The following is a 115343-nucleotide window of genomic DNA, read 5'->3' as shown; positions in this document are numbered from 1 at the left end:
GTGGCGATCTGTTGGCAAACGAGCAGTCCGAGCCGGTGAAGATCAAGGTCGGCGAAACTCGATTCCGCTTCCGCCAGAGCATCGACAACGAAAGCCAAACCGACTACGCCGTGCGACTCCGCGACTTTGACGACTCGCTGGTCGACAACAATTCGGCTTCCGCCGTGGTGTTTGCTTCCGGCAAGCCGAGCGTTCTGGTGGTGGATGCATCCGTGAACGAGAGCAATCACTTTCGCTGGGCACTCGAAGAGCAAGACATCTCGGTGCAGGTACGCCCTGCAGAAGCGATTCCGCGTTCCCTGGCCGAATTGCAGAAGTTCGATTGCCTGGTCTTGTCGAACATTCCGGCCACCAAAATGACAATGCACCAGATGGAGATCATTCGGACCTACGTCGAAGACCTCGGCGGTGGGTTGGTCATGATCGGCGGCGACCAGTCATTTGGTCTGGGCGGCTACTACAAAACGGCTCTCGAAGAGATCTTGCCGGTCCGGAGCAACTTCGAGAAAGAGAAAGAGAAGCCCAGCCTCGCGATGGTGCTGGTTATCGATAAATCGGGCTCCATGGGGGGCGAGAAGATCGAACTGGCCAAAGACGCGGCGAAGGGGGCAGCCGAATTGCTCGGACCCAAGGATCAACTGGGGGTCATCGCGTTCGATGGAGCCAGCTACTGGGTGAGCGAGATCCACTCGGCCGCCGACAAGGGGTATATCATCGACCGCATCAGCACCATCGAGGCCAGCGGAGGCACCAGCATCTATCCTGCCCTGGCAGACGCCTACGACGGTTTGATCGGCACCACGGCGAAGCTCAAACACGTCATCCTGCTCACAGACGGCCACAGCGGCCCGGGCGACTTCGAAGGCATTGCCAACGACATGGTGGCCGCACGAATCACCCTGAGCGGTGTTGCCGTCGGCGGCGCGGCCGATCAGCAACTGCTCGAAACGCTCGCCCAAACGGGTGGCGGGCGTTTCTATCTGTGCGACGATCCGGCGAGCGTGCCGCAGATCTTCGCCAAGGAAACCGTCGAAGCGTCCAAGTCGGCGATCAACGAGTTGCCCTTCGTGCCGCTGCTCGTGCGGCCGACTCAGGTGCTTTCGGGCATCGATCTCGAGGCAGCCCCTTTTCTACTTGGCTACGTGATCACGCGGCCAAAGCCGACAAGCGAGTTCATCTTGTCGAGTGAAGCCGGCGATCCGGTCTTGGTTTGGTGGCGTTACGGGCTGGGTGTAACCGTGGCGTTCACCTCCGACGCCAAGAGTCAGTGGGCCGCTGAGTGGCTCACGTGGCCCGATTTTTCGCGATTCTGGTCGCAAGTCATCCGCCACGCCATGCGAAAAAGCGATGCGAAAGGCGTATTTGTCGAAGTTGAACGAAGCGGCGACCAGGCTCGCGTGGTGGTCGATTCGGTGGACGTCGCGGGACGGTTTATCCATGCGGCCGATACGAAGATGACCCTCATCCGTCCGAACCTGGATAAAGAGGATGTCACGCTCGAACAGACTGCGCCCGGGCGGTACGAAACGAAGTTTACCGCCGATGATCGCGGCGCCTATCATTTGGAGCTGTCCCAACAGCAGAACGGTCAGGTTACCTTTCGGCAAACGCGCGGCGTGGTGGTTGGTTATCCGGATGAGCTTCGCTTGGGGATTCCCAACGAAACGCTGATGCATCGGATCGCAGAAGTATCGGGAGGACGTTACAGTCCAAAAGTTGAGGAAATCTTCGATCCCGATGACCGCCTGGCGCGGCAAGTCGTCCGCCTGTGGCCCTATCTACTTGGAGCGGCGCTTGTGCTGTTCGTATTCGACGTGGCGCTCAAGCGACTCGACTTGGCACCGCTCTTCCGGAACGCGGTGTAGTGCCAGAGGAGGTTCACCGAGGTCATAGTCGCTGATGGGGAGATGCGCCCTTCCTTTCCATAGCGGCTCCTCTCGGTGCATTCTCTTAGCAAGCGGCCCCAGCCATGCTGACGCGTGTTTCCGCCGCGAGGTGGCAGAGGCGTAGGGTTGGCGCAAACGGTGTTCCAGCACAGCATGCTTAGGACGCGATCCATAAACCGGGCACAACAGCGGGGAAGGTTGATTGTACAAGTTGGGCTTGGTCCTCTGAAACTTGCGCTCATCGATTGCAGTTTGGCTTTCTGCGAACTCGCTGAGCCGCCAGTTTGTCGCCGCGGGCAAGATGTCCATTCTGGTGGGCATCAAACGCTAGTCAGTTGCCAGTGACTAAGCCCCGCGCAGTCCGGCCACCCTGCCCTAACGAACAAGTGGCACCGTCTCGGTTTTCGCGGAGCACCGTTCACTCGGTGTCAGGATTCTCCAGCCGCACCAGCAACCAGTTTTCGACCCGGTCGGGGCCGTAGTGCACCATTATGGGGGCTTCTGGCTGAGTGAGATTGTAGAGACCCGTCTCGATGACGATGTCCTCGCTGTCGCCAACTCTCAGGGCGACTCGTTGAGTTTCCTTATCTACCTGTCCCAGCAGGGTTTGGGTGATATCGGTGGATTCGTCGTAGAGGGTGCCACTGACGATTCCTTCCTTGTTCACCGCCAGTTGCACAAAGCGCGTGGGCTCCGTTTCCTTTTGGCTGGAGGATACGGCAAACGTCCCCAGCGGCATCCAGTCTGCCTCCTCCGCAGCCTGCTGCGTGGTTGGCGGGTCGACCGTTGCCAGGGCTGCAGCACTTGCGGCGAAGTCTTGCGGCGAGCCAACTACTTGGCCGTCGACGTAGACCGCGTTGTTCTCGTAGTAGACGTTGCCACCTGCTCCGTAGTCGTAGTAAATCGGCTCTTGCCAAACCGTGGCAGGCGCAGACCAGGTGAACCAGTTGCTCAGACCCGCGAACGTCGGCACCGTCCACCAGTAGCTTGAAGGGTAGCGGTCGAAGCAGTAGCCGTAGTGCCAGCCGCCGATGCCGTGGTAATGGCCGGCCCACCACGTGGGGGTGAAAAAGTTGTTGTAGTAATTGAAGTTGTTGAAGTTCACTCGAACATTGTCTCCCCAATTGTTCCAGCGAGCGTAGCGGCCCGGGTGTCGGTCGACCCAGTTGCCCATGCCGTAACCAGGACGTCCCGGCCGCGGCCAACGGTCGTGTACGTTGTTCCACCCTGGACGATTTGCCCATCCTGGACGGTTGTGGATGCCGCCATTGTCCCACCACCCATCTCCGGGGCGATTCGGTCGGTTGGGCCGGTTCGGTCGGCCGGGGCGATCTGGTCTGCCTGGTCGGTTGCCGCCACCAGCAATCCAGTCGGGTCGGTCGGGGCGGTTACCAGTGCCGGGTCTGCCGGGCCGGTCCCCACCGCCGCCAGGTCGACCTGGACGGTCGCCAGTGCCGGGTCTGCCGGGCCGATCCCCACCAGCGCCGGGTCGACCTGGACGGTCACCAGTGCCAGGTCTGCCGGGCCGATCCCCACCGGCGCCAGGTCTGCCAGGACGGTCGCCACCAGTACCGGGGCGGCCTGGCCGATTGCCGATTTCGCCAGGGAGCGTTGTGGGACGGCCTGGACGATTGCCAGCGCCTGGCCGGTTGCCACCACCGGCCAAGCCACCGCTGCCGCCGCCAGGACGTACCGGCCTGTCGAGTCCCAGGAAGTCGCCGATTCCACCGGGAGTTGGTCGCGAACCGGGCCGGTTCGTTCCTCCCGGTCGGTTGGCTCCCGGGCGGCCGGCTAGACCTGGCTGATTGCTCCCGGGCTTGTTGCCAATATTTGGGCGATTCGATCCAGGACGCGTCGATGGACGCGTGCCAACGTTAGGACGCTGGTTGTTGGGTCGCTGCGCCACCGAAGGACGACCTCCACCAGGTCGCGAACCGATGCTGGGCAAGCTGGTGTTCGGTCGTTGAGCGTAGGCGGGGCGAGATGTGCTGGGCCGAGACATGCTCGGTCGAGAACTTCCCGGGCGTGTTGTGGGTCGCGAACTGTAATTAGGACGCGAGCCCCGGTTGGGGCGGCTGGCAGGCCGGCTGCTTGGCTTGAGCCCACCACTTGGTTTGCTGATATTGGGACGCTGCGCAGGTCGACTTGCACTCGGCCGGGATTTTGGACGACTCGTACTGGGCCTGCTCGCTGAGGGTCGGCTTGGCTTCCTCGACGAACCACCCATTTTGGGCATGCTGGTTTTGGGGCGAGGAGCGGGACGTTTCGCCCCTCCTCCGCCGCGCGAGGCGGCCGGGCGGCCGCCACCTCTGCCTCCCCCCTTGCCTCCACCCCCGCGACCGACAGCCAGGCTGTCATCGGCGATCATCAGTACTAATGCAAAGGCAATCGAGATGACCCCGATGCGTGACGATGTATTACCAGTATGCATCACGAAGCTCCTTCCGTTTGGGGAGTCTCTGTTGCAGGAGCTTGCTCATCCGCAATCCGCACGACAGTCACCGGATCGGAAGAGGGTAAAGGTTCGCCGTCGAGCGACTCACCGATTTTCTGCACTTGCAGAGTATCGTCATCGATCTTGGTAATCACGGTGGTCCCTGACGCCAGGGTGCCGTCGCTTTGTATCTGATTCATTTTGATGATCCACTCGTCGCCGTTGTTCGACACGGTGCCATCGCCAAAGGTGCCATCAGAGTGAAATGTCCAGGTGCGAATCTGCTTGGCTAGCGGATCCCAGCCAAAGACCTGTGTCCCGGACGCATCCTCACCGTCTTCGTACTGGGCGTGGTAGGAGCGAAGCAAGAAAGCCTGGCTGGGCGACCAGCGGACCGTTGAGGTCACCGTGGCGCCATCGATCTGATCTTGCCAGGTACCCACGGCCCACTCCAGTTCTTTCAGGGCGTCGTAGGGAGTAGGTGGGGTGGGGAGATCGCGTTCGTGCGAACTGGCAATCAGCCACTTGCCGCCCTGCTTCTTCAGCACGGCGGTAAAGATGGCCTGTGTCGGTTCCCCAGGTCCCGTGATCAGGGTAACGTCCCCTTCGGCGATGGCAACATCATCGCCCACCATCTGCACGTGCTCGACCGCGCCGGTCAGTTGAGCATTTGGGAAGTCCTCAAAGAACCGCTTGAACTCCGTCAGCAATGCTTCACGGCCTTCGGTCCGCTCGCCAGATTCTTCTTGAACCGACACCGCATCGGTTGTCCAATATTCCACCACCGGCGCCGCGTCACCTTGGTTGAAGGTTTCCACGTACGACGTAAGTCGCTGCCGCACCACCGCAGCGGCGTCTTCGTCCGGTTCTTGTGCTTGGCCAGCGAGTGGACAAACCGCGATGGCCCACAGGCCCAGGATTACATGCCGCTTCATAGCTCTCGCTCCGGTGAATAGAGGGAATGCAAACGAGTCTGGTCTCATCGCTATGGCAACCGCTGCCGAAGGCGGATGGCACGAAGAGTCACGCAGCGCGAATTGAACACTTGCTGGCGCAAGGTGCAACCGGGTTTCTCGCTACCGGGACTCAACGAATCCCTGCAGTGTCGCGGCAGAAGAGTGAGACCATTGTCTGGCGGCTCCTGGCACTTGTCAACCTTTTAACTATTGAAGCAACCTTGGCAGGATTGTGGAGTGACGAGATTTCCAGGCCTCCGCGGATGCGTGCCACCGCTGCCGTGGGCGTGTACGGTTCCTGGAGGTAGTTAGTGCGATGGTGGCAGTCCGCAACGAAATGTGGCTTGTGGGGCACCTCATGCGCATAACGCGCTCCGGTCCGCATGCTAAAATAGAGGGTCCTCCAGCCTGCGCTGGATCCATCCGCTATTCCAGTCTCGCAACCTGCGAGCCGCCGTTGGCATGAAGCATCGTACAGTTTTCGAGATTCACGATCATGCAGTGGGCAGCATGGGGAGAATGCCGGAGTCTTGGTTGGCTGCGTGTCGAGTGGGTGCGGTGAATTGGGCTGTTGTACGGCTGCTGGCGGTGGCATCGATGGTCGTCGACCATGCGGCCATCATTTTTGGCGGCGGCATGGGATGGCGATTGCTTGGGCGAGCAGCGATTCCCGGGTTCTTTCTGCTGTTGCTCGCGGGGCTGGAGCGCACAAGCAGTCGCGAGAAGTACGCGGCCAGGCTGTTTCTGGTCGGTATCGTAGCGCAAGGAGTGTACAGCGCATTCTGGATGACCGACACGTTGTGCATTCTGTTCACGTTGGGGCTGGTGGTCTTGTTGGCTGAACGACGCGCCGCCGAAGTGGTGCTCGTCGTTGCGGCGCTCGCAGGTGTCGAGTGGTGGCGGAGCGATGTGATTCTCGAGGGAGGTGCATGGTCCGTGGGGCTGCTGGTGCTGGGGCATCATGCGGGACGGCGCTGGTGGCTAGCGAGCGTGTCGGCGGCGTCGTTCGCCGTGTACTTGTGGCCCTTTGCAACCTGGTGGGGCGTGGCGTTCGGCGCAGAGTCCGCCGCGTGGGCCACGATCCTGTGGTTCGGTACTCGTTTCGCCTGGGACGCACCGACCTGGATGCGCACCGGCTGGTGGTGGTACTGGTTCTATCCATTGCACATGGCGCTGTTGCTGGTACTCGAATAGTACGGGCCGCGTGATCCGGTATAATGGTCGGCAGACTTTTGGATTCTCGAGGAGCCAGGCCGTGCGATATCTTCCCGCTACCATCGTTTTCATTCTCGCCGCACTGTTGTCTTCCGCCTCGGCCACTGCCGAGCAAGTGCTGCTCATTACCTACTTCGACTCCAACGGCGAGAATGGCGTGTTCCTGGCCGCCAGTCGCGACGGACGGACGTTCTACAAGCTGAACGATGGCAAACCCATCTTCCGACCGCCACGCTGGAAGGGGCAGAGTCTCACCCGCGATCCTTCCGTGGTGTGGCACGATGGGCTGTTTCACATGGTGTGGACCTCCAACTGGAACGGCAATGTCCTGGGTTATGCCAACTCGCAGGACATGGTGGAGTGGAGCGAGCCGCAAATGATTCAGCCCTTCCCTGAAGGCCAGGAGCAACCGAACAACATCTGGGCCCCGGAACTTTTCCACGACCCCGTAGCCGACGACTTTAAAATCGCGTGGGCCTCCACCTTGCCTAGCGAACTGAACGACGACGATGGCAGTGCCGATCGGCACGGTGGCGACCACCGGATGTACTACCTCAGCACCAAGGATTTTCAGACGTTCTCCAAGCCAGAACTGCTGGTCGAGGATCAAAACTACAGCATGATCGATGGGTTCATGGTGTACGACGAGCCGAACGAGCGTTGGGTGACGAGTGTAAAGAGCGAAGTTTCGCCCGAGCGTGGTGGCAAGAACCTTCGCCTGGCATTCAGTCCGCCGAAGATCTCTCCCCGCAGCTTCAAAAAAGTCTCTGGTCCCATCGTCGGGCCGGGCAGTCCAGTGCGGTCCGATAGTTGGGCCGAGGGGGCGTCGCTCGTGCGTTGGCATGGCAAGTGGCTGTTGTACTGGGACTGCTACACCAAGCATCACTATGGTCTGGCGGAGTCCGACGATCTCGAGTCCTGGCGCGACCAGACCGACCAACTCGAGTTCCCCGTCCAGCATCCGCGGCATGGCACCGTATTCGTGGCCGACACCGAGCAGCTTGGCTGGGAACTGCCCGCCGAGTAACCCGCGATCAAGGCTTCGAGTCAAACGTCATCGAGTGTGGCCTTGGTGGCGCCGGTACTGATACCTCCGTCGACTAGTAGCGTCTGCCCCGTGATGTACTCGCTGGCGTCGGAGGCCAGGAACACAACGGATCCCGCCAAGTCGCCCGGCTGACCAGGTCGGCGCAGCGGAATGCGATCCTTCAGGTAGTCGACCCACTGCTCGTTCTCGTACAGCACCTTGTTCTGCTCGGTGCGAAACCAGCCCGGGGCCAGGCAGTTCACTGTGACACCGTGCCGGCCCCAGTCGTCGGCCAGGCTCATGGTCAGTTGCTTCACACCACCGCGACTCGCGCAATAGGGTGCAAGCCCCGCGTAGCCCATCACTGACGTGACCGAGCCAATGTTGATAATCCGCCCGTAACCTCGCTCGACCATGTGCCTGCCGATGGCCTGGGCGACGAAGAACGTTCCGCGAAGATTCGTATCGAGCACCAGGTTCCAATCGTCCCAGGTTACTTCGAGTGCCGGTTTGCGGACGTTGCAGCCTGCGTTGTTCACCAGGATGTCGATCTTGCCATAGGCAGCGATGGCGGCGGACGCAAACTGCGTGATGCTCGATTCGTCGCGCAGGTCGAGCGCGAGCGGTACGGCTCGCCGGCCGCCGGCTTCGATTTCGGCGACAAAGTCGGTCATGTCTTCCGGGTTGCGACTCGTTATCACCAGATCGGCGCCGGCGGCAGCCAGCGCACGACCAAATTGCTGGCCCAGCCCCCGGCTGGCGCCTGTGACAATGGCAACCTTGCCCGAAAGATCAAATGCGTTGTGCGACATCAAGCTATTCCATCAAGGGGTGAGGACGACTTTCATCAGGCCAGGTTCGCGGGCGTACAGACGCTCGAACCAGCGTGGGCCATCTTCCAGCGGTGCCTGCGCGGTAAGCAGCGGCGCCACGTTGATAGCGCCCGAGGCCATCAGTTCGATGCATCGCGGATAGTCGCCCTGCGAGGCGCAGGATCCGTACAGCGTTAGCTCTCGCGTTACCACCGCTTGCAGTGGAAGTTCGACCTGGGGACTTACGTTGCCGATTAACGTTACGGAGCCACCTTTGGCAACGCAGTGGATGGCCGCCGCAATGGGCTCGGTCGCCCCCACCGCTTCGAATGCTGCCGCGGCGCCTCGACCGGATGTGAGCTCTTGCACCACCCCGACGGGATCTTGTTGCTGCGAATTAACCGTGACGCTTGCGCCCAACTGTTTGGCCAGTTCCAGGCGGGTGTCGTCCAGGTCGGTGGCCACCACTTGCCCCGCGCCGGCGGCCCGCAGTGCCTGAATGGTCAACAGGCCAATCATCCCTGCGCCCACCACTACAGCCGTATCGCCGGCCGCAACCTCCGAACGATTCACCGCGTGCACCGCAACCGACACCGCTTCGATCAGCGCCGCGTGTTCCATAGGAAGCGAATCCGGCAGTCGATAGACGATCCGAGCGGGCACCGTCACGTATTCGGCGAACGCACCGTGACGCCGATAGTCGCCGCACGAGACGCCCAACACCTGGCGGTTGTCGCAAAGATTAACTTTGCCAGCCTGGCAGAAGTCGCACTGGCCGCAATAGACGGTCGAGTCGAACGTTACCCGTTCGCCCACTCTGAAATCGCGAACCCCCTGCCCTACCTGCTCAATGACGCCCGCCGCCTCATGACCCATGACGAGCGGCGGGATTCGCCGGCCGGTACTGCCGTCGTAGCCGTGGACATCGCTGCCGCAAATTCCGCAGGCCGCCACGCGGATCAGCACTTCGTCATCCAGAATATCGGGCAGCGGCACATCCGTGAGTTCCAGTTGCTTCGCGGCGGTCAGTAGCAGGGCTTTCATGGGGCGGGGCTCGTCCTGATTGGTGGGGTGTTCCGTAGCGATTCTATCGCACTCGTGACGGCCGCTCGATCTGCCTAAACCACCGGAAGCTCGATTGTTTTGCCACTAGCTTTTGCCCCACATCTTGGGTATTTACATCCATGGTCCCAAAACTCAGCTGGTAACGAAACGGCGGTCGTTCGTAAGTCCTTATTATTAAATGGGTTATGGTTTATTGTCGGGTAAAGGGCCAGGGGGTTTTCCCCCATCGGTTCACCGCAGGTGGGGAGAACTCCGTGTCGGACGATGCCACCGACTGCCGGAACCCGTCGGGGAAACATCTCGCGGGTTCACCCTTACCTACTCATCCACTAACGGCGTCCCCGAAGTTCGCCACAACGCGGCCTGCCGAACACGCTCTTATGACTCAGGAGGTGTACATATCGCCACTCATTCATTAGAGCAAAACGTCGCCTGATTGCAACCAGATTCCTGAAGGCCACGAGGGTAGCGCTTTCGCTCCGGCTGCGACTGAGCATCCCGCATGGAGGCAGCGATTCAGGGTGGGGGCGACTCGATTTCGATGCCACTGTGCGCTCCAGTAAAAACTTTATGCGAAAGGTCCAAATGCGTTTTTGGCTGGGACACAGCAACTGCTATACTGCCGACGCCTACCTATAGGAGATTGCCCGAAGGTCCTGTTCGCGGCTTTTTCGGGACCGCTTCTACGCCCAGGCGAGGCAAGCATGCCTCGCCCCTGCCCTCGATTTCAAGGAGTGCGTTTCATGTCGCTGCCGATCGCTCGTATGCCGCTGGTTGTCTTGCTTCTGACGCTTGCCACTTCAGTAAACGTGTTGGCAGCGCCCCCCAGCGATCTGCAAGAGCGCGAGCGGAACACGCCCGATTTGCCGCAGTCGCAACAGAGCTTGCCGGGCCGTGGCGGGCAGTACTGTGGCCCCGTATCGGCCAGCAACGCCCTGGCCTGGCTGGCGGGACGAGGTTACCCCGAGTTGTTGCCAGCCTCGCAACTGGAGCTCGCTCGCACGCTCGGCTCGCCCGAGCGAATGAACACGGCCAAGACCCGCGGCACCGGTCCGCAGGCCATGATTCGTGGTTTGGTCGGCTACGTACAGGAGCGTGGTTACAAGATCGAGCAAATCGATTACTACGGCTGGCGCAAGGTGAAGGGAGATTCGGTGAACGTCGAACCAGGGCATCCCAATGCAATGGAAATTGCCCGCACACTCGACACCAACTCCATCGGGCTGCTGAACGTGGGGTGGTACAAGCAAGAGGGCGACAATTTTCGTCGGGTCGGCGGGCATTGGGTCACACTGTTGGGGGCCGATGAAAACTATCCAGCCACCTTTGTCGTTCACGACCCCGCCGGGCGCAGTCCGCAGGGAACGCACGAACGGGTAACCGCCCAGCAGATCGAAACCGGCAAGTTGATTAACCCTCGGCGCAAGTCGGAGCTCGACGCAGCCGGCGCATGGCAGTTGGGAGGCGAGCTGAAGATCAACACGCGCAAAGGCGCTACCACGTCGGTGCTCGACAATGTGGTAGTGCTGCGACTCGAGTAATCGGTCGCTATCTCCTGCGAGACACGCCCGCAGCGCGACAAGCTCGCCGCAAACCGAGGGCAAAGCATCGCAACTGCAACTTGCTGCCCGATCTAGTCCTTCAGCCGAGCACCGGTGCCCGGGCCATCGGCCAGGTTAACCTTGCCGTGATCAACCACCACGCCGGTGGCGGGATCGTTGCCCAGCAGGATCGCGCCGTCCAGATCGGCAAAGTCCAGCAGCGGTAGCAGTTGCGAGGCAGCCGAGATGCCGATGGATGTTTCGACCATGCAGCCGACCATCGTTTTAAGACCCATTTCGCGGGCCTTGGTCAGCATCAGCACCGCGGGAGTCAGGCCACCGCATTTGCAGAGTTTGACGTTGATGCCGTGAAATACTTCGCCGCACGGTTCGACATGCTCTGGCACCCGGCAGCTTTCGTCGGCCAGCACCGGCAGGTGGCTTCCTTCATACACCTTCTTGAAGTCGGCGCGCGGGGCGTCGAACGGCAGGGGCTGCTCGATGAATTCCACCCCCAGGTCGGCCAGTTGCTTGGACTTTTCAATCGCTTCGTCGGCGGTCCAGGCGCAGTTGGCATCGATCCGCAGCTTGGCGTCGGTCGCTCCCCGCAGTGCTTCGATGATCTCGATGTCGCGCGGCGTGCCGAGTTTCACCTTGTAGTTGTTCCAGCCGGGGTTCTCTTTAAGATTGGCCACCATGGCATCCGTGTCGTCGATGCCGATGGTCAGACTCGACTCGGGCATGCCCGTCCACTCGAGGCCCCAGTTTTCGAAGCAGGTCTTTCCCGCCAGGCGGCCTGCCAGGTCCTGGCACGCAATGTCGAGGGCCGACAGGGCGAACATGTCGTTGGCCAGTTCCGCGACGACCGCGTTGTACACCTCGTCGCCTCGGACAACGTCCAACTGCTCAATCGTCGGGAGGACCTTGTTGATCGATGCACTGATCGATTCCAGCGTGTGGCCATAGTAGTCGTTGGCTGTGGTCTCGCCAAAACCCCGTTTGCCATTGTGCTCCATCTCGACGATCAGCACGGGCTGTTCGGTTATCGTGCCACGGGAGATCGTAAAGGGTTTCTTCAGCGGTGCGGTACGCTCGTGCAACGAGACCTTCATCCAATTACCTCGGCTCTAAATTTTTCCACAGCATCGGCCAGCACACCGGCGCCATGTCGGTAGACATCGCAGGCTGGCAATCCGAGTTCATCCTGCACTCTGCCGACCTCCTCGTCCAGGGCCGCATCGTCCAGTTTGCGGCCGTTTATGGCCACACCGATCACACGGCAGGGGTAACGCAGGCTTCCGACGGTTTCATAAAGCCGCACCAGCTCGTCCAGTGGCTTCAGCGGGACATGCGCCAGCTCCTTCACCGCGGTGCGGCCGGCCTCGTAGCAAAGCACCAATCCTTGGGGGGCACAGCCGTGCAGCAAGCCCAGGGTCACGCCCGAGAAGCTAGGGTGCGACAGGCTGCCCTGCCCTTCGATGAGCATGATTTCGGCATCCGTGTTTCGCAGCAGCAGTTGTTCGACGGCGCCGCTGACGAAGTCGGCCACCACGCAGTCCACGGGCACGCCATCGCCGCCGATCATGATGCCGGTTTGCCCGGTGGCCAGGAACCTGGCGTTGGCGCCGCGTTGCTGTAGCTCGTTGGCCAGCTCTAACGACACCACCATCTTGCCGACGCTGCAATCGTGTCCCACGGTGTGGATGCGAAGATTGTTGGCCGGGAATGTGGCGTGGCCAGCCACGGTGTGCTCGCGGTTGCGGCGAACGTCGATCAGCTTGGCTTCATGCTGACTGGCTGCGGCCACCAGTTGGCCATCGTTCACAAGAAAGTCGTGCAGACCCGAAACGATGTCGACGCCGCTCGAGATCGCCTCGAGCATGATCGGCTTCCACGCTTCGGGCAACTTGCCTCCGGCGGGCGCAATGCCGATGAACAATGCGTCGGCGTCAGGCGCTTCGGCCACCGAACCGACGACGGGAATATCGCCCCCAACTCCAAATAGCTGCCCGGTGGTGGTGCCCTTCTCGCTGCGGTCCAGCACTGCAGCGATGTCTTGCTGCCGGTAGCGGAGCAGACCGGTCGCGGTCTTCGCCGAACTGGAACGAGAGGCGCCATCGGTGAGAATCACGATATTCTTGTAGCCAAGCAGGTCGACACGCGCAGGTTCTGATTGAGAGCCGACTCCAGCGTCTGTTCTGGTGGACATCGCGCTTGGTCTGGATTGATCTGTGCGTGTCTGGAACACGATGAGGCATCCTTCGGAAAAATGATGGCGGGTGAAATGCGGGCAGCGGAGTATTGCGTCGTGCTCGAGTGCAGCGGCGTCTTAGTTACCTAAAGTACTTGCTGGACTAGCTTTGGGCTCATAGTGGGTGACGCAATAATCAGGTGAAATTGCGCACTCGACTAGCCGGCAGATGCTCGGCTGCTGGAGTGTCGCGGTTGGGGGCACTGGAGAGCCTGGCCGGCTGTCATGGACACCTCGGCACACCGAGTTGCCGCGATCTATTCAACCGTGACTGGGCAACCCCCAGCTTCGCTGGGCAATTCCTTTTGCCTCGCGGCTATGTCCTCTGCAGGAGTGGAAGTATCAGCGGCAATGCTTCAGGTGGGGGGCTGTGCTAATTCAGGCGGGCTGAAACTGCCGTCAGACGCGGCATCGCTGGTTGTTGCAGCGTCTCGCGACCGACCCGCAGTTCGCTGGGCGTAATGCCGTACTGCTTGCGGAAGGCGTGGGCCAGGTAGGGGCCGCTCGAGAAACCGCACGACAGCGCGATGGCCGCCACGCTCATCGAGGTGGTCACCATCATCTGACGAGCTTGTTCCAATTTGACGCGACGGATTTCCTCGGCTGGTGTTCGCCCCAGTACTTCGCGAAACCGTTGCTCCATCTTCCGCCGCGACATGGCGGCAGCACGAACCAGATCCGACACCTGAACGCCGTCGGCGGCATGTTCCCAGATCAATCGCACCACGTTCTTCAGGTCGGGGTCGCCAATCGCCAGGTAATCGGTCGAACGCCGCGAGCAGACGCGCAGCGGGTCGATCATGACGGGCTGTTGCGGGACCTCGCCGGTGCGAATGATGTGATCCAACATTCGAGCCGCTTCGAAGCCGATGCGATGACTGGCCAGCTCAATGCTCGAAATCTGAGGAGACATGATTCCGCACAGCAGCTCATCTTCGTCGCCCGAAAGAATGGCGATCTCTCCTGGCACGTCAAAGCCACTGTGGGCGCAGATTTCCGCCAGTTGGCGGGCCGGATAAGGATCCGAGGCAAAAATGCCCACCGGGCGGGGAAGATCTCGCAGCCATTGTGCCAGGCTTTCGCGATCGACGATCGACGTACCGGATTGCTCGGTGTTGAACGCGTGGCACTCGAACCCAGCTTCGTTCACCATGTTGCGGAACTCTGCCGAGCGTTGCTGGGGGTAACGTCCCATCACGGGAGCGTAGCAGGCAAAGTGTTGTAGCTGGCGCGTGCGGAAGTGATCCAAGGCCATCTTGGCCCGAGCGCAGTCGTTGGTCATTACGCGGCCCAGCCAATCGATCTCCGGAAACATCGACCCCAGGTCGACCGCGGGGATCTGCCGGTTGCGAATGTGATCGATCAGCGACTCGTCGCGGATCATCACGATCGCTCCATCTCCTTCCCAGCCCTCGGGAATACGAAGCCGCCGTTCGGCGTCGCGGGGCGCAAGCAGCAGTTGCCAACCCGCGTCGTGCGAGTACCGGGCGATCGCTTCCACCACGTTCCGTCCCCAGGTGTCGTCGAACTCAACCAGTACGGCGATTCGACGCGCGGGGCCGTCGGTCAAAGGAAGTTCCGAAGTCTGAGAAGGTGGGAACTGGCTCATGGGGACCCTCAGAGGGGGAGGTGAGAATCGGACGGGAAGCACTCACGCCTGCGGGGGCTGAGTATACACCGACAAAAACAGGATGTCTCGCGTTCAGCAGGGTGCATGCGCAAAAACGTTCGCATTTCGCGCATGCCTGCCTGCGCCCCCTGCCTTGGGGATGCGAGACTGAGGGCAGTTAGCGTTGATCGAGTCCTATGTCGCCCGATGGGCCACGCCGCCAACGAAATTCAACCCGATTTTGCGCTTCTCTGTCTGGGACGGCCGCGGGGCGTACGGCTAGGGTGTTAGTCTCACCGTTCAGCGTGGGATCTGCAGTGCTTTCCTCGCATCTTCACTCGTATCATTCCCCCGTTTGGAATCTTGCCATGGCCAGCCGTGTTCTTGTTTGTGATGTAACCCTAGCTCGACCTCGTCGGCTGCTCTGCCCAACCCTGGCAGCGTGCCTGTTCGTGGTTGGCATGCTTGTTGTCTCCGTCGCCAAGGCGGAAGACGTTGTTTCCCTCACCAGTTTGCTGGAGGAGATGACCGACCGTTCGCAGTTGTGCCAATTTCCTTCGCCGGCTTACACCTGTAAGCAGTTCTCGAGCTACGACCGCCGGGCAACGTCGGCAGAAGACCAAGAGAGTTGGTACGCCAACTGGGACCGCAGCCAATTCGTTCGCATCGACGAGACCGAGGACGGGAAGGAATTCGTGTTGATGGATACGAAAGGACCTGGGGCCATTGTCCGCTTCTGGGGCACCTGGCATGGACCGAAGGGCGAGGAGTTTTCAAACGGAACATTGCGAGTTTATCTGGATGGCAACCCGGAGCCTGCCATCGAAGGTCCGGTGGCCGATGTGATTGACGGCGGAGTGCTCACCGAGGGTCCGTTGTCGCAAGGAGTCTCTCCGCAGACCGACTATCGCCGTCGAGGCCACAACCTGTACCTGCCCATCCCCTACGCCAAGCACTGCAAGGTGACGTACCAAACCGACGTGTTTCTGGACGAAGGTGGCAAGACGGGCGAAGCGCTCTACTACCAAATCAACTACCGCACCTACGAGCCCGGTACGAAGGTCGAAACATTTTCGATGGACGGGTTGAAAGCGGCTCAAGAGACCTTGAAGTCGACCCAGGAGGAGCTGACCGCCGGCGGGCGGGAGGCTGGATCGGAGTGGGAAAAGACAGAATCGAGCGGCGAATTGAAGGCCGGTGAGTCGATGTCGCTTGCTGCGGTGGAATCGGCCGGCGCTGTGCGGCGGATCCGCGTAAAACTCGCTCCCGAGACGTCGCCGCAGGCGCTTCGTTCGACTGTGATCAAGATGCAGTTCGATGGCGAGAAGAGTGTGTGGGTACCTGTCGGCGATTTCTTTGGCGTAGGTTACAAGCCCCAGCCGTATCAAAGTTGGTACACCGCCTATTCGGAAGATGGCGTGATGTCCTGCGAGTGGGTGATGCCGTTTGCCAAGGATTGCGAGATCTCGCTGGTGAACCTTGCCGACGAACCGATTATGGTGGCCATGGCCGAAGTGTCCCATAGCCCCTGGAAGTGGGACGACCGCTCGCTGCACTTCCATTCGACCTGGCGGCAGTACACCGAGGAAGTGACCGGTGGTAGCGACAGCATGGACCTGCCTGATGGCGCCAGCGACAAGAACTACGTGACGGTCGAGGGCCAGGGAGTGTACGCGGGCGATACGCTAACGTTGTTCAACGGCGCCGCTCGTTGGTGGGGCGAGGGCGATGAGAAGATCTACGTCGATGGCGAGGACTTTCCGTCGCACTTCGGCACCGGCACCGAAGACTACTATGGCTACGCCTGGTGCCGCCCCGAGTCGTTTGCGGCCCCGTTCCACGCCCAGCCCGAAGGGGGCGGCAACCTGAAGGGTGGCTTCTCGGTAAACAGTCGCTACCGCAGTCTCGACGCGATACCGTTCGAGCGGTCGCTGCAGTTCGATATGGAACTCTGGCACTGGGCGGCCACCAAGATCAACTACGCCCCCACCACCTTCTTCTACGCCCGGCCCGGCGCTACGACGAACGTGGCTCCCGATGCCGAGAGTGCGAAGTTAAAGGTGGAACTGGACGTGGAGGAGTTCGCCGCCAAGTAAGGACGGCGTTCCGCTACTGCCCGGTCGCTGGGCTATCGGAGGCGACACGTGGAGCGGCGAACAGTTCGTCGAATGCGAAGGTGGTCCAACCGCGGTACGGAGCGTCCCACGGTTCGGACTTCATCGAAGCAACCGCCACGTCGACCTCCCGCTGATTGGGCCGGGTAATGATGGCGTACTCGGTGGTGCCATGGGCGACGGTCTGCAGAAGCTGCTGCATTTCGTCGGTGCCGATAGCGCGTCCCACGCGGTACCAGGCATCCAGCTTGTTCATGCCTGCTTCGTAACGCCACAGCGACGAGAAACTGGGTGTCTTATCAAACACCTGCCCTGGCCTGCTGGCATTCACGCCGTAGGCGCGGTGATGGTTGCTGGCCACCAGGGCCTGGGGAACGTAGGGTTCGGCCTGTTCAGCGCGGCGGATCTGGTCACCAAAGCGGTCGCCCTCCAGAATGAAGGCCGGCGTTTCTTGCCCCTTGTACGGTACGGCGAACAGCGTGATGCAGCCCGGCCCGCACGATCCGCCGGCCGAGTTGTCGAAGCTGTCGACCAGCGACTGAACCGACTCGGGCGTGGCGTCGCCGCCTAGCTTGGCGAGCGACTCGCGCATGGCCCAGGAGAAAGGCACCATCTGGTCGACCACTGGGCCCGGCCCGGTCAGGCCGGCGTTTTCCATGGTGTAGAAGCCATCTTCGTTGATGCCGGAAATCGTCGCCACGAAGCCGGGCCACATCATCGAGACGTATCGCTTCTGTCCGGGCTCCGTCGGGTCGACGGCCATCAACAGGAAGTGGCTCACCGTCACTCGGCGGAGGTCGATCTCGCCGTCCATGTTGCGGCCGGTGATCATGCCGCCGTCGACATCGGTGCCGGCGGTGCGTTCTCCCCAGGCGGCGAACTGCGTGCAACTGGTGCGCATCGCCCGTGTTTCGATGTAGGCGTTAATGGCGTATAGATCGGTCAGCGAGAACTCGCGGCCCAACTCCGGCACCTGAAGGTCGGCGCCGGAGGCCTTCATCCCTTCGATAACCGCTTCGCACTCAGTGACGAACTCGGGTGGGTAGCTGAAGTTGCTGTGCAGGAACTTGGCGAAGCTCGCTTCATAACCACGGGCCGACTGCATCTTGTCTTCCAGGATGTAGAACCGGAAGAAGTCGACAATCGGGTCCGCCATTAACTTGCCGTGGGCGAAGCCCCGCTGTTGCGCATCGCCGGTGAGCTGCAAAACCGTATAGCCCTTGATCTGGGTGACGCTACCACCTTCGATCGCTTGCGACTCGGTGGGTATCGGCCGTGGTGCCTTCAAGCTGAAGTTCAAAGCGACGCTCGAGCGATCGCTCGCCTTCACGGGGGCGTAGCTGCCCGCCGCCTCGGTGGCGAACCACCCAAAAGGCTCGGGCGTGGCCGGATCCCAGCAGCCGTTGTCGTTGAGATCGGCAAACGCGAACACGCAGTAAGGTCCCTGGCCATCGACCGCGAGCGAGAACTTGCGCGAGGTTGACCGAGTGCCGACATCACCACTCGAGGCGGCTGCCAGAATCTCGGCTTTCGTCGGCGGAACGAGGTGCCCCGACTCGGTGGTAACCACCGGCATGGCCCACACGCGCAGGGGCGTGTCGTCCGGGCAGGATGCCTCGATGGTTCCTTCGAGTACGTGCTGTGCAGCCATCGTAGGAGTCGCCGTAGTAGCCAGAGCAAACAGCCATCCAATCAGTATTGATCGATCCAATAACATCTAACTCTCACTCCTTGGTCACGATGGGAAGCTGAATGTGCGAAGGGAACTCGGGCGTGAAATACACTCGCTGCTCGGCCGCCTGGTAATCGTCCTCGGATGCCTCGGGGATGTCGACAAACTTTTGCGGGTTACGGTCGATTAGTGGGAACCAACTGCTCTGCACCTGCACCATGATGCGATGCCCCTTGCGGAACAGGTGATTGCGGGTGCGGAGGTTGATATCAAACTCGGTGACTTTGCCCGGTTCGAGTGGCTCCGGCTTGCTGAAGCTGTTGCGAAACTTACCGCGGAGTACGTCGTCGGCGATCATTAACTGGTAGCCACCCATTTCGGGCTTCGCTTCGTAGCTCTCCGGGTAGACATCGATCAGCTTGACCACCCAGTCCGAGTCGGTTCCCGATGTCGAAGCAAACAGCCTGGCGATGATATGACCGGCAACCTCGACGTCATTTTCCAGTGGCTTGGTAACAAAGGAGAGTACGTCGGGTCGGCCATCGACAAAACGTTGGTCTTCGACCTTCCACAGCTTGCCAGCGCGGTCGAATCGTGGGTCGCTGCTGCCTTCCATGCCATGCCAGAACCCCATGACGGGCCGCGCCGTATAGGGCACCGGATTGCTAGGATCGGAGGTGTAACTGGCGAATTCCTCCGACGGTTCTGCTTGGGGAGCGTCGAACGACAAACCACCGCTGGGCTGGAAATATAGCCTCTTGGGTTTGCTATCGGCGGGAGGCCAACTGGCGTAGTTCTGCCATTTGTTGGAGCCCGTCTGGAACAACGTGGCTTCCGCCAAGCCTGGATCGGGCGCCCCCTTCAGGTGATGGGCGAAGAACGGCGCCTCGATCTGCTTCTGATAATGCGCCATGGTGTCGGAGCCAAACTCGTAGGCTCCCAACTCGCCGGTTGGGCCGCGATACCACTGGCCGTGGGCCCAGGGGCCGACGACCAGTCGATTAATGTCCTTCTTGTCGAGCGATTCCATCGTGTCGTAAATGTCGAGGGCCCCGCCCAGGTTCTCGGCATCCCACCACCCGACGACATTCAGTGTCGGCACGGTAACTTCCGTAAGGTGCGGCAGCGTCCCCCCCTCGACCCAGTACTCGTCGTACGTGTCGTGCTCCATGAAGTTGTCCCAGGTGGGCGACACATGGTGCAAGTACTTCTCGTTCATGTTCTTGAGCGGACCCAAGTCGAGAAAGAACTCGTATGTATCGACCTGATCGTACGGAAACCGGGCGTTCTGCGTCGCGTCGAAGTCGAACAGGTAAGGCAACTCGGCACTCGGCTGCAAACGAAACGCGCCAAAGTGGTAGAAGTCGTCACCGATGAAGTAGTCGGAGGGCGACGCTTGCGGGCTGGCGGCTTTGAGCGCCGGGTGCGGGTCGATCAGGGCCATCGTGACGTACCACCCGGGGTAGGAAACGCCCAACATGCCCACGCGACCATTGTCGTTGGCCATGCTGCTGGTGAGCCACTCGATGGAGTCGTATGCATCGGTGCTGGCGTCGACCGCTTGCGGATCGCGGTGGTGGCGGATAGGGCGATTCCATTCGAACGTGCCTTCGGAGTTGTGTCGGCCCCGGGCATCCTGCACGGCGATGATGTAGCCGTCCTTGGCCATTTCGCGAAACGCCGTGTCGAAGTACCGCGTGAACTTGCCGTCGGGCTCGGCCACGCGATAGGGTGTGCGGAGAAACAGGATGGGCAGCTTTTCGCGCTGATTCCTGGGGGTGTAGATCTCGGTGTAGAGCCGCACGCCGTCCCGCATGGGGATCATCACGTCGGTCTTGCTGTAGGCGTTTTGGATGTCGATCTCTGCCTGCACCGTTGGTTGCAGCGTGCAAACCACCAGCAGAGCCAGCGTCGCGGGGTGAGGAAGCCAGGACTTGGGAGGAAAACTCACGGTCGCTTCACCTTTCACTCAGTCATGGAGGTGGATTCGAAAGAAGTGTTGAAACGAGTTCCGCCAGCAACCGCTTCACGTTGTTACAAGTATTGTAGATGCCTGGTGGACTCGTTACCAAGCCAGACGCAAACCCCCATCGTTTTCGCGCAATCGACTTGTTTGCTGGCGCCAGGTGGACCCATTGGGATTGGAGCCGGCGGTCCGTTTGGTAGCGAAAAGCAGAAGCAATTAGATGAGTTTGAGCAGTGAATTCACAGTCTGGGATCAAAGCGTCTTTGGTCAGGAAGGACCGTGTCCATGTATCGCCCCTGCTTGGTGCAGCGTCTGACTGCCGCGGAGCGGCGGCAATTCAGCGAGGTTGTTCATCGTCCGCCCTGCGTGGCAGTGTTTCGTCGAGCCAATGCGATGCCGTTGTCGACGGTCTCTCACGACCTCGGGTCGCCCGATCTCGCGGCCGGCACAGCTGCTCCACTGAGTGAGCTTAGCGAACGAAGCGGAGCAGCTTGTTTCCTCGGTGTACTACCAATCTCATGTCTATGCAACTTACAAGGGTCGCGGTCTACTCGCCCATCACGTACCGCATGACCCGCCTTATTTGCCAGCGGAGGTACGCCCAAATGCCCACCGCAACCAACAGCAGGCCGCCACCAATCACCAGCGGCTCTGTGTCGCCCTTCGCCTGTTGGTTGCCCGTCGAAAGTGTCGGGTCGCTCGGCAGATAGGTTACCGGAACCTGTCCTGCTTGCTGGGCTTGGTTGTAGACCGTTTGATCGACGAAGAACTCCTTGCGATAGGTCGTTTCGCTGTCCGGAGGCTTATAATCTAGCACCAAGTGATAGCTGGTTCGCCCCTTGCCGGTGTTGAGTGTGCTGCTGTCGACCAAGGTTCCGGGGACCTGCTTTCCTTCCCGGCCAAGCCGCTGCATGCGATGGTACTCGTAGCCCCCACCGGCCAGCATCACCAGACCGCCCACCGCTGCCAGCCACATCACGATCCTCAGCCGTCGTATCAGGCGAGGGTACACCCGCGGCGGTGGTGGTTGACCCTCAAGGTCGGGCATCACCACGTTTTCATCAATCCGGATGCGGTCGTCGCTGTCATCCACGGTGCTGCTGCCGTCTATAGGTGGTAGTTGCTTCCCCCTCACCGGCCCTGAGAGGCCGACCCTCCCGAGGGAGGGTGAAGTGCTACTGGCTCATGTTGAAGGGGGATGCAAGTATAGCAGCTTAAGCACACCGCTTCATACTTCGCGTCAAGAATTTCACCCTCCCTTGGGAGGGTCGCGGTCTCAGCCGCGGGGAGGGGTAGCGGAGAGTGGGTCGTTGGCCAAAGGTGGGTCTTGGCATGCGTAACGACGCTAATCAGCGCTAGTGAGTTCGCTAAGGCTCCCACGTGTAGTCTGGTTCTGTCCGGGCATCAGAACCCCAGCGGCCGCCGCAACCGCGTTCAACACACAAGCCGCCGCAGCAAGCGTAGAAATCCGCCTAACCCAAGTTTCTACGTTGCCGGCCTGCACTATTCTTGCCAGCAGGTCATAACCGTAGGAACCGGGATTTTCGGGGTCTTCGATGGTCTCCAACTGTTTTTCGCTAATGGCCCCAACAATCACAAACTCGTGATAAGTGCTGTAGCTGTGAGTGGAGTGGATGGCGTTGGCCAACATCCCCAGGAAAACGAAAGCGGCTGCCGCGAGCAGGTTGAGGGTGATGATCAACAGTTTCATGTGGGGACTCTTGCCGCCGCTCTGCGAGAAGATTGGAGTGACTAACAGCAGTACACACTGCGCCTAAATCGCTTCGAGTTCTTCGTTCGAATCTACGGGTTCAAAGCCTTCGGCAAAATACCTCAGGAATCTGCGGCCTCTTCGGATATGTCGATACCCAACTCAGCGTCGACTTCTTCCCAACATTTCTTGACGTGGTGAAAGGCGGATTCATCGTCGCTGTTCGGATGGTCTCGCCGGTAACCGTCCGGAAAGCCGTAGCTACTACATTGATGCGATTCGCGTACGGAATCTAGCACTCTTCGAAACTCACCTTCGCGAGATTGAATCGTCGCCCAGAACCAGTGTGCAATCCACAACATTCCGTCGAATATGTCGCCCGCGTTGGCACGACTGGCTGAGCTAATGTACATCGTCGGACGATTGTGCATATGCGCAATTGTCTTGTTCGCTTCCGCCAGGATTTGCTCGGCAGATTTCATAGATTGATCACTCACATCCTCGGCAAACACAGCTTTCTACGGAGCCACAATCGCCCCATAAGTCTCTGGCCGGCGATCCCTAAAGAACTGCCACGTGTTACGCACCTCGCGGATCAGGTCGAGGTCCATGTCGGCGATTACGATGTCGTCGTCGGTTCGCTTTTCGCTCTGGGCGATGAACTGGCCGCGGGGATCGCAGAAGTAGCTCTGGCCGTAGAACTCGCCGATGCTCCACGGCTCTTCCCAGCCGGGGCGGTTGATCGCGCCGACGAAGAACTGGTTGGCCACAGCGTGAGCCGGTTGCTCGAGCTTCCAGAGGTATTCACTGAGGCCGGCCACTGTGGCCGACGGGTTAAATACGATCTCCGCGCCGCCCAAGCCCAGGCACCGCGCGCCCTCGGGGAAGTGGCGGTCGTAGCAGATGTAGACGCCCACCTTGCCGACGCGGGTATCGAACACGGGGTAACCGAGGTTGCCCGGTTTGAAATAGAACTTCTCCCAGAAGCCTGGGTTGCAGTGCGGGATGTGGACCTTGCGGAACTTGCCCAGGTACTCGCCCCCGGCGTCGATCACGGCGGCCGTGTTGTAGTACACGCCGGTGATGTCCTCTTCGTACATCGGTACGACGATCACCATCTTGTGCTTCTTGGCAAGCTCTTGCATCAGCTTGGTGGTCGGCCCGTCGGGGATCCGCTCGGTGGAGTCGTACCACTTGCACTCCTGCTCGGCGCAGAAGTACGGCCCGTAGAAGATCTCCTGCAGGCAGACAACCTGCGCGCCCTGGCTGGCCGCCTGTTCGATGAGAGCGACGTGCTTATCGATCATCGCCTTCTTGATCTTGTCGACGGGCGACGTGCTCGGTTCACACAACGTGGCTTGAATCAAAGCACCGCGGACGGGGCGTGGCATGGCAGGTTCCTCTAACGCGCCTGAGGGTTAATCTCGGCACTAGACCTGGCCAAGCTTGGTCGAGGCTAGCACCAATTGATGGCTTCATGATTACAAACTCGGTAACGCAGCTTGGTGAGAGCGCGGTACTCGGTTATCCTAGCGAAACAGACCCCAGCTTCCTACCAGCGCCAAGGAAAGTGCCATGAGCAGTGCCGCCGCCGTTGATGTTGTCCCCGTGCTGTGTGGTGAGCGTTGGCAGACCCTCGATGCCGCCCGTCACACCGACGTCTACAACCCCTCAACCGGCCAGGTAATCGCCCGCACGCCGCTAGCCACCGCGGACGAAACGGCCCAAGTGGTCGAAACCGCGGCCGCCGCCCTGCCCTCCTGGAGCGACACGCCGGTGGTAGAGCGAGCCCGGGTGATGTTCCGTTATCGGATGCTGATGGAGGAGCACTTCGAGCAGCTTACGGCGCTAGTGACCCGCGAGCATGGCAAGACGCTGGCCGAAGCCCGGGCCGAGGTGAATCGCGGTGTGGAGATGGTGGAGTTCGCGGCCGGCATTCCGAGCCTGCTGATGGGCCAGTCGCTGCCGAACATTGCCGCGGGAGTCGACGCCGAAGTGGTGAAGCACCCGGTGGGCGTGTGCGTCGGCATCACGCCGTACAACTTTCCGAACATGGTGCCACTGTGGATGTTCCCCGTGGCGATCACTTGCGGCAACACCTTTGTGCTGAAGCCGTCGGAGAAGGTGCCGCTGTCGGCTGTGCGTTTGGGCGAGCTATTGCTCGAAGCCGGCCTGCCGCCGGGCGTGTTCAACATTGTGCATGGCGACAAGGAGTGCGTCGACACGTTGCTTGCGCATCCGAAGGTGGCGGCCGTGTCGTTTGTGGGCTCGACGCCCATCGCGAAGTACATCTACGAAACTGGCACCGCCAACGGCAAACGCGTGCAGTCGGCGGGTGGCGCGAAGAATCACCTGATCGTGATGCCCGACGCCGACATGGATCAAACCGTGAGGCAGCTCGCCGCCAGTGCGTACGGCTGCGCGGGACAACGATGCATGGCCGGCAGCTTGACGGTGGCCGTCGGCGGCGCGGCCGATCCGGTGGTCGAGGGGCTCGTCGACTACGCCGGCAGTTTGCGCGTCGGGCCGAGCGATGGCAACGAAGAGGTCGACATGGGTCCCGTGATTCGCGACGAGCATCGCAAGCGGGTGGCCGAGTACCTGGACATCGCTACTGGCGAAGGAGCGACAGTGCCGCTGGATGGGCGGCGCGACTTTGCTGGCAGTGGATTCCTCCTGGGACCCAGCGTGGTCGATCAGGTGAAGCCCGGCATGCGGGTGGCGACCGAGGAGATCTTCGGCCCCGTGCTTTCGGTAGCGCGGGTCGATACGCTCGACGAAGCCCTGGCTATGGGTGCGGGTTGCGAATTCGGCAACGGCGCAGTGATCTTCACCCGCAGTGGCTACGCCGCCCGCGAGTTCAAGCAGCACTTCAACGCCGGCATGATTGGCGTGAACGTCGGCGTGCCCGCTCCGATGGCGTGGTTGCCGTTCACGGGTTGGAACCGATCTTTCTTTGGAGACCTTCATATCCAAGGCACCGAGAGCATCCAATTCTACACTCGGCAGAAGGTCACCCTCACCCGCTGGCCGCAAGAGCACGACTCGCACCACGATCCGGTGTGGAAAAGCGGACAGAAGTAGCCAATCGACGATACCTCGTCAGTCGCGATGCAAGGCTCATCAAGAATTAGACGCGGATCGTCGCGGATGTTGCCGGATAAACGCGGATAGTTGCGAAAAACAGAGATATGACAACGCAACGTTGAGTAGGAACTCCACAATCGTTGACTCTGCCGCAAAGTAATGGTTGCCGCGTAGTTTGACCGCAACTCTATTCTTCATCTGTGAGAATCCGCTCAAATCGGCGACAATCCGCGTCTGATTCTTCGGCGCTGGAGTCTTTAGCTTTGCTGGTGACTCCAATGACTCGACGAGACAGGACTGGCTCGCCTCGGCCATTGGTCGCTTGCCACGCGTCGAGTCCTTATAATCGCCAGAGTGTAACTAGCTTGTGTCTCTGGTCACGATAAGGATTTCGATCATGAAGTCTCACTTGGCGGCGTTGTTGTGTGTTGTCCTTTCGCTCGTCTTCCTCACTCCCCCCGCATGGGCCGAAACTCCGGCAGAGCGGGACGCCCGCATGGAGTGGTGGCGCGACGCGAAGTTCGGCATGTTTATTCACTGGGGCGTCTACTCCGTGCCGGCGGGGACGTACCACGGTGAGAAGATTGGCGGCATCGGCGAGTGGATCATGCGCCGCGCGGAGATCCCCGTGGCCGAGTACCGCGAGTACGCCCAGGACTTCGATCCCGTGAAGTACGACCCGGAACAGTGGGCCGCGCTCGCCAAGCGGGCAGGCATGAAGTACGTAGTGATCACCTCCAAGCATCACGATGGATTCGCGCTCTACGACTCGGCCGTCACCGATTGGGATATCGCCGACGCCTCGCCCTATGGCAAGGACCTGCTCGCTCCCCTGGCCGATGCGGTGAGAGATGAAGGACTGAAGTTCGGGCTGTATTACTCGCAGGCGCAGGACTGGACGCACCCCGGCGGCGCGAAGGCTGGTCTAGCGGAGGGGCAATCGTGGGACGAAGCAAACAAGGGCGACTTCGACGAGTACCTCCGCACGATCGCGCTGCCGCAGACCAAAGAAGTCCTCACCAAGTTCCATCCCGACGTCCTCTGGTGGGACACGCCCACTTGGATGAACGCCGAGCGCGCGAAGCCACTGCACGACCTGCTGGCCGACTATCCCGAGATCATTACAAACAACCGCCTGGGCGGCGGCTATCGTGGTGACACCGAAACCCCCGAACAGCACATTCCGGCCACCGGTTACAAGGACCGCGACTGGGAAACGTGCATGACGATGAACAACACCTGGGGCTTCAAAAGCTACGACCACAATTGGAAGAGCACCGAAGTGCTGCTGCATAACCTGGTGGACATCGTCTCGAAGGGGGGCAACTACCTGCTGAACGTCGGTCCCACGAAGGAAGGTGAAATTCCCCAGGAGTCGATCGATCGGCTCACTGAAATTGGCGAGTGGATGGACACCAACGGCGCGTCGATCTACGGCACCACGGCCAGCCCCTGCCGCCGACCCGACTGGGGACGCATCACCAGCAAGCCGGGCAAGTTGTACTTGCACGTGTTCGACTGGCCCAGTGACGGTAAGCTTGTCGTGCCGGTGGAAGTCGAGACTTCAGGTTGTCACCCGTTGGCCGATGCTTCACGCAACTTCGACGTCAGCAAGAGCGATGCCGGCGTCGTGGTACATCTGACGGGAGATGCCGTCGACCCGATCGACACGGTGGTGGAACTCGAGATCTCGGGTACTCCGAAAGAGATCTTCCGCCGAGTCGCGCCAGCGGCTAATGGCACCCTGGTGCTGCAGGCCGGCGACGCGGTGATCGAGGGCAACGCCCAGGTGGAATCGATCGGAAACCAGCCGAATATCGGCTTCTGGACTGACGCCGCCGACGTGGTGGTGTGGAACTGCAAGTCGGACAAGCCGGGCAAGTATCGCCTGGCGGCCGAAGTGGCGGCCCCCGCCAGTAGCAAGCTGGTGGTGTCGGTGGGCGACGCCAAGGCCAATGTCGCGGTCAAGGCCACCGGTGGCTATCAGGACTTCGAATCCCAGGATTGGGGCGAAGTCGAGCTAAAGACCTCGGGCAAATTCTCCGTGAAAATCATGCCGAAGTCCGGCCAATGGCAGGCCATCAACCTCCGAAGCCTAAAGCTCACGCCGGTGAAGTAGACTGCGGGGGCAAAGCCACGCCCTTTGATCCCGTTGATGATCTTAGCCGCGGGTGGACATCGGAAAACACGGACTCTCCAACGCATTTTTCAGAGCACTGATATTCATTAATCGACTCTAATTAATTTGAATGAATTAGAGTCAATCAGTGTTCAAGATACTCCGTTGTTCATCCGCGGCTAGTATTTGATTGAATCGTGGAAAGGCAGTTCTATGTTGTTGCGCTCGCTTGTGTTGCTGTTGCTGGGAATTACTTCGGTGGCATCTGCTGCCGAGCGGCCGAATATATTGTGGCTTAGCATCGAGGACGCTTCTTGCCACCTGGGTTGCTATGGCGATGAGCATGCGCGGACGCCCAACCTGGATGAGTTTGCCAAACAGAGCGTGCTGTACGAGAACGCGTTCGTCTGCGCACCGGTTTGTGCACCATGCCGGTCGAGCATCATCACGGGGGTCTATCCTACGTCGCTGGGAACGCACAACATGCGTTCCAAGGTGAAGCTGCCGCCGGAGATTCAGCCGTTCACCATGTACCTTCGCGAAGCGGGGTACTACTGCTCCAACAACAAAAAAGAAGACTACCAATTCAAGCCGCCCAAAGGTACCTGGGACGAGTCGAGTGGCGAAGCGCACTGGAAGAATCGCAAGGACGACCAGCCGTTCTTCGCCGTGTTCAACTACACGGGGACCCACGAAAGCGCCACGCGCGGCGACCAGCCCAAGTACGACAAGGTAACTTCGGTGCTCTCGGAAGACGAACGGCACGACCCGGCCCAGCTCGAACTCCCCCCCTACTACCCCGACACGCCGAAGGTCCGCCAGGAGTGGGCTCGCTATTACAACTGCATGACGGCCATGGACAAGTGGGTGGCCGACCAGTTGCAGGAGCTCGACGACGCGGGCCTGACCGAGGACACGATCGTCTTTTTCTGGAGCGACCACGGCGTCGGCCTCCCCCGCGGTAAGCGGTGGCTCTACGACTCGGGCATCAAAGTGCCGCTGATCGTTCGCATTCCGGAGAAGTGGCAAAAGAAACTCCGAGGGCAGCCCTCGACGGAAGTCGAGGGTTCCAAAGCTATTGGAGACAACCATCGAGTCCCGTCGATGGCTGCAGGGACTCGCACCGACGAACTGGTTTCGCTGGTTGATCTTCCTGAGACGGTTTTGAATCTCGCGGGACTTTCGATTCCCACTTACATGCAGGGCCGCGCGTTTTTGGGGCCAAACCTCACGCCCGAGCGAGAGTACATCTACGCCGCCCGCGACCGGATGGACGAGCGGTACGACATGAGCCGCTGCGTCCGCACCAAGCGATACAAGTACATTCGCAACTACATGCCATGGCGGCCGTGGACGCAGTGGGTGAGCTACGGCGAAGTGAGTGACATCATGCAGGAACTGCGACGGCTGAAGGCCGAAGGCGGGCTGAATGAAGAGCAGTCGCGATGGATGGCGGACGTGAAACCGGTCGACGAATTGTACGATCTGGAGAACGACCCGCATGAGCTGAACAACTTGATGGCCTCGGCGGATTGGGTTGGAAACGAAGACACGGAGCCACTCCAAGGACGCTTGAAATTCTACAGGATGGTCTTGCGGGATCTGGGAATTATTTCCGAAAGCCAATTCACGCCAATGGAATCGGTGTGCGGTTCCCGCTACGGCTGGTTCTTTCCCCATCCGATGTTCAGGGTCAACGAACGGAGTACACGGGTCTACTCCATTAGTGAGCTTGGATTTAAGGCGGCCTTCCCTGAGTATGACATGGAGGACCGCGCCGCTTACCTGGAGCGGGACGTAACGTTGCCGCAAACCGAAAATCGCTATTGGTCCGTTATTGGAATCGGCCGCCCCAGTGCTCCAGCCAGCGAGGGCGGTCCGGCTGCGCTTGCTGCGGGACACGCGCACGAACTTCTGGAGGAAGCCTTGCTCGACGACCAAGACTCGGTCCGAATTGCTGCGGCAGAGATGTTTGCGCTGTGCCGCGGGCGCAGCGAATACGTCCCATTTCTTATTGAGGCCTACGAAAACGCCGAGTCCCCCTGGGACCGGGTGCAGGCCGCAAACGTGATCGACCTGCTTCCCGACTTCGACGAACACGCCGACGAGCTTCGTCCCGTGGTCGAGCGCGTTCAAAACAACCTCAAGGCCGAAACGGAAGCAGCCCTTGGTACCGACCGGCAGGGCTTGGGGTACGTCGAGCGATGCACCGAGCGGTTGGCCGAGCGATTGGGCCTGGATAAATAAAGAAGAACCACAACGACACAACGGTCACGACGTTGCACGCCCTTGCACAGCACCTACGTCGTGCTCGTCGTGTCGCTATCGTCATTTGGGAATCGGCGTCGAAGCCCTAAGCCTTCTGCTCCGCCTTGCCGCCGCCGCGGGCCAGTTCGTAGGCGAGCAGCGTGCCGAGTACGACGAACACCAGCTGCCAAATATCCAGCTTTTGATTGGGGATGCCCTTGGCCTTGTACTTTGCGATGGCGTCCAGCGTCTGCGGATCCTGAGGCTCGGTGACTTCGACTTCTGTCTCTTCAACTTCGGCCACGGTCTCAGCTTCGTCGGAAGCAGCATCGTCCGCTTCGCCCCGCTCGGCTGGTTCTTCGGCTGGCTCTTCCGTGTCAGCGTCTTCTGTTTCAGCCTCTTCGGCAGTCGAGGTCTCTTCTTCGCCTGGGGCAGGTTCCGTAGAGTCTTCGTCGCCAGCGGGCTCGTCGGCCTCGACAGTGGCTGCGGCCCCCTCTTCTTCGGTCTGCTGGTCTACGGGGGAGGTCGTGGGCTTGGACTCATAGGCCTCGGAGGCCTTCTTGCGGGTCATTTCGGCCGAGATGTAGCTGCCGCCGAAGATGGCCGCCAGGGCGACGAACGCAACCAGCGCGGCGCGAACGAAACTGCCATGGCGTATGCCGTCGCCTGCCATCATCCGAGCTCCGAAGCCGGTTAGCAGGCCGGATACCAGCGCAAACCAGATCGCCTCTTTGCCCAGCGAGCTTTCCAAGCCAATCTGTGCTGCCACGGCAACGAGTCCGCCCACAATAGCACCAATGAGAGAAGGGCCGAGTTTCATTTCGTGTCTCCCCGGTATCGATTCGAGTTTTGAAGAAAAGTTCACCCCGGCGGTAACCGCCCGGCCGGGATAAGGGTTGTGGCAGCAACCTAACTGTTAGTGTAAGCGCTTCGTGCCACGCGATCCTAGAGTGTTGGCCAGAATCTACCTAAAAAATGCGGGCCTGACACCATGCTGGTTGGCCTGATAAACTACCAGCTTGCTCTCTCTGTTCCATTGACCCCAAAGTGTCCTGAATACGATGTCCGATTCGCTGAAGATCGCAATCATCGGTGGCGATGGTATTGGTCCCGAAGTGGTGGGGGCCGCCATGAATGTGCTCGAAGCCGCAGCGCCGGCTAGCGGTTGCAAGTACGAGTCGACCGAGTTTCCCTTCTCGGCTACCCATTTCCTCGAGACAGGGCACGTGCTGGAAGATGTCGACATTGCCGAACTGCGTAAGTTCGACGCCATCTTCCTGGGGGCGGTGGGTGGTCTGCCTAACGATCCCCGACTCGCGGGCGGCGTGATCGAGAAGGGCATTCTGCTGAAGTTGCGATTCGAACTCGATCAATACATCAATCTGCGGCCGGTCACGCTCTACCCTGGCATCGAGACACCGCTGGCTGGCAAGACTTCCAAGGACATCGATTTCATTTGTGTCCGCGAAAATACCGAGGACCTGTACTGCGGCGTCGGTGGCTTCGTTCGCAAAGGCACTCCGCAGGAAGTGAGCAACCAGACCATGGTCGCGACGCGGTTTGGCGCCGAACGCTGCATTCGTTACGCCTTCGAACTGGCCAAGACACGCCAGCGGAAGCAGCTTACCCTGGTGCACAAGACCAACGTGCTGACGTTTGCAGGCGATACCTGGTTCCGTACGTTCCAGGACGTGGCCAGCGACTACCCCGAAGTAACCACCGACTACCATCACGTCGACGCGTGCTGCATGTACATGGTGGCCAAGCCCGAGGTGTACGACGTGATCGTGGTGCCGAACATGTTTGGCGACATCATCACCGACCTGGGCGCGGCGATCGCCGGTGGGATGGGCATCGCCTCGAGTGGCAACCTCAACCCCGATGGCACCGCGCCCAGCATGTTCGAGCCGGTGCATGGCTCCGCGCCGGACATCGCGGGCCAGAATCTGGCCAATCCGATCGCCACGATCGACTCGCTGGGGCTTTTGCTCCGCGAAACCGGTCGCATCAAGGGCGACCAGGCCGCCGTGACCTGCGGCGAGCGGGTTGGCGCAGCGGTGAAAGCCGTAACGCCAAAATTTGCCGGCAAGAGCCTCGACCGCTCGGGCTACGGCACCGACAAAATTGGCCAAATGGTCATCGATTCGCTCTAACGTTTTACGCCTCGACAAGTCGCGTGGCTCCCCCGCCGTGGTGCTCCATATTCTTCACTGGAAATCCCTTGCGTCGGGCGTCGAAAGCGACGATACTAACTGCCATGGCAAACAAGTTTTGGTATTACTTTTGGTTTAGCTTTACTCGCCCGGGTTCCGGGGCCGGAGGTTGTGCCTGATTGCCTTGCCAAACTAGCACCAAATGACCAAAGCCCTGAGAACCCCTGGTTCTCAGGGCTTTTTTCGTTTGGCGCGTTGCTGTTTCCCGATTCTCACTCCCCCTAACCCCCAACTCCTCCCATGATCATCGTAATGAAGCGGAACGCGACCGAAGCGGAGATTGAACACATGATTTCAGAAGTGGAAAGTGCAGGCCTGAAACCGACAACCCTGCGGGGCACCGAGCGAACCGTGATCGCCGCGATTGGCGACGAACGAAAAGCAGGCGACCTGCGGAAACTGGAAAGCTCGCCAGGTGTCGACAACGTGATGCCGGTACTGGCGCCTTACAAGCTGGCAAGCATCGAAACCCAACCCGAGCGATCGGAGGTCCGCTCCGGTTCGCTGTCCGTGGGGGGCAAGCACATCGGCATGATGGCCGGGCCCTGTTCGGTGGAAAACGAAGAGCAGATCGTGGCGACGGCCCGGGCCGTGAAGGCTGCCGGGGCCACTGCCCTGCGTGGTGGTGCCTTCAAGCCGCGGACCAGTCCCTACAGTTTCCAGGGGCTGAAGGAAGAAGGGCTGAAGATGTTGGCCGCTGCCCGCGACGAAACGGGCCTGGCCGTGGTAACCGAAGTGGTCTCGCCCGAAGACGTCGAACTGGTGAGTGAGTACGCCGAAGTGCTGCAGATCGGGGCTCGCAATATGCAGAACTACCGCCTGTTGGAAGCCTGTGGTAAGAGCCATCGCGCGGTGCTGCTGAAGCGCGGCCCGAGTGCGACAATTGATGAACTATTGCTGGCGGCTGAGTACATCCTGGATGGCGGTAACCCCAACGTGATGCTGTGCGAGCGCGGCATTCGTACCTATGAAGCCCATACGCGGTTCACGCTGCCGCTGGCCTCGGTGCCCTACCTGCAGGCGAAGACCCACCTGCCCGTGGTGATCGACCCGAGTCACGGTACCGGGCATGCCGCGTTGGTTCCGGCCATGGCCAAGGCGGCGATTGCGGCTGGGGCCGATGGTGTGATTGTGGAGGTGCATCCCGAGCCCGAGCATGCCATGAGCGATGGTTTCCAAACGCTGAATTGCGAGGCGTTCGCCCAGATGATGGCCGAGTGCCGCCGCGTGGCCGAGGCGGTGGACCGTACGCTGTAACTTTAAAGTATCAATCAGCAGACGTTGGGTGGCTGGGGACGAGTTCCGCGAGCCCTCAGTACTCAACTTAGCTGGGGGCTCGTTGCACTCGACCCCAGGCACTTTGCGAGTATTACTTTAGCGCCGCTTGATGGACGTACCGGTTGCCGTAGACGAGGACGAACTTGCCGGAAGGGTCGGCCTGAAGCACGAACTGCTGCAGGCGTTGTGGCTCGACCGTCGATTCGATGCGCTCGCGGAGTTTGTCGGCGTCGGCACCAGGATAGAACTCGACCCAGGACGAGTTGTTGGCGGCGTCCACCGTGGTGAGTTGCAGCGTCGAGCCATCAGTTGGTGTCCACGCCATGTCGAGCGGCGTCAGGCAGGTGTCCAGAGCCTGGCTGAAGGCCACGTTGTCCACCGAGCCAGCCATGGTGGCCAGTGGGCGGAGGTCGTTGTCGGCCAGGCGCTGCCAATCGGCCACCATCGTCAGGCCGCTGGTTTCGTGCCAGTAGTCGAACACGTCGGCCAGCGGTGTCCAGTCGACGAAGGCGAACGTGGTTGGGCGGGCGAGCTGCTTTTTCATGGTCGCCAGCCGCGGTTCGATGGACAGCAGCGACTTCGGGTACCTGCTCCTGGTGGGCAAGCCTCTCGCCATCCGCAGGCGTTCGATGAACTTCAAAATGTCGTAGTGCACGCCAAGTTGCTGGTGGATCTTGAACGCTGCTCCATCAACAGCGAGCTTCGCATCGGCTTGCTGCCACGATTCCGGGGAGACGACTCGCTGAAGGAGGTCGCCTAGGGCGCCAGCTTCTTCGGCACTACTCACAAGGTCGGATACATCGTACTGAGGTGAACCGACGGGGTGCCACTTGTCAGTGCCGGCCCTGACAAGCACCAAGCCTTGCGGAGTGGTTTCGGCTCGCAGATGGGCCGCTTTGGCCAGTCCGGTCGCCAATTGCCGGACCGTGGCATTTTCTTCGGCCAGCGACACCTTGTGCATCGCGGTGACGCCCGCCATTTGCAGATGGGCCGGCCGGACGGTGATTGGCGCGCCGGAAAGCTGCTCGAGTTCGCGTAGCGCGACCACCAGCGGGGTGTTTCTCCAGGTGACGCCCGGCAGCTTCATTTCCAACCGCGAAGCGAGCTCGCCGGCGGCCAGGGGTTCGGCGTACGACGGGCCGCGACTGGCCGTGCCCGGCTCGAAGCGGATGTTCTTCTGCTCGGGCAGGTCGACTTCGAGCTCCTCGGTGTCATCGGCTTCTTCAGGCCCGAACTCGATGGGCGCCTCGGCCGTTACGTTGGTATCGACATCGGGAATCAGCAGCAGGTCGAGATTTGCCGAGTCGATGGCCAGCGGATCGAGTGGGTCGAGATTCACTTTCTTGGGCGGCGACCCTGCTTCGGCGGGCTCGGCGGCTGGCTGGTCATCGACTGGTGGCAGATCGGGCAAGGGTTCAAACGCCGGCGGCTCTACCTCAGGTGTTTCGTCAGCCGGCTCGACCGCTGGCGTTTCATCGGGTTGGTTCTCTGGTTCGATCGCCGGTTTGTTCACGGCGACCTGTTCGCCCGACGGCTCCGCGGGGGTGGGCTCCGTCTCGCCTCCAGGAGGTGTCGACTCGGTGCGGCTTGCGACCTGGGGAGCCTGCGGTTGCTCGTCGCCACGCGACCACCAGGCGGCGGCCAACAGGCCGAGAGCGAAGAAGGCTGCGCTACCGGCGATGCTCCACACCCAAAAGGCGGTGCGGCTGGGACCGCTACCGGCCACCACGGCGTCGGACGGTATGGCAGGTTCAGTGGCCGCTGCATCGGCAGGCGGCTCGGCCGCAGTTGCAGCTTCGGTGGGTGGCTGGGTGGCCTCGGCTGCTGTAACTTCGGCAGCTGGCGGCGAGACCGGCTCCTCAGCTGGAGCGGGTGGCTGCAGCAGGTCGTCGATCTCGGTGGCGAAATCCGAGGGGGCGATGGTCCCATCGCTTGGGGGAGCCGCCTCGGCTGCTTTGGGAGGCACCATCGGAGGCGGACTGGCAGCCGCGGCCGGCACCGCGACCAGCACCATGCTCTCGCATTTTGGGCAAGCATGGATCTGCCCCACGATGGCCTTGTCGCGAACCTTGAGCTTCGCGCCGCAAGTCTCGCAAACTACGGAAAAAGGCTGCATCGGTGGAGCATCGGGTGAAAGGCGGTCGCGGCGATCTGGATATTTGTCTACGGCGGCAATTCGTGATCAGGTCGCTCGATTATTCCAGCTTACCACACAGTTTGCGCCGCGCGAGCCATACAATCGGAACAGCCGGGCAGAATCGCTGCGGCGGCTGCCCAAACCGGGTGCAAGCGTGCCTAGTTGATGAACACCGCAGGCAAACGGTCGCCCCGTTTCGCGGCTTGGGCTCTGGTGGTGACCAATATGGCGGGCCTGCCAGTCTGGGGGTGTGGGCCAATCACGTACACCAGCTTCTGCTTGGCGTCGGCCGGACCAGTAGCGGTCTTATCGGGATTCGCCAGTCGCAGGATCTCCACCAGAATGTCGCCTGCTGGCTTGTTCTGCTGGTCCAGGCCGAAAGATTGGTTCTTGGTAATGCCATCGAGCTGCAAATCGCCTCCCATCAGCACGATGTCGACGCCAATGTCCTCGCCCAACAGGTTGACGGCCGTTTCCAGCGTGTCGCGAGCAAAGCTCAGGCTGGTCGGTTTGGCCAGCGCTTCTTCAATGGTTAGGGTCTTCGCGGCTGGCGTCGCCGTGGCGGCCACCGAGCTTCCGCCGGCAGCAAGTTCGGCCAGCAGCAGTTCGCTGGCCATCAGCAAGTTGTGTCCAGCAGCGGGGGGCAAATAGACTCTGAGTAGCGCCTGGTCGTCCTCCACTCCCACCCGCTCGAAGCGATTCAGCACCCGCAGCATGGCCGGCAGTCGAGCCACGACCGCTGCACTGTGGGGCGAGGCGGGCACGCTGGCAATGATGCGCTCAACGCTTGCCGGCCAGGTGGCCACCTTGTCGGCAAATCGCTCGCCGAACGCCTGGGGACGTTGATCGATGGTGGCCGACAATCGGACCTCGGCAAAGAAGTCGTCGCCCGCGTGCAGGCTAAGCGCCGCGCAGCGAGTCGAGTCGGGCAGCATGGCGAACAGCAGGTCCCGCACGCCGGCAAGCGAGCCTTGCCACATCGCCTTACCGTCGTCGAACAGGAATGCGGGGGTGGCCAAAATGGTAACGTGTCGGTCGGCATCGGTGGCGTCGACCAGCGACTCCACCTCGCGCCGCAGGGGCGGGGCCCAGCCTTCCAGGTCCTTCACTTCCTGCAACACGGCGGGCGCCGCAAAGACGTAGTCGTTGCCACCGTCCATGGCATGGTAGCCGCGGCCGCGGGGCGTCACGCCGGCTCTGGGGGTGACGACCAGCGTGGTCTCGATGGCCGACTGCGAACTGGGGCGAACCCCCACCAACAGCCGCTCGATGTCTGGCAAGGCAATGCCACAGGTTTGTTCCACGTGCTGTCGGGCCAACTCGCCCCGCGGGCCGAGCGCGGCGAGCCACTTCGCGCCATCGTCGGACGCTAGCAACTCGGCCGGCCGAAGGACGACGAACATCTCGCAACCGGGCGGCAATCCCACCAGGTCAATTGGCTGGCCATCGGTCGGCGAGGCCCACATGGTCTGGCCGTCGTCTTCCACCAGGTTCGAGTCGGGCGCCGCATCGGGCTGCTCGACCTGTGGTGGCTTGGTGGGGGCCGGTTTGGCGGATGGTTGGCGATCCGCAGCATTTTCGGCCACGGGCGGCACAGGAGGCTCTTTGGGCCGCAAGGCGGTGATGAGTATCAACACCACAAACAGCAAGCATCCCGCCACCGCGCCGCCGATCACCAGCTTGGTGGTGTTGTTCTTCCGTCGCGTGGCGTGTCGCTCCGCCACGGAGGTCTTGCGGGGTTTGATATCGAAGTCTGACATAGAAACTGGACAACCGAATCGGATAGGATGGTTACCTTCAGCTTACGACAAACCCGGGCTCCGGCAAACGGGCTCGGTGCAGCCAAGGAACGACCATGAAAGCATTCGAGGCGGTTCAACACTATTTCAACTCTGCGGCAGATGTGCTGGGACTCTCTGACGAATTACGGACGCTTCTCGCGACACCCGAGCGGGAAATCACCGTACAACTCCCCGTCGAAATGGACGACGGCCGGTTGGTGTCGCTTATTGGCTACCGGGTGCAGCACAACCGCGTGCGGGGGCCGATGAAGGGAGGCCTGCGCTATCACCATGAAGTGGATCTCGACGAGGTCCGCAGCCTCGCTTCGCTGATGACCTGGAAGACGGCCGTAGTGAACATCCCCTTCGGCGGGGCCAAAGGTGGCGTAACGGTCGACAGCCGCGCGATCAGTTCGCGCGAGAAAGAACGCATTACTCGCAAGTTCGTCGACGAGATCCACGAACTGATTGGTCCCGACAAGGACATTCCCGCGCCCGACATGGGAACCGATCACGAGGTCATGGCGTGGTTCGTCAATCAGTACAACAAGTACGAGGGGTTCAACCCGGCTGTGGTGACCGGCAAGCCGGTCGAGGCCTATGGCATCCCTGGTCGCGAAGAAGCCACTGGGCGAGGGGTCGGCATTCTGACCATCAAGTCGCTGGGGCGTCTGGGGTACAAAGTGCCCGGTGCCACGATCGCCGTGCAGGGATTTGGTAACGTCGGTTCGCACGCGGCCAAGTTTCTGTCCGAGGCCGAGTGCAAGGTGGTGGCCGTCAGCGACCTGTCGGGCGGATACTACAACCCCGAAGGTTTGGACATCATGCAGGTGGTCCGCTACTCCCGCGAGCATGGCAATTCGCTGGCCGGCTTCCCCGGGGCCAAGGCCATCACGAACGACGATCTGCTGGAGCTGGATGTGGTGGTGCTCATTCCGGCGGCCCTGGGTGGTGTGATCACCACCGAAAACGCCGACCGCATTCGAGCCAAGCTCATCGTCGAAGCGGCCAACATGCCGGTGCGTCCCGATGCGGACGACCTGCTGGCCGCGCGCGACATCACCATCTTGCCGGATGTGCTTGCCAATGCCGGCGGCGTGACGGTCAGCTACTTCGAGTGGGCCCAGAATCGGCAGTTCTACCAGTGGAATTTGAATCGCGTGCGGGGCGAACTCGACCACATGCTGTCGACCGCCTTCGAGCAGGTGTGGGACCTGGCCGTGGAGCATAAAGTCACTCTCCGTACGGCCGCCTATATGGTCGGCATCCAACGTGTGGCCCTCGCGGCCAAGCTCGCCGGACTGACATCGTAGCGGTCGAGCACTTGCAGCGACGAATTCCGAGTTTCTCCGCCCGTGGTATAGGAATTTGACACGCACGTGAGGAGAATGGGGTTGCGGCAAGTTTCGCCCTCCCCTGCCCTGTTGGCCGTTTTGTGCTTGTCCTGCCAGTGGGTTTTGTCGCACACCTGGGGGTTTTGCCGCACCTGCGAAGTACCGAGCGCAACAACTCCTGCCAATGCCGAGCCGCCCTGTGTCGCAAACCACTGTCAACGAACGACTTGCGACGATCGTTGGGGCGGCAGTCGGCAGAATAAAGTCGCACCCAATCGTTTTCTGGGTACGTTGCGACATTTGCCGCCGCGCAGCGTGGCTGGCGAGCGTGCTGGTGGCGGCTTGCGGTTCCGCGGGCACCGCCCAGGCGGTTTGGACGCTCGTGCCGCGAGGATCGGTAGTGCTCGACACGGCGCAAGTCGTCGGTGTGGCGGAAATGAGCGGCGTTACCTACCTGGGCTCTGCGGATGGAGTGCACCAATTTGCCGCGGTGCAGGACGATGGCGGTCAATTGGTTCGTTTCACAGCCGGGTTCGATACGAATGGCGCCATCCAGTCAGCCGTAGGTACCAGCACGCTCGCGTTCGGCGCGAACCTCGACTTCGAAGGCATCGCCTACACGAATCCAACTCGCCAAAGCGTGTTCGTCAGCGCGGAAAACACGCCGACCATCTACGAGTACAGCCTGGCCGATGGCATGCAGCTGCAGACGGTCGCGCCTCCACCGGCGTTTGACCAACAGCGCAGCAACCGCGGCCTGGAGTCGCTCACTCGCTCGCTGGGTGGCACGCGGATGTGGACCGCCAACGAGGAGGCACTGTCGATCGACGGCCCCCTGGCGACACCAGCGGCGGGCACGACCGTACGACTGCAGCAGTTCGACGTAATGGGCGATGAGCTTGCCGCCACGCGGCAATTTGCCTACGAGGTCGATCCCATTCACTTGGGTACCAACCCCGATCGCAGCGGCGTGGCCGACCTGGTCGAGATGCCCAACGGCGCGCTGCTGGTACTAGAACGCTCGGCCGCCAGCTTCATTCCTCCGTTCGAGAATCGCATCTATGAAGTCGATCTCAGTGGGGCGACCGACACCAGCGCCTCGGAGTTCGACACAGGGCTCGCGGGGCAATCGTACGCGCCGGCTGGCAAATCGCTGCTGTGGTCGGGCCAGGCAGGCGGCGGGTTTGGGCAGAACCTCGAAGGATTGACACTTGGTCCGCAACTGGCGGACGGAAGCTGGGTGCTGGTGGGCGTAGTGGACGATGGCGACTCGTTGAGTACCAACACTGTCGTGGCGTTTCAGGCGATCCCCTCCACGTGCGAACTGACGGGCGACTACAACTGCAGCGGTGTGGTGGATGCCGAGGACTACCAGGTCTGGCGCGACACGTTTGGCTCGACCGAAGTGCTATTCGCCGATGGCAACGGCGAAGGCATGGTCGACATCGCTGACTATCCAGTATGGAGAAACCACCTGGGGGCCAGCGTTTCGTCCAGCACGCTGGGTGCCTCGGTGCCGGAGCCAACCACTGCCGAACTACTTGCGCTGATGATGGCCGCTGCAATTGGGTGGAGCGGGCGGCGTTGTCTTGCAACTCAGGTGGAAACCTCCAGCGGTTCAAACAACTCATCGCTTTCAAACAGCAATTGCGGCTCCACAGCACCGCAGGGGCGTTTCAGCACGCCCACGTCGTGGAACTCTGGCTGCTGACGAAGCACGTAAGCAGCCAATTCGCTGCAGATCCAGGCGTCGTCTTCCTCGCACAGCGATGCGATGGCGTGGTCGGCATCCCCCGAGTACAGCGAATCGACAATGGTCGTCAGTAACGTTTTGCGGGCGACGCTGCTAAAGAGGATCTTGTTATTGAACTCGGCTCCGACCTCTTGTTCGGCACACTGTACGATGCGTTCGGCAAGGTCGGCGTCCAGGCCACGCGGCTTACGAAACACCACATACCGCTCGGGGTTGTCGAAGTACTGTTTGGTGAGGCTCGAGCGGACAACCCCTTTGCCAAACGCGGCTTCGACACAGGAGTCTTCACCGGTGACGATGAAAGCATGGCTGATGGGAATCCCCCGCTGGCGCTGCGAGTAGGTTACCAAGGCAATGCCCCGGGCCATAAAACTCGAAGCGTGATTGAATCCAATCCAGCCTCGATCGTAGTTTTCGCCGTAGACGGGAGTCTGCGATTCGAACACGATTTTGTGCTGGTCCATGTCGCCGTCCGCTGGAGTTGAGATTAGTGCCGCGTCCTGTTACTGATGATGTTCTAACCGGGAGGGTAGAGATGGTACAGCATCGCATACACCACCACGCCAGTCACCGACACATAGAGCCAGATGGGAAATGTGATGCGTGCCCAGCGGCGGTGCTTCGCGCGGGCCCGGCTCATGAATGCTTGTTTGGCCGTGTCCGAGTCGCCGGCGAGCGTAATGGGGAGCCACTCGCCATGGGCCCACAGCCCGAACACGATGGAAGTGATCGCCAGCGGCGGCACGGAAATGGCGAGTACAATGTGAGACAACAGGATCGCCAGGTATACGACCTTCGCGACCCCCTCGCCACTGAACGGTGTCTGCAGTTGCAGCATGATGTGATAGTACAAATAGCAGCCCAGGAACACGATCGACACGACGAATGCCGAGAGCATGACCCGCTTGTGGGCTGTCTCTTTGTGCCGCTTGATCAGCAGCAGTCCCACGATCAGCAGCACCGTGGCCAGCGAGTTAAGCGAGGCGTTAACGTGGACCAGCGGATGGGCAGCGAGTGGCAGCATCTTATTTGAGGTCGCCCTGGGTTCGTGTTTCAACAACGCGCGTCGACAGCGCCAGCATCACCAAGGCGAACGCGATCGTGACGCCCCACGACAATCCGAGGCCCGGCAGCCAGCCATTGTCGATGGTCTTTCCGTCGTCCAGGTAGTGTCGAAGTCCCGCGACACCATAGGTCAAAGGGTTCACCATCACCAGCCAGCCGATCACGCTATCCGAATGCACCGGGAAGAACGATCCGGAAAGCAGCCACATGGGAAACAACAGCACGCTCATCATGGCGTGGTAGCCTTGGCTCGAGTCGGTCCGCCAGGCGAGATAGAAGCCGAGTCCCGTCAGGGCAATGGCGATTACCATCATCATCGCCAGGGCGGCCAGCACTCCAGCGACGGGTGGGCGGATTTCGGAAATCGTGGCCCAACCCAACAGCAGGAATAACAGCGCCTGCAGCCAGGCGATGATTGCCCCGCCGGTAACCTTTCCCACAACCATCGCCCACCGCGGCACAGGCGACACAAGCACGCCTTGCAGGAAACCTTCGTTGCGGTCTTCGATGATGCTGATGGTGGTAAAGATGGCGGTGAACAGCAGGATCATCGCCAGGATGCCGGGAAATTGGTAGGCGTAACCGAGATCGACCGCTTTGAATCCCTCGCTGAACATCAGCCAGAAGATGATCGGCTGACCAAGCGCGCCAAACACCCGAGTGCGCTGGCGGAAGAACCGCACCAGTTCGCGCCACGCCAGCGTAGCGATGGCGGGTAGCACTGGCACGGAGCGAGTTTCGAGCGTGGTGGAGGACATAGGGGCAGGCGGTGGAAGGGGCGGAATTGGCGTGCGGACGTTGTGTCCTCACTCGCGATAGCCCGAGTCGCAAGACTTCGGACGGTCTGGTCGTTCGGTCAGAACTCTTGCGAGTCCTGCTAAGTCAATGTCTGGCGGGCTCAACTTTCATGCGTATCACTAAAGAACTGATGGCCCGTACGCGCAATGAACACATCTTCGAGCGTTGGCTTGCCGAGCGTCACGGCGTCGATCTGGTCGCCAAATGCCTCGACTAGTTGCGGTATGAGTTGATGGCCATTGGGGTGTTCGAGCCGCACGGTGCCGTCGACCACCGCGGGAGTGAAGTCGAACCGGCTGGCGATTTGATCGGCAAGCGTTTGGGCGTCGGTGGTGCGGAGCGTGATGGTGTCGCCCCCCAGCGAGGCTTGCAGGGCCAGCGGCGTATCGAGGGCCACCAACTCGCCTTGGTGCATGATACCCAGACGGTCAGCGCGCTCGGCTTCTTCCAGCAGATGGGTGGTGAGCAAGATGGTGACGCCTTCGTCGGCCAGTGTGGCAAAGTACCGCCAGATGTCGCTGCGTGCACCAGGGTCGAGTCCCGTGGCCGGTTCGTCGAGCACCAGCACCTTCGGGTCGTGCAGCATGGACTGGGCGAGTTCCACACGTCGCCGCTGACCGCCGGAAAGCGTCTCGACGGAGGCCGTGAGCTTGTCGGACAGGCCGAGTCGCTCGATCATGGTGGTAGCCTTCTGCTTGAGCGTGCCGCCAGCCAGGCCATACAACCGCCCATGGTGCAACAAGTTCTCCAGCACCGTGAGCTTCTTGTCGATGCTGGGCGACTGGAACACGACGCCCAGGTAACCGCGGACCGCCGCAGGGTGCTGGCGAAGGCTGGTGCCGAGAACATCGATCTCGCCTTCCTGCAGCGGCACCAGCGTCGAGATCAGCCGAAACAGCGTGGTCTTGCCACTGCCGTTGGGGCCCAGCAGGGCGAATACCTCGCCCGGGGCCACGTCGAACGAGACGCCGCGAACCGCTTCGTGCTCGCCGTATCGGAAGCGAACGTCGCGAATCGAAAGAGCGGGCGCAATGGGCATGAATCGATAAACCGGGGCGGAACGTGGACGATCGGGGAAGTTAACACTGTAACTGCCAGCAGGGCGAAATTAAACGGCCACCAACAGCAGACCCAAAATCCACAGTGGCAAGTACAGCAAGCTGGCTCGCAATAGCGTCCGGGAGGTGGCATCGCCGGGCGAGCGGGCGAAGGCGACCGACGCCCAAATGTAGACCACCGACAGCAGTACGGCCCACCCCAGGTACAAGGCCGCCAGCAGCGTGGAGGATGCGAGCCAGGCAGGAATCAGGCTTACCGGCAACAGCAGCAGCGAGCCCACGATGGCTTCGATGCCGGCGCGGCGGCCGGTGGGGTCGACAGTGGTGCTCATGACGTAGCCCGCCCGCTGGTAGTCATCCCGACACCGCCAGGCGATGGCCATGAAGTGCGGATACTGCCACAAGTACAGCACGCCAAACAGCGAAAGCGCCGAGAGACCAAATTCGCCACCCGCGGCCACCCAGCCCATGACGATGGGCAGCGAACCACTCGCGGCGCCGACGGCCGTGTTCAACGTGGAACGGGTCTTCAGCGGCGTGTAAATCACCACGTACAGAATCCAGCACCCAATACCGAGCAACAACGTCGGCACCCCGGGCCCGGCGGCCAACAGCAACGCACCTGCCACCAAAAGGACGCTGCCAAACACCAATGCCTCGGTAGGACGCAGCCGCTGGGCAGGAAGTGGCCGATTCGCGGTGCGATTCATCAACGCGTCGAGGTGGCGCTCGAGCCACATGTTCAGCGTGCTGGCGCTTCCGGCCACCAGTCCGGTGCCCAGGCACGTGGCGAACAATACCCAGCCCGACCAGTCGGCAGCCGCGGCCAGATAGAACCCCATGGCGATGGTGATGAGTTCCATGGCCACGATGCGCGGCTTGGTCAGCTCCCAGTAGTCGGCCATTCGCGCCGTCCAACCGGTCCGCTCAGGGGCCAAGGTGGTTGCCGAGGTGGTGGTCGTCGAGGTGCTCATCCGGTGGCAACTCCCTTGGAAAACGATTCGGTTTCAGTGTTAACAATCGAAGCGGGGGCATATCGCCAGGCGAGCATGGTTGCCACGACGAGAGATGCCAGGAGGGCGGAACCAACCGCCTGATGCGCTGTGACGATGTGGGCTTGCCACCACCCGTCGGCCAGCACCGACTGTGAGGAGGGCGAGTACATACCTCGTGCCCAGACCGGTACGCCGTATTTGCTAATCCAGGTGGCCACGCCCAGGGAAATCTGCAGCAGCACCACGGCGATTATAGACCAGCCAGTGCATCGAACCCCCGTTGGCGCGGCGGATGCCACACACATTCGTGCAACCACCAACGTGAGCATGAGTACCACGGTGGCCAGCACCAGGTGAACCTTCACCACGCTTTCGAATGAGTAGGGCGACACGGTGACCGGCATGTGGCGAAGCATCGCCCCCACCACCATCTGCACGTAAACCAGGATGCCTGTCGCCGCGGCCAGGGGTGCCAGTCGGGCCAGGCCCTGTTGGTCCACCTTGCGAGCGGTGAGCCACGACCGCGAAGTCCACACAACCATGGCCACGGTGAGCACAAAGAACAGCGGTCCCACCGAACCATGCACCATGGCCAGCAAGCGTTCGTCGAGCACCACGCGCAAACCGCCCAGCACACCTTGGGCGATTACCGCCACCAGGGCCACTACGCCAACGGTCTTCATCCAGGGGCGCGATTCGTATTTATAAAGCATCACCAGTAGGACGATGGTCACCAGGCCCGACAGCGAAGCGAGCAGGCGATGGCCATGCTCGACGAACAAGTCCCAGGGGCCGAACAGCCAGGTGGTCCACGGGTAGAGAAACAGATTGTAGCCGTAGGTGCCGGGCCAATCGGGCACGGCCATGCCGCTCTTGGTGGTGGTTACCAGGCCGCCAAGCCACAGCAGCGGAAAGGTGATAGCGCACAGCAGCCAGGCCACCCAGCGGGTCCAGCGCGCAGAGGCTGGCTCGGCATTAGGAGAGCGTTGGGCGTTTCGGCGGTGGCGTTTCGACTTCGACATGGGCAAACTTAGTAGTATAAGGACACCCTCCGGGCGGACATAAGTGGTCAAATTGTCGCACCCCCTGTTGGGGCACTGCCAACGGGGCCATCAGTCCGAGTTGTGCAAAAAACTGCGTACGTAGTCGACTAATTGCCAGATTTCCTGCTCGCTGAGCGCTCCCTCGACCCCTGGTCGCGGGCTCCCCTGTCCTGGCATGGGCGTACCAGCAACCCCCTGGTGGATGCGACGGAACAAGTCGATGGACCGGTCGCCGCCCCGGAAAACGCCGTCGGCAAGCTCTCGCGGTCGCGCCAGTTGCGGCGCAAGCAACTCCTCGGACACCTGTCCACGCTGTTTTAGACGCCGGCTCTCGGAGGTGAGACGCTCGCGGGCCGACTTTGCCAGACTGGAATCCAGGCCCGGCAGATTCTCCCTATCTCGCGCAATCTGCGCGGCCAGCGTGGCCGACCGTTGGCGGAAGTCGAATACCGCTTGGTTCCAATCGTCGTAATCCTTCACCACGATGCTGCGCGCGTCGGCCCCGTGGCAGTCGGTGCACTTGGCCCGCGGCGAAAGGAACAACTGTCGCCCCGCCTCGATGGATTCGGCCATCTGGGCGTCGGTGCGCTCGTCGGCCGGCATAGTCTGAGGGTCGGGCTCGACGATCTGCTCGGTGGGTGATTGCCAACTTTGCACGATGCTGGCCACCACGTCGTCGACCATGGCCTGATCGTCCTCGTCCTCAGCCGGTACGAACGGTTCGTCGGTGGTTCCTGCCGCTGGATCGAAGTCCAATTCGTCGGCAACCGTGGCTATGAGCTCGCGCTCCACCTGCCCGCGGATGGCCAGGTAGCGAACGTACTCGACCAACGCGTCGAGTTGCTCGGGGGCAAGAAGTCCAAACGATGGCATGGCGGTGCCGGACACGCCGCGCTGCAGCACTCCCAGCAGGTCGTCGTCGGTGGGCTTGCTGGCCAGCCGGGTCGACTTCCACTTGAACACGCCAGGCCGAAAGTCGCGCGGGTAGGGTTCCAGCACGGCCGCCGCGGGGCCTCGCCCGTCGCCGGTGATGCCGTGACAACTGGCGCAGTGCTGCCGGTAGAGACCGCGTTGCTGATACTCGTGCCCGTATTCGTCTTTCTCGTAGCCGGCCTGCCCGGCCGCCATCTGCAGGAGTTCGACGTCGAGATCCACGCCCTCTGGCACGCGTGGGTCGTCAGGCGTGCCAAACAGCTCGGTGAGTTCCTGCGTGATTTGTTGCTGGTGCTCGTCGACCAGTTGCGCCTCGATCATGGCCATGCGGTTGGGAGCGAACTGCGGCGCGCGGTTATTGCATCCGGCTGTCGCAAGTACCAGCAACATGCTCCCAGAGAGCCAGTAGAAACAGGTGGATCGCATCCTATTCGCTCTCGACGGCCATCGTCCGACTGTCGACCTTGATGGTCCCCAGGTCGGTCTTATCGCCCGGCTTGATGGTTACCTTCAGCCGACCTCGGCGGTCGAGTTCGGCTGAGGACGACTTGCCGGTTTTCAAGTAGCCAGGACGCTCGTGCCAGAACTGGAACTCGTGCTCGCCGGCCGGCAAGTTCTTGATTTCGAAGGTGCCGTCCTCGCCGCTGATGGCCATGTAGGGATCGTCTCGCACAACAATCCAGCCCTGCATGAAGGGATGAATGCTGCAGGAGATGGGCCGCGGCAGTCGCTGCGCTTTGTCGAACTCCAGTTTCTGGTCGCCCTCGGCGGAGAGCATGAAATTGAACGATTCGTCCCCCAACTCGGCTTTGACGCTGTGCCCTACCGGATCGGTGTTCTTCAGCAGCAGGGGCTGGCCGACACGAACCGTCACCACCCGCGGCTCGAATGCACAACCTTTATTGTCCAACTCTACCGGTTCGTCTGCCGACTTTTGATAATCGGGATGCACGGCTAGTTCTTCGCCCCGCTCGGGACGAAGATACACTACGACGTTGGCGATGCCCTGCGACTTGTCGAGCACCAGGCTCTGATCTTTCGGCTCCGCCTGGCAGCAGAACTCGTCCTTGCCCAGGTCGAGCTTGGGGGCTTCGGGCGGTGTTCCTTCCAGCACCAGTTTGCCGCGCAGAGTGCCCCACCCATCCTCCGCGGGGGCAGGCGTCGCGATCAGCGACCAGCACGTCACGGCTAGTAGCAATCCGAACATTCGCATGGTGGATTCCTCTGGTGAAAGGGGAAAAAACTCTATGGTTAGCCTATCCAAAGCCATGGCGAATGACCACCCGCGACGAATCGTCGCAGCGGTTGCCGACTGAGCGTGTGGGTTTCGACAAATCAGGGCAAGGCGTAGAATTTGGGTATCCTTTTATCCCACATCTATCCCTTTGGGGCTGTTATGAACGTTCTAGTCGTAGGCAATGGCGGCCGCGAGCACGCGCTGGCCTGGAAACTGGCCCAGAGTTCCCGCGTGAAAGACGTATTCGTTGCCCCCGGCAACGCCGGCACCGCTGCGGACGCCGTGAACGTTGACATTTCGGTTACCGACATCCCCGCCGTAGTGAAATTTGCCAAAGACAACGACGTCGGCCTGACCATCGTGGGGCCAGAGGCACCGTTGGTAGCCGGTATGGTCGATGCCCTGCAAGACGCTGGGCTTCGCGCGTTTGGCCCGTCGAAGGCGGCCGCGGAACTCGAAGGCAGCAAGGTGTTTTGCAAGAACTTGCTCCGCCACGCCGACGTGCCGAGTGCCGACTATCGGGTATTCCGCGATGCCGAGAGTGCCACGCACTACCTGACCGAACGCGACGACGATCCGGTAGTGGTGAAGGCCGATGGGCTGGCCGCTGGCAAGGGCGTAATCGTGTGCCGCAACCGCTCCGAAGCACTGATTGCCGTGGATCGAATTGCCGCCAGCAAAGAGTTTGGCGAGGCGGGCAACCGATTGGTCATCGAGGAGCGACTCGTTGGCCAGGAGGCGAGCGTGCTGGCCATTACCGACGGGCGAACGCTCATCACGCTACCCGCCGCACAGGATCACAAGCCCGCCTACGATGGAGACCAAGGACCCAACACCGGCGGCATGGGCGCCTACTGCCCCACGCCGCTGGTAACCGACGAAATGCTGGCCGGAGTGGAAGAGAGCGTGCTGGTGCCTACCATTCACCAGATGAAACGCAACCGGCGGCCTTTTCGCGGTGTGCTGTATGCCGGGCTGATGCTCACCAAGGGGGGCCCGAAGGTGCTGGAATACAACGTGCGGTTTGGCGACCCTGAGTGCCAGCCCCTGTTAATGCGGCTGAAGACGGACCTGCTGGACGTGCTCGATGCCGCTGTTGATGGAAGGCTGGATGAAGTGGGCCAATTGGAGTGGGACCCCCGCCCGGCGGTTTGTGTGGTGATGGCCAGCGAGGGCTATCCCGGCAGCTACGAGAAGGGCTACCCGATTCGGGGCCTGGACGAAGCGGCGCGGCTCGACGACGTGAAGGTGTTTCACGCGGGCACCTCGATCATCGATGGTCAGGTGGTCAACACCGGTGGCCGCGTGCTGGGCGTCACCGCCCTGGGCGATACGGTGGCCAAGGCTAAGCTGTTGGCCTACCAGGCCGTGAAGTGCATTCGTTGGGAAGGCGCCTGGTGCCGCAAAGATATCGCCGACAAAGCGATCACCGTGGCGTGATATCCCCCCACTCGGAGCCTTCAACTATCGACGCCTTCAGCTACATCGTTGCCAACCTCCGGCACCACTGGCGGATGCACCTGGCCGTGGCGGCGGCCGTTGCCGTGGCCACCGCCGTGCTGACTGGTGCATTGGTGGTGGGAGACTCGGTGCGGGGCAGTCTTCGCGACCTCTCGCTGCAGCGCCTGGGCCGCATCGACCAGGCACTCGCTGCGCCGCGGCTGTTTCGCACCGAACTGGCAGACGAACTGGCCGCAACCGATGGTTTCGACCAGCACTTCGCGTCCGCCCTGCCCGCCCTCATCCTGCGAGGCTCCGCCACGGCGGAGGTCGACGACAAACTGCGACGTGCCAGCGAACTCGACCTATACGGGGTGACCGAAGACTTCTGGGCCGTCGGCCAGGCCGATCCACGGACCGACCCCAAGGCCGAGGGCGTGTGGATTACCCGCCAGGTGGCCTACGACCTGGGCGTGGCCGCAGGCGACGAGATTTTGCTGCAACTGCCGCTGGTGTCCGACCTGCCGGCCGACAGTGCGCTGGGCGAGAAGGTCGACACGGTGGCCGGCCAGCGATATTCGGTGGCCGGTGTATTGCCCGATCGCGGACTCGCTCGATTCGAGCTGCGTCCGTCGCAACGTCCTCCGCGCGCGGTGTTCGCGCCGCTCGCGGAGCTTGCCAGTTCTATCGATCAGCCGGGCCGCGCCAACGCTATCCTGGTTACCAGCGACCAGATCCATCGCGCCACCGACGCCCCGGCGGGAGCGTGGCTGGCCGCTTACTTTGACCCGCAACTTGCCGACATGGGCCTGTCGGTCGAGCAGCACGATGTCGATGGCGCCTACGTGCAAATCTCGGCCGACGGTTTGGTGATTCCGCCAGAAGTTGTATTGGCCGCGCAACGGGAGTTCGCCGAGGAAACGCTGCAACCAATCACAACTTACTTGGCCAACACGCTGGAAGTGGGTGGCAAGAAGGTGCCCTACTCCACCGTGGCGGGCGTCTACTCCACCAGTAAACTTGGGCCGCTGCGGGGCGAACGCGGCGCGCCGATTGAGCTTGCCGATGGGGAGATTGTGCTCAATCGCTGGGCGGCGGATCAACTCGGCGCCAAGGTCGATGACGAAGTCGAAACCAAGGTCATCTTGCGCTACTACGAACCCGAGAGCACCCATGGCGAGTTGCGAGAGCACGAGCCACCGCTGGAGCTAACGCTGGCGGCCATCGTCGATCTGAAAAAGCCAGATGGTTCGCCAACCGCCGCGGCAGATCCCAACTTGACGCCCCAACTTGAAGGCGTGACCGATCAAGAGTCGATCGAATTGTGGGAGTTGCCGTTCGATCTGGTCGAGCCCATCGACTCCGAGGACGAAGACTACTGGGACGAGTACAGCACCACGCCTAAGGCGTTCGTATCGTTCCGCCTGGCGAGTCACACCTGGAGCACCCGTTGGGGCAGCGTCAGTTTGCTGCGTACGCCAGTCACCGAGTCGGTTACTGCTGACACGGTCGCCGAGCGACTGCGGGCGGCGCTCGACCCCGCGTCACTGGGGTTTGCGTTTATGCCGGTCAAAGCCCAGGGGCTGGCCGCTGCCAGTGGCACCACGCCGTTTGATGGATTGTTCCTCGGCTTCAGCATGTTTCTGATTGCCTCGGCCATCATGCTGTTGGTGTTGCTGTTTCGCCTGGGGATCGAAAGCCGCGCTAGGGAAATTGGATTGCTGGCGGCCGTTGGTTTCGACGCCAGGCGTTCGCGACGGCTTCTGACCATCGAGGCGATGTGCGTCGCCGTGGCGGGGGCAGTCGTTGGCGTGCTCCTGGGCATTTTCTACGCCTGGGCGATGGTCACGGGGCTGAAAACGCTGTGGTTGGCTGCCATTTCCTCGCCGTTCCTGCAGGTGCACGTCGGCCCCTGGAGTCTCCCCGCGGGGTTCCTACTGGGACTATTCACCGCCTGGGCCACCACCTGGTGGACCCTACGCAGCGTACTGCGGCAGTCGCCGCGCGGATTGCTGGCCGGCGCTGTGGAAGATCGCCCGCAACTTTCTGGCCACGTTCGGCGACGCCACTGGCACCTCTCTGAACTAATGCTCGTCGGGGCAGCGGTGCTTGGCGTGTGGGGCACCACGATCAAGGGCGAGGCCCAAGCCGGCGCGTTTTTTGGTGTCGGTGCACTGCTGCTCGCTGGCCTGCTAGGGTTGCTGAAGCGGCATTGGCAGCGGGCGGCCGACAGTCGCCAGCGAGTGCGTCGTCTGTCGCTCGGTGGGCTGGCCCTGGCGAATCTCGCCCGCCGCCCTGGTCGCAGCACGCTGACCGTGGGGCTGGTGGCTGCCGCCAGTTTTCTGTTGCTGTCGATCAGTGCTTTCCATTTGGCGCCCACCGACGAGGGGACGGGTGGCTACACCTGGTACGCCACGGCCGATGTGCCGATTCACTACGACCTCGGCACCGAAGAGGGGCAGATTGAGCTGGCGTTCCGCGATGAAGAGATGGATCGTCTGGCGGGCTGCGAGATCGAGTCGCTCCGCCTGCACGGGGGTGAGGATGCCAGTTGCCTGAATCTATACCGCACCGCGCAGCCTCGCGTGGTGGGAGTGCGCGACAGCGACCGCGTCATGGGCGATTTTGCATGGAGTGCCAAACGCGACCCCGAGCGAGCTGTCCCGGACCTGAACGCCGATCTGGGGCAGGATGCCAACGGCCGAACGGTGGTGCCCGTGGTGCTCGACTTCGCAACGGCCATGTACAGCTTGCACCTGTCGGGCTCGCCGGGTGATCGACTTACCATACTCGACGGGGACGATCAGCCGGTAACGCTCGAAGTGGTGGGACTGCTACAGAACAGCATTTTGCAGGGCGACCTGATGATCAGCGACGCTAATTTCCGCCAGCTGTATCCCAGCGAATCGGGCTCGCAGCTATTCTTGATCAAAGAGCCAGAGTCACAACGTAAGTCCGCCCCGAATGAGAGCGTGCCAGAGAAATCGGCTCAAGGACCTGCAACAGACGCAACTGAACCTGCCTCGGAGCAAGATGGTTCTGTGGAGAGTGAAGAAAGTCCGGAAGAAACTGTTGAGCAGGAGTCTCTCGACGTGCTGCTCGAGAATCGGCTCGGCGACGATGGGTTGGCGGTCACATCGGCCGAGGAGCGGCTCGCTGGGTTCCTGGCGGTGCAGAACACTTACCTCTCGACGTTTCAGTCGCTCGGCGGCCTGGGGCTGCTCTTAGGCACGATTGGCTTGGCCATCGTGCAGCTTCGCAATGTGCTAGAACGCCGGGGCGAGTTAGCTCTGGTGCAGGCGGTCGGCTTTCCGCAGCGGCGCGTTGTCCTACTGGTGCTACTGGAAAATATGGCATTGCTGCTCATCGGATTGCTGCTGGGCGGCATTGCCGCAGCGCTGGCGCTGCTGCCGCAATTGCAGATGTACCAAACTGCCCTGCCCTGGCGGGAGATGCTGGGTTTGCTCGCCATCGTGCTCGTGGTGGGCGTGACCGCCACGTGGATCGCCACCCGCGGTGCGCTGCGGGAAGCCATCCTGCCTGCCCTGCGTGGGAATTAAGACACCGTGGTCGCTGAAGAGCGATTCCGCTAGAGTAGAGTCTCCCGCCAAGCCGCTGAACTCCCACCTAACCCCCGGCTAGTACCCATGCGCAGTATGCTGTTGGTCGTTGCTTCGTTTGCCACCACGATGATCTGCTGGGGTCTCTACGGGCCAGTGTTGCATTTCGGCCAGCACGACATGTTCACTGGCGGGGAAGATGCCCCCCTTCCGCACATTGCCCGCTGGCGTCCCTTCGTCTGCGTGGGGATGGCTTACTTTCTGATCGGTGTGATCGTGCCTGCCCTGATCCTGGTCCTCAAGGGCGAAAAGGGGCACTGGACCATGACCGGTGTCATCTGGAGCCTCGCAGGTGGTGCACTCGGTGCGCTCGGTGCCTTGGGCATCGTCCTGGCGTTCACCTTCGGGGGCAAGCCGCTGTACGTGATGCCCTTGGTGTTTGGCGGCGCGCCGGTAGTCAACTCGTTCCTCACCATTGTGTGGGCCGGGAAACTCAGAGACGTGGGCCCCGTATTCCTGGCCGGATTGATTATCGTACTGATTGGCGCCGTGACTGTGCTGCTCAGCAGCCCTTCGGCCACCGGTGGCAAAGTGGATCTGCTTTCGGTCAATTTCATATTCCAACTGCTCTCCATCGCCATGGTCATCTCCTGTTGGGGTTCGTATGGTCCCGTGCTCCACAAAGGGCAGGCAGCCATGGACCACAGTCGACTCAGGCCGCTATTGTGCGTGGGGCTCTCCTACTTTGCCATTGCCGTGGTAGTGCCAAACCTGCTGCTGGCGATGCCCGCCTTTGCCGAACCAAGCACTTACAACTTCTCCGGTACCACCTGGAGTATGGCCGCGGGCGCCGCGGGCGCGTTGGGTGCGTTGGGCATCATTATGGCCTTTAACTTCGGCGGCAAACCGGTTTTCGTGATGCCGCTGGTATTCGGCGGTGCACCGGTCGTGAACGTTCTGTTCGACACGTGGAACAAAGGCAAGTTCGACCAGCTGAACGCTTGGTTTCTTGCCGGATTGATTCTTGCCATTACCGGGTCGACCATGGTGCTGGTATTCGCGCCACGAGGCAAGCCGCCCGCCAAAAAGGTGGAAGTAAAGCCTGAACCTGAGCCCGAGCCGACCGGCCCCTCGCCCATGGCTGAGCAGCCCAGCCCGCTGACCGACTAGCACCGTTTCAGGTACCCCGCAACGCGCCATACCACTCGATCTGCTTGCGGGGGCAGAACACGTAGCCGTGCAGCAGACAGAAGGGCCGTAGCCATTCTTCCCGGCGCAGGAGATCGGGTTGCTCGACGCCCTGTGGCATCAGCAGCACCCGATCGGCTTCCACCGAGCCCAATTCCACCAGATACTGCTGCACTTCGGAGAGGTCGTCCGGCGTATCGACTACAAACTTCAATTGGTAGACGTGCTGGTCGATCAGTTCCCGCACGATGTCGGGGCGATGACGCGTCTCGTTATGCCGGTGGTGCCAACGATGGTGTGCCTGGCGGTCGGGCGCGGAGCTGGCAAACTTGGGGCTCACCGACATCAGGTCGCACTCCAGCGGCAGAAACAGCGTGCCGGCCGTTTCGATGGTGACGTGTCGCCCCTGCCGCCGAAGTTCTTCGCACAGGGGAATCAACTCAGCGAACAACATGGGCTCGCCCCCGGTGATCACCACGTGGCGGCAGTCCCATTCGTCCACTTGGGCCATGATCTCGTCGACGCCCAAGTCGATGCCCTCGGGTTTCCACGAGGCGAACGGCGTGTCGCAGTACCAGCAACGCAGATTGCAACCACTGGCGCGGATGAACACACTCGGCGTACCTGTGAGCAATCCTTCGCCCTGCGTCGATTTGTAGATTTCCGCTATCCGCATTTACTTCAACTGTCTGGAGAGAGCCTGTATCCGAGGCTCCGTGCCTGGCTGCCTGGGAAACCGCCTAGGCCTGGTACGCGATTGGATCGACCAGACCTGCCGCGGCGAAGCCTTTCTTGCGCAGATGGCATGCATCGCACCGCCCGCATGCCACGCCTGCTTCGTTGGGACTGTAGCAGGTGTGGGTCAGACCATAGTCCACACCCAACCTGGTGCCGCACTCGATGATCTGGGCTTTTGTCCATTCTACTAAGGGCGTATGGATTGTGAAACGCAACGTCCCTTCGACGCCCGCTTTTGTGGCCAGATTCGCCAGTTGTTCGAACGCCGCGATGTACTCGGGGCGGCAGTCCGGGTAACCGCTGTAGTCCACCGCGTTGACGCCGATGAACAGGTCGGCCGCTCCCACCACTTCGGCATACCCCAGCGCCAGGGAGAGCATCACTGTATTGCGGGCCGGCACATACGTGATGGGGATTCCGGTGGCAATCGTTTCGTCATCGCGGTCGTGGGGTACCTCGATGTCGGCCGTCAGCGCGCTGCCCCCCAGGCGGTCGAGCGTGATGACGACCGTCTTGTGCTCCGTGATCCCCTGGGCCTCGGCCACACGGGCGGCGGCTTCCAGCTCGAAGCGATGCCGCTGGCCATAATCGACGCTCAAGGCGTAGACTTCGAAGCCCTGGTCCAGGGCCATCGCAGCGGTCGTGGCCGAGTCGAGCCCACCGGACAGCAGTACGACGGCCTTGGGTCTATCGCGTTTTATAGGAGTCATGGTCCTTAAAATCTGGGTCAAGTGACAGCCTGCAGCGATTAAACTCGACTCTGCGGCACCTTTCGCCACAGGGGCCATCATGCCAAAATGGCCACTCGCCCGATAGGAGGAAAGGTCCGATGTCTGAAAATCGTCAGCTACTCGAAACGTTCGAAAATCAGTTTCCCGACCGCGATTACAAGATCGAAATCGTGGCGCCGGAGTTCACGTCGGTTTGCCCCAAAACGGGCCAGCCCGACTACGGTACCATCACCATTTTGTACACGCCCGACAAAGTCTGCATCGAATTGAAGAGCCTGAAGATGTACCTGCAGAGCTTTCGCAATCAGGGCATCTACTACGAGCACGTGACCAACACCATGCTCGACGATCTGGCCACCGTGTCGAAGCCTCGTTGGATGAAAATCGAGGCGGCTTTCAACGCTCGTGGCGGTATTACTGAAACGGTAACTGCCCAGTATACGGCGGCGATGTAGGCCCCTTTCACCTCTCTTCCTTATCAAAGCGGCCGCGCTGGCGTGTCGACTCGCAACCCCCAATAGGAATCAATGTCCGATCAACCTCGCGTAATACTCTCCGGCTTTGCTGACGAAGCGGCCAATCACAAAACGGCTATGGAGCAGTTCGCGGCCTTTGCGGCCATCGGTCTGGAGTATTACAGCCTGCGTTTTGTCGACGTTGGCAGCGGCATCAAGAATGTGATGCAGCTCACCAAGAGCGAGATTACCAAGCTCCGTCACCTGGAAGATGAGTATGGCATGAATGTCGCGTCGATCGGCTCACCGATCGGCAAGGTGAAACTTCTCGATACGGACGACGGTACCAAGAACCGCTACGTGCCCTTCAAGAGGTACATGAAGAGCGAAGTAAAGAAAGCGTGCGACCTGGCCCACGCATTCGAGACCAAGTTGATTCGGGGCTTCAGCTTCTATCATCCCAAGGGTACCGATCCTCGCGAGCACCTGAATCAGGCGGCCGACCAATTGGGCGAGATCGCCGAGTTGTGCCATCGTAGCGACCTGACGTTCGGCCTGGAGGTCGAAGCTAACCTGATTGGTCAGACGGGTGAGCTGCTGGCCGAGCTGCACCGCAAGGTGAACCACCCGGCGATGGTCACCATCTTCGACGGCGGCAACCTGGTGAGCCAGGGTATGAGCACCGACGAGGTGTTCCAGGAGTACCTGGCCATGAAGCCGAGCCTGGGCTGGATGCACATCAAGGACTATCGTGATCCTTCGCTGACTGGCAAGGCGGACCATGTGGAAGAGGATAAACTGAAGAACTTTGTCCCCGCCGATATGGGCGACAGCGGCCACACCCGCATCCTGGAAGACTTCAAGGAGGTGCTGCCCAAGCTAACTCGTAAGCTCAAGCGACGGGGCATTCCAGGCGTATTTCTCGAACTCGAGCCGCATCTCAAAGGCGGTGGTCAGTTTGGTGGCTTCAGCGGCCCCGACGGGATGGGCGTCGCCCTCCGCGGCCTGCGGAGGGTGCTCGACTTCGTCGGGATCGAATACGACATTCGCGGCTGGGATGACGTGGTCGCCTCGCGAGGCTTCTAGAACGCCACACATTCCTCTAATCCGCGTAGCCCTAGCGTTTTTCGACGCCAGCGATGGGCAGAGACGCCGAGCTGTCGTCTCGAACTACGGGCACGACTTTCGGCTCAGAGGGTGCCGACACCGAACGCGCGGTTCTCAGCGCCCAGAAGGCCGAAGCAGCCAGGGCGCCGGCCCCGCAGAACAGTTGCATGCCGAGCTGTCCCCCCGCTTCCCACAGCAGGTATCCGCCGCCGAGGGCTCCCGTAACACACATCAGCAAATTGGACAGGGCCATTTCTCGATAGCGACGCGCGTTTGCGATCTTGATCGCCTCGCGTGCTGAGCTGTTCGCCAAATCGCGTAGCGTGGACATGTCGGCCGACTGCTCAGGGATAGCGGTGGTCTTGATTTCCTCGAGGTTCTCCAACATCTCTTTAGGGGGAGCGGGAGTCGTCTCCTCGCCGCCAAGCGATTCGGTCGTAGACTTGGGCCGCGCCAGGATCGACTCGGTCGACTCGGGAAACGGCCCCGTTGCGGTGGTATCGGCCGATTTGGACGGTGTGGCGGAGAGCTGTCCGGTCGTCGCTTTGGCCGGCTTTTCGACCAGTGTTTCGGTGGGCACTGCAGCCGCCACCGGGGAGGGAGACGATTCGCCTCGCAGCCGGGCCATCATTTTGGCCATGTAATCTTCGATCGACTCTTCGCCCTCCTCCGCTACGGCGGGCGACTCGGCTTGGGGCGGCTCGATAACTGGTTCCGTAGCCAGTGGCTCGCAGGCGGGGAGTTCGGTCTCTGAGCCACCTTCATCCAGCAGGTGCCGGAATCGCTCGACGTAGGAAACGGGCTCTTCTGGCTCCTTGATCGACTCGGCAGGCGGGTCGAACGCCGTGGTGGGCAACACTGGCTCAAGCTCCGTAGCGTCGGCTTCTTCCAGGGCCGGCTCCTCTAACTCATCCACGGTCGCTTCTGCCCACTGGTCGTCACTGGTCGACTCGGCGTCCGCGGCATCGGAGTCATCGGCGACGGGCTCGAGTGTATGATCCGGCAGGCTGCTTTCTTGCTCTGGGCCTTCCTGCTCCTCGGGGGATGTTTCCCCCGATGAAGCGAGGTCTGCCGCGTCGTCAACGGAGTGTTTGACCTCGTAGTGCAGCTTTTCTGATGCCGCTGCGCGGAGCGAGGACAAACGTCCCCAGACGTCACCCTCATCGGGTTCGCTTTTCTCCTCTTCCTCGATAGAGGAAAGCAGCGACTCTTGCGGCTTGGGCGAGGTGGCTACGGCCGCCAGGCCTGCGAACGGGTCGTCGGCCGCCGCGACTGCCCCGTCGGCACTGGTCTCCGACAGGGTGGGCTCGACTGCGTGGGGCTCTGCAGTGCCGGCCTCCGGCAGCTCTTCAGTGGTCGCCAGAGCCTCGGGCAGCTGACGTTCCACGTCCCACAGATCGTCCGTGTTGGGCAATGGCTCCGGTGTGGGGGTTGGGCTGCACCAATCGTCAATGTTGTCCCGTGCGGAGCTCGACTGCACCGTGTTCCACAGGTCGTCAGCTGGCTCGCTGCTATCGATGGGCAGATCGTCTGCAGCCGGCTCGTCAGTCGTGGCCACCTCCGGTTCCATCGCCTCGGACGACAGTTGTTCGAGTTGTTGCAACAGGACGGCTGGCTCTGGTGTGTCGGTCGCGATGCCCCACTCGGCGAGCTCCTCGCCCGCGCCACTGTCTTCAGGCGTTGCCGGACTCTCCTGAGAGCCCGTCTCTGGCAACGTTACTAGCTCCTGATCTTCGTCGACCTCGCCAGCGGGCGACGTTTCGGCGGTCTCTTCCTGCACGTCTTCCTGGGATGGCTCTAAGACTTCGAGTGCCAGGTCCCCGTCGGTATCGGCCTCCGCGGCGGCGGAAGCTGCCGGCGATTCCTGGCTGTCGGGCGTCTGCTGCCGCCGTTCGAGTTCTTCTCGTAGATCACCAACCAAGACGTCTCGCTCGACGATCTGCTGCTCGAGGTCGGCCTGGCGGCGTTCGAGCTCCGCTACTCGGTCGTCTTCGGCGGTGGAGCGAGCGGTGAGTTCCTCGCGCAACTGCAGCAGGTCCTTGGCCAATGCGCCAAGTTGGGTCCGCAGGTCGTCCCGCTCGCCGACAAGTTGCTCGCGTTCGGCTTCGACCTCTGTCAACCGTGCTTGCAGGGCGGCAAGCTCTACCGCTAGCTGCTGATTCTCCGTGCGTTGCCGGCGTGCCAAGCGAGCCAGCGCTCGGGCCCTGCTGCGACTTGTTCGAACTGGCTCTTGCAGGGGCCCGGCTTCGTCCGGGGCTTCGTCGGTCGCCTCGCTGCTGTCCTCGGCGGTCGATTCCAGCGACGGTTCTTGCGCTGACAAAGTCGATTGCGGTGGACAATCGACAGAGTTTAAGGCAGTTCGTGGTACGGTGGGCACCACGGCCGTCGAGTCGAGCTCGCCGGTCGAGGGCTGCTCGAGGAAGAACTCCACGGGACCAATCGACAGCTGGTCGCCCAGCGTCAAAGGGGCCTCGGAGAAGGGCTCGCCGTTCAGCAGCGTCCCATCCGACCAGCGACGCACCATGGGGCCATCCGCCCCTGGCGTGATCAGGCAATGTAGGGGCCGAACGCCCGGGTCCGTGAGCCGCACCGTGCAGCTTTGGCCACTGCCGATGGTCACCTTGCCGTCCGTCAGGCGGACGATACAATCATCGTCGCCGCTACGGTGGAGCACCAACACAGCTTCGCGCGGAGTGGTCGAGGTTAGGACGGCGGCTTCGGTCATTGCTAGTGTTCTTTTGTCGTTTCCAAACGGCCCTGGTCACCTACTGCTTGCGAAAACCGGCAATTCGCGCTACGAGGGCGCGGTAAAAAGCGGTTGAATAGATGTAGCTTGCAGGTCGGGTGCGGTCAAAAACGCCAGCCGGCAATTCGAAGTTCGGGAATCCGTTTGATCGGGCTCATTCGCTTACGCCAAATTTGCCGATTTGGCTGGAGGATCAGAATGGCGCTCGAATCGGTGGGGGGAATTGCCAAGGTGTCTCTTCCGAGCGGATACACGCCAGTTGCGGCCAACCGAGTGTCACGTTCGGCTAATTGGAAACCAAAAAGTAGGGAAATTCCGTACTTGCCGGTCACACCGCCTGAAGGGAGCTAAGGCAGAAAAACCGCTATCGCGCCAACCTTCTCCTTTCCACGTGCGTACTATAGTTACCGTAACGGCCGGGGGGTGGGGCGAACCCCATCCCAGCTGGCAGTTAACAACCACGTATTCCTGGCGGGCTTCGCCTGAACAGGACTTGAATTCAGGCGGAACAGCAGAGAGCCGGCCCAGGCCATTTCCGCGTGGCAGTTGGCCGGAGGCAACTAGGAGCACACCCATGGCACGTAAAGATTCCATCCAAAAGATGCGTGAGGTGCTGGTGAAACGCCGCGACGCATTGCGTAGAGCACTGGCCGGCGATTTGAGCTTACTGAAGCAACTTCGCGAGCAGTCTGGCAGCGACGTGGTGGATGCCGCTCTGGATGCCGCCCAGGACGAAATCAGTTCGCAATTGGCCGAAGTCGAATCTCGCGAGTTGGCCAACATCGAGCGGGCACTCGATAGCATGCGTCAGGGAACCTATGGCAATTGCGAGATTTGCAGTGCCAAGATCCCGTTGGCCCGTTTGCAGGCGTTGCCCTATGCCACGATGTGCATCGACTGCCAACGCGCGGCCGAGACCGGTCAGCTCGATTTGAGCGGAGACGCCAACTGGGGGCGAGTCGTCGACACCGGATTCACCGACGCAGACGTGTCGCTGACCGATTTGGAAATGTGATCGGCCCGCCATTGGCCCGCAGACTCCACGCGATCCATCGAAGCCGCCGGTCCTCAGCCGGGCGGCTTCTTTTTTTTCGCTCAGAGGCGGCAAACTGCCTTGAATTACTGGGCCGGCGCAGGGGATGAGTTATAATTTCCGAGAGTTTCCCCGTCGCTCCTCCTGACGCCTTTGCGAGGTCGTTTGTGCAAGGCTCTCCGCCCCTATCCTATCGCTTCCTCACTGCCCTGCTCTGCGCGGTCTGCCTGACCTGGTCGACGGGGGCCCAGGGGCAGATTGCTGCCCTGGATGGTCGTGCCGCGGCCAATGCTGCCAACGAGCGGGAACGGGACTACGATCAACTGGCCCGCGATGTCGACGCACTGGAGCGCGAACTCGGCATCATCAAGCGGGTTGTGAAGTTAGTGACCCCGGCTGTGGTGCACATCGAGGCGAGCCCCGTGCGAGGCTCAGGGCAGCGGTCCGATCTGCAAGAAGCCGGTTCTGGCGTAATCGTCAATATCAGCGGCAAGCCGTTTGTGCTGACCAACCGCCACGTGATCAAGCACTCGTCGGCTCCCTTTATTCGTGTTCAGTTCGCCGACGGCAATATCACCCGGCCCAATCGCATTTGGAGCGATCCACAGACGGATGTGGCCGTGCTGCGACTACCCGACACCAAACTACTGGCGGCCCGCCTGGGGAACAGCAATCGCTTGGAAATCGGCGAGCAGGTGCTGGCCGTGGGCAGTCCGTTTGGCCTTAGCCAGAGCGTCACGCGCGGCATTATCAGTGCCAAAGGGCGTTATAACCTCGATCTCGGCGACGGCGACGTTCGCTTGCAGAACTTCCTGCAAACCGACGCCGCGATTAATCCGGGCAACAGCGGCGGGCCACTGATCAACCTGCGTGGCGAAGTGGTCGGCATCAACACGGCCATTGCCAGCAACTCCGGTGGCAACGAAGGCATCGGCTTTTCGATTCCCATCAACGCCGTGATTCGCATTGCCAAGGACCTGACGACCGTGGGCCACGTGAACCGTGGCTTCCTGGGCGTGACGCTCGATTCGTTGTTCGACGACCGCCGAGCCCGCTCTTTGGGACTCCCCAGTTTGTCCGGCACTCGTGTGAAGTCGGTCGAGCCAGGTTCGCCCGCGGACCGTGCCAGCTTGAAGCCCGACGACGTGATCCTGCTGTTCGATGGCATCCGTGTCTCGGACATGGACCACCTGATCAGCCTGGTAGGCCTCACCGAAATTGGCCGCGATATTCCCCTGGTGGTCTACCGCGACCGCCGGGCGATCGAACTCGACGTGAAGATCGGCGACGCCCCTGAGGAAGACGCCCTGAACTGATCGTTTAGGGCTTGCTGAGCACTCTGGGCTCAAGGAGCCTTGCGGAGCGTGTCGACGATTACCGCTTCGACCGCGGCCGCGTCCATCTCCACGGCCACGTCCATGTTGGGCTGCTCGACGCTGTGCGGACGCCGATCGAATACCGTGGCACCATGGGTGAGCGTGCCGCTGGTCTCGACATCGCCATACAGCCGCTGGGTAGTGAATAGCGACGGACGCATCGCAGCGACCACCGCCACCGCGTCGTGGGCGTTGATGCCTTCGATGCCCAGGTGTTGCCGCGAACTTCGATAGGCTCCGGGCAGGATCTTTTGCAGCAGCTTCGACGTCCGCGATTCAAGCGTCTTGAGCCGTTCGAGGAAGTCGAAGCCCAGCACGATCTCGTTCGTCAGGTCCAGAGGAATCATGGTCTTGGTGACCGGCGACCGGAACACCTGGCTGGCCGCATCGCTGTCGCAATAAATGTTGAACTCGGCAGCGGCCGTGATGTTGCCGGGCGCCGAGACGGTGCCGCCCAGGATGATCAGGTGGCCAATCTTGCTTGCCAGATCGGGCTCGCACCGCAGCAGGTCCGAAATGTTGGACAGCGGGCCCGTAGCCACCACCGTGATGTTGCCCGGCGACTTGCGAATCTCGTCTCCCAACACCTTTACCGAGAGATGCTGGTTAGCCAGCGGCGCGACCTGGAAGTGGGCACCACAAAGACCATCGTCGCCATGCAGGTGGCGGGCGTCGGCCCGCAAGATCTGGTCGGGCGAGGCAGCGCCAATCCGCGGCCAGCGGGGCGGATCGAGTTGTTCAATCAACGCTTGGACATTGCGGCTAGCCAGCTTGGGTTCGACGTTGCCGCCTGTCGCCGTCACGGAAATCACTTCCAACTCTTCGGCCGCAAGCGCCACACACAAGGCGATTGCATCGTCGTAGCCGGGGTCCATGTCCAAGATTACTTTACGGGGCATCAATTCCTCGTGCGGTTGTCACTCGATCCTTGTGGGGTTGCCGACCGCTAGGCTTCGGCTGCAACTTCCTTTATCTTAAACCGCCCAAGATAACACAATGTGGGTTGCGCTTTCCAAGGGATAGGCAGGACGAGAATGAATCCCCAGATTGCTGAGATTGTCGGACGTGTGGTCGGGGGAATCGACCTTACCATGGCAGAAATGCAGGGTGCCATGGACCTGATGATGGAGGGGACCTCGACCGACGAGGAAATCTCACTGCTGCTCACTGGTCTGGCCGCCAAGGGCGAAACCGTCGACGAAGTGGCCGGGGCCGCTGCCTCCATGCGGAGCCACATGACCACCATTCGCTCTTCCCGCGCGGGTGTGCTCGATACCTGTGGCACTGGAGGGGGTGGCTCGCAGACCTTTAACATCAGTACCACCGCCGCCATCGTAGCCGCCGCCGCGGGTGTGCCCGTGGCCAAGCACGGCAATCGTAGTGTAACCAGTCGCAGTGGTTCAGCCGACGTGTTAGCAGCCCTGGGGGTGAATCTCGACGCCACGCGGGAGCAGGTTGAAGCGTGCCTCGACGAACTGGGATTGTGCTTCTGTTTTGCCCCGCTTGCCCATCCTTCCATGCGGCATGTAGCCCCCGTGCGAAAGAAACTTGGCATCCGCACCGTGTTTAATTTGCTCGGTCCGCTCGCCAATCCCGCTGGTGCCGAGTTCCAACTGCTGGGCGCTGGCCTGGCGAATCAACAGGACTTGCTGGCCCAGGCCATGCACCGGTTGGGCACGAGACGAACTTTGGTCGTCCATGGCGCCGATGGCATGGGCGACGTAACCTGCAGCACCACGACTCGCGTGTTGTCTGTCACGCCCGAGGGGATCGAAGAGTTCGAGTGGTCGCCCGCCGATTTTGGGCTCACCACGTCGCCGCTCGACGCGCTGCAGATCGAAACGCCTGAGGAAAGTGCGGCGCTGGTAAGTCGATTGCTTGCTGGGGAATTGGGCGCTCCGCGCGACGTCGTGGTGCTCAACGCCGCCGCCGGGCTGCTGGCAGCCGGCAAGACTAACGACCCGAAGACTGCCGCCATGAAAGCCGCTGAAGCCATCGACAGTGGCGCCGCAGCCGAACTGCTCAGGCGACTGGGCGAGCGCAGCCACGCCCCGGCCTGAGCGGGGTTACCAACTCTCGCGGCCCACAATGGGTAGCGCGAACTCGAACGCCTCGCGCCACTCTGGCGTGTCGGCCGTGCGGAAGCATTCATAGATCTTCTTTGCCCGGCGGCTGCCATCTGGCTCGCGGGTTCGCAGGCCAAGTCGTAAGCCTCCCTCGTGGGGATGGTCGACATGCCGGTGCAGTATGAACGCGTCGATGCCGTCCAGCTCTGCGATCTTGCGGTACGCGGCGCAGTAGGCGGCCGCTTGAATGGCCTCGCCGTCAGGCCCATCGGGCGTGTGGAAGCCCTGTTCGCTGAGAATCACATGCCGGGGCTGCCCTTGGTAACGCAGTTCGGGCTGAGCCAGATAGCTCGTCAGTTGTTCAAGGTTTTTGAACGTGATCCGCGGTGAGTCGATGGTGGGTAGCGCCGTCTGGTCGTTCCAGAATCGCGGTTCGAACAGGTTCTCTGGGTACGGATGAAAGGCCACGTGCCAGTCAAAGTTGTCGTCGGGCGACTCCTGGCCGCGGCGGGCGAAGTCGTCCAGCAGCTTTCGGCTGGCAAACGCTTGATCGGCATCTGCGGCCGGATAGCGGATACTCCAGTGATGCTCGAGCGAAACATACACCCGCGGCCACGATGCCTGTCGACGCACGGCGTGGTGCACCAGCTTGAGTGTCTGCCAATACACGTCGGCAAGCTCGTCGAACGAAGCCCCACCGATGTTGTTCCAATACCAATGCGAGTTGACCTCGTTGCCGACGATGTAACCCACTACGCGGCCGTGCTCGCCTGAGGGATTCGACCACCGTTCGGCCAGAAAGCCGATCAGTGCTTCCAAGTACCGCCGGCCCTCGTCGGTCTCGATGTTGGGGGCGCCCAGGTGATTGGGCGCGGCGGAGTCGTACTTCGGGTGCAGCATTAACTGGTTGACGGCCGGGTCGCCCGACTCGTACACCAGCAAAATGGCGTAGACCAGCACGCCCTCGTCACTGAGCGTACGAATGGTAGATTCGAGTGCTTCCAAGTAGCCCTTGCGAACCGCGTAAGTGTGGCCGTCTGATTCGAAACTTAGTGTGTCGCCGCCTGCCGGCTGCCCCGCTGGCACGGCCAGGCGGGCTAGGTCGATATTCATCGTGGCGTGCTTCACGCCCAATGCCAGGGCGTCGTCGGCCATCTCGACCTGCAGGCCCTTCTTTGATGTGGCCGTGGGAAACTCACCTTGATACTTCGATTCGATGGTTTGTGCCGATGTCAGCTGGCTCATGCACAGCAGAGCCACGGCGAGGAAGAACCGTTCCATGGGTGTTATCATCCAATCCAGTCTCGCTCGATTATCCCAGCACGGGCGTTACCACACGTGCTTCTTCCACGCCCGTCAAACGTTGATCGAGGCCGCGGAACTTGATGCTCAGCTTCTCGTGATCGATGCCCAATTGATGCAGGATCGTGGCATTCAAGTCTCGGATGTGAACGGCACCGTCTTCGAATTTATCGGTCGGTGCGCCCGAGGCATCGACGATGTTACAGCCGTAATCGTCGGTCGTGCCGTGGACGACGCCACCTTTCACTCCGCCGCCGGCCATCCAGACGGTGAAGCAGCCCGGATGATGGTCGCGGCCGTACGTTTTATCGGTCAGCGCTCCCTGGCAGTAAATGGTGCGTCCGAACTCGCCACCCCAGATCACCAGGGTGTCGTCCAGCAGTCCACGGTTTTTCAAGTCCTGCACCAGTGCCCAACTTGGCTGATCGACGTCGCGACATTGGTTGGGCAGGTCGACCGGGATGTTGAAGTGTTGATCCCACCCGCGATGGAATATCTGGGTGAAGCGTACACCGCGCTCGACCATGCGACGCGCGAGCAGACAGCTTGCGGCGAACGTGCCCGGCTTTTGTACATCAGGGCCGTACATGTCGAGCACGTGGTCGGGCTCGTCGGAGATGTCGGTCAGTTCCGGTACCGATGTTTGCATCCGGTAGGCCATCTCGTACTGCGCGATGCGGGCCGACGTTTCCGGGTCGGCGTATTGTTCGTAGTGATCCTGGTTGAACGCGGCAATGGAATCGAGCACGCGTCGGCGGTCGCTGGCGTCAACGCCTGGAGGGTTGGAGAGGAATAGTACGGGGTCGCCGGCTGAACGGAGTGCCACGCCCTGGTGCTTGCTGGGCAGGAAGCCAGTGCCCCACAGCCGGTTGTACAAGGCTTGAGCCTCCTGCCGGCCGGTCCAACTGGGGGTCATCACCACAAACGAAGGCAGATCGGCGTTTTCGCTCCCCAGGCCGTAGCTGAGCCACGCTCCCAGGCTCGGGTAGCCCGGTAGCTGATTGCCTGTGTTGATGTAGGTGATGGCCGGGTCGTGATTGATGGCCTCGGTCCACATCGAGCGGATGATGGAAATGTCGTCCACCATCTTGGCCGTATAGGGCAGCAGTTCGCTGACCCATGCCCCGCTCTTGCCATGCTGGGCGAACTTATATCGAGTCGGTGCGATGGGAAATGCCGACTGCCCCGATGTCATCGTGGTGACACGCGTCCGCAGGACGGGCGAACCGTCTTCATATTTCTCGCCGCGCAGATCGACCTTCAGCTTGTCGACCATCTTCGGTTTGTAATCGAACAGGTCGGGGGGCGATGGCGCCCCGGCCATGAACAGGTAGATGGCTCGCTTAGCCTTGGGGGCGAAGTGCGGGACCGAAGGAATACCGACGGACGACTTGGCTTGGGCCGTCGGCGCCATACCCATCGACGCCAGAGCCGCCGTGCCCAGCCCCATGGCTCCTTGGGCAAAGAAGTGGCGGCGCGTTAGATGCTGAAGGTATTGCTCAACTGGAGTCATAACCGTGCCTGAAATTGGGGGAAGTTGGGAGAGAACTCACTCCTTAGTGAGTACTTCGTCCAGGTTGAGTACGACGTTGGCTGCCAGAGTCCAGGCCGCAAGTTCCGCGCGGTCGAGTTCTTCGCTGACCGGGGCCACGCCCGTGCCGAGCAGCTTGACGGCCGCTTCGGCATCTTGCTGGTAGCGTGGCAGGCTCTCGTTGTATACGGAGACCAGGCGATCGATCTCCTGCTGGGTGGGCTTACGCAGCAACGACAGTTGCAGCATGGTCTCGGCTATCTTCCCTTGTGGTCCCCCCGCTTCGAGCATCGACCGCTGAGCCAATGCTCGTGCCGCTTCGACGTATTGCGGGTCGTTCAATAGCAGCAGCGCGGCCAATGGAGTGTTGGTTCGTTCGCGGCGTACGACGCAGGCCTCACGCGAAGGAGCGTCGAGTGTGGTCATTTGCGGTGGAGGCGAAGTGCGCTTCCAGAACGTGTAGAGACTGCGGCGATGCACCTTCTCCGCTTCTGTGTCCGCAACGAACAGGCGGGTGTTCGAGCCCGTGTAGGCCACGGCCTTCCACAGGCCGTCGGGCTGCGGAGGTTTGACGCTGGGACCACCCTGCTGGTCGACCAGCAGTCCGCTGACCGCCAGCGCTTGGTCGCGAATCACCTCGGCATCCAGGCGGAATCGTGGTCCTCGAGCCAGGAGGCGATTTCGCGGATCGACCTCCAGCAACTCTGACGTGGTCTTCGACGATTGGCGATACGTTCGTGACATGACGATCTGCTTCACCAGCCGTTTGACGTCCCAACCATGCTCGCGGAAATCAACTGCCAGCCAATCCAGTAGCTCTGGATGGCTGGGCCAGGAGCCCTGCGAACCGAAGTCGTCGGCCGTTTCGACGATGCCGATTCCAAAGAACTGCTGCCAGAATCGATTGACCGTGACCCGCGCCATCAGTGGGTTCTCGGGCATCACCAGCCATTTGGCGTATCCCAGGCGGTCTTGCGTGGCTCCCTCGGGAAGTGGAGGAAGGAACTGTGGCACCTGGCGGGGCAGCGGCCCCGCTTCTTTGTCAGGGGCGTCGTACTGGCCGCGGGCCAGCAGGAACGAGGGCCGCGGCTCGGCCCGCTCCTTCATCACCAGGGTGGTGGGGATCGCCGCTTCCAGTTCGACAATCTTGCTCTGCAACTGGTCGACCTGCTGCTTGAGTTGTTGCACCTCGTCGAGCGGACATTCCTGCAGCCGGTAGTGCTGCTGTAGGCTGGCTTGCTGTTCGGCGTTTCGCTCTTCGCTAGTGACCCGCAGGGCACCCAGTACTTCCGCCGGCATGCCTTCGCGTGCTTCGGGGGGAGTGAAGCAGAAACCGGAAACTCCCCCGTGATTGATCACCTTGATCAACAGTTCGTTGGAACCTTCGGCGAGTTTCAGTTCAACTTGATTCTCGTTGGGCGTAACGCCTCGGCTCTGAGTGGTGCGGAAGATGCGCTTTCCATTTAGATACACTTTGGCGCCATCGTCGGTGCCCAAGCCGATGGTAATGGTTTGTTCCTTGGGAGATACAATCTGGCGATACAGGAACGTGGCGGAGACCTTTTGGCTCAGATCGTTGTGAATCTCTCCGTCGATCCATTCCGGGCGTTCTTGCCACGCCAGCGTCTCTCCATCGGATACTTCGAACGTTTGACCTGGGTCAACGGGCTTGCCTTCGGGGCCATGCCGGCGTGAGCGCAGGTAGCGAACGTCGCTGCGGAACGGTCCCACGCTGTGCCAGAGGCCAAACGCCGCAGCATCGCTATCCGACTGCTCGACCTGCTGCAGAGTGGCGGTCTCCCATTGGTCCTGCAACTCATCTACTTCAGGCCATGGCTGGGCCAGTTTCTTCTCGGCCTCGGCCAACTTGCTTCGCAAGCTGGCGAGTTGCTCGGACTGTTCAGGCGTGGGGGCTTTGATCGTGGGGGCGGGATCGGCCCGATTGTTGTCCATCGCCGGGCCGTCCAGGTTGTTGAAGAACGCGAACGACGAATAGAAGTCGCGCATCGTGATGGGGTCGAACTTGTGGTCGTGGCACACGGCGCAACCCATCGTCAGACCCAGGAACACGGTGCCCGTGGTCGAAACTCGGTCGACCACGTTGCGGACGTACACTTCCTCGGCGATCGAGCCGCCTTCGTTCGTGCTCACGTGGCAGCGGTTGAAGCCCGAGGCGATTTTGTCGTCCAGCGAGGCCGCAGGCATCAGGTCGCCGGCAATTTGCATAACCGTGAATTGATCCCACGGCAGGTTGTTGTTCATCGCGCGGACCACCCAATCGCGGTAGGGCCACATCTCGCGATAGTTATCCAGGTGCAAGCCGTGTGTGTCGCCGTATCGAACCGCGTCCAGCCAGTAGCGCGCCATGTGCTCGCCATAGTGAGGCGAAGCCAACAATCGATCGACCAACCGTTCATAGGCGTCCGGCGACTGGTCGGCCAGGAATGCCTCGACTTCTTCACGCGTAGGCGGCAGGCCCGTCAGGTCGAGCGTCACGCGGCGGATCAGGGTGATGCGATTGGTTTCGTCCGACGGCGCTAGGCCCTCGGCCTCAAGTCGTGCCAAGATGTAGTGATCAATCGGTCCCTGCGGCCAGTCGCTTTGCTCGACCGCGGGCAGCTTGCCCTGCTTGGGAACGATAAACGCCCAGTGGGGCTGGTACTCGGCACCTTGGTCGACCCAACGCTTGAGCAGTTCGATCTCTTCTTTGTTGAGCGACTTCCCCGAGTCGACCGGGGGCATCACCAGGCCCTCGTCATCGCTCGTGATGCGAGCGACCAGTTCGCTTTCGTCGAGTTGGCCGGGAACAATGGCAATGTAGCCCGAGTCGGTTTCGCTGGTGGCTGCCTCGCGCTCATCCAGACGCAGGCCAGCTTCCCGGTGATTCGCATCGGGGCCATGGCATTGGAAGCAGCGATCGCTCAATAGCGGGCGAATCTGCCGATTGTAGCTGATCGGTGCTTCGGCCCCGACCTTGGACGCCGAACCAATCGAAAGCAAAGTGAAACAAGCCGCTGCGAGGAATAACTCAATGCGTTGTCCGCCCTTCATATCGTCGCTGTCTCCGGGGAGGATGGAGAGGTGGGAAGCGATGGGGTGTCCGGTATTCTACACGCTTTGTCTCGGCGGGCAAAACACTTGACGATCCAGCAAGCCCAGAAGCTCTATAACTTATTGTATAAGTCCTTTGGGGCCTTGCTACAGACAAGAATCTCACGAAATGAGCCAATCTAATCCGAAAAATGGCGAAAGGGCCCGCTTCGCAGGAAAAATGCGAGTCTCCGAACACTTTTGCGCAGGCGAAGATCGTAACACGTAGCGGCGATCGTTGGCGTTCGCTTGCCCGCAAAACTCGGTATCGATGTCGTCCACTGCGGCTCGCACTAGGCTTCGCGGACGTTAAACTCCAGCTTCCACCGCTCGTCCGACGTTGTGCTGACGCACCACAGTTCGAACATGCCGAGTTCTGTGATTTGCGATTGAAAGCGGACCGGCACGTACGAATCCTCGGTGTCGGCTGTGCTTTCGAGAGTTGCCTCAAGGGGATCTGTTTCGGTGAGTTCTTCCTCGTCGATGGTCGGGAGCACATCGCCCGGTTGATCGCCGTTGCGAACGGCGGAACTGAAGAACCGGAAGTGGGCCGGCTCGCCGAGTACCAGGCCAATCTCGCCCGAGGGCACGTCGACCGAGGTGCCTTCTTCCATGCCGAACGGCACAACGCACAGCGCCCTCATCGGGCGTGGCATGCCGGGAATGGCCAGGCCAGCCGATTCGATGCCAACGTAGTATGAGCGGGCCACACCGCCGCGGATGCGGACACCGCCATGATCCTTGGTCCAACCATAGAACGCAGCGCCCCGTGCCACGGCATTGTCCAAATCGCGACCACCGGGCAGTTCGGCCGCCGGCGGTGCGTCGCCGGCCCATTTGCCGATAATCTCCAGTACCAGCGAGCGAAGCAAGTTTGCCTTGAACACACCACCGTTGAACAAAACGTGCGTCGGGTAGGCCGCGCCTTGCCCATCGTCGGCGTGCGCCGCGAGAAACGCGGCCAGGTGCCGGGTGATGGCGACGTCCGATTCGAAAGGCAGGCCGATTTCCTGAAAGCCCGACACGCGGCGCTTTTCTGGTCGATCGGCGAGCGTGCACTCGGGAAAGAAACCACCGACCAGCAGTTCGGTGGCCATCGCTCGCGGTACGTCGACCGAAACGGTGCCGCCAATCAGTTTGCTACCGCGTCCCAGCACGGAGATGGAGTGCGACTCCGGCGCCTCGGGCGCCAACAACGTCTCTTTGGCGTCGCGGCACGAGTGCCACAGAGACACCGACTGCCAGGCGTCGAGCTTCACGCCTTGCTCGGCAAACAAGCCCGCCACTTGGTGCGCCAGCGCGAGATCCATATTGTCGCCCCCTACCAGCAAGTGATCTCCCACCGCCAGTCGTTCGAGCGCGAGTTCGCCGTCCACTTCGGCGACGTCCACCAGTGTCAGGTCGGTGGTGCCGCCACCAATGTCGCACACCAGGACGCGATCGCCGGCCTTTAGTTCTTTTCGCCAGTCGTCGCCGCGCTCGGCCAACCAGGAGTAGACGGCCGCTTGTGGTTCTTCGAGCAACACCAGGCTCGCTGGCAGGCCGGCCGCCAGGGCTGCCTCGCGGGTTAGCTCTCGCGCGGCCGCATCGAACGAAGCCGGTACGGTAAGCACTACTTGCTGCTCGGCCAGGGGCGCGTCGGGATACTCGGCCTGCCATGCGGCGGCCAGGTGTTCGAGGTAGCGCTGCGAAGCCGTTAGCGGCGAGACCTTACCAACGTCGCTGGGGGCGTTGTACGGCAATAGCGGCGCGCGTCGATCCACGCGGCTGTGGCACAGCCAGCTCTTGGCGGCCACCACCGTGCGGTCGGGCATCTCGGCCCCCTGGCGACGTGCATGTTCGCCGGTGGAGAACTTTCGTCCCTGTGCCCACGGCAAGTCAAGCGCACCGCCCGCCTCGTGTTCGGGGGCAAGGTACAGGAACGATGGCAGAGACTGGCGACTATCGACCGTGCTGGCGGCCACCAGTTGTGGCACTTGAAGCAATTGCACTTGCGGCGCATCGCCCTCCAGCGGGGCGAAAGCGAGCACACAGTTGGTGGTGCCCAGGTCGATTCCTACCACGTACTTGGCAGTCATGTTTTGGCCCTCCCCTACCCTACTTGAACTTCGGCCGGCGCCACGACCAACGCCGCCTGCTTACTGCCCGACCACTTGGGCACTTCACACTTGGTGGCTTTCCAACCAGCGTGAACCAATTCGCCCGTTACCGGCGGCTGGGCCGATACGTTCCCGGTCAGTCGAAACTCGGCCGCGTCGTAACCTGCCGGAACTTCGATTTGCTCGCCCTCGGTTTTGGCGGCGAACGGCTGCAGGGCAAACATGCGTTCGATCACTTTGCCACAATCCCGCAGCACATCACGGGCCGCTGCACCGATTTGCGCGTCCGAGTACCCATCGAGCGATTCGCTGACGATGTCGACAAACCGCGCCTCGCGCTGCAAAGTGGCCAGCAACGTGATGGCTTCGCTCCGCACCGGTGGCTGCGGCTTTGGCGGCTGCGGTTTGGGAGGTTCGGGCTTGGCGGGTTCCGCTTGGGCGGGCTCTGCCGCTGGGGCGGCAAGCTGCAATTGCTTGACGCCTGCCGCAAAATCGCGGTTAAAGAGAACCTGAAAAAACGACTGTATAGCAAGCCAGAGGCGCATTGGGAGTGCTCCGGGGTGGGGTTATGCTTCAGCGTCCCAAGCTACCCCCCCGGCCCCCTGCTCGCCAAGGGACCATGCTGTTGCGGCTAGACCAGGTATTCCAGCATCACGGTGGCCAGTCCCAATACCAGGAAGAACCCGCACATGTCGGTCACCGTGGTCAGGATTGGCCCCGATGCCAGCGCGGGATCGACTCCGCGAGCCTTCAGGATCAGGGGTAGCGAACTGCCAATCAGCACGGCCACCAGCGTATTGGTTCCCAGGGCCACGGCCACTACCACCCCCAGCCAGGGATTTCCGGCGTACCACCATCCCACCGCCCCCAGCAGGATGCCCAGGGCCAGGCCGTTCAATATTCCCACGGTGAACTCCTTGCGCCACACGCGCCACAGTTCACGCGGCTCGATCAGTCCTAGCGACAGCTCCCGCATGCTAACGGCCACCGCCTGGTTGCCACTGCAGCCGCTCATATCGGAGATAATCGGCAAAAACACAGCCAGCGCAATCACTTGCTCAAGGGTGTTCTGAAAGCCGGCGATCACGCTTGCGGCGACAACGTTCAGCAGGATGTTCACGCTTAGCCACGAGAGCCGCAGCCGCGAGCGTTTGAGGGTGGGCATGGTGCGGATTTCTTCCTGCACGACACCCATCGCCAGGCGGTAATCGCGTTCGGCATTCGATTGGCTTTGCTCGTCCACCGCCGCCCGGGTGACCACGCCCAGTAATCGGCCCCCTGCCTCAACCACTGGCACTCCCAGGAAGGCGTGATCGTCGAAGAACTCGTCGAGTTCCGCAATCGGCGTCTGGGCATCCAACGCTATCGGATCCTCGATCATCAACTCGCCAGCCGTGGCCGAGTCGTCAGCCAGCAGCAGGTCGCGCAGCCGCAACACTCCCACCAGCTTTCGTCCTCGAGCCACGACGTACGCGTACTGGATGTCGAGCTGCCGAAATCGCCCGGCGTCGCTTCGCAGTCGCTGCAGAATCTGCGCGACGGTGGAACTCTCGCGAAACGCCAAGACCTCGGTCTGCATCAAGCCACCGGCCGTGTCCGGATCGTAGCTGACCAGCTGTTGCAGCTTGATCGCATCCGTGGGACTCATTTCCGCCAAAATGGCGTCCGCCTCGTCGTCCGCCAGTGCCGAGACCAGGTCGGCCTGCTTGTTGCTCGGCATGTGCTGGATAATGGCAGCCGAGGTTTCGGGAGGCAGCGCGGCGACCGCCTCGACTGCCTCCACCTCAGGCACATCGATCAGCAGTGCGCTGGCTTGCTGTGGAATGAGGCGTTCCAGCAGGCGGGCCTCGTCTTCGTCCGAGAGCTCGCATACGGCTCGCGCCGCCTCGCGTGGCTCCAATTGCTCGACGTACTGCGAAAGGTCGGCATCGTCGCCCATGCGGACCAACTCGGCCAGTTCCTCCGCCAGTTGTTCTGCGGACTCCAGGGGGTGATCTTCGGGATCGATCGCGGTAGCGGTGGGGGGCGTTTCCAAAGGCGTATTCCTGGGGTGCGGGAGTTACGAATGGGGCTGAACTTCGGCTCTCCAACCTAGCAAACTTACGTCGTTCGCACAGCGTACCCAGCCCGCATTCCTCACTTGCGTTAGTGCTCCCGGCGTCCTACATTGCCGGACGTTCGCCGCGATTGGCGAAATCTCGAACTACAGCGTCAATCCGGAGGACGTCACCATGCCCGACAGCAGTAGCACCCAGTGGCAGCAGACCTTTCTCAACTGGCCCGCGTCGATTTCCCGTCGCGGAGTCCTGACCACGGTGCTGGGTGAGCACATCCCCTTCAAGGGGTTCATGACCACTGACAAGTTGCTGCTGCTCGAGCGATCGAACCCCGACACGCTCGGCGCGAGATTCATCGTGCTGGAATACGGAGCCGTGAATGCCCTGAAGTATATCGACCCGTTGAAGGCCGAGAATTTCAAAGAACTGGGTTTCGTCGGAAAGTTGTCGCAGTAGCCGAGAGGCTCGGTTTGTTTCGCTTTCCACTATGTAGAGCGATGCAAGACCGAGTAGACAGAGCATGATCATGGACGACGGTTCTGGGATGGCCGCAGCGGCCAGGGGCTGATAGCTGGGGGCGAATTGCAATCCCGTTTTCCATGTGGCGTACTGTGCCGCGGCGATGACGCCGCCATCGACATCGTTGGGCAAAGCTCCGGCTGCCGCCCCCCGATGGTTGCGCCACACTGTATAGTCAGCAATGTCGACGATGCCATCGTCGTTGTAGTCACCCGGTAGTTGAGCAACCTCGCTCACGACATAGTTGTCGAAGATTGCAGCGCCGGTCTGATTCAGGGCCTCGGTAGTTGTGTCTGCAGCCAAGGCGGCAATGTCGGCATCGCCAAACGAGTCAAGCACGCCGTCGACGAACAGAATGGGGGAAGGCGTCGCGTACTCGTAGTCGACGGAGATGGCGTACTGGGCTCGTTCGAAGTCCATCCGAATCTGATAGTGATGCCAGTCCTCGGCGACGGTCCATCCTGTTTCGGTTAACGCCCCGGTGCCCGCGTCCTGAAACAGGATATCACGCGTGGAGGCATCAACCCCTAAAGCGGCCAGCAAACTCACTGCAGGGCTCGCGTCGACGGCTTGCACGCCCATGAAGGGGCCGAACACTCCTTCGGCCGCATTGGTCGCTTCGACCTTCATGTCCCAGTCGACCACCACGTAACGCGTGGCAGGCAGCGTGGAGTCCGGGAAGCTCACCAACCACCAGTCGTCCGACCCCGCACCACGCTCGACGCGGAGTCCCTTCGAGTTGTCCACGCCGATGGAGTTCTCCACGGTGGCCGTGCCACCGCCACTTCCTACCGTGAGCCAACTGCTACTGCCGGCAGGCTGACCATCGAGTGCGCCGGCACTGTAGCCTTCCCACCCCTGGGTATCGAGAATCTCACCGGCAGCCATGGCGTGTGGATAGGGCAGCGCCACAACCACCGTCAGCAGTGAGGCTCTGGCGGCTCGGGTAAACAGGGTAAGCACCTTGGGGCCGTCCATCGGTGGGCAACGCTCCGGTGAGGTCGAAGGGGGCTCGTTCGAACCTAAAGACTGCAATCAATGATCATGGCAATGATGCTCGAACTTCGTTCCTGGTGGCGTAAGGTGGCATCCCGTGCAGCTCGAATTGGTTCTCGCAATTCGCTATGTCTCGAAGGCCTGTACATTATCCGCAGAAATGGCGACCGGGCCAATGGCGTGCGGGCTCCCATGAAGTTCTTTTCGGGCAAGTACGAAAAGACCATGTCGACGTTTTATGCGCCACGATCGCGATCGCGCGATATCGCACACTGCAAGAGTCAGCAGAGTTTGGGGAAGGCCGCCGACTCACTTACCACGAACCTCCAGCAACTCCGCATTGCCGAACCATCCCACGAAGTACGGATACTTCTCGCCGCGGCGTTTCATCACTACCAGGAACGGTCGGTCGGCGATGTAGTCGACGTTCTGCTCTTCGTAGGCTGCCTCTGCTGCAGTGGCCAGGGCCGCTTCGGACTCGACGATCGCGCCGCTTTCGTCGAGTTGGAACCGAATCATCTGCCACGCCTGATCGACGAACAGCCCTGCGAGCTTCTCAGAGTTTTTGATCAGCTTGTCCGGCCCTGTAAGCTGCTGGAACGACTCTTTCAGATGGAACAGCACGTTAGGAATCCCCAATCTGTCCGCTCCGCTCACACGGATCTTGCCTTTATAAGCCTTCGTGCGTTCCTCCAGATTGTCGAGCACCGCCTGCAAGTTGTCGGCGTGCGGCAGCACCGCCACGATCACCTGCGTTTCTTCCTGATCGGCCGTCAAATCGAGCGCGAAGGTGGTGAGCCTTCGGGACTTGGGATTGTCGGTGGATTCGCGGAACAGCACTTTGACCTGCGACAGCTGATCGTGGGTAATCTCCTCGTCGTGCCCGGAGTAAAGGCAAAACCCTTCGACGTCGACGGTTTCGCCTGCAGCGTTGGTGAACTCGATAGGGTAAGTGCGTTTCTCGAAAGGCGTGGTGAACTTCGCCGCAGCGCGCAGGTAGGCGTACGCCACCAACCCCTGGGCGCCTTGGAACGCAGGCGGTTCGACGTCAGGGAACCTCTTCGCCATCTGTTGATGAATCTCCTCGACGACGCCCTCATCCGTCGCGCCCGCCACGGCATAGTAGCTGCCCGGCGGCAGCGTGGCCTCGGTCACTGGCGAGTCGTTTAGTCGTTTGGCCACTTGTTCGGCGCCGGCCACCTCAAGCGGTCCCCCTCCGACGTCGTTGCAGGCATAATTCCAGGCCACTTGGAACGTTGCGCACCAGATGGCGTTGCCGGAATTCTCAAGCGGCGAATCAAGTGTTGGCACGATAGTAGTGCCAGCAACCTCACCGGCCGGCAGCAGTGGAGTACGCTCCATCGGTTCGGGCGTGTCGACTTCTGTTTCCACCTCATCGATGGCCGCGCCATTGTTGTCTACGTACTCGGTCTTCCTGCATCCAATCGCCACCAGGGCCACGACGATGAGGACGCCATTTGGACTTGTTGAAGTACGCATACATTGCCCCCTGAAAGAGTTACGCTTGCCAGCAGCTGCATCTTAACCAGCACGTTATCGGTACCACAAACAAGCTTGACCTATTCTTTGCCTAACCGCTACAATCGCGGGACTCAGGGGCTACTCATCCTAAAGCAGGGGATGTGTCTGATGATCGCGCGAACTCTCGCGGCGTTTTTGCTTATTGCGTGTACTACAACTCCGACGGTTGCACTCGAACTGCCCTGGTGGGTCGATTCGGTAAGCGTGTCTCCACCCGGTCTGGGGGGCATCGGTGCCGTGACGCTCGAGGGTACCTGGATCGATACCGGTGCGCCCGATGCCATCTCGCACAGCGTGATCGATGGCCAGTTGCACTTTTCGGTTTCCGCCCCCGACTTGAACGTCGGCACCGGCGACGCCCTTACTCCGTGGAGGTTGACCGAAGAGTTTGGTCCCCTGTTTGCCGACGTAAATGAAATTGTGGGCTCGATTTACTCTGTCGACCCCGCCGACCGCAGCGTGCGAGAACTTGTCAGCGGACCCGATCTGTTGGGCTGGATCTACCCGCCGCCGCGGGGTGAGTTTCATGGCTTGGGCAACCTGGGAGGTCCCGGCGAGTCGAGCGGTGCGTATGACGTTTCGGCCGACGGACAAGTTGTCACCGGTCAAGTGCGTAGCAACGTGTTTACCAGCGAGGGTTACAATCAGGCTTTCGCTTGGTCCAAGTCGACCGGCATGGTCAAAATTGGTCTGCTTCCCGGCGGAGAACAAGGCATGAGCAAGGGCCTCGGCGTCTCGGCCGAGGGCAACTACATAGTCGGCATCTCGACTTCGAAGGACGACATTGGCATCGAGAACCAGGAAGCCTTCCGTTGGTCGCTCGGCGGCGGCATGGAGGGCCTTGGCACCCTGCACGAAGGTTACGCCACCAGCGAGGCCCGGGCCACTTCGCGGAACGGCCGAGTGGTAGTTGGTGTCGACGATTTTTATCCGCCTTCCTTCGCGCCAATCCCTCCGGGGTACAATCAGCGTGCGTTCCGCTACACGGACGAGACGGGGCTAGAGAACCTGGGTACGCTGCCGGAGTACGGTGCCGAGTCGGGTAGTGAAGCGGTCGACGTGTCGGCCAGCGGACGCGTCATCGCCGGCAACGCCTTTCGAACTCCCTCCCCTTTCACCGAAGAACCTTTCTACTTGGACAAAGCTCAGCCATTCCTGTGGACGCGAGACGCGGGCATGGTCGGGTTGGGAAACCCGGGGCGGTTTTTTCCGGCCGATGCCAACTTCCCGATTCCCAAGCAGGAAACCAGCGCCGCCGCCGTTTCCGCCGATGGTAAGACCGTCGTGGGTGTCGATCGCCTGTTGTGGGATCTGAACGTCGATCCCGTCCGCCAATATCCTACCGAGGACGCCGTCAGGTGGACGGAAGATGAGGGCTGGCAGTTCTTGGGACATTTCCAAATGCCGCCCGGGCCCGAGTTCGTCGGCTCCGAAGCGGTCGATGTCTCGGCCGAAACCGGTACCATCGTCGGGCAGGCTTACCTCGTGGCGACCGACGCAACGAATTCTCTGTCCTGGCTGGAAGGCGATCCCGATGGTTTCGGGCGGATCAAGGTTCCCTTCATCTGGGACACCAATCGTGGCATGCGGCCACTCGCCCGGGTGCTGGCCGGCGATTATGGACTCGACCTGGAAGGGTGGCGACTGAACGAAGCGACTGCCATCTCGGACGATGGTTCCACCATCGTGGGCATGGGGCGCAATCCCACCGGCGTGCTCGAGGCGTGGCGTGCCGTGCTGTATCGTGACGCGCGTACTGGCGATACCGACTTCGACGGCGACGTCGACCGAGCGGACGTAGCGACCGTGGTCAGCTACATGGAAGCTCTGTCGGTCGATGACGAAACCTATTGGATGTACGGCGACTTCGACGGCGATGGCATCGTGGGCGAACTCGATCACCAGCTGCTGCTGGCCAACTACGACGGCCGCTCGGTGGGCGACTTCAACGCCGACGGTGTGGTGGATCTTGCCGACTACTCCTTCTGGCGCAACCATTTGGGGGCCGACACCGGCCTGGCCGATGGCAACGGCGACGGCCTCACAACGACGGCCGACTACGACGTCTGGAAGACAAACTTCGGCTTCGTGCTCGGCTCTGGTGAAACCTTGGATGCCGCCGCCATTCCCGAACCAGCAAGCGTCGTGCTTGGCGTACTGGCGGCGCTCGGGATGCTGATGTCGCGAAGGGCCGGCATTCCAGCCGACTGGTAAGTCTAGGCAACGAAGATCAGACGCGGATGAACGCTGATTGAACCGGATCTACGCGGATTTAAGCTTGTCGCTCCACTGCTTTGATTGAATCTGGCAGAGAAGGGAATCTGCGACGATCCGCTCAAATCAGCGAAGATCCGCGTCTGATTTCTTAGGAAAACGGTTTCGCGATCCGTGCTGTACGATCACGGCAGCCGTGCTTTGCATTTAAGGAAGTTGCCACCTACTTCTTTGCCGGCGAGAAAGAGCAGCACGATGTCGTGGTTCTTTCTGATTTTCTCGATGTCGCCCTTGGAGAAACTCAGGCTAATGGTGAAGCTGCCGGAAGTCGCCGACTTATCGATCTTGACGACCTGAAACCCGTAAGCTTTCTCGCCAGGTTCTCCCCACAGGTAAGTCAAGTACTTCGACTTCGAAGGAGGAAATGTCTGGCCATCGCGAAGTTGCCATTTCACCTTCAGGGGGTAGGAGCCGCCCCCCTTCTCACTGATGCCTGGCGTGACAGGTTTGTCTTCGGCGGGCCAGAAGTAGAGTAGGTCTCCTGGTTGGTCGTACTGGCGGAAACCGGAAAACGCTTTATCGGTGACCGACCAGTGCTGGCCCCCCTTTTTCAGTTTCTCTTTGATTTCCTTCTCGGGCAGTTCCCGAGCCATAGCCGGCGCAGCCAGCAGCAGGGCCAATGTGGCGGCAAGTAACTGGTGACGTTTCCCCATATCGACACTCCCTATAGCAGAGTTTTGCCCCTGGCCGAGTTCAGAATACGCCTTGGGCTGCGCCGCGGTTCTACGATTCCGCCCCTTCCCAACGTCGACTTCGCGCAATTCGGCATTCGAGCAACTGCAACCGTGCCTGCTGGGCAGCCGGCGTGTCGATGGCGTCGCAGGCCAGAATCGCCTTACCAAGCTTCGCGGTCTTGCTGCTCCCCTTCACCTCGGCCAGCACAGCCGCTGCCTCGGGCGGGGCCGCTGCAGGGGGACGCGCATCTTGCCGAAAGTAGCCCCGCACCCCCTAAGCCCGATCATTCGTTTTCGGTTAGGGGATTCTACCAAAGGATCGATCGGCTGGGTGTCCCCGTCTTGTGGTTCTCGGTTCGCAGGTACTCGATGACTTGTTGTTGTTCGCGGTTCATCCAACCCGCCAGCAGGGTCAAGTAGAGTTGCCAGGGCTGGAGAATGAATTGCAAGAGATAGGCATTCACAGAGGGGAGAAGCGGGCTGCTCCACATTGAAGCATTCATGCCCGGCGGTCAACCAACTCTCCGTGTGGGATGCCGTGCGATTACCTTAAAATCACCTCCACTTTGGGAAGGTGTAACAATAGCGGAAACGGTATGCCCTGCTGACGTCGAACGAGTTCTCGTCTCGGTGGCGTTCGCTACTCCTAGAATTCCCGTGGTTTGCAGCTCGGTTTAGTTTTTGAACCCTACGGCATGTTTTTGCCGACCACTATCACAAATCCAAAACACTGGAATCCATCGAGCACGAAATCTGTCTGATGCGTGCGATCATTGAAGCCAAGTTGCAGGAGCTACAGGACACCGGCAACGATCCGAATGAAGCCTTGCAGGCCCTGACGCCAGCACTCCAAACGGTCGCGCGACTGGTGAAGACTCAGCAGGAGATTTCCGAGCGATGCAACCAAGCGTTGCGCAAGGACACGCTTGCCGAACTTGCCAAGGTCCTGATTGCTGCCGTTACCGACGAAATCATCGACTTGCCAGAAGGTCCTGAACGGCTGGAGAGAATTGCCAACAGATTCACGACCGCGATCGACCAAGCGACCAATGCGTAAGGCAGTCCGGTTCCACCTGTTGGCTGCTGAAATCGGGTTCGTTCGGGCGTATAACAAGGTCTTCGGCCAGTTGCCCAACTCACCAAAGGAACTGGCCCAGGTAATGCGGGACTGCTCAGTCCGCGACGTAGCCAATGCCTGTAAGTGTCGTTTCGGCGTAGGCTCAAAATCTACTATTCACCGATGGCTTAGGAAAGGTCCGCCGTAAGGTGGCCATGGCGAAGCATGGTGGGGGTTTTATCGTTCAGCGGTTCTTCGCTTCTGGTGAGTCGCGTTGATAGGGTATGTGATGAGGCTTCCTACTTGGCATCACTACGCCCTACACGTTGAATGCCGTCATCTGCTTCGCTTGTGCCATTACCATATCGCCATAACAATTCATTACCAATTGCGGTTTGGAGTTGTGCAACTTGATCAACTCGCTCATAAACCATGTTCGCTGGGCATTCTAACTGAACGTCTGTCCGGAAAAAACCGACAGTCGTATTGGATGATTGGTCGGCGTCATACAATTCGGTCAGCATCGAAAGTTCTTTGGTCGCATCTGATACTTCGCCATTCAGCAACCACTGCGAGCGCAATAGGCCAAAGCTACTGCTGCTCTTACGAACGACAAGTTCCCGACTAGGCGTCAAAAGTGAGGGACTGCTAGTTGGTTTGTTTAGCTCTACTACCTGTCCCACCGGCTTGAACTGGCTGCCCATATACCAAGGTGTAAAACACTTTCTGGTCGTGTGCGTAAGTGGAATATTCCCTTCGAAGCCCTCAAACTCACCGTGCAGGATTATCACTGTTGCAAGGCTACCAGTGACGTTGTGGCGAAGTGTTACGGTCACTTTACCATATAGCTTGCCATACAGCTTACCCTCTTCCCTGTTGCCCTTCATCAGTTCATCGAAATCAGTAAAATGCCAAGATACAACAGCCCATTCATTGAGTGATCGAAGTGAGAGTTGTGCGTGACGCAAGAAGAACTTAGATTCTTGACGTGCCGAAACCACCTCTTCCGAAGGCCGATAGACCCCAACTGCCAGGCCGAGTACTATCGCGACTACAGAAATCAAGAAGAGTAGGCTTTTCAATCGGAACTGATATGCCCCACGCCAGGAGTGGTCACTCAACACCCCTGGAAGAGCTTTTCGGTAAACCTTACCCACTGGCCTTGAGGCATTCATAGTTATCTGTTGCGCCAAAACGGTAGTTTCATTCTAGGCAAACCCTTGATTCCGCAACCGTTTTTCGAGTCAGAGGAACTAAAGGGGACATTCTACTTTTTCTTCAACCCCACTGCCAACGTGGGACATCCAGCCAGACACGGTCTCCAACGGAACCTAAATGTAACGTCGCAAGATCAAGTCTACGCACCAATTAGAACATATCGCGGTGCAGAGAAGTATTTGAGTGTCTCCATTGGCTGAGGTAAAAAAATCGCTGTAGAAATCGCGCAGCGATTTGGTCCAATGAGTCTGTGGCGATAGGTCCACACGGCTGTTTGGCAATTTGGAAGATGGCTGTAGGCACTGGGCGACAAGCTGTAGGCCAGAGGCTGGCGCTACCGGTACGCGCCCCCACCCCGGCCCTCCCCCCAACGATTTGGCGATGGGAGGTTTGGTGCAGGGGTAAGCTCCCACAAGCGAAATCGCCCGGGGGAGGGGCATTGCGCTCATTCGCGGAGCGAATGGCCACTATTGGAGTTTTGGGCCAACGGGGTGACCCAAAACACATGTGGGGAACAACGCAGAGGGTTTTGTCGCACCCCCCGTATGGTTTGGCCAAGAAAACAAGGGGTTTCACCACCTGGGGGGGACCAAAACCACAGGGGTTTTGGGCCCATGGAAGTAGATCCCGGAAGTTGGCCCAAAACTTCTGGGCTTGGTACCGCTGGATGGACGGTGTGGAAGTTGCGCCACGATAACGAAAAAGCCCCGACCGGGTTCGGTCGGGGCTTGGTGTTATTCTGTCGCCTTGGAATGCCGTACTCTACAGCACGCTGTCCATGTCGCCCTTCCAGCGGACGAAGCCTTCGATCGCTTCGTACTCGGCCAGGCCCAGGGCGTCGAACAACTGGGCCGTGGCGTGGTTGCGATCTTCGGCACGTTGCCAGAACTCGCGGGGGTCGGGGCCGGGGAACAGCGCCTTGTCCTTCTGCGATTCGTGCTTGAAGATGGCGGCCCGCTTACGCATCAGCTCCTGCGGACTGAGCGGTACCGACATCTCGACCTGGTGCGGGCCCCATTCCTGCCAGGCACCACGGTACAGCCAGACTTCGCTTTCCTGGTACCAGGCTTCGTCCTTCAGACGATTACAGGCGTTCAGTACGGCGCTCAGGCAAGTGCGGTGCGTGCCGTGCGGGTCGGACAGGTCGCCGGCGCAGTAAATCTGATGCGGCTGAACCTGATTCAACAGATCCATGGTGATCTGAATGTCTTCCTCGCCCAGCGGCATCTTGCGGACTCGGCCCGTCTCGTAGAACGGCATGTCCATGAAGTGCAGTTGCTCGGCCGGAACGCCACACGAGCGGGTGGCGGCGCGGGCTTCGGTCCTACGGATCAGACCCTTGATGAACTGCACCTCGGCGCTGTCGACCTGCCCAGGCTGCTTGTGCTTCACGAACTCGTCGATGTGCGAGTCGAGTTCCGCCGTGCGGTCGGGGTCGATGCCGAAGTGGCGGTTGTATTCGGCGGCGAACTCGGCAAAGCGAATCGCGTCGTCGTCGAACACGGCGATGTTGCCCGAGGTCTGATAGGCAACGTGCACCTGATGACCTTGGTCGACCAGCCGAATGAGCGTGCCGCCCATCGAGATGACGTCGTCATCCGGGTGCGGCGAGAAGATCAGCACTCGCTTGGGGAAGATGTGTTCCAAAGCACGCGAGCGATCGCCCGGCTGCTTCTCATGGCTCGGCTTGCCGCCGGGCCAACCGGTGATGGTGCTCTGCAGGTAGCGGAACACTTGCAGGTTGATCTCGTAGGCGCTGCCGCGGGTGGCGACCAGCTCCTGCAGACCTTCCTCGTTGTAGTCTTCCTCGGTGAGCTTGAGGATCGGCTTCTTGACCTGTTGGGCGAGCCAGATGACCGCCTTGCGGGTCTGCGTTTCGTCCCACTTCACCTTGCCCAGCGTCCATGGGGCGCGGCGGCGGGTCAGGGCTTCGGCGGCCGCTTCGTCGATGAAGAACTGGGCACTCGGGTGATCCTGCAGGAAGCTGGCGGCCACCATGCTGGAGATTTCCCCTTCGATGGCTTCGGCCGTGATGCGAGCCTTACCTTCGCCGAAGGCCATGATCACCACCTGGCGGGCATCGAGAATGGTGCCGACACCCATGGTAATCGCCCGGCGGGGAACATTCTCGTCGCCGAAGAAGTCGCTGGCCGCGTCGCGGCGGGTCATGCGATCGAGCGTGATCAAGCGGGTGCGGCTATTGCGTCCCGAACCAGGCTCGTTGAAGCCAATGTGACCAGTGCGGCCGATGCCCAACAGTTGCAGGTCGAGGCCGCCGACGTCCTGGATGGCCTGTTCGTAGCGGCGGCAGTAGTCGTCGATGCTGGCTTCGTCGAGCGTTCCATCGGGAATGTGGACGTTCGCCGGATCGATGTCGACGTGGTCGAACAGATGCTCGCGCATGAAGCGGACATAGCTCTGCAGCTCGTGCGGCTGCATCGGGTAGTACTCGTCCAGGTTGAACGTCACGACGTTGCGGAACGAGAGCCCCTCTTCCTGGTGCATCTGCACCAGGGCGTTGTACACGCCGACGGGAGTGCTACCGGTGGCGAGACCCAGCACACAAGGACGACCTTCACCCTCGCGAGTGCGAATCAGCGCGGCAATCTGCTGCGCCACGGCTTGGCTGGCCTGGGTGGCGTGACGGAACACGCGGCAAGGAATGTGTTCTACTTCGTCTAATGGCACGTTGTCGTACCGCAGCATGCGGGTCGATTCAGAAAGTTTCGAAGGAGGGACGTCAGATACGCTACTCATGGTTATTCCAGGTTTTCGATGGCTTTTGGTAATTCGGGGTCGACGAGGCCGCGCTCGCCCTTCCCCTCCTTATCGATCCGTCGGTTTGCATGTTCGCTTACTTGGGGCAGGTCCGCCTGCCAGAATTTCTCTTGCTCGCTACGCGGCGGCGTGGCAAGCGGACGGATGACGCGGAAGCCGACCAACTGCCCATCGTACGAGGCGAACCACCAGGGACTGGACGGTACGTTGGGATCGTTCGATTTCCAGTCATCGTCGTGCGACTCGATACGGCTGGTGACCGTGCAGTCTTCCGCAAAGCTGTCCCAGGCTCCGCCTTTGATAACGCGCGGATACAGTTTGGTCGGCCAGGCGATGGCTTCTTCCGACGTCACGGTGGCGCCATCGGCGAGACCATCCTCGGGCGCCTCGGCAGCGTCCAACACCCATTCCGCGGCGTTGCCGTGCATGTCGTACAACCCCCAGGCGTTCGGTTTCTTGGTGGCAACCGGACCCGTCTGGTAGTCGTTCATATCATCATACCATGCGAACTCTTCGAGTTCCTCCTCATCGTCGCCAAAACTGTACGTGGTGTCCGAACCGGCCCGGCAGGCGTATTCCCACTCGGCTTCCGATGGCAGCCGGAAGAACCGCCCGGAAAGCAGGCTGATCCACTTGGTGTACTGCTTCGCGGCATACTGGGTCATCGAAATGGCGGGCTGATTCGGATCGTCCCCCGATTCGAAGGTGAAACTCGGCTCGTACAGCTTCGATGGCGCCGTGATCGCATCGACCGCGTTTTCCTCCGAGACCTTTCGCAGACCGAGGTCGTCGAACTTGGCGAACACATCGGCCAGTTGCATGTACTTCTTGTACTCGGCCCAGGTGACCTCCGTCTTGCCCATCCAGAAGGGGGCGACCTTCACTTTTAGCGTGCGGTCGCCCTGCTGGAATTCGTATTCACCGCCAGGCACGGGCACCATGGTGAAGGTGACATCCGTGCCTGGGATGGTTTCGGTGTACGTCACCATGTAACCCTGGTCGGTGGCAACCGATCGACCTTCAGCGGGAGCTTCGGCCACCAGGCCTGGGGTGTTCTCCGCAGAACTGGTGGCGGCTAGCGCCACCATCGACAGCAGGGCTGCGAAACAGAGTCGTTGCGGCATCGTTTAACCTCGGTAAACGCTGGCCAGGTCGCCAAGCTTGGTTTGGCCGGGAATGGCCACGGGCGGTTCGGGAACGTCGACCCAAGCGTACTCGCTGGGGCCCAGACGGCTATCGTCGTTCAGGCATTCATCCCAGGTCAGGGTCTTACCCGTGTAACCAGCCATGCGGCCCATGATGGCCATCATCGTGCTGCGGCACATGTAGTCGCCGTTGGCAATCGGATTGCCATCGCGAATGCTCTTGAAGAACTCTTGATGCTCCACGCGATACATGCTGGGACGATCGCCACGGTAACGCCAGGTGCGCTTGCCGTCATTGTCGTATACCACGTTCTTCAGCACCATGGCCGATCCTTCGGTGCCCAGCACGCGCTCGTCGACAAACGTGTCGCAGCCGTCTTGCTGGCGGCAGGTGAAGAAGGCCTGCTTGTTCTCGGGGAATTCGAAGAACACGGTGAAGTGGTCGAAGATGTGACCCCACTTCGGATCGGTTCGCTGCTGACGGCCACCGATGCCCATCGCTTTGATGGGAGCCACGTCGCCCAGCAACCAAGTGCACTTGTCGAGGCTGTGAATCGCTTGCTCGGCGATGTGGTCGCCGGAGAGCCAGGTGTAGTACAGCCAGTTGCGAATCTGGTACTCCATGCGGCTCCAGTCGGGCTGATCGCCACGGTGCCACAAACAGTTCGCGTTGTAGTGCGACTCAACGGCCACAATATCGCCGATGGACTTCTTGTCGAGAATCTGTTCCATCGTGGCGCGCACGGCGTGGTCGTATCGCCAGCACAGTCCCGAAACAACCGACAGCCCCTTCTCGGCGGCCATCTGGCAGCTTTCCTGCACGTGGCGAACGCCCGGGGCGTCGACTGCCACAGGCTTCTCGACGAAGCAATGCTTGCCAGCCTCGACGGCATAGCGGAAGTGCTCGGGGCGGAAGTGGGGCGGCGTGGCCAGCAGTACCACGTCCACCGAATCGATTACCTTCTTGAAGTTGTCGAATCCGTCGTACATCGTCTCTTCGGTGACGTCGACACGGTCGGCCACTTCGGCGTTCGCCTTGATATCGCCCAGGGCTTCCTTGTTGCGATCCATGAAGGCATCGCCGATCGCAACCAGCCGAGCATTCTTGTCGGCCATCAAAGCATCGATCGCGGCACCGCGTCCGCGACCACCGGCACCCACCAGCCCGACGCGGAGCGTCTCGTCCGTACCCGCGGCGTGGGCGTACTGCGGCACGCTCATCGCGGCGAATGCCGATCCGGCGACGGCCGTGTGCTTGAGGAAATCGCGGCGAGAATTCGAAGCCTGTTCGGAGGAATGATCGGACATGTTCTATAGAACTCCTAGGTTATGTGTGTCGACGGTTATCAATTGTCGACTCAGGTGTGCAAAGTTACAAAAATCTGCGAAGTCTCCCTGACTTCTCGCGGTGTAGATGCAACTTCACAGTTCCAGCACTTGATTCATCCTGGTCGCGATTTCGGCTAGCCGCTCGCGACCCCCACCCCCTACTTCAGCGGTACACCAGCCGGTGAACCCAATCTCGGCTAGCGCCTCGCGGACGGCGGGCCAATTGACGTCGCCGTCGCCAATCTTGCAGAAGCCATTCGACTTGCCCCAGTCTTTCACGTCGAGCTTGACGATACGCTCGCCAAGCACGCGAATCCAGTTCTCACTGGGGCTGAACTTCCGCACGTTGCCGATGTCGAAGTACGCCCCCACCCAGGGACTGTTGATTTCGTCCAGGTAGTCGCGCAGTTGTTCGGGAGTTTCACAGAAGCCGTTCCAGACGTTTTCGATCAGTACCCGCACGCCCAACTTGGCTGCGGTTGGCAGTACCAGGCGAATTTGTTCGATGGATCGGTTCCAGACGTCGTCGTGAGTTTCATCTTCGCCCGATACCTTGCCCGGCACCAGCAGAATGGTGTCGCCGCCGTAGGCCTTAGTGTCGGCCAGGCCGGTCAGCAGGTCCTGGCGGGCTTCGTCACGCACCGACGCATCGGGTGAGGAGAGCCGCACGCTCCAGTGTTTCTGTCCCACGGTGCCATGCACAGGCATACCGGTTGCCGCCGAGGCGGCGAGAATTTCGTCGACGTTATGCAGCGAAGGTGCGGTGAGTTCCATGCCGTCATAGCCGAGCTCCTTGCACAGCTCGAACTTCTCCAGCACCGAACCCTGCCCGCCGATCATGCCCCACTTCACCGATTTGAAAATGCGTCCTCGGTTTGCCGGCATCGTGGTGGATTCCTTACCCCAGCTCAGAGATGGCGCTACCATTCCCGCGGCGACGGCGCCCGCCGTGGCCAGTAGGAACTCTCGACGCTGCAATCCGCCCTGTTGAAGGTCCACGGTAATATTCCTGGGTTGAGGCAATGCACATTGGGAGAGGCGGGAATCGATACAGTAAGCGGAAAGACCTCCTCTATAAGAGAGGTCCACCGTGCCAGAATTGTCACTCAAAGCAGCCCGTAGCGATCGAATTGCGGCTATTTTCACCTAGCGCGAGAGAATTTGCAAACGTCTGGGCAAATTGAAGAGAATTAAGCGGAAAACCGATAGAGCAGAAACCGAAGCGAGTTTTGTGCCAACCGCAGCGGTAGCTCAGAGCACCAGCGGGCCCAGCCAGTAGCACATCGCAAACGCCCACAGCGCGGGGATCGCCACGGCCAGCAGCGCTGCCCAGGCGACGACGAAGTACCCGAACCGCCGGGGCGAGATCGCCGCGATCGTTTTGGTGGCGTGGGGATGCCGGAACGATTGCCACAGTAGCCCGACGGCCGAGGCCAGCACCAACAGCGGAAGCAGCGTCTCGGGCCAAGAGAGCATTTGTCCAAACATCTCCATCATGTCGAAGAACGCCCCGCCCCCGAAAATATCCGATATCGAATGCATGACGCGCACGCTTTCAATGAGAAACCAGACCTCCGCCACTGCGATGAACACTGCGCCCACCACGACAAGAGTCCTATTCACCGATATCTCGACCTGGTGATTGGTTACATCCACGGCAACCTGGGCTGATTTCGCTGCCAGGTAGGTGGCAACGGCAGCGTATAGCAACCAACCGGCCAGGGTATCGCTCCAGGCACGCGGTGAAGGTGGGCTCGCCAAGTCGGGGTCGATGCGTGGAAACTCTTGATAGGTAAACCACCAGGCAAATACTGCCAGCGACATCACGATTCCCCAGAAGCTAAACCGCGCGATGCCTTGCCTTCGCTGGTATTCGAACCATCGATCAAACACCAGCAGCAGCATGCCCACCAGCACGCCCACTGCGGCAAGGGTTGATGTCCAGAACGACCAAAAACCTTCCATCGCATGATTCGGAAACACATCCGGCCGCTGCAACCATCTTGGGTGGGCAGCCTCGATACCATCAATTGCGATGTGGACCAACATCGTGATTAGGGTCCTGTCGGTCAGTACCCAAACGGAGTAAGCGAACAACGCCACGACGGACAGGACATTGATAATGCGTCGCCACGAGGCGCCGATGGAACGGTGGGGGCGGCGCGCAATGAACGTTCGTAGCGCCGCAAGTGTAACGATCGATAGCAATACATCGGGCCACAGCGCATCCCAGACTTGCAGCGTGTCCGCGTGCTCGGGCTCTTCGATGATCTTTCGATTGAGCAGTAGGCGTACCGTCGAAAGTACTGCCAGTGCAGCGGCCAACATGAGACAAACTGCCCACCGCCATCGAATTCCGAAAGCGGCTGATGCAGACCCGGCTGATGTGTCCTTCAAGATAGAGCGACCGTGCTGAATCAACGCAAAGAGCAAGACCAGACAACCGGTCGCCTGCAACCCTTCGGGCCACCGAGTGTCGGACACAATTTGACTGAACGGTCCCGAGATCGCTGCCGGCGCAGGCGACTGGCTGATGGCAAACCCCAAGGCCACCGCTACTGTGATCCACAAGAGATCGGTAATCGAAAATTTCGGCCACCACTTCATGCGACCGGTTGCGCTTCGGCTATTTGCTGGAGGATCTCACCGGCCTGGCGGATGTCGTCCATTGTCAGATCGCGATGCACCACGGCGCGGACGCGGGTGGGGTCGAGGGCGAACATAGCCACACCCTGTTCCCGCGCCTGGCTGGCGAACTCCGCGGCGGTGCCCCATTCGGAGGCCACATGGAAGAAGACCAGGTTGGTGAGCTGTGCGTCGGGACGCTCGACCTTCAGGTGCGGGGCTTTGTCTATCGCGGCACGCAGGGCTTCGGCTTTGTCGTGATCTTCGCCTAGCTTTGGAAAGTGGTGTTCCAGGGCGTGCAACGCTCCGGCGGCCAGGATGCCCATCTGCCGGGTGCCGCCACCGAGCGCCTTGCGCACCCGGCGCGCTTCGTCGACCAGTTGCTGTGGGCCTGCCAGTGCCGATCCGACGGGGGCACCAAGACCTTTGGAAAAACAGACGCTCACGGTATCGAAATGCTGCACCCAGTCCGCCGGTGTGCGACCGCTCGCGGCGCAAGCGTTCCACAATCGCGCGCCGTCCAGGTGCCGGGCGAGTCCTGTGTCAGCCGCCCAAGTGCACACCTCGACCATGCGGTCGTAGTCGAGCACCACTCCGCCATGCCGGTTGTGCGTATTTTCCAGGCAGAGCAACTTGGTGCGGGCGTGATGAAAGTCGCTGCCGCGGACGCGGGGGGCTATTTGCTCGATGGTGGGCAATCCGTGCAGCGTTTCGACCGGCTGCGTGGCGATGCCAAACAGCTGGGCGTACGCCGCCTGCTCGTAGTGGTAGACGTGGCACTGAGACTCGCACAGGAATTCGTCGCCCGGCCGGCAGTGCACCCGCACGCCCAGCTGGTTGCCCATGGTGCCGCTGGGCACGAACAGGGCCGCTTCTTTGCCCAGCATCTCGGCCACCTGCCGTTCGAGCTTCATCACAGTGGGGTCTTCGCCCAGCACGTCGTCACCCACCTCGGCGTGGGACATCGCCCGACGCATTTCCGGAGTTGGTTGAGTCACGGTATCGCTGCGGAGATCAATCATGGCGGAAGCTGGGGATTGGGGGCTGGGGGCTAGGGAGCGGGAGCGTGTATCATACGTTTCTTTCCGGCGTTTGTCAGATACAGTCGGGCAGCGAATGATGGAGTAGCAAGCTCACATTCCCCAGCCCCCAGCCCCAACTCCCCAGAAAATGCTCCGCATCGACACCTCCCAGCCCGACGCCCGTCGGCAGATAGATTCGCTTCGCGCAAAGCTTGCCCCATCCAGTGGCGACGTGGTAAGCGAGGCCGGGCGCAAGAAGACCATCGAGGTATTTGGCGAGCCGCTGACGCCGGTGGAAGTGGTCGACCGAATCTGCCGCGATATTCGCGAGCGCGGCCTCGAGGCGGTACTCGAGTACACGGCCAAACTGGACGGAGCAGAACTGACCGCCGAGACGCTCCGCGTGCCACAGGCCGAGTTGGAAGCCGCGCACCAGGCGGCCGACGACGACTTCCTGGCCTGCATCCGGCGGATTCGCGAAAACGTGATGAAGTTTCAGTCCGCCATATTGCACAGCGACACCACGGTGCCACTCGAGTCGGGCGGATGGTTGCGGCAGCGGTACTTGCCCATCGAACGGGCCGGGTTGTGCATTCCGGGTGGTGCGGCCGCCTATCCCTCCACCGTGTTGATGACCGCCCTGCCCGCCCAGGCAGCCGGCGTGAAAGAACTGGTGGTTGTGGCGCCCCCCACACCATTTGGCAGCTACAACCAGGACCTGCTAGCCACCTGCCACGAGCTGGGCATTCGCGAAGTTTATCGCATGGGTGGCGCCCAGGCGGTGGCGGCGCTCGCCTACGGCATCGCATCCCCCCTGCCCCGTCCTACCGGCCAGGAAGAGCAAGTGATAGTGAAGGTCGACAAGATTGTCGGCCCGGGCAACCTGTTTGTGGCGCTCGCCAAGAAGCAGGTGTTTGGCGACGTCGACATCGACTCGATCGCCGGACCCAGCGAGGTGATCGTCATTGCCGACGAAACCACCAACGCCGAGTGGACCGCGGCCGATCTATTGGCCCAGGCCGAACACTCCCCTGGCTCCAGCGTGATGATCACCTGGCACGCTCCGCTGATCGACGAAGTGGAGCAGCAAGTCGAGACTCAACTGGCCGAACTTTCTCGCAGCGATCTCACGCGGCAGTCCCTCGACGAGTTCGGAGCACTGATCCTGGTTCGCGATCGCGAGGAGGCGGCCGAACTTGCCGACACATTGGCTACCGAACACCTGCATATCACATGCAACGATCCGGAGGAGATGCTCGACCGCATTCGCGCTGCAGGGGCCGTGTTCCTGGGCCCGCACGCGCCGGTAGCCGTGGGCGACTACGCCGCGGGGCCGAGCCACGTACTGCCCACAGGCGCCACGGCCCGGTTTGCTAGCGGGCTTTCGAGCAACGACTTCCTTAGGACCAATAGCGTGATCAGCTACACCGAGGCAAACCTCAAGAGCGTAGCCGGCGACGTATTGCTCATGGCCGATAAGGAGGGTCTGACGGCCCATGCGGCGAGCGTTGCGCGGCGGACAAAATAGCCCCGCGGGTCTCGATTCCGCCTGTCAGGGCCACTTGGCCCGTCACCTTACCGCATTCATGCCCCCCCCGAGCACGGCGTGCTGCGGCCTCATCGCCTTGTGGCAAGCGGAGCAAGGGGCAGTTATGCTTGAGGCTATCGGTATCACCAATGTCCTCGCATTTGGACCACATTCTCACCATGAATATCGTTTACAGGCTTTCCGTAACCCTCGTTCTCTCAGTGTGCTTGAATCTAGTCGCCCATGCCGAATCGCCTCACTCGCTCACGGTTTCCGAAGGATTTGAAAATCCCTTGGGTTTCTACGACCCCGCGCCCACCTTCTCATGGAAGCTTCCGGCCGGTGTCGAGAAGCAAACGGCCTATCAACTGGAAGTGAATTCCGATGGCAACACTTGGGACAGCGGCTGGGTGGAATCTGATCAGTCGACATTGGTGCCCAGCGAAGCGGGCCCGTTCGAATCGCGCGACAAGGTCGAGTGGCGCGTTCGCTTTCGCGATGCGGCAGGCAACGAAAGCGAGTGGAGCGACCGCGCGACCTTCGAAATGGGATTGCTGTCGAAAAGCGATTGGCAAGCCAAGTGGATCCGCCCCGCGCAGGACAAGCCCGACGTTAACGAACCCGTCGCCTATCTGCAGCGCACGTTCGACCTGCCCGCCGGTGTCAAGCAAGCACGGCTGTATGTCACGGCGCGGGGACTGTTCGATCTTGACCTCAACGGTCAACAGGTCAGCAACGACCACTTTGCCAACGGCTGGACTTCCTACAATAAGCGAATCGATACGCTGACCTACGACGTGACCGATCAGCTGAAGGCGGGCGAGAATACGATTCAGGCGTCGCTTGGCTACGGCTGGTACGCAGGCCATTTGATGGGAAGCGGCCACAACGGACGCTACGGAAAGCTCTCCGAACTGCTGCTGCAACTCGAGGTGACACTCGAAGACGGTACCACCACGACCATCACCTCGGACGATCAGTGGCAGGGCACCTGGCAGGGGCCAATCATCTCGTCCAGCATTTACGATGGTGAGAACTACGATGCCCGCATTGAGATCTCCGGATGGCAGCAGGTCGCCACTGCAGAACTGGGCGACGAACAACTGGACGCCAAGCCGTTTACGCCTGTCCGGCAGACTCAGTTGCTGTCGACCGAGGCAATTACGGAACCCGAGCCAGGGCGATTTGTGTTCGACCTGGGGCAGAACATGGTGGGCTGGGAGCGGCTCGAGATTCCGGTGGAGGAAGGAAAGACCGTCACCATTCGCTTCGCCGAAATGCTCAACCAGGACGGCACCATGTACACCGAAAACTACCGCGGTGCCAAATCCACCGATACCTATACCGCGGCCGAGACCGGCACCATTGAGTGGGAGCCCCAGTTCACCTTCCATGGCTTCCGCTACGTGGAACTCTCTGGCCTGCCCGAGGGCGTGAAGCCCGCAGAAAGTTGGGTGACTGGCGTCGTTTTGCATTCCGATCTGGAGCCGATTGGCACATTTGTTTCGTCGCACGACAAGCTCAACCAACTGCAGAGCAACATCACCTGGGGCCAGCGGGGCAACTTTCTCGACATCCCCACCGACTGCCCACAACGCGACGAGCGCATGGGGTGGACGGGTGACGCGCAGGTGTTCTGCCCGACGTCGATGTTCAACTACGATTGCCACGCGTTCTGGAAGAGTTGGATGCGCAGCTTGCGCGACGACCAGATGGCTGATGGACGAATTCCTCACGTGCTGCCCGACGCCTTGCGCGACGGCGGCAGCCCCGGCTGGATGGACGCCGCCACGATCATCCCCTGGGAAGTGTACGTGCGAACGGGCGACAAGGAGATCCTGACTGAAAACATCGACATGATGGAGAAGCTGATCGGCTACTACCGCTCCAAGTCGAAGGATGGTCTGGTGCAGGAAATCACGGCCTTTGGCGACTGGCTGCAGCCGTATTCGCCGCGTACCCAGGGCGACACCCCTGCCCCGCTGTTGGGCACGGCCTACTACGGCCATAGCGCGCGGCTGCTGGCCAAGAGCGCTCGGGTAGTGGGACGCGACGACCTGGCCGACAAGTACGACGCCGAGGCCGACAAAGTGGCCCAGGCGTTCGCCGCCCACTACTTCGATGGCAACGGCAAGCTGCAGAATGCTCCGGAAACGCAGACTGCCTACCTGCTGGCGATCGCTTTCGACCTGATTCCCGATGAGCAAAAGCCCGAAGCAGCGGCCAACGTCGTGCGTCTGATTGAAGAGGCCGACGGCCACCTACGGACCGGTTTTCTCGGCACGCCCTACATCGTGAGCGTGTTGGATGAGCAGGGCTATCACGATCTGGCGTATAGCCTGCTGCTGAAGGAGACCTATCCCTCGTGGTTCTATTCCATCAATCAGGGCGCGACCACCATGTGGGAACGCTGGAACAGCTACAGCCACACCGATGGCTTCGGCAACGCTGGCATGAACTCGTTCAACCACTACGCCTACGGCGCGATTGGCCAATGGATGTACGAACGCATTGCGGGCCTCGCCCCCGATCCCAAGCAGCCTGGTTACAAGCATCTGATTATCCGCCCCCTGATCGACGGGCCCCTCGACTCGGCAAAGGCCGAGCTCGAAACACCCTACGGCATCGCCTCGAGCGGGTGGACCAAGTCGGATGGCACCGCCACGCTGACGGTTGTCATCCCACCCAACACCACGGCCACCCTCACGCTACCGGGCAGCGACGACTCCCAGGAACTACAGCCTGGCAAGCATGAGTTTGAGGTGAAGCTGGAAGAGGGAGCCTAGCGGGGCCGAGCAGAAAACTTCCCACTAACCTCGCTCCCTGCTTGTGGAATAGCAGGACAGGCTGGTGCGCAAATGCACCAGGTGAAGCCTCCGAAACCGCGCTTTGGACAAGAGTGCACTGACATCGCGCCACCAGGAACTGGAGTCGCGGGTGCCTACTTGCTATCTACCGGTTCTCCCAGCAACTTCTGGTACTGCTCGCGGAACTTCTGTACGTCCTCGGCACGGATTGCCTGCGTGCTGATGTGCACCGTGCTGCGGGTGCCGACCAATGGCAGCTGGTTGCCGGAACGCTGGCAGTTGTCGGCTAGCCACCGCACGGCTTCGTAGCCGTATTGGTAGGGGTCTTGGGCCACGGTAGCGTAGATGTGTCCTTGCTCGACCCCTTCCAGAGTGGCGTCTTCGGTATCGAAGGAGATAACCTTCACCTTGTCGAGCGCTTGTTGGGCTTCCAGCACTTTCAGGATCTGGGCTGCATGGTACGAATTGAGCCCCACGATACAAGCTAAATCGTCATGCTCGGTGAGTGTTTCGGTAAGCTGCTCGGTACAACGAGCGAGGTCGCCTTCGTCCTGCAGCACAGCGACGATCTGGAAATTCGACGCTGTGTCGCCTGTATCCGACTCACCGCCTTGCAGGCTTTCTTCCAGTGCTTGCTTGCGCTCCAGCACGTTATTTTTGGTCAGGTTGGCGACCAGCACGGCCACTTTGCCGCCGGCGGGGATGGCCTGCTCCACGAGTTCGGCGCACATCGAACCCGCGGCGTAATTGCTGGCCCCGATGTAGCATAGCCGGTTGGAGAGAGGGGCGTCCGAGTCGACTGTGACGACCACCGAGTCCCCAGCCAGTTCGTTGATAAAGCGTGTTTGCTGCTGGGCATCGAGAGGGCTCAGGGCGACGCCATCTGCCTCGGTCGCTTCCATTTTGGCAAGCAGCTTGATCTGTCCTTCGACGTCTTCGTCGTTTTCCAGCAGTTTCACTTCCAGGTCGGCATTGTTGGCCTTGGCCGAGGCCTCGGCCCCGTTGGCGATAAGTTGCCAGTAGGGGCTGCTGCCGCCGGTCATCAGAATAAGCTGCGGTCGATCCTTGGGTGGCGGTCCGCTGTAGACTTGAGACCGATACCACGCGACACCTAGCGCAGCTATCAGCAGCGCTCCGATCCACACCTGTCGGTTCTTGCTAGCCATGGTCGACCCCTTGTTCAGAACTCATCGAGCTCCGACAGGTCGAGCTTGGAAGGCGTGGAGCGATCGCAAGAGTCTACGACGAACCGGAACTCGATTCGTAAAAACTAGTCGCTTGCTGCTGTTTGGCAGTGAAAAGATAGGTATGAGTGTACCACCCTTTTCAAGCCATGGCTAGTTGTTGTCGTTGACCACTTCGCCACCTGCGGCCGAAGTCATCGCGTTCCAGGTCCAGCGATCGATGCCGTCGGTGATGAAATCGATCGATCCGTCGCAGCGAGCGACATTCACGCCACCGGGGTGCTTGCTACGCAGCGAGATATGCTGCTGCTTGTGGCCGTTGCTGTCGGTTCCCGCATCCGCTGGTACCGGTGGTGCACTCCCGGATCCCCGGCGACCTCCACCCCCACTTCCTCCAGGAAGTGCGACTGGCGGATCGGGACTGCCGCTGGCGTTCGTGGGCAGGTCTTGCTCAACCCATCCCGATTGGGCAGTCGACCACCACTCGCCCTGGCGGGCCAGCGCATCGGGCAGTTCGGTATTGGGCGTGTGGTAGCCAGTGAAAACCTGGCCGCCGAGCGCCGTTTGGGCATCGGAGTAAGGTCCTCCCCAGCCGGCTGTGGTGGGCAGTACTGTGATTTCACCCATCATGAGCGTGTTTGACGTGCCGTCGGTAATCTTCGAGAGCTTCCCGACTTTGCGGGGGATGAAGGGTGAACCCAGGAACTCAATGCAACCAGGGAACGCGCCTGGGCAGTTGCCTACGTAGTGCTGGCCATAGACGGTGTTACCGGCGTTGACCACATAGTTGGTGCGGACACGTGCCCATTTGCCAGGATCGGGTCCACCATTGAACTCGTTTTCTTGCAGGCCAATGTCGGACGGACAGGAATGCATTGGCAACTTCGCCTTGCGCACCAGCTGGTTAACCGAGTCACTCAGCGGCCTGTCCGGATCGCCGAGATCTTCTACATCGGCTTGTTCGATGTACGGCATCAGCGGAATGTACCAACCATGGTCGTCATACCAAGCTCCAATGTCGCCCACCGAGTATTTTGCCTGCATATCGGCGTTGGTCCATGATGGTGCCATCGATGGCAGGCCACCATGGGCGCTTTCATAATTGAGCATCGCTATAGCGAGCTGCCGCAGGTTGTTGGTGCACTGGGTGCGCCGGGCCGCTTCGCGCGCCGCCTGAACCGCCGGCAGCAGCAGTGCAACAAGAATGCCGATGATGGCGATCACCACCAGTAGTTCGACCAGAGTGAATCCGCGACGACGAAAGTCTGTCTTTTTCATGGCTAGGAGCCCTCGATTTCGCCTGACTCTCGGGGCAGTAATGTTAGCTGGGAGTCAATGCGACAAGTAAAACTGAATGAGTTAAAGGGATGCCTGAATACCCTCCGTGGGCATTGGCCGAACTATGGCCTGCAGGGCTATAGTTCGAAATTCTGATTCGTATTGTCTCCACTTACGGTGAGCGGAATGCCGGTGGCAACTTTTGCCGGGACAAGGTTAATCGTTTCCCGATACTCCTCCCCGGTTCGTTCGCTGACCTTGGGCGGTCCTTTGCGAGTGATGGAGAAGTACGCCCGGATATCGCCTTGTGGTGTGTTCGGTGAATCGTAGCTGCCGTCGCTGGTGTTGATGGGGACCGAAACCTTACCCTCTTCTCCCTCCACCTGGTCGTTGACGAACATGACCGAGGCTTCGGCATCCGATGGAATTGCCTTACCGTCCAGGGTGACCTTGCCTGAAACGTGGGCCGTGGGAGTGGACGAGCCTCCGCAACCCACCGCGGTGGCCAGCATTGCTACTGCGACAGCCAGCACGATGCGTGGTCTGCAACGGTTCGTGTTAGTCGACGCTGTTGCGGTCATCGCGACGCCGGCTCCTTTCCTTGCTCATTCTTTTGGTATTGTTGAAGGGGACGGTGTCGCTAACATCGGGCGACAACCGCCCCCTTCAAGCTGCCCAGCACATCTATAGGTCTCAGGTCAATGACCTGGTGTTAAACGTTCTTAAAACCGGCGGCGGAGAGCCAATGCTCCGCAGCCCACGATGCCTGCCAGCAACACCACTGAACTCGGTTCGGGGACGTTGCCCGATCCGATTCCGCCGACCGCGCCGGACGTGGCGCCGAAGTTCGACTTCCACAAGGCGTAGTCGCCAGCATCGACGATGCCGGAGTTGTTGCCGGTTCCTGCAGCCAGCGAGTTTTCGTCGCCGCCAAGGTTGTTACGCCATACGGTGTAATCGGCCAGGTCGACCATGCCGTCGCCGTTGAAGTCGCCCTGCAGCAGCAGCGATGCAATGCTGAGGGAGCCGTCGACCAGCAGGTTCGATGTGTCCCACGACAGGTTGGTTCCGAGCACTGGCAAGATGAAGTCCATCTCGTCAAACGTGCCGGTGGCCGAGGCGAAGTCGAACAGGTCCCACGAATCGCCCGCGGCGAGCGATGCAGCAGAAATGCTGCCATCGAGTACCAGTTCCAGGATGACTCCGTCGGCAACTTCCAGGTTGCCGTCGATGTCAAGGAAGTCGCCGATGCCGCTGGTGCCGATGTCGAACGAGACGGTCGATCCCGCTTCCAGCGACACGTCGCCCAGCACCTTCATCGACTCACCTCGCAGCACCGAACTGCTGGCCCAAGGCGCGACGGTGGGATCGGTGGTTTGGACGCCGTCGCTGTACCAGATGTTATCGACCAGGAACTCGCTGCCTTCGCGGCCGCCAGCCATGAAGGCTACTGCATTCAGCGCGCTTCCGGCTCCAGGACCACCATCCGGTGCCCACACGCCATCCTCGGCAAACAGGACCCGTTCGCCGTTGACCTCGACGTAGGCGTCATAGGTCGGATTGGTCGCGTCGTTGTCCACTTCTACCCACACGTTGAACCACTCGTTGGCGGCAATTGCCGTCCACCAGGGCGACACGGCGTCGTTAGAAGCGATAAACGGTGTGGTGGGAGCGTTGTCGACAATCACGCGGACGTTGTAGTCCGCGTTCGCGGCAGTGCCATCGACGGACGATACGTCATCGGTGAGGCCCATCATGAAGTCGTAGAAGCCGAACCCGCCACCATCGTCGCCGACGGTAGAGTACGGTTGTACCTGCCAGAAGTAGGTCTTGGTTTGCCCCACTTCCACGGCGGCGTCCGTATTACGGACATCGCGTTCCGCACCGCTCCATGCAGAGCCACCAATGACCTGTAGCGACTGCGACTGATCCGAAGCGATAATGTTCGCGTTATCGGGAGTTGTCCCTTCAGCATGCCAAACACCTCCGGTGGCGGTCGTGGTGACACCGGTGGAGTAGCCGTTGAAGTCGTCCAACAGGCCGGCGCTGTTACCGGTGCGGAGCGAATCGCCACCGATACGCAGCGTGCCGCCCGACTGAGCGGTAACACTGTCCTTGAACGTTCCCGTACCGGCCACGGTGCCGGTGTTTGCGGCGACCACGCTGCCGCCAACACGGTTGGCGAAGCTGGCAGTGGCGCCGTCGTTGACGGTGACGGTGGTGGAGTTGATGTCGTTGCCGCTGAATTGGTAGCTCTGGCCACCATTGACGGTCATGGTGCCTGGGGCGACCTGCTCGGTGATATTCACGTCATTGGTGGTCGCACCACTGCCGAACGTGACCTTATCGAGGTCGAGGAAGTCGCTGCTGGTGCCGCCGACTGAGTTCTGGCCGAAGTTGGCCGTGCCTGCGACACTCCAGTTGTTGTCGGGGTTGCCTTTCCAGAACAAATTGCGAGCCGAGCCGCCCACGTTCAGGTTGACCTGGTTCGACGTGGTGGTCACGCTCAGCGTTTGCCGGGTGTTGAGTACGTTGCCTTCCCCGTCGATGGCTTGTACCGAGCCAGTGAAGCTGGGGGTGCCACCCGAGTGAGTGATCAGGCGATACTGTCCCGTCTCCAGCGAGCCTTCGACAGGCCGGATGTTGAACGTGGCGGAGGTAGTGCCAGAGAGCGAACCGCTGACGGTAATCAGGTCGTTTTCAGCCCCGCCGATCACATCCTTGTCGTTGCCGAGTTCGTAGTTGAACGATCCCTTCTCCAGAGCACCAAAGTCCTGCATGACGATAGCCCCGGTCACCTTCAAGGTGCCAATGCTGTCGCCAGGAGTGATGCTGTTGTCGTCATAGATGTTCAGGGTCTGAACTTGCACCGTACCACCACCTGCCAGGGCATCGCCCTCGCCCAGGTCGTATTCGGCAAAGGAGCTCACGTTGAGGGTTGCTCCAGTCTGCACCGTGGTAACGGCGCTGAACAACTCGTTGTCGCTGGTTGCATTGGCCGTGAGCACCAGGGTGCCTTCTTCCACGGTGGTGTTGCCGAACCAGTAGTCGTCGTCCACGTTGGTGCCAACGGTCAGAGTACCGCTGCCACGCTTGAAGACGTGGACGTTGGCCTCTGCACCGGCGCCGCCTGTGGGGTTGCCATCGGCGTCGGCCACACCATCGGTCAGCCGACCGGTGAGGTTGAAATTGCCGTCGCCAGAGAAGACGAAGTTGCGAACGCCCGTGTCGGGTGCGGAGATGACGCCACCCAGCGAGAGTGTGCCGGAAGTCGATTCGAAGTTGTACTGCGTGCCACCGGTGACGCCCAGGACGTTGCCGTTCCAGGTGTTGTTGCCGGCACTGGTGACGCTCACCGCGTCAAGGGCGGCGCCCTCTCGGGCACTGACTTCCAGCACCTCGGTGGCGACGGTGATGTCTCCAGCAAGCGCCAGGGTGCCAGTGTTCGCGTTGCCGGAAGTGATCGTCCTTGTTGCGGCCGTACCACCGGTGCCAAGAGCCGCGGCGTTGTTGATGGTCAGCGTACCACCGTTGACGGTCGTCAGGCCGTTGAAGGTGTTCGAGCCCGAGATAACCACGGTGGAGCCTGAGTTAACGACAAGCTGACCGTCGCCGCTGATCACGCCCGTGAAGGCGACGTTGGCACCGTCGTTTACGTCGACGAGGCTGGTGGCGTCGATCGATACGTTACCATCAATGGTCATGGTGGTGTTCGGATCGAGGCCCGTGGCGGTGCCAGTGGGGTTGTTATCGCCATTCCCAAAGAAAGCGTTGTCGCTGCCCCAGAACCGCAGTTGGGCGTTGCTTGTGGCAGCGATGCTGTTGCCCGAAGGAATCGCACCACTGTGCGTGATGGCCAGGTTGGCATCGTTAACACTGAGGCCGCCGCTGAAGGAATTGGCTGCGTCCAGCACCAGTTCGCCGACACCGGTCGCATTCAGGCCATTGGTGCCTGCCACTTCGGCGCGAAGCCAGTGGCGGCCCGCAACTACTCGGACCTCGGCACCACCGGTCAGCGTAAGTGCTTCGGGGCCGGCCAGGATGTAGTCGTTGCCGTTGTTAAAGGTCACACGATCGATGGACACAGCGCTGTCCAGGGTCACCACAGCCGGAGCATTGTCGGCCGTGAGTACGCCACCGAAGATGGCGTTATCGGTCGGCACGACGTTGTCCGACCAGTTGCTGGCCGTGTTGAAACTGCCGCCGCCATTGACATCCCACTGGTTGAGCAGGATGGCGGTGGTCGTCAGCCGAATGTCGCCCGCGGTCGTGTAGTCGATGTAGTAAGGGTTCGAGTTGGCGTCCGTCGCTGCCAGGTCGCCCTGGAACAGGCCGGTGAACTCGCCGGCGCTAGTGGCTCCATCGATCAGCATAATATTGGTGTGGGCACCGGTGTAGGCCGACAGATCGACCCCCAGGAAGTCGCCGTCCGGTGAATTGAGGTTCACATCGCCGCCCACGGTAATGGGCGTGATGCCGGCGGCGTCGGCGATGAAGTTCAGCGTGCCTGTTGCGGTGGTATCGGCCAGTGCGGCGTTGAGCCCTAAGCCCAGATTGCCCGCAACACTCACCGACGAGGTGCTGCCAGTGAGGTTGAAAGTACCAACGGCTCCGTCGTTCACGCCGATGAGCAGGTTCTCGCTCACGTCCACCACGCCACTCGACTGGTTGAACGTACCATTGCCCCCTTCGGCAATATAAAACGACGAGTCGGTGTCGGCATCGCCGGTGTTGATGGTGCCGCCCGTGAGGTTGAGCGTACCTTGCGATCCACCGAAGGCCCCAATCACGAGGAAGCTATCGACATTCTCGGTTGCAGCATTGAGGGTGCCACCGGTCATGTCGAGTGTGGCCACGCTGGCGCCGTCGCGTCCCACGACGAACCAGGCATTCGAATTAATCTCGCCACCGGTGAACTGGGCGGCAACGTTACCCCAACCGCCAACGAAGAATTCGTTGCCGGTGTTGATGGTGCCACCGCTCATGTTGAAGAAGCTATCGCCACCTTGGCCAGACCATTGATCGCCGCCAACCTCGAAGTTGCCCGAGACGTTCACGGTGCCATTGTCCATATTGAACGTGGACGTGGGGCCACCACCTGTGGAGCCAACCTCGATCTCGCCAGCGGCGATGGTTCCCGAGGTGTTGATGTTCATCGTGGACGTGGTGCCACCGTCCCACCCCAGGTTGATCTTTCCATCTTGTGTGGAGCCACCCACGTTCAGGCTGCCACTACCCATGGCGTAACCCGTGAAGGTACCACCGGTGCTGGTGGTGTCCGCGATGTTGTAGATAGCCGAGGCCGGGCCGGAGCCGTCGTTAAAGCCCATTCGCACCCAGTTGCCTTCACCCGTGGACATCAGGCCCGATAGTTGGTCGAGGCGACCAGCAGTGTTCGCGCCAGCGCCGATATCGAGATCAAAACCGAGCGTGATGTCCGACATCATCACGGGGATGTTTGTCGAAACGTCGTTGATGGCTAGGAATCCATTATCTGGTGCCGGGAGGCCGTTGTCGTAGTTGCCCGCGTCCGTCATGTCGGAACTGTTGGCGCCCGTCCAGGTGGTGTCCGCCTGGGCAGCAGAAGTAACCAAGAGTGAAATGAGAAGTAGCGTCGAACCAAACACGTAAGCTAGCCGGGAAGTCATCGAGTGTCTCTCCAACAAGTCAAAAGTTGCGTTGGGAGTTCCTTGACGATCTAGACCTGGGGAAGGAATAGGTGCGTCTAAATAGGTCGTGCACAGCAATGTGCTTCTGGCGTGACCATCACCGCCTTGCCGTCTCGGCAATGGATATTGGTGGTCAAGCAAGTAGAAATCGAAAAGGAACCGTCTGTATCGAGTCAGTTGTGAATCGGTCGCGCATGATAAGTTCCGCCGCACGACCTCTTTCCCCACATTTTAGTCATTGGGGTAAGATTTGACTCCCGCCGATTCGCGAATAAAGACTGCCATTTTTGGAAAGTCGCGTCACCTATGGAGATATCAGGTGTTGTTCGACCTCGCCGCACCTCGACCAGGGCCGTGGGTTGGGCAACGTATCGATAGTGGGCATTGCGGTTGTCGTCACCACAAGTTGGTGTCCGCGAGTCGGCTTGTGATTTCAGTTCATGGGGTTGCAGTTACCAAGGCTGCAGTCGGCAGCAGATGTGACATATTTTGCAATGCTGCAAGGGGCGACAGCGAGGAATGACCAGGAGCCCTTAGTTTTGCAGGCGAAACGGGAGTCGATGAAATCGTCGCTTGCGGCACGCATGAGACATGTATTGCAAAAGCGGACGCGCCTTCCAGTGCAGAATTAAGAGCGTATAGAATAAACGCTTGCTTAAATATTCTTATCTGGGCGTATGAGATGGTCAGGCTTGGGCCAATCGGTGCGCTCGTGTTGTCCTTTCTGGAAGTCTTGCCCTCCGTTCGGGGTGGGCACGCGAGGTTGAATCATGCGGTCATCACACCGGGTGGCGTTGCTCTTGGATGGAGCACGTGGTTGGGACGCCGGCGTGCTCCGCGGAATCGCCAACTACGCGAACCGGCACCGACCCTGGAAGGTCCTAAGGCCCGCGGTCACCTACTATCAACGCTTCTCGGGGCTTGCTGAAGTTTCTGTGCCAACGTTACTAAAGCACCGCCCCGATGGAGTGATCATGCATGAGTCGGAAATGACCAGGCACCTGGTTCGCTCCGGTGTGCCCACCATCGTGGTGCCCATCGGATCGCTGGAACCCGATGGTTTCTACATTTCTTGCGACAATTCTGGCGTCGGCACGATGGCCGGTGAGCACCTGATGGGGCAAGGACTGGGGCATTTCGGCTTTGTGGGCTTTGCCAACGTGCGTTGGTCCCAACTCCGCCTGGATGCCTTCCGCCAATGCCTTGCGCAGCGGAATCACCAAGTCGATGTCCATTTGGTTCCACTGGCGCCTAGCGACTCTGAGCAACCGCGACTCCACCAATCGCTCACGCGGTGGCTCGGCGAACTCCCCAAGCCAACGGGCGTTTTCGTTGGTAACGACGACCTGGCGCGGGCCGTAGCGGAACTCTGCCAATTGAACGACATCAGCATCCCAGACGAAGTCGCCCTGCTGGGGGTGGATAACGACGAATTGATCTGCGAATTGAGCGGTCCGCCGCTCAGCAGTATTCCTTTCTCGACAGAAAGGGCCGGATACGATGCGGCCGAGTTGCTCGATCTGCTGATGGATGGACAAACGCCAGAAACGTCATGCATCGAGGCGGCCGCGCTGCCCGTTGTGGTGCGAAGATCGACAGATCGCCTGGCAATCGAAGACCCCGATGTCCTCAAGGCCCTGCAGTTCATCCGCGATAACGCCTCGCGGATCATCCAAGTGGGCGATGTGGTGAAGGCCACCACTTTGTCGCAGCGGACGCTGCACAATCGCTTTAAGGCTGCTATCGGGCACTCGCTGGTCAAAGAGATAAATCGCCAGCGGGCGCAGTATGTGGCTGGTTTGCTCACCGACACTAACCAGACCATTAGCCGCATTGCCTGGAAGCTGGGCTATCGCGACGACGCCCACTTGGTACGCTTTTTCCGGCGAGAGATGGGCGAGTCGCCTGGTGCCTATCGCCGCAGGTTGACCTGAGTTGGACGAAGCCAATGGGGGCCAAACGGGTCGCCCCGCCTGGGATCAGTGTTCCAAAATTGGCAATTTAATTTCAATACGTGGCTGCTGCCAATATTGATTGTTCTGCTTACACTGAGTGTAGTAGGCGGAAACTTATCTCTAAGCGTGCGCATGGATTCACACCCAACCGCGTGTTTCCGCTCCAGGCGTGTTGATCTTGTCATTGCGCAGCGAAGCTGTTTGCACCTTTGATTCTTCTTCGAGGAGTTGTCTCATGAGTTTTAGACCCCTTTTGATTCTGGCGACTTTCGTCGCGACAGCCGTCTGCCTATCACCGGCGCAGGCGGACACCACCTGGACGGGCGCCAACAGTTCCGACATGACGGACGCTGGCAACTACGACAACGGTCTGCCGGCAGCGGACAACGGATGGTTGGCCATCAACGATGTCACGACAAACATTCCCGTGATGATGTCGGACATCACCCTTGGCTGGGATCTCGACATCGGTGGAGGTGCCAACACTGCAGGTCGCCTCGACCAACTATCGGGCCTGATGTCTACCGGCGAAGGCAACTGGGTGCGAATGGGCTTTAACGACGGCTCCGGCCCGGCCTCGGCTATCTACAATCTGGCCGATACTACCGGCACCGGTGGTGCTTTTACCGGCTTCGCCCAAGGCTCTGGTAGCCTGAACGTTGGTGGCTCGACGCAGAACGGCAAGCTCAACCTTGGTTGGGACGGCGGCACCACGTCCACGATGAATATCAACACCTCGGGAACCGTTGCCGCCGGTGAAGTCGAGGTTGGCTCCACAGGTGGTGGCCCCACGTCCACGTTCAATATGGACAATGGCACCGTGAACGTCTTGGGCAACTTCGAGGTTGGCGGCGACCAATACTCTGGCCATGGCGGCAACAGCTTCTTCAACATGAGTGGTGGCACCATTAACACCGGCAACGAATTCTTTGTCGGTGGCTGGGGTACCGCAACCGCCCAATTGACTGGTGGCGAGATCAACTCGGATGCCTGGTTCGTGGTGGGTCGAGACGGCGCCAGTGTGGCGACACTCGACATGAGCGGCGGCACGATCAACGCTGCGATAGAGAATGCCGCTAGCTTTCTCGTCATCGGCGCGTTTGGTGGGTCAAACGGCACGCTGAACCTCACGGGCGGCACGATCAACACTGGTGATGGAGACACCACCACCAACATGCTGATCGCCGAAAATGGCAATGGCACGCTCAACGTAATCGGCACCGCTCCCATCGTGAACGTGTCCGGCGACCTCAAGCTTGGCCTCTTTAACGACAACAATGACAGCAGCGGTATTGGTACCCTCGGCTTCACCGCCGACGCCTCTGGTGTCGCGGCCGTTAGCGTGGGGAACGATGTGAACCTCGGCTCGCCGGACGGGGACTTCCTGACCGTCGATCTGTCGGCTTACACCGGCGCCCACATGGATATGCTGTTGATCGACGGCAGCACCCGACAGGGTGTCTTCACGGGGCTGAGCCAAGGCACGCTGGTTGCAATGGATGGCAATAGCAATCCCTATTACATCGACTACCTCGGCGCCAAAGGCGATGTCTGGCTCCGCACGACGCAGAACGTTCCCGAACCAACCTCGTTGGTCCTGGTTGGTCTGGGTGGATTGGCTTTGCTGGCCTGGCGCCGGAAGTAATCCACTGCCGAACTGTTCAGGTTTCCACGAACAGGCCCGCTCCGGCGGGCCTGTTCTTTTTTTGGACAATCCCCTTGCCGCTCATCGCGGCCATCGCCGCCTCGGTGGATCGGCCGTGGGGTCAGCAAGTCGAACGTTCGTGGCCGAAGGCCAACCGTTGTCCGACCACTGCCACGACGCGATTCCGATCTTCGATCGCCCTCGGTCCTCGCCATCGTAAAAGTGGAAGGCGAACTGCTCCTGGCCGTCGCCTACCGGTGCAACGTGGCCTGGGCCGATGCGTCGCGCATTGCTGTCCAGCACCAGCGTGCCACCACCATCTAGCAGTCGGCGTCCCTGGTGGTCGACGTAGGGACCGGCGATGTCTTTGCTGCGACCGACAAGAATCTTGTAGGTGCTCTGTACGCCACGGCAGCACGTGCCATGGTTGATGAATAGATAGTAGTACTGGCCGTGGCGGATGAGCGTTGCCGCTTCAATCGACTTGGCGTGGGCCAATTGCACTGGCTGGGAACCCCCCTCCAGGCGACCGCCTGTTTCCGCGTCGAGTTCGACCAGGAAAATCCCGTCCCAGTAGGAGCCAAACGCCATCCACAGACGCCCGTCGTCATCCAGCAAGACGGTTGGATCGATGGCGTTATAGGGATCGTCGGCCGAGCTCTTCACCACCATGCCGGCGTCGCGCCAAGCGTAATTGGGGGCCTTTGGGTCGAGCGTTTCGTTCACCGCTAGACCGATGGCCGAGGTTTGCCTGCCAAACCGCGAAACCGAGTAGTACAGCAGGTATTTGCCATCGAGTTCGATGAGATCGGGCGCCCAGTAGTGACCCCGGAAGCCGGGCACGTAATCGGAAATCCACTCGGGCGTTGCGCCCTGATCAAACACCGCGGACTCTGCTTGCCACTCCGTGAGATCAGCGGAACTCTTGGCAGAAATGCCCGGTCCGGTGAAAAATAGATAGTGGCGGCCGGCATGCTCCACGACACTCGATGGGTCGTGTGCGCGAACCGCTCCCTGGAGCTGCAGGTCCTCGTCGGCATTCACGGCTCTGCAGGCCGAGGTCAGCACACAGACGAGCATCGCAAGTCGGGCCAGCAGTGGGAAGCGATGCCAAAACTGCTGGTGATGACTCATCTTGTCCCTTTCGCGCGGACAATGGTAAACGAGGTTCCGGGCAGCTCGAAGGGCACGGTGCCTTCGCGGACCGCAACGGTTTTTTCCTGGGGAACCACCTTCTCGGGGGAGGCAAACGAATTCACATCCAAAGGCGACTCGGACGTTAGTGTAACCAACCGGGCGTCGCCCGAGAACTTGCCACCAGCCACTTGGATCACGCCCTGGCGAGCCTGGTCGCCCGCGTTGGCGATGGCCACCACATACTCGCCCGTTTGCTCATCCCAGCCCGAGGCGGCGAAGATCGTGGGCGTGGGCTGCACCTCGGCCCGCTGCAGCTCTTTGCCATCCAGGTAGCAAATCACGGCCGTCGGTTTGACTTCGATCCGCACGTCGTACCAGCGACCCGTATCGATGCTGCCACGGATTCGCTGCAGCGGGATGGTGGGCGACTCGAGGCCATGATCGGTGTTGCCCCACCCTCCCAGGTTCCACCAACTCGTGACTCGCGGATCACGTGAGGCGAAGCTCACCAGAAACCCTTCTCTTCCCGCCAGCTTGCGAGCTTTCAGTTCCAGGGTGTAGTCGCTCCAGTCTTCGTCGCCGACAAAAGCTCGGACGTTCTCGGCTTCCGAGGTCTGGCGAATCACGCCGTCGACGACCGACCAGTCGCCACCGAACTTGTCCCAGCCGTCGAGCGAGCCGTCCCACTCGTATAGCACTTGCTCGCCCTGAGTGACGCGAATGTCTTTGAACTCGGCCTGCGTCAGCCAGGTGCCCACGCCCACCCGTCCGCGGAACTGGGGGGCGGCCACTTCCGAAGCGTCGACCTCCGTGGGCAGCGAAACATCGGGCACGTGCTGGCCATACATAGCTTGCACGTAGTACGAGGGCGTGCCATAGCTTTCGGTGTTGTTGAACCAAATCAGGTCGGGCGTCCACTGCACGTTTCCTTCTCTGGCGAACAGCGGCGCGTAGCTGGCCATGGTCACCACGTCGGCGTTACGCCACAGGCCCGTCATGAAGGCGGCTTCGGACACGGCGGCTCGCAGCGTGCTGGCCCGATTCGACTCGTGGGCGGCAAATTCGCCGGCAAACACCTTCGGCCCTTGCGGGTCGTACCTGTCGTATCGTTCGGAGTTGGCCAGGAACCACTGCGGCGACCGGTAGTAGTGCTCGTCTACCAAGTCGGCCGGAACGTCGTTGTCGAACCGTTGCCAGGCGTATTGATAATAACCGTCGTTGGCCTGCGGCCCCGAGGTACTGATGATCTGCAGATCGGGATACTGAGCCGCGAGCGCCTGGTGAAACACCAGGTACCGCTCGAAATAGTCCTCCATCCATTGTTCGTTGCCCACGCCCAGGTACTTCAAGTTAAACGGTTCGGGGTGGCCCATTTCGGCCCGCACGCGGCCCCACTTGGTGTCGACCGGACCGTTGGCAAACTCCACCAGGTCGAGCGCATCTTGGACCCAGGGGCCGAGCTCGTCCATTGGCGCGGGCTGCCCCCGGCGGGCCTGGCACGCCATGCCACAATTGACGATCGGTACGGCCTCCGCACCAATGTCCTCGCAAAACTGGAAGAACTCGAAGAAGCCCAGGCCGTAGGTCTGGTGGTACTGTGGATTATCGCGATTGGTCCACAGGTTGTAGTTCTGTTTGCGTTGCCAGATGGGGCCGACCGTGTCCTTCCACTGATAGGCGTTGTCCAGCGTGCGGCCCTCGACGATGCAGCCCCCCGGGAAGCGGACGAATCCTGGCTTCAGGTCGGCCAGTTTTTGGGCCAGGTCCTTCCGCAGGCCGTTGCGGCGGCCGTGGAAAGTATCGGCCGGAAACAGCGAAACCATGTCGACATCGAACGTACCGGGTTGATCGAACACCACTTCCAGCCGACCGTCGCGGACATCGCTGCCTGGCACCAATTGCCCTTCGAGATGTTGCCATTCGCCGGTGACTCTCCCCAACGTTGCCTTGGCGGCTTCTTCGCCGTTGGCGCCGCGGAGAATGACAAACACGTTGCCGCCTGGCCCCCGCACGTGCAGCGAAACGAGATACTTCGCGCCCTGCTCCAGGTCCAATCCGTCGTAGCCACCGTTGGCAATGCCAGCGCCGGCCGTTTCGACCGCCACCCGACAGAAAGACGGATTGTTCGCGTGCAGTGGATTGTCCGTGGCGATTTCGATCGCCACGCTGTCGCTGGTTGGCTTCCAGGCGTACAGGTGGTCGCGATGCTCGAACGACCGATTCTGTATCAACTCGGCGTACAGACCGCCATCGGCGGCGTAGTTGATGTCTTCGAAAAACACCCCGTGCATGGTTGGGCTGAAGGGTACTCCTTGGGCATCTCCCTGGATGGTGACATGAAACGCCCCCCTTTGGCTATCGGACTCCGCCGCAACGAGGATCGGATTCAACAGCAATAGCAGTCCCAGCGCAAGGATGCTGTTTCGAAGGAGAAAGTAAAAGGCCATTGGGAACTCACAAGCTAAGAGTAAACGGTGCGCATTTGGGCGAGCGAGCCGGGCTGTCTCGGTTCGTCGGCGATGGCAACGACAACGATCGACTATTTGCTGTGCACGCGAAAAACGGTCAGGGAATTGGCTGGGAATTCGTATTCAATCTTGTTGCCCGCGGCTTCCACTTCCGACTCCTTGGGACTGATGGCCTGGGGCGTTTCGATGGAGTTGGTGGCTTCGGGCGCGCCGCTGAGCGTGATCACCCGGCATTGCTTCTTCCCTTGGTCCATCCCGGCCAGTACCAGTTCGACGTTGGCCGGCGCGTCGGTGGGGTTCACGACCTTTACGATTGCCTCGCCAGAGTCTTCGACAAGCGACGCCGAGGCGTACAGATGCTCGGTTGCCGGGGCCGGCACCTGGGTGTCGTGTACCAGCTCTCCGTCCAGGTAGCAGCGGATCTGAGGTCCCTTGAGCTCCACACGGACGTCATGCCACTCGCCGGCCGAAAGCGAATTGGCCACCTGGGCCACGACCTGGGGCGTCTCGACATGGGTGGCCATGTGCGCCATCAGAGTGTGGTCCTTGTTTCCTCCGCCACCAATGATCCACTCCATGTGCGAGCCGCCAGGACTATGCCGGAAGAAGATGCGGATGCCGCCCTGCTGGTCCTGCTTGCGAACCTTCAGGCGAATGGTGCAGTCGCCCCAGTCGGTGTCGCCGAACAGGGCCTGCGAGTCGCCTCGGGCGGTTTGCTGGTGGAGGGTCCCATCGTCGGTGGTCCACTCGCCACCCTCGATGGTGAGCGCCTCGGCGGCTGGCAGGTCCGTAGCCTTCAGCAGTAATCGGTCGCCGCGGGTGACGGTTACATCGCGGAAATCGGCCGCGGTGTCGAAGGTGCCAATGCCAATTCGGCCGCCCGGCTGCCGCGAGCCTCGAGGATCGTCGATCTCCAGGGGCAGCACCACGTCGCCGCGATGCAGGCTGAACAGTTGTTGCACGTAGTAGTTCGGCGTGGCGTAGCTCGACAGATTGTCGAACCAGATCAGGTCGGGCGTCCACTGCCAGGCGTCGACATGCGCCATCAGTGGTGCGTAGGCACTCATCACCACGACATCGCTATTCCGCTCGATGCCGGTCAAGAATGCCGCTTCAGCCACAGCGCACCGCAGATTGTTGCGGTTATTGGGCGAGCAAATGGCCACCGACTGCGCGGCGTATTCGCCCATGAACACCTGGGGGCCCGAGCGATCGTAGTTGTCGTACCGGGAGGCCTCGCGGAGGAACCAGTCGGGCATGGCGTAGCAATGCTCGTCGACGATCGGCACCCCAATTTGCTTGAGAATCGGCCAGGCGTAATCGAAGTGCTTGCCGGAAGGAAATGGTCCGGAGGTCGAGATCAACTCAATCTCAGGATGGGCCTGCTGCAGTACCTGGGCGAATCGTTCGTAGCGCTCGAAGTAGTCGGGGCCCCACTGTTCGTTGCCCACGCCTAGCAGCTTCATTCCGAAAGGTTCGGGGTGGCCCATGGCCGCTCGGATGGCTCCCCATTGGCTATCCACCGGGCCGTTGGCGAACTCGATCAGATCCAAGGCGTCCTGAATGTAGGGATCGAGCTCGTCCATCGGTACCAACTCACTCGAGTTGAATTGGCACGCCATGCCGCAGTTCAGGATCGGCAACGGTTCGGCCCCCAAGTCTTCGGCCAACTGAAAGTACTCATAGAAGCCGACGTCGAACGACTGGTAGTAGTCGGGAGTCAGGCGGTGCTGGAACTCGGTATTCCAGCGATTCACCAGTGGACGCCGCTCGGTGCGCGGCCCGATGGTCGACTTCCACTGGTAGCGGTACCTCAGTTCGCTTCCCTCGACGATGCAGCCCCCCGGAAAGCGGAAGAACGCCGGTTTCAGATCGGCCAGCTTCTGCACCAGGTCCTTTCGCAGCCCATGCGGTCGTCCCTGCCACGTATCGTGGGGATACAGCGAAACCAGATCGATATCGAGCGGCCCTTCGGACTGAATCAGCACGTCCAGGTGGGCCTTCGCGTCCGTCTTGGCGGGAACCAGATCGGCGGTCACAGGCTTCCAGGCCGAGCCTTTGACGGTTGCCTCCGCTTCGGCCAGTGTTTCGCCACCTTCTGAAACCAATCGCACGGTCACCGGTACGGAGCGTCCCGCCGTGGTGCGAGCCAACATGCTGAAGGCGTACTTCTCCCCTTCTTTGAGTCCCATCCCACGGAAACCTTCGTTGCTCACGCCGGCTTCGCCGTCCGCCGGGCCTTTGATGCGAAGGAACGTAGGATTGCCGGAACTCGCCGGCGCGTCGCGCCCCGCGGAGAGTTCCGCCTGGCCGATCGCCTTCCACCCGAGGCGATAGGGCGGGAGTTCGAAAGAGCCGTTCTTCACCAGTTCGGCATTTAGTCCACCATCGGCGCCGAAGTTGATGTCTTCGAAGAAAACCCCGATCAGGCGATCACTCACCTCGTGTCCAGGCTGGTTGCAGTCGACGCGGAGCGTCACCTCAGCACAGGAAGCTCGTCGAGTCGACGGAGTTAATGCAAGAACGAACGAGGCGCATAAGAGCGCGAAGAAGCGGGTAGTATTCACGGCAGATCAAGCAAATAGAGGATGGAGTAGACCGGCTGGTAGAAAAGGAGAGTGATCTATCTAGAGTGTAGTTTAGAGATCAAGTTGGATACTACTAGGCGATGTGGTGATCCTCAAGAGTTTGGCAGTTTCAACACGGTGCAGCGAGGAGATGCGGCTTTCACTTGGCGGGACGGAAACTTGCGTTGTCCGGATGCAAGCGGTGACGGCGGTGACGTTTAATTGACCGCTATCTGCCATGCATTTATGATGAAGTTTCGCCTTCTGAGCGGGGCCCTGGCTTACACTCGTCGCCCCCCGCCGCAGATGACTCTTCTGCCATTGGGATCGATGCCCATCCGGTTGGTGTATATCGTCGAATGAAGATTCTCCGTTCGCAATTGGTACCCTGTTTTGCAATCATCGTATTGCAGATGGGGGCTGCATGTGCCCAGCTTACCGGCGAGTTGGGCGCCCATGATCCTTCGACCGTCGTTTACGACAACGGGCGGTACTACTATTTCTCGACGGGCGACCTGCTCGCGGCACGGTCGTCGGTCGATTTGGTGAACTGGACCCGCGAGCCATCGCCATTCAACCAACTCCCATCCTGGGTGCCCGGCGCGGTGCCGGGCTACACGGGCCGGTCCCTCTGGGCACCCGACGTCATCAAGCTCGACAACGAGTACAAGCTCTACTATTCCGCCTCGGTGTGGGGCACCAAGCTCTCGGGCATGGGCCTGGCCACGAGTCCCACGCTCGACCCCGATTCGCCCGACTACGGCTGGACCGACCACGGCATCGTCATGGGCTCGGGGCACAGCAATCCGTACAACGCGATCGATCCGTCGATGATGCTCGACGACGACACGGGCAAGCTGTGGATGACCTGGGGCTCGTTCAACAACGGAATCTACGTCAAGGAGATGGATCCTACGACCGGCCTGCCACTCGACTCGTCGCCCGGCACCAACGTCGCCGCCCCGGGGCCGACGCCGGAGATCGAGGGAGCAGCAATGATGCAGCGCGATGGATACTATTACCTGTTTACCAACTGGGGTGGGTGCTGCAGTGGCTCGAGCAGCACCTACAACATTCGCGTGGGGCGCAGCGACAGTCCCACCGGTCCGTTCCTCGACGCCGAAGGCGTGAACATGCTCGCCGGCGGGGGCACGCTGTTCATGGACGACGACGGCCGCAAGATCGGCCCCGGCCACTTCAGCTTCATGGAGGTGGATGGTCAGCAGCAGTTCAGCTACCACTACTACGACGCCGATCGACCGTGGGCCGGCGGCCAGACCGGCTTTGCGACCTTCGGCCTGCGCGACCTTCATTGGACCAGCGACGACTGGCCGAGCCTCGTGGAGGTGAATCCCTACTGGACCGGCCAGTCGGACCGCACCTGGGAATCGGCTACCAACTGGACCTACGACACCGTGCCCGATGGCGTGGGGCACGTGGCCAACTTTGCGGCGCAGACCACCGGGCCGTACACCGTGGCGCTCTCCACATCGCGCACGGTTGGTACCATCAACTTCCGCGGCTTCGGCAGCTATACCCTCGGCAGCCTGGCGAGTCCCACGCTCACGATCGACGATGTGGCAGGAGAAACGGCCACGCTGAACGTCGCCGAAGGATCGCACACCATCGCGGCTCCCATCAACGCCGTGGACAACCTCGAGGCGAACGTCACGCCGTCGGCCAGTGCGTTGACGCTGATGGGCCAAGTCGTCGCCCCGCGACTCAGCAAGTACGGCGATGGCAACCTGGTCCTCTCGGGGGCGAACTCCAACGTCTCGGGCAATCTTTTCGTCAGGCGCGGCACCCTCTCGGTCACCGGTTCGCTGTCGGCCAGTTCGTATACCAGCGTGGGGCAAATACTGGGCGAAACGGCCACCATGCGAGTTGCGGGCAGCGGTAGCTTCACGGCCAATGCCGATTTCAACATCGGCGACACCGGCGACAACTCCACGCCGGCTACCGGAACGCTTTACCTTTCCGACAACGCCAGCATCGTGGTCGGCACCAGTGGCGGCTTCTATGTTGGTTCGGGCTACAACTCGGGTTCACGTGCCGAGGGCACCGTGGTTC

81 protein-coding genes (2 of these 81 cut by a window edge) are annotated in these 115343 nt (G+C 60.9%); 27 read left to right on the top strand and 54 right to left on the bottom strand.

The genetic code is table 11. The annotated features are described in order from the left end of the window. Window positions 1–1865: the 3' portion of a FixH family protein gene (locus NG895_RS16610; protein WP_252853648.1), read on the top strand. Its footprint begins 706 nt before the window's first position; the window shows 1865 of its 2571 coding nt (coding positions 707–2571); its start codon lies off the left edge, out of view; the stop codon is at window positions 1863–1865. Window positions 1866–2304: 439 nt separating this feature from the next. Here the strand turns inward: NG895_RS16610 and NG895_RS16605 are convergent, their stop codons facing one another. The 3 genes from NG895_RS16605 to NG895_RS16595 form a co-directional block, all read right to left on the bottom strand. Continuing rightward, window positions 2305–3060, bottom strand: coding sequence for a hypothetical protein (locus NG895_RS16605; RefSeq protein ID WP_252853647.1), 756 nt, complete (start codon window positions 3058–3060; stop codon window positions 2305–2307). Beyond that, entirely contained in the window at window positions 2988–3614 is a 627-nt protein-coding gene (locus NG895_RS16600; RefSeq protein WP_252853646.1) for a hypothetical protein, read from the bottom strand. The genes NG895_RS16605 and NG895_RS16600 overlap by 73 nt, the downstream gene beginning before the upstream one ends. Before the next feature lie 702 nt (window positions 3615–4316). After that, window positions 4317–5255: a YybH family protein gene (locus NG895_RS16595; protein ID WP_252853645.1), complete on the bottom strand. Its 939-nt coding sequence runs from the start codon at window positions 5253–5255 to the stop codon at window positions 4317–4319. A 483-nt stretch (window positions 5256–5738) separates the two neighbouring features. On the opposite strand from NG895_RS16595, the gene NG895_RS16590 reads away from it, so the two are divergent. Then, window positions 5739–6470 (top strand): TraX family protein, encoded by a 732-nt coding sequence (locus NG895_RS16590; RefSeq protein WP_252853644.1) that lies wholly within the window; start codon window positions 5739–5741, stop codon window positions 6468–6470. Between the two features lie 61 nt (window positions 6471–6531). Continuing rightward, entirely contained in the window at window positions 6532–7518 is a 987-nt protein-coding gene (locus NG895_RS16585) for a family 43 glycosylhydrolase (RefSeq protein ID WP_252853643.1), read from the top strand. 20 nt (window positions 7519–7538) lie between these two features. On the opposite strand, the gene NG895_RS16580 is transcribed toward NG895_RS16585, so the two are convergent. Then, window positions 7539–8330, bottom strand: a complete 792-nt coding sequence (locus NG895_RS16580) for an SDR family NAD(P)-dependent oxidoreductase (RefSeq protein WP_252853642.1) — start codon at window positions 8328–8330, stop codon at window positions 7539–7541. Between the two features lie 12 nt (window positions 8331–8342). Then, on the bottom strand, window positions 8343–9374 hold the full coding sequence (locus NG895_RS16575) for a galactitol-1-phosphate 5-dehydrogenase (RefSeq protein WP_252853641.1): 1032 nt from the start codon (window positions 9372–9374) through the stop codon (window positions 8343–8345). Window positions 9375–10138: 764 nt separating this feature from the next. Here NG895_RS16575 and NG895_RS16570 point away from each other — a divergent pair. Further along, a complete protein-coding gene (locus tag NG895_RS16570) occupies window positions 10139–10936 on the top strand; it encodes a hypothetical protein (protein ID WP_252853640.1) in 798 nt (265 codons plus the stop codon). A 92-nt stretch (window positions 10937–11028) separates the two neighbouring features. Here NG895_RS16570 and NG895_RS16565 read toward each other — a convergent pair whose 3' ends face one another. The 3 genes from NG895_RS16565 to NG895_RS16555 all read right to left on the bottom strand — a co-directional run bounded on the left by NG895_RS16565 (window position 11029) and on the right by NG895_RS16555 (window position 14796). Further along, entirely contained in the window at window positions 11029–12048 is a 1020-nt protein-coding gene (locus NG895_RS16565; protein ID WP_252853639.1) for a dipeptide epimerase, read from the bottom strand. Next, window positions 12045–13145, bottom strand: a complete 1101-nt coding sequence (locus NG895_RS16560; protein ID WP_252853638.1) for an N-acetyltransferase DgcN family protein — start codon at window positions 13143–13145, stop codon at window positions 12045–12047. The genes NG895_RS16565 and NG895_RS16560 overlap by 4 nt, the downstream gene beginning before the upstream one ends. A gap of 415 nt (window positions 13146–13560) precedes the next feature. After that, a complete protein-coding gene (locus NG895_RS16555; RefSeq protein WP_252853637.1) occupies window positions 13561–14796 on the bottom strand; it encodes an AraC family transcriptional regulator in 1236 nt (411 codons plus the stop codon). A 368-nt stretch (window positions 14797–15164) separates the two neighbouring features. On the opposite strand from NG895_RS16555, the gene NG895_RS16550 reads away from it, so the two are divergent. After that, window positions 15165–16892, top strand: coding sequence for a glycoside hydrolase family 172 protein (locus NG895_RS16550; protein ID WP_252853636.1), 1728 nt, complete (start codon window positions 15165–15167; stop codon window positions 16890–16892). A gap of 13 nt (window positions 16893–16905) precedes the next feature. On the opposite strand, the gene NG895_RS16545 is transcribed toward NG895_RS16550, so the two are convergent. The 6 genes from NG895_RS16545 to NG895_RS16520 all read right to left on the bottom strand — a co-directional run bounded on the left by NG895_RS16545 (window position 16906) and on the right by NG895_RS16520 (window position 23650). After that, on the bottom strand, window positions 16906–18561 hold the full coding sequence (locus NG895_RS16545) for a C45 family peptidase (protein ID WP_252853635.1): 1656 nt from the start codon (window positions 18559–18561) through the stop codon (window positions 16906–16908). Between the two features lie 73 nt (window positions 18562–18634). Next, window positions 18635–20533 (bottom strand): CocE/NonD family hydrolase, encoded by a 1899-nt coding sequence (locus NG895_RS16540; protein WP_252853634.1) that lies wholly within the window; start codon window positions 20531–20533, stop codon window positions 18635–18637. 562 nt (window positions 20534–21095) lie between these two features. After that, window positions 21096–21641, bottom strand: coding sequence for a DUF3592 domain-containing protein (locus tag NG895_RS16535; protein WP_252853633.1), 546 nt, complete (start codon window positions 21639–21641; stop codon window positions 21096–21098). A 252-nt stretch (window positions 21642–21893) separates the two neighbouring features. Further along, a complete protein-coding gene (locus NG895_RS16530; RefSeq protein ID WP_252853632.1) occupies window positions 21894–22259 on the bottom strand; it encodes a hypothetical protein in 366 nt (121 codons plus the stop codon). A 122-nt stretch (window positions 22260–22381) separates the two neighbouring features. After that, window positions 22382–22771, bottom strand: a complete 390-nt coding sequence (locus tag NG895_RS16525; protein ID WP_252853631.1) for a hypothetical protein — start codon at window positions 22769–22771, stop codon at window positions 22382–22384. A 6-nt stretch (window positions 22772–22777) separates the two neighbouring features. Continuing rightward, a complete protein-coding gene (locus tag NG895_RS16520; protein ID WP_252853630.1) occupies window positions 22778–23650 on the bottom strand; it encodes a nitrilase-related carbon-nitrogen hydrolase in 873 nt (290 codons plus the stop codon). Between the two features lie 184 nt (window positions 23651–23834). On the opposite strand from NG895_RS16520, the gene NG895_RS16515 reads away from it, so the two are divergent. The 3 genes from NG895_RS16515 (at window position 23835) to NG895_RS16505 (ending at window position 29712) form a co-directional block, all read left to right on the top strand. Beyond that, window positions 23835–25343, top strand: coding sequence for a CoA-acylating methylmalonate-semialdehyde dehydrogenase (locus tag NG895_RS16515; RefSeq protein ID WP_252853629.1), 1509 nt, complete (start codon window positions 23835–23837; stop codon window positions 25341–25343). Window positions 25344–25743: 400 nt separating this feature from the next. Beyond that, window positions 25744–27465, top strand: a complete 1722-nt coding sequence (locus NG895_RS16510; protein ID WP_252853628.1) for an alpha-L-fucosidase — start codon at window positions 25744–25746, stop codon at window positions 27463–27465. A 213-nt stretch (window positions 27466–27678) separates the two neighbouring features. After that, window positions 27679–29712: a sulfatase family protein gene (locus tag NG895_RS16505; protein WP_252853627.1), complete on the top strand. Its 2034-nt coding sequence runs from the start codon at window positions 27679–27681 to the stop codon at window positions 29710–29712. Between the two features lie 106 nt (window positions 29713–29818). Here the strand turns inward: NG895_RS16505 and NG895_RS16500 are convergent, their stop codons facing one another. Beyond that, window positions 29819–30532 (bottom strand): hypothetical protein, encoded by a 714-nt coding sequence (locus NG895_RS16500; protein WP_252853626.1) that lies wholly within the window; start codon window positions 30530–30532, stop codon window positions 29819–29821. 241 nt (window positions 30533–30773) lie between these two features. On the opposite strand from NG895_RS16500, the gene NG895_RS16495 reads away from it, so the two are divergent. Both NG895_RS16495 and aroF read left to right on the top strand, forming a co-directional pair. Continuing rightward, window positions 30774–31865, top strand: a complete 1092-nt coding sequence (locus tag NG895_RS16495) for a 3-isopropylmalate dehydrogenase (RefSeq protein ID WP_252853625.1) — start codon at window positions 30774–30776, stop codon at window positions 31863–31865. Window positions 31866–32165: 300 nt separating this feature from the next. Then, window positions 32166–33182: a 3-deoxy-7-phosphoheptulonate synthase gene (gene aroF / locus NG895_RS16490; protein ID WP_252853624.1), complete on the top strand. Its 1017-nt coding sequence runs from the start codon at window positions 32166–32168 to the stop codon at window positions 33180–33182. Window positions 33183–33294: 112 nt separating this feature from the next. Here aroF and NG895_RS16485 read toward each other — a convergent pair whose 3' ends face one another. Both NG895_RS16485 and NG895_RS16480 read right to left on the bottom strand, forming a co-directional pair. Next, on the bottom strand, window positions 33295–35319 hold the full coding sequence (locus tag NG895_RS16485; RefSeq protein ID WP_252853623.1) for a hypothetical protein: 2025 nt from the start codon (window positions 35317–35319) through the stop codon (window positions 33295–33297). 179 nt (window positions 35320–35498) lie between these two features. Further along, window positions 35499–37100, bottom strand: a complete 1602-nt coding sequence (locus NG895_RS16480) for a hypothetical protein (protein ID WP_252853622.1) — start codon at window positions 37098–37100, stop codon at window positions 35499–35501. Between the two features lie 95 nt (window positions 37101–37195). Between NG895_RS16480 and NG895_RS16475 the strand changes: the two genes are divergently transcribed. Continuing rightward, a complete protein-coding gene (locus NG895_RS16475; RefSeq protein ID WP_252853621.1) occupies window positions 37196–38434 on the top strand; it encodes a Glu/Leu/Phe/Val family dehydrogenase in 1239 nt (412 codons plus the stop codon). Window positions 38435–38654: 220 nt separating this feature from the next. Then, entirely contained in the window at window positions 38655–40166 is a 1512-nt protein-coding gene (locus NG895_RS16470) for an esterase-like activity of phytase family protein (RefSeq protein ID WP_252853620.1), read from the top strand. Here the strand turns inward: NG895_RS16470 and NG895_RS16465 are convergent. From NG895_RS16465 to NG895_RS16430, 8 genes are all read right to left on the bottom strand, one after another. Further along, window positions 40052–40672 (bottom strand): C40 family peptidase, encoded by a 621-nt coding sequence (locus NG895_RS16465; RefSeq protein ID WP_252853619.1) that lies wholly within the window; start codon window positions 40670–40672, stop codon window positions 40052–40054. The two genes, NG895_RS16470 and NG895_RS16465, sit on opposite strands and share 115 nt — an antisense overlap. Window positions 40673–40725: 53 nt before the next feature. Beyond that, a complete protein-coding gene (locus NG895_RS16460) occupies window positions 40726–41232 on the bottom strand; it encodes a DUF420 domain-containing protein (RefSeq protein WP_252853618.1) in 507 nt (168 codons plus the stop codon). Window position 41233: 1 nt separating this feature from the next. Then, window positions 41234–42031, bottom strand: coding sequence for an ABC transporter permease (locus NG895_RS16455; RefSeq protein ID WP_252853617.1), 798 nt, complete (start codon window positions 42029–42031; stop codon window positions 41234–41236). A 140-nt stretch (window positions 42032–42171) separates the two neighbouring features. Continuing rightward, window positions 42172–43110 carry an ABC transporter ATP-binding protein gene (locus NG895_RS16450; protein ID WP_252853616.1) on the bottom strand — a complete coding sequence of 313 codons (939 nt, stop codon included), beginning with the start codon at window positions 43108–43110 and terminating at the stop codon, window positions 42172–42174. A gap of 69 nt (window positions 43111–43179) precedes the next feature. After that, a complete protein-coding gene (gene cyoE, locus NG895_RS16445) occupies window positions 43180–44103 on the bottom strand; it encodes a heme o synthase (RefSeq protein WP_252853615.1) in 924 nt (307 codons plus the stop codon). After that, a complete protein-coding gene (locus NG895_RS16440) occupies window positions 44100–45146 on the bottom strand; it encodes a COX15/CtaA family protein (RefSeq protein WP_252853614.1) in 1047 nt (348 codons plus the stop codon). Before NG895_RS16440 ends, cyoE begins: the two co-directional genes overlap by 4 nt. A 90-nt stretch (window positions 45147–45236) precedes the next feature. Next, window positions 45237–46526 (bottom strand): c-type cytochrome, encoded by a 1290-nt coding sequence (locus NG895_RS16435; protein ID WP_252853613.1) that lies wholly within the window; start codon window positions 46524–46526, stop codon window positions 45237–45239. Window position 46527: 1 nt separating this feature from the next. Next, window positions 46528–47313, bottom strand: coding sequence for a cupredoxin domain-containing protein (locus NG895_RS16430; protein ID WP_252853612.1), 786 nt, complete (start codon window positions 47311–47313; stop codon window positions 46528–46530). 183 nt (window positions 47314–47496) lie between these two features. Here NG895_RS16430 and purD point away from each other — a divergent pair, with 183 nt between their 5' ends. From purD to NG895_RS16415, 3 genes are all read left to right on the top strand, one after another. Further along, window positions 47497–48777: a phosphoribosylamine--glycine ligase gene (purD, locus tag NG895_RS16425; protein WP_252853611.1), complete on the top strand. Its 1281-nt coding sequence runs from the start codon at window positions 47497–47499 to the stop codon at window positions 48775–48777. After that, the gene (locus NG895_RS30645) at window positions 48774–52337 is read left to right on the top strand and encodes an FtsX-like permease family protein (RefSeq protein ID WP_252853610.1); all 3564 of its coding nucleotides are present in this window, start codon (window positions 48774–48776) and stop codon (window positions 52335–52337) included. Before purD ends, NG895_RS30645 begins: the two co-directional genes overlap by 4 nt. 87 nt (window positions 52338–52424) lie before the next feature. Further along, window positions 52425–53507, top strand: coding sequence for a hypothetical protein (locus NG895_RS16415; protein ID WP_252853609.1), 1083 nt, complete (start codon window positions 52425–52427; stop codon window positions 53505–53507). A gap of 7 nt (window positions 53508–53514) precedes the next feature. On the opposite strand, the gene NG895_RS16410 is transcribed toward NG895_RS16415, so the two are convergent. Beyond that, the gene (locus NG895_RS16410; RefSeq protein WP_252853608.1) at window positions 53515–54201 is read right to left on the bottom strand and encodes a 7-carboxy-7-deazaguanine synthase QueE; all 687 of its coding nucleotides are present in this window, start codon (window positions 54199–54201) and stop codon (window positions 53515–53517) included. A 64-nt stretch (window positions 54202–54265) separates the two neighbouring features. Further along, window positions 54266–54973, bottom strand: coding sequence for a 7-cyano-7-deazaguanine synthase QueC (gene queC / locus NG895_RS16405; RefSeq protein ID WP_252853607.1), 708 nt, complete (start codon window positions 54971–54973; stop codon window positions 54266–54268). A 119-nt stretch (window positions 54974–55092) separates the two neighbouring features. Here queC and queF point away from each other — a divergent pair, with 119 nt between their 5' ends. Both queF and NG895_RS16395 read left to right on the top strand, forming a co-directional pair. Then, window positions 55093–55449: a preQ(1) synthase gene (gene queF / locus NG895_RS16400; protein WP_252853606.1), complete on the top strand. Its 357-nt coding sequence runs from the start codon at window positions 55093–55095 to the stop codon at window positions 55447–55449. A gap of 72 nt (window positions 55450–55521) precedes the next feature. Next, the gene (locus NG895_RS16395; RefSeq protein ID WP_252853605.1) at window positions 55522–56535 is read left to right on the top strand and encodes a sugar phosphate isomerase/epimerase family protein; all 1014 of its coding nucleotides are present in this window, start codon (window positions 55522–55524) and stop codon (window positions 56533–56535) included. A gap of 31 nt (window positions 56536–56566) precedes the next feature. Here NG895_RS16395 and NG895_RS16390 read toward each other — a convergent pair whose 3' ends face one another. Next, window positions 56567–59281, bottom strand: a complete 2715-nt coding sequence (locus NG895_RS16390) for an FHA domain-containing protein (RefSeq protein ID WP_252853604.1) — start codon at window positions 59279–59281, stop codon at window positions 56567–56569. Window positions 59282–59876: 595 nt separating this feature from the next. Between NG895_RS16390 and NG895_RS16385 the strand changes: the two genes are divergently transcribed. Both NG895_RS16385 and NG895_RS16380 read left to right on the top strand, forming a co-directional pair. Beyond that, the gene (locus NG895_RS16385) at window positions 59877–60317 is read left to right on the top strand and encodes a TraR/DksA family transcriptional regulator (protein WP_252853603.1); all 441 of its coding nucleotides are present in this window, start codon (window positions 59877–59879) and stop codon (window positions 60315–60317) included. A gap of 185 nt (window positions 60318–60502) precedes the next feature. After that, entirely contained in the window at window positions 60503–61651 is a 1149-nt protein-coding gene (locus tag NG895_RS16380) for a S1C family serine protease (protein ID WP_252853602.1), read from the top strand. Between the two features lie 29 nt (window positions 61652–61680). Here NG895_RS16380 and NG895_RS16375 read toward each other — a convergent pair whose 3' ends face one another. Beyond that, complete coding sequence (locus NG895_RS16375; protein WP_252853601.1) at window positions 61681–62610, bottom strand: nucleoside hydrolase; 930 nt, start codon at window positions 62608–62610, stop codon at window positions 61681–61683. 135 nt (window positions 62611–62745) lie between these two features. Between NG895_RS16375 and trpD the strand changes: the two genes are divergently transcribed. Continuing rightward, window positions 62746–63771, top strand: a complete 1026-nt coding sequence (gene trpD / locus NG895_RS16370; RefSeq protein WP_252853600.1) for an anthranilate phosphoribosyltransferase — start codon at window positions 62746–62748, stop codon at window positions 63769–63771. Window positions 63772–63777: 6 nt separating this feature from the next. Here trpD and NG895_RS16365 read toward each other — a convergent pair whose 3' ends face one another. From NG895_RS16365 to NG895_RS16330, 8 genes are all read right to left on the bottom strand, one after another. Beyond that, window positions 63778–65070 (bottom strand): DUF5722 domain-containing protein, encoded by a 1293-nt coding sequence (locus tag NG895_RS16365; RefSeq protein WP_252853599.1) that lies wholly within the window; start codon window positions 65068–65070, stop codon window positions 63778–63780. A gap of 19 nt (window positions 65071–65089) precedes the next feature. Then, on the bottom strand, window positions 65090–66592 hold the full coding sequence (locus NG895_RS16360) for a DUF1501 domain-containing protein (RefSeq protein ID WP_252853598.1): 1503 nt from the start codon (window positions 66590–66592) through the stop codon (window positions 65090–65092). 36 nt (window positions 66593–66628) lie between these two features. Then, a complete protein-coding gene (locus NG895_RS16355) occupies window positions 66629–69661 on the bottom strand; it encodes a PSD1 and planctomycete cytochrome C domain-containing protein (RefSeq protein WP_252853597.1) in 3033 nt (1010 codons plus the stop codon). A 332-nt stretch (window positions 69662–69993) separates the two neighbouring features. Next, entirely contained in the window at window positions 69994–71778 is a 1785-nt protein-coding gene (locus tag NG895_RS16350; protein ID WP_252853596.1) for an Hsp70 family protein, read from the bottom strand. A gap of 14 nt (window positions 71779–71792) precedes the next feature. Then, on the bottom strand, window positions 71793–72344 hold the full coding sequence (locus tag NG895_RS16345; RefSeq protein WP_252853595.1) for a DUF2760 domain-containing protein: 552 nt from the start codon (window positions 72342–72344) through the stop codon (window positions 71793–71795). A gap of 86 nt (window positions 72345–72430) precedes the next feature. Continuing rightward, entirely contained in the window at window positions 72431–73834 is a 1404-nt protein-coding gene (gene mgtE / locus NG895_RS16340; protein ID WP_252853594.1) for a magnesium transporter, read from the bottom strand. Between the two features lie 127 nt (window positions 73835–73961). Then, window positions 73962–75353, bottom strand: coding sequence for a hypothetical protein (locus NG895_RS16335; RefSeq protein ID WP_252853593.1), 1392 nt, complete (start codon window positions 75351–75353; stop codon window positions 73962–73964). A gap of 327 nt (window positions 75354–75680) precedes the next feature. Further along, on the bottom strand, window positions 75681–76871 hold the full coding sequence (locus NG895_RS16330) for a serpin family protein (protein ID WP_252853592.1): 1191 nt from the start codon (window positions 76869–76871) through the stop codon (window positions 75681–75683). 150 nt (window positions 76872–77021) lie between these two features. Between NG895_RS16330 and NG895_RS16325 the strand changes: the two genes are divergently transcribed. Next, entirely contained in the window at window positions 77022–79127 is a 2106-nt protein-coding gene (locus tag NG895_RS16325; protein ID WP_252853591.1) for a hypothetical protein, read from the top strand. Between the two features lie 185 nt (window positions 79128–79312). Here the strand turns inward: NG895_RS16325 and NG895_RS16320 are convergent, their stop codons facing one another. The 3 genes from NG895_RS16320 to NG895_RS16310 form a co-directional block, all read right to left on the bottom strand. Next, entirely contained in the window at window positions 79313–79840 is a 528-nt protein-coding gene (locus NG895_RS16320) for a hypothetical protein (protein WP_252853590.1), read from the bottom strand. A 70-nt stretch (window positions 79841–79910) separates the two neighbouring features. Then, on the bottom strand, window positions 79911–80132 hold the full coding sequence (locus NG895_RS16315; protein WP_252853589.1) for a hypothetical protein: 222 nt from the start codon (window positions 80130–80132) through the stop codon (window positions 79911–79913). Window positions 80133–80169: 37 nt separating this feature from the next. Further along, window positions 80170–80310, bottom strand: coding sequence for a hypothetical protein (locus tag NG895_RS16310; RefSeq protein ID WP_252853588.1), 141 nt, complete (start codon window positions 80308–80310; stop codon window positions 80170–80172). Between the two features lie 311 nt (window positions 80311–80621). Here NG895_RS16310 and NG895_RS16305 point away from each other — a divergent pair, with 311 nt between their 5' ends. Beyond that, complete coding sequence (locus tag NG895_RS16305) at window positions 80622–80918, top strand: hypothetical protein (RefSeq protein WP_252853587.1); 297 nt, start codon at window positions 80622–80624, stop codon at window positions 80916–80918. A gap of 299 nt (window positions 80919–81217) precedes the next feature. Here the strand turns inward: NG895_RS16305 and NG895_RS16300 are convergent, their stop codons facing one another. The 7 genes from NG895_RS16300 to NG895_RS16270 all read right to left on the bottom strand — a co-directional run bounded on the left by NG895_RS16300 (window position 81218) and on the right by NG895_RS16270 (window position 91035). After that, the gene (locus NG895_RS16300) at window positions 81218–81982 is read right to left on the bottom strand and encodes a hypothetical protein (protein WP_252853586.1); all 765 of its coding nucleotides are present in this window, start codon (window positions 81980–81982) and stop codon (window positions 81218–81220) included. 916 nt (window positions 81983–82898) lie between these two features. Further along, the gene (gene nagB / locus NG895_RS16295) at window positions 82899–84893 is read right to left on the bottom strand and encodes a glucosamine-6-phosphate deaminase (protein ID WP_252853585.1); all 1995 of its coding nucleotides are present in this window, start codon (window positions 84891–84893) and stop codon (window positions 82899–82901) included. A gap of 2 nt (window positions 84894–84895) precedes the next feature. Continuing rightward, entirely contained in the window at window positions 84896–86038 is a 1143-nt protein-coding gene (locus NG895_RS16290; RefSeq protein ID WP_252853584.1) for a formylglycine-generating enzyme family protein, read from the bottom strand. A 3-nt stretch (window positions 86039–86041) separates the two neighbouring features. Next, on the bottom strand, window positions 86042–87367 hold the full coding sequence (locus NG895_RS16285) for a Gfo/Idh/MocA family protein (protein ID WP_252853583.1): 1326 nt from the start codon (window positions 87365–87367) through the stop codon (window positions 86042–86044). 114 nt (window positions 87368–87481) lie between these two features. Beyond that, on the bottom strand, window positions 87482–88387 hold the full coding sequence (locus tag NG895_RS16280) for a sugar phosphate isomerase/epimerase family protein (protein WP_252853582.1): 906 nt from the start codon (window positions 88385–88387) through the stop codon (window positions 87482–87484). A 252-nt stretch (window positions 88388–88639) separates the two neighbouring features. After that, entirely contained in the window at window positions 88640–89716 is a 1077-nt protein-coding gene (locus NG895_RS16275) for a hypothetical protein (RefSeq protein ID WP_252853581.1), read from the bottom strand. Window positions 89717–89991: 275 nt separating this feature from the next. Further along, the gene (locus tag NG895_RS16270) at window positions 89992–91035 is read right to left on the bottom strand and encodes a threonine aldolase family protein (RefSeq protein WP_252853580.1); all 1044 of its coding nucleotides are present in this window, start codon (window positions 91033–91035) and stop codon (window positions 89992–89994) included. 148 nt (window positions 91036–91183) lie between these two features. Between NG895_RS16270 and hisD the strand changes: the two genes are divergently transcribed. Both hisD and NG895_RS16260 read left to right on the top strand, forming a co-directional pair. Further along, a complete protein-coding gene (gene hisD, locus NG895_RS16265) occupies window positions 91184–92563 on the top strand; it encodes a histidinol dehydrogenase (RefSeq protein WP_252853579.1) in 1380 nt (459 codons plus the stop codon). Window positions 92564–92742: 179 nt separating this feature from the next. Continuing rightward, window positions 92743–95349, top strand: a complete 2607-nt coding sequence (locus NG895_RS16260) for a family 78 glycoside hydrolase catalytic domain (RefSeq protein WP_252853578.1) — start codon at window positions 92743–92745, stop codon at window positions 95347–95349. 155 nt (window positions 95350–95504) lie between these two features. Here NG895_RS16260 and NG895_RS16255 read toward each other — a convergent pair whose 3' ends face one another. The 4 genes from NG895_RS16255 to NG895_RS16240 all read right to left on the bottom strand — a co-directional run bounded on the left by NG895_RS16255 (window position 95505) and on the right by NG895_RS16240 (window position 103480). Further along, window positions 95505–96536, bottom strand: a complete 1032-nt coding sequence (locus NG895_RS16255; protein ID WP_252853577.1) for a substrate-binding domain-containing protein — start codon at window positions 96534–96536, stop codon at window positions 95505–95507. A gap of 171 nt (window positions 96537–96707) precedes the next feature. Beyond that, window positions 96708–97832 (bottom strand): DUF1559 domain-containing protein, encoded by a 1125-nt coding sequence (locus tag NG895_RS16250; RefSeq protein ID WP_252853576.1) that lies wholly within the window; start codon window positions 97830–97832, stop codon window positions 96708–96710. 137 nt (window positions 97833–97969) lie between these two features. Beyond that, window positions 97970–98413, bottom strand: a complete 444-nt coding sequence (locus NG895_RS16245) for a hypothetical protein (protein WP_252853575.1) — start codon at window positions 98411–98413, stop codon at window positions 97970–97972. A 141-nt stretch (window positions 98414–98554) separates the two neighbouring features. After that, the gene (locus NG895_RS16240) at window positions 98555–103480 is read right to left on the bottom strand and encodes a beta strand repeat-containing protein (RefSeq protein ID WP_252853574.1); all 4926 of its coding nucleotides are present in this window, start codon (window positions 103478–103480) and stop codon (window positions 98555–98557) included. 791 nt (window positions 103481–104271) lie between these two features. On the opposite strand from NG895_RS16240, the gene NG895_RS16235 reads away from it, so the two are divergent. Both NG895_RS16235 and NG895_RS16230 read left to right on the top strand, forming a co-directional pair. Further along, window positions 104272–105435, top strand: a complete 1164-nt coding sequence (locus NG895_RS16235) for an AraC family transcriptional regulator (protein WP_252853573.1) — start codon at window positions 104272–104274, stop codon at window positions 105433–105435. Window positions 105436–105691: 256 nt separating this feature from the next. Continuing rightward, window positions 105692–107101, top strand: a complete 1410-nt coding sequence (locus tag NG895_RS16230; protein ID WP_252853572.1) for a PEP-CTERM sorting domain-containing protein — start codon at window positions 105692–105694, stop codon at window positions 107099–107101. Between the two features lie 81 nt (window positions 107102–107182). Here the strand turns inward: NG895_RS16230 and NG895_RS16225 are convergent, their stop codons facing one another. The 3 genes from NG895_RS16225 to NG895_RS30640 all read right to left on the bottom strand — a co-directional run bounded on the left by NG895_RS16225 (window position 107183) and on the right by NG895_RS30640 (window position 113147). Further along, complete coding sequence (locus NG895_RS16225; RefSeq protein WP_252853571.1) at window positions 107183–108235, bottom strand: arabinan endo-1,5-alpha-L-arabinosidase; 1053 nt, start codon at window positions 108233–108235, stop codon at window positions 107183–107185. Beyond that, the gene (locus NG895_RS16220) at window positions 108232–110685 is read right to left on the bottom strand and encodes an alpha-L-arabinofuranosidase C-terminal domain-containing protein (protein ID WP_252853570.1); all 2454 of its coding nucleotides are present in this window, start codon (window positions 110683–110685) and stop codon (window positions 108232–108234) included. Before NG895_RS16220 ends, NG895_RS16225 begins: the two co-directional genes overlap by 4 nt. A 92-nt stretch (window positions 110686–110777) precedes the next feature. Continuing rightward, window positions 110778–113147, bottom strand: a complete 2370-nt coding sequence (locus NG895_RS30640; protein WP_252853569.1) for an alpha-L-arabinofuranosidase C-terminal domain-containing protein — start codon at window positions 113145–113147, stop codon at window positions 110778–110780. A gap of 485 nt (window positions 113148–113632) precedes the next feature. On the opposite strand from NG895_RS30640, the gene NG895_RS16210 reads away from it, so the two are divergent. Further along, window positions 113633–115343, top strand: partial view of a family 43 glycosylhydrolase gene (locus NG895_RS16210; RefSeq protein WP_252853568.1) — the 5' end (the start) only. 2189 nt of this gene lie beyond the right edge of the window; 1711 of the gene's 3900 nt are visible here — the first part of the coding sequence; its start codon is at window positions 113633–113635; its stop codon lies beyond the right edge, outside the window.

It is taken from the genome of Aeoliella straminimaris (genome assembly GCF_024054565.1).
GTDB classification, from domain to species: Bacteria; Planctomycetota; Planctomycetia; order Pirellulales; family Lacipirellulaceae; genus Aeoliella; species Aeoliella straminimaris.
The sequence above is the reverse complement of the archived record's forward strand: the minus strand, read 5'-3'. Positions and strand labels throughout refer to the sequence as shown.

Excerpts from the sequence above, each read along its gene's own strand:
- NG895_RS16605 (WP_252853647.1), bottom strand. The coding sequence starts at position 3,060 with ATGGGCAACTGGGTCGACCGACACCCGGGCCGCTACGCTCGCTGGAAC.
- NG895_RS16595 (WP_252853645.1), bottom strand. The coding sequence starts at position 5,255 with ATGAAGCGGCATGTAATCCTGGGCCTGTGGGCCATCGCGGTTTGTCCA.
- NG895_RS16590 (WP_252853644.1), top strand. The coding sequence starts at position 5,739 with ATGAAGCATCGTACAGTTTTCGAGATTCACGATCATGCAGTGGGCAGC.
- NG895_RS16580 (WP_252853642.1), bottom strand. The coding sequence starts at position 8,330 with ATGTCGCACAACGCATTTGATCTTTCGGGCAAGGTTGCCATTGTCACA.
- NG895_RS16575 (WP_252853641.1), bottom strand. The coding sequence starts at position 9,374 with ATGAAAGCCCTGCTACTGACCGCCGCGAAGCAACTGGAACTCACGGAT.
- NG895_RS16570 (WP_252853640.1), top strand. The coding sequence starts at position 10,139 with ATGTCGCTGCCGATCGCTCGTATGCCGCTGGTTGTCTTGCTTCTGACG.
- NG895_RS16565 (WP_252853639.1), bottom strand. The coding sequence starts at position 12,048 with ATGAAGGTCTCGTTGCACGAGCGTACCGCACCGCTGAAGAAACCCTTT.
- NG895_RS16560 (WP_252853638.1), bottom strand. The coding sequence starts at position 13,145 with ATGTCCACCAGAACAGACGCTGGAGTCGGCTCTCAATCAGAACCTGCG.
- NG895_RS16555 (WP_252853637.1), bottom strand. The coding sequence starts at position 14,796 with ATGAGCCAGTTCCCACCTTCTCAGACTTCGGAACTTCCTTTGACCGAC.
- NG895_RS16550 (WP_252853636.1), top strand. The coding sequence starts at position 15,165 with ATGGCCAGCCGTGTTCTTGTTTGTGATGTAACCCTAGCTCGACCTCGT.
- NG895_RS16545 (WP_252853635.1), bottom strand. The coding sequence starts at position 18,561 with ATGGCTGCACAGCACGTACTCGAAGGAACCATCGAGGCATCCTGCCCG.
- NG895_RS16530 (WP_252853632.1), bottom strand. The coding sequence starts at position 22,259 with ATGAAACTGTTGATCATCACCCTCAACCTGCTCGCGGCAGCCGCTTTC.
- NG895_RS16520 (WP_252853630.1), bottom strand. The coding sequence starts at position 23,650 with ATGCCACGCCCCGTCCGCGGTGCTTTGATTCAAGCCACGTTGTGTGAA.
- NG895_RS16515 (WP_252853629.1), top strand. The coding sequence starts at position 23,835 with ATGAGCAGTGCCGCCGCCGTTGATGTTGTCCCCGTGCTGTGTGGTGAG.
- NG895_RS16510 (WP_252853628.1), top strand. The coding sequence starts at position 25,744 with ATGAAGTCTCACTTGGCGGCGTTGTTGTGTGTTGTCCTTTCGCTCGTC.
- NG895_RS16505 (WP_252853627.1), top strand. The coding sequence starts at position 27,679 with ATGTTGTTGCGCTCGCTTGTGTTGCTGTTGCTGGGAATTACTTCGGTG.
- NG895_RS16500 (WP_252853626.1), bottom strand. The coding sequence starts at position 30,532 with ATGAAACTCGGCCCTTCTCTCATTGGTGCTATTGTGGGCGGACTCGTT.
- NG895_RS16495 (WP_252853625.1), top strand. The coding sequence starts at position 30,774 with ATGTCCGATTCGCTGAAGATCGCAATCATCGGTGGCGATGGTATTGGT.
- aroF (WP_252853624.1), top strand. The coding sequence starts at position 32,166 with ATGATCATCGTAATGAAGCGGAACGCGACCGAAGCGGAGATTGAACAC.
- NG895_RS16485 (WP_252853623.1), bottom strand. The coding sequence starts at position 35,319 with ATGCAGCCTTTTTCCGTAGTTTGCGAGACTTGCGGCGCGAAGCTCAAG.
- NG895_RS16480 (WP_252853622.1), bottom strand. The coding sequence starts at position 37,100 with ATGTCAGACTTCGATATCAAACCCCGCAAGACCTCCGTGGCGGAGCGA.
- NG895_RS16475 (WP_252853621.1), top strand. The coding sequence starts at position 37,196 with ATGAAAGCATTCGAGGCGGTTCAACACTATTTCAACTCTGCGGCAGAT.
- NG895_RS16465 (WP_252853619.1), bottom strand. The coding sequence starts at position 40,672 with ATGGACCAGCACAAAATCGTGTTCGAATCGCAGACTCCCGTCTACGGC.
- NG895_RS16460 (WP_252853618.1), bottom strand. The coding sequence starts at position 41,232 with ATGCTGCCACTCGCTGCCCATCCGCTGGTCCACGTTAACGCCTCGCTT.
- NG895_RS16455 (WP_252853617.1), bottom strand. The coding sequence starts at position 42,031 with ATGTCCTCCACCACGCTCGAAACTCGCTCCGTGCCAGTGCTACCCGCC.
- NG895_RS16450 (WP_252853616.1), bottom strand. The coding sequence starts at position 43,110 with ATGCCCATTGCGCCCGCTCTTTCGATTCGCGACGTTCGCTTCCGATAC.
- cyoE (WP_252853615.1), bottom strand. The coding sequence starts at position 44,103 with ATGAGCACCTCGACGACCACCACCTCGGCAACCACCTTGGCCCCTGAG.
- NG895_RS16440 (WP_252853614.1), bottom strand. The coding sequence starts at position 45,146 with ATGTCGAAGTCGAAACGCCACCGCCGAAACGCCCAACGCTCTCCTAAT.
- NG895_RS16435 (WP_252853613.1), bottom strand. The coding sequence starts at position 46,526 with ATGCGATCCACCTGTTTCTACTGGCTCTCTGGGAGCATGTTGCTGGTA.
- NG895_RS16430 (WP_252853612.1), bottom strand. The coding sequence starts at position 47,313 with ATGCGAATGTTCGGATTGCTACTAGCCGTGACGTGCTGGTCGCTGATC.
- purD (WP_252853611.1), top strand. The coding sequence starts at position 47,497 with ATGAACGTTCTAGTCGTAGGCAATGGCGGCCGCGAGCACGCGCTGGCC.
- NG895_RS16415 (WP_252853609.1), top strand. The coding sequence starts at position 52,425 with ATGCGCAGTATGCTGTTGGTCGTTGCTTCGTTTGCCACCACGATGATC.
- NG895_RS16410 (WP_252853608.1), bottom strand. The coding sequence starts at position 54,201 with ATGCGGATAGCGGAAATCTACAAATCGACGCAGGGCGAAGGATTGCTC.
- queC (WP_252853607.1), bottom strand. The coding sequence starts at position 54,973 with ATGACTCCTATAAAACGCGATAGACCCAAGGCCGTCGTACTGCTGTCC.
- queF (WP_252853606.1), top strand. The coding sequence starts at position 55,093 with ATGTCTGAAAATCGTCAGCTACTCGAAACGTTCGAAAATCAGTTTCCC.
- NG895_RS16395 (WP_252853605.1), top strand. The coding sequence starts at position 55,522 with ATGTCCGATCAACCTCGCGTAATACTCTCCGGCTTTGCTGACGAAGCG.
- NG895_RS16390 (WP_252853604.1), bottom strand. The coding sequence starts at position 59,281 with ATGACCGAAGCCGCCGTCCTAACCTCGACCACTCCGCGCGAAGCTGTG.
- NG895_RS16385 (WP_252853603.1), top strand. The coding sequence starts at position 59,877 with ATGGCACGTAAAGATTCCATCCAAAAGATGCGTGAGGTGCTGGTGAAA.
- NG895_RS16375 (WP_252853601.1), bottom strand. The coding sequence starts at position 62,610 with ATGCCCCGTAAAGTAATCTTGGACATGGACCCCGGCTACGACGATGCA.
- trpD (WP_252853600.1), top strand. The coding sequence starts at position 62,746 with ATGAATCCCCAGATTGCTGAGATTGTCGGACGTGTGGTCGGGGGAATC.
- NG895_RS16365 (WP_252853599.1), bottom strand. The coding sequence starts at position 65,070 with ATGATAACACCCATGGAACGGTTCTTCCTCGCCGTGGCTCTGCTGTGC.
- NG895_RS16360 (WP_252853598.1), bottom strand. The coding sequence starts at position 66,592 with ATGACTCCAGTTGAGCAATACCTTCAGCATCTAACGCGCCGCCACTTC.
- NG895_RS16355 (WP_252853597.1), bottom strand. The coding sequence starts at position 69,661 with ATGAAGGGCGGACAACGCATTGAGTTATTCCTCGCAGCGGCTTGTTTC.
- NG895_RS16350 (WP_252853596.1), bottom strand. The coding sequence starts at position 71,778 with ATGACTGCCAAGTACGTGGTAGGAATCGACCTGGGCACCACCAACTGT.
- NG895_RS16345 (WP_252853595.1), bottom strand. The coding sequence starts at position 72,344 with ATGCGCCTCTGGCTTGCTATACAGTCGTTTTTTCAGGTTCTCTTTAAC.
- NG895_RS16335 (WP_252853593.1), bottom strand. The coding sequence starts at position 75,353 with ATGGACGGCCCCAAGGTGCTTACCCTGTTTACCCGAGCCGCCAGAGCC.
- NG895_RS16330 (WP_252853592.1), bottom strand. The coding sequence starts at position 76,871 with ATGCGTACTTCAACAAGTCCAAATGGCGTCCTCATCGTCGTGGCCCTG.
- NG895_RS16325 (WP_252853591.1), top strand. The coding sequence starts at position 77,022 with ATGATCGCGCGAACTCTCGCGGCGTTTTTGCTTATTGCGTGTACTACA.
- NG895_RS16320 (WP_252853590.1), bottom strand. The coding sequence starts at position 79,840 with ATGGGGAAACGTCACCAGTTACTTGCCGCCACATTGGCCCTGCTGCTG.
- NG895_RS16305 (WP_252853587.1), top strand. The coding sequence starts at position 80,622 with ATGCGTGCGATCATTGAAGCCAAGTTGCAGGAGCTACAGGACACCGGC.
- nagB (WP_252853585.1), bottom strand. The coding sequence starts at position 84,893 with ATGAGTAGCGTATCTGACGTCCCTCCTTCGAAACTTTCTGAATCGACC.
- NG895_RS16290 (WP_252853584.1), bottom strand. The coding sequence starts at position 86,038 with ATGCCGCAACGACTCTGTTTCGCAGCCCTGCTGTCGATGGTGGCGCTA.
- NG895_RS16285 (WP_252853583.1), bottom strand. The coding sequence starts at position 87,367 with ATGTCCGATCATTCCTCCGAACAGGCTTCGAATTCTCGCCGCGATTTC.
- NG895_RS16275 (WP_252853581.1), bottom strand. The coding sequence starts at position 89,716 with ATGTTGGCCGCTGCACTGGCAGTACTTTCGACGGTACGCCTACTGCTC.
- NG895_RS16270 (WP_252853580.1), bottom strand. The coding sequence starts at position 91,035 with ATGATTGATCTCCGCAGCGATACCGTGACTCAACCAACTCCGGAAATG.
- hisD (WP_252853579.1), top strand. The coding sequence starts at position 91,184 with ATGCTCCGCATCGACACCTCCCAGCCCGACGCCCGTCGGCAGATAGAT.
- NG895_RS16260 (WP_252853578.1), top strand. The coding sequence starts at position 92,743 with ATGAATATCGTTTACAGGCTTTCCGTAACCCTCGTTCTCTCAGTGTGC.
- NG895_RS16255 (WP_252853577.1), bottom strand. The coding sequence starts at position 96,536 with ATGGCTAGCAAGAACCGACAGGTGTGGATCGGAGCGCTGCTGATAGCT.
- NG895_RS16250 (WP_252853576.1), bottom strand. The coding sequence starts at position 97,832 with ATGAAAAAGACAGACTTTCGTCGTCGCGGATTCACTCTGGTCGAACTA.
- NG895_RS16245 (WP_252853575.1), bottom strand. The coding sequence starts at position 98,413 with ATGACCGCAACAGCGTCGACTAACACGAACCGTTGCAGACCACGCATC.
- NG895_RS16240 (WP_252853574.1), bottom strand. The coding sequence starts at position 103,480 with ATGACTTCCCGGCTAGCTTACGTGTTTGGTTCGACGCTACTTCTCATT.
- NG895_RS16235 (WP_252853573.1), top strand. The coding sequence starts at position 104,272 with ATGCGGTCATCACACCGGGTGGCGTTGCTCTTGGATGGAGCACGTGGT.
- NG895_RS16230 (WP_252853572.1), top strand. The coding sequence starts at position 105,692 with ATGAGTTTTAGACCCCTTTTGATTCTGGCGACTTTCGTCGCGACAGCC.
- NG895_RS16225 (WP_252853571.1), bottom strand. The coding sequence starts at position 108,235 with ATGAGTCATCACCAGCAGTTTTGGCATCGCTTCCCACTGCTGGCCCGA.
- NG895_RS16220 (WP_252853570.1), bottom strand. The coding sequence starts at position 110,685 with ATGGCCTTTTACTTTCTCCTTCGAAACAGCATCCTTGCGCTGGGACTG.